The following is a 112770-nucleotide window of genomic DNA, read 5'->3' on the forward strand; positions in this document are numbered from 1 at the left end:
CCCTGCCACGCCGCCAAGGCCCTGGGGCTGGGCGACGACATTGGCAGCCTGGCGGTGGGTAAACAGGCGGACCTGGCCCTGTGGGACATCAGCGAACCGGCCGAGCTTTGCTACCAGTTCGGGGTGCGGCCCCTCAAGGAGCTGTGGAAAGGGGGTAAGGCTGTCAGTGGCCTACGCCGTTAAGGAAAAAGGCCGCAGCTGCGGCCTTTTTACTCTCTGGTGCGATGGAATTGCGCCACCCTTTCCTGGTCCAGGCGATCTTCTGCCTCTTCGACCTTGCTGAGCAAAAACGAGTAGTCCCTGGCGCAAATGACAACCCCCAGCAGCTCGCCGTTGTCGGCGCGAATGGCGATGTCGTCAGCCAACGGGCCGGGGCGCTGCAGCAGGGTCTTCAAAGGCTCCCCCACTGAGCTTAACGTGACGTCTTTCATGGTCTGGTGCCTCTGGCCATAGCCTGCCGGCGTTAGTGCGGGCAGGGCCAATAACTGCAAAGCCCAGGGTAACAGCTCTGGTGCCATTGGGCCGGGTTTAACTAGGCCGCCCCTTTGGGTCGCTTAACATCAGCAACGGCCACCTGGGACCTGGCCCGGAGCTTTTTATGCATAAGACACCACAAGCTAAAGCTTTCACCCTGCTGGCCATCTTGGATGCCCTGTTGCTGGCCGGCCGCTACCTGCAAGGCACCCCTCTGCCGGTACTCTTCACCTCGGCGCTGTTGCTGGGTGCCCTCTTGCTGTTTTGGCGCCGGGCCGGGCAATGCCGCTGGATGCTGGTCATGATGGGGCTGGTCACCCTGTGCCAGGGGCTGCAATGGCTGGCGGGGCTGGCCGGCCTTGGCCAGGAGCGGCACCTGATGGGGGTGCAGTTGGCGGTGATGGTGCTGGCGCTTTTTACTGCTCGCCTGCGTTACCGCCAGGGGTTGAAGAGCCCTTCCTGAACCCCCTGCCTTGGCCGATACTGGGGGCTGATGCTTCTGGAGGCGCCCCTTGCTAAAACCACCCCTACCCGATGTGCGTGACGGCCTGACCGAGCTGGAGCGCATTGTTTTATATGTATTGAGTGAAACCCAAAAGGAGCGGGGCGGGCGCAATGTGCCCACCGCCATGCTCTATGGCCGGGTGGTGGAATACATCAATATCAGCGAAGCCCAATTGGTGGCCTGCCTGCAGCGGCTGGGGGCGGCGGATCACTTTTAAAAAAGGCCGCAGATGCGGCCTTTTTTATCCCAGCGCCAACCAGACCCCGACCCCTGCCATCAGGGTGCCGGCAATGCGGTTTAGCAGTGCCAGGTTATTGCCGCGCCCCAGCACCCGGCCCAGGGTCTTGCCGCCACTGGCATAAAGCAGCAGGCAGCCCAGTTCGGTGCAGAGGATAATGCCCACCAGCATCCCCAATTGCCCCGCCATAGGCTGGGTGGTGTCGATAAAAGGCGGCAGCAGGGACACCATAAAGGCCCAGCCCTTGGGGTTGGCCACCGCCGTCATAAATCCCTGCATGGCCAGGGCCTTTCTTGAGGCGGGGGGCCTGTTGCCATCCAGGGTCAGGGCCAGACGGCCCTTTGCCCGCCACATCTGAATACCAAGGTAAATCAGGTAGGCGCCGCCGCCGTATTTGACCACTTCAAAGGCCAGGGGATGTTCCAGCATCAGGGTGGCCACCCCCACCACAGCCGCCACCGCCACCAGGGCCACCCCCAGCAGCTCGCCGGCCATCATCCACAGGGTGCGGCGAACCCCCACCGTCATTCCCAGGGTCATGGACAGGGTCATGCACATGCCGGGGGTGATGGACACGAAGAAAAAGGTGGTCAGGAAGAGCAGCAATACCGAGGTGGACATCAAGGGCTCCGGCGTAAAAGACGCAGGGCACCTTAAGGCAAAGATCCGGCCTTTGGCAACAGCCGGCGCCAGGCACGAAAAAGGCCGCAACAGCGACCTTTCGGGTTTGGGGAAGGTGGCTCAAGCCGCCTTTTTACCCCTGATTTCGCCCCACTGGTTGATACCGACGGCGCTGAGGATAACGGCCAGGGCAATCCAGGTGGTGGTGGCCAGTTGCTCGTGATTGAGGGTGGCCGCCAGGATCACCCCCACCAGGGGCACCAGGTAGTTGGACAGGGACGCAAACACCGGCCCTGCCTTTTGGATCAGCATCATATAGAGGAAGTACACCAGGCCGGCACACATCACTCCCAGGTAGACCACCGAACCCACCGCCTGGTCTGTGGGGGCGAAGCTGCCCAGGGGAGCCATCAGCAACGCCAGCAGCAACAGCTGGTTGGACGCGGCAATAAGCACGTTGCGGGCGACGATCAGTGGCTCTTCGCTGTCCAGGCGCTTAAGCAGCAGCAGAGCCACCGCAAAGCAGGCCGAGGCTGCCACTATGGCCAGGGCGCCCCAAAGGCTGGCGTCCAGGCCCTGGCCCAGCTGGGGTGCAAAGAGCACCAGCAGGCCGGCAAAACCCACCAGCACCGACAACAGCCCGGCCAGGGTGATGCGGGCGCCTTTGACCAGTAACGGGCTGAGCATAATGGCGAAGAAGGGGATGGTACCCATCAAAATCGCCGCCACGGCGGTGTCCAGGTACTGCTGGCCCCAGGCCACGGCCACAAAGGGCAGAGTGGCCTCCAGGAAACCGATCAGGTGGTACTTGGCCCACTGGCGGCGGCTGGATTTGAGTTTCAGGAAGTAGCAAAGGACGATCAGGGTCAGGGCCCCAACCAGGGCCCGGCCTGCACCTACCCAAACCGGCGGCAGGGCGGCAACCGCCTTTTGCTGGAATAAAAATTGGGAGCCCCAAATTAGGCCGACTCCCCACAGGAAAAGATAATTTCTAAGCATGGTGAATGCCTCAACAAAGCTGGGGCATTCTAGCCAGGGCCCTATCATGGTTAAAATGAATTGTCTTCATTAACCCATGGTAGATTTCGATATGTCTCGGTTGGACCTGAACCTGATCAAGGTATTCGACGCCCTGATGGCCACCCGCTCGGTGTCGGAGGCGGCGCGGCTGCTGCATTTGTCCCAGTCCACCGTGTCCCATGCCCTGGCCCGTTGCCGGGAACAGCTGGCCGATCCGTTGTTCGTACCGGGGCGCCAGGGTATGCAGCCCACCCCCAGGGCCCAGGACCTGGCCCCGGCCTTTCACCAGGCCCTGGCCACCATCAACCAGGCCTTGAGCCAGGTCCCCCGCTTCGACCCGGCCAGCAGCCAGCGCCGTTTTACCCTGGCGGTGGGCAGTTACGTGGACATGGTGCTGCTGCCGCCGCTGATGCAGCGGCTGATGGCCCAGGCCCCCGGGGTCAGCCTGCGGCTGACGGTGCTGGGGCCCTCGGACTACGAACAGGAACTGGAAAGGGGAGAGCTGGACCTGGTGGTGGGTTTTACCGAACCGGCGCACCTGTCCCCCAAACTTGACCAGCAGCCCCTGGTGACCGAGTCGGTAAGCCTGTTGTCGGGGCGGCCTTTGGCGACCAAGCCGGACCCGGCCATGCTCGGTACCTTGCAATACATCTACCCGTCGGACTGGGGCCACAGCCAACTGCTGCTGGACAGTTGGCTGCAAACCCAGGGAGTGACCCGGCAGGTGCGGCTGCAGGTGCCAGACTTCCAAGCCCTGCCCGGGGTGTTGGCCAGCACCGACCTGGTGGTGGTGCTGCCGGCGGCGGTGGCTGAGCACTACGCCCGGCTGCCGGGGCTTTACGCCTACCCCCTGGCCGAGCCCAGCCTGCAGTTCACCCTGGTGCTGGCCTGGCACCCCCGCTTCGCCCAGGACCCGGGCCTGTTATGGCTACGCCAGCAGCTTAGCGCCGTGGCCCCAGTGGCTGGCTAAGGGCAGGCAGATAACAGACACCTCAGCTGAGGTTGTTTTGGCCCTGATGGCCCGGTAGCCACTGTCAGTGGAGCAACGATATGTATAAAAACAAAATTCTTTGGGCGTTGTTGATGGCTTTAAGCGGGGCTTTATTGATCTTGGCCTCTGTTGTGGTGGGCTCCCCGGCAACGGCCGTGGACCTGCAAGAGGCCGAAGCCAAGCTTTATCAAAAATACGGTGTAAAGGTGGTAAACATTGGTGAGCCATCCTTACTGCCAAGAAAGATCCAAAGTGCCATCACCTACGGCCAGGACAGCATTGATTTTGCCGAGGCCAGCAGCAACCAGTTGGCTCAGGTGCTGGCCGTTTTGGACGCTGCCTTAGGTAAGTACCCCTCGAGTGTTCTCAAGGAGGCGGTGAAGGAGATCCGTATCGGGGACCACCTGGTGAAGAATGATGAGGTGATTTATGGGTACTACGAGACCCGGCATCTTTTTATCTTCGCCGACAGCGCCGGTACTGGGATCGACGCCAGAGAAATAGAAAAGACCCTGCACCATGAACTGTCGTCTCTATTGGCAGAGCGCTATGGCTTTCCCTACTTTGACTGGCTGGCGCTGAACAGCCCTGACTTTGAGTACCTGGTGTCTGACCAGCGCTTTCGCCAGGCCATCGCCGCCGGCCTTACCTACGCCCCCCAGCAGCGGGACTTGGTTCAGGGGATAGTGTCCGGCTATGGCCGCCTCAACGCCGAGAACGACTTCAATACCTATGCCGAGACGGTGTTTACCCAGCCTCGGCAAATGGCCGACTGGCTGGCCAAGTATCCCCAGGTTCAGAAGAAGTACCGCTTCCTGAAAGCCTTTTACCTGAAGGTGTCACCGGGCTTTGAAGGGGTGTTCGACAAGGTGGAACACCCCTAGCACGTTAATGCCGTGGCCCAAGGGGTTGGCTGAGGGCCAGCTGGCTTAGCAGCAGCAGGGAGGCGCTGTAGTAGTCGCTGTCCTTGGTGAGCTTCGGCAGCAGGGGCCGGGCCTGGTCCAGCTGGGTTATGGCTTTTACGCCCTGGGACGCCGGGTAAGGGGCCGGTTGGCCATTGGCCAGATCCACCCAGGCCGGCAGCGGCCTGGCCTGCTGCCAGAAGGCCTGAATGGGGGCCAGGGCCGGGCTGTTGCCTTTTCCTGCCCAGCGAAAATAAAGGGGGATGCGCAGGGCGTCGAAGCCAAAACGCGGCGGCCACTTGGGGGAAGGTTCCAGGCGGCCGTCGCTGTGGAGCCGCACCCAGTCGGCGGGCAGCTGGTTGTCGCCGAAACGGCTGTCGGCCAGCAGCGACTCCCCCGACGCCAGCAACTGGCCCCACAGGGGGTTGCCGTCGGCCCGGGCAAAGTCCCTGAAGGCCGGCATCACCCAGTAGGACAGGTTCAAGTCCAGGTAGTCACCGCCGTCAAATCCCTCCAGCCCCGGCAGCAACACCAGCTTGCCGGCATAGGGGCGCACCAGCCTGGCAAGCAGGGTGGCGCGGATCCGTTGGGAGGCGCTGAGGTAGTTGCGGTGGTTCCAGCGCTGGCCGGCCTTGAACAGGGCCCAGGCCACCAGGATGTCGCCGTCGGCAGCGTTGTTGTTGTCGGTGATGGGTGGGGTGGCCTTGGGGTCGTAACGCCAGGCAAAGAGGGCCAGATCGTGGCGGCCAAGCTGGTGGCGGGTCCAGCCCCAGAGCTGGTCGAAGCTGGCCCTGTCGCCGTTGGCCTCGGCCAGCAGCATGGCGTAACCCTGGCCTTCGGAATGGCTGATGCCGCCGTTGCCGGTGTCCTGGACCCGGCCGTCGGCGGTGATGAACAGGGCCTTGTACTGGCTCCAGTCGTTGGCCTTGGCCGGTAGGGCCAGGCAGCACAGCAGCGCCAGCAACCTAAGCAAGGGCAGCCTCCTCCTGGCCGTAGCGAAAGCGCAAGCCGTGGCGGTCACAGGCCACCAGCCTGGCCTTGACCTGGGGGTCGCCCCCCTGGGCCTGCAGCCAGGCGCTGTATACCCCTTCCAACACCTGCCCCAGAGCTTGCATGGCCGGCTGGCTGGGCTGGCCCTGTTGATAGGGCACCGGATAGTGGCGGTGCTCCAGCACCAGGGCCTTGCCGTCGCTGCGGATCTGCAACTCACCCCAATCCAGGGCCTGCCATTGGCCGTTGATGGCCTGTTCCAGCTCCGCCAGGGAGCCCTTGGCCCCCAAGGTCAATTGCTGGGCCATATCCACGCCTACCTGGCGCAGCAGCTGGGCCCCCTCTTCGGCGGGCAAGCCGGCGGCCAGGCGGTCGAACAGGGCAACCAGGAAGGGCCGCCATTGGGCGGCGCAGTGGCGGGCCTGGAAATAGGTAGCATCAGTCATTGGTGATCCCCATCAGGTAGCGCAGGTACAGCTGGGCTGTGGTTTCGTTGTAATTGCCGAAGCTGTCAAAGCCCAGGCGGCCCCCCAGGGTGAAACGGGGTGAGAAGCGGTACTGGCCTTCGGCCCCCAGACTCAGGCCAAAGCCGCTTTCACTGTTGGCTCCATAGCGGGACGCCTCCACCAGCCCAAGGCCGGCGAACAGGTCCAGCATCCGTTGCAGTTCGGGGTCGTCCGGGAAGTAGTCCACCGCCTTTTCGGTAAAGCTTTGGAAGCCCGGTGCCAGCTTGAGACTGAAGTCGTAGCGGTCATGCTGCTCGCTATAGCTGACCGGGAAGGCGATGGCCACATAGTCCTGGGGACTGAAGTAACCGCCGTGGCCCAGGCCATAGTGGCTCATGTTCTTGTCAAAAGCCTGGAAGCTGACATGAACACCGGCCTGCAGTTGGCGGCCCTGGTCGTTGATGGGGCGAAGGTAACCCCCCAGGGACAGGTCAAAGGCGTTGTTGCTGTAGACGTTGGTGCCCTGGTAGCGATAACCCCCCAGCTTGGCGTAGAGGCCCAGATCGCCGTCGTCGTAGCCCAGGCCGGCGCTAAGGCCGTTGCGGGTGACGGCGCCCCAGGTGATGCCGGAGTAGGGGTCTTTGGTGCCGGCGTAAGACAGCACGCTGTCGGTGACGGCGCGCCTTTCCAGGGCCAGGTCCAATTGCAGATCGCGGTCCAGCTGCGGGCTCCAGGCCAGGCCACCCACCAGGTTGACCTTTTCAAAGCCAAGGGGAGTGGTGCCGATGTCCAGGGCCAGCTGGTCCCACTGGTAAGCCAATGACAGGGCCAGGCCGGCGTCGTGCTGGACCGGTGGGTCGTCAAAGTCCCGCACCAGGCCGTTGAGGCTGGCCCTGAGGGTGCCGAGCATGGCTTCGAAGTCTTCGCGGCTGTCCAAGAAGGCTTGCAGGCTGGCGGACGACAGGCCGTTTTGGCCGGTCAGGGGCCCCAAATAGCCCTCCAGCAGTTGCAGGTCGCTGCTGCTGAGGTTCTGGCTACTAAGGCCAATGGCCTTGAGCAGGTCTTGGCGGGTGGCCCTGTCGAAGCTGCGCTTGGCCTGGGCCTCTGCCTGGGCCGCCTGGTTGGCGTTGGCCAGGTACTGGGCCTGCTGGATGGGGGTGCTGTTGGCATCCCCCAGGGACGCCAGGTAAATGGCTTGGGCGTCGGCGGCGGCCTGGCGGGCCTGGTCGTAGCTATAGGCGGTTTCCTCTATGCCGTCCAGGGCCGCCGGCATGGCGTCCAGGCTGGTATTGAGGTTGGCGGCGGCGCTGCCGACCACCCCAGAGCCAAAGCGGCTGTTGCCACCGGCCGGGGCGCCGGCATTGAGGTAGGTGGGGGTCACCTGGGCGCTGAGGCGGCCACCGCCGACCCGGGTTTGCAGGGTGATGGGCGCCTTGACCTCGTCCAGGCGGCCAAGGCCGGACTCGCCGTTGCGGGAGCGGAACTGCAAGTCGGCACTGAGGGTGGTGGCGCCGTCGCGGCGGATCTCCCGGGCCAGGCTGTCGATTTGCGCCACCAGGGACGGATTGGCGGTATCGGCCTCTTCATCCCAATGGCTTTGGCTATCGTCCTTGCCTCCCGGCAGCCAGTCCGGGCGGTGCCAGGGATTGGCACTTTCATCGGTGCCGGGGGCGCCGCCACGGGCAAAGGGATTACCGGCTTCGGCCAGGCCGGCGCCGTCGGTGAGCCAGGGCTGGTCCTGCTGGCCGGCAAAGAGCCGCTGGCGGGACTGGGCCAACAGGGCCAGGGCCTGGTCGTCGTCCCCCTGGGCCCGGGCCACCTTGGCGGCCAGCAGCAGCATGGTGGGTTCCTGGGCCTGGTCGCTGGGCAGCTGGGCCAGCAGTTGCTCGGCTTGCTCAGGCTCGTTGCGGGCTATGGCCACTTCCACGGCGCCGGTCAGGGCGTCCTGGCTGCCGGGATGCTGCTTGAGGGCGTAGCGGTAGATTTGCCCGGCCTTGTCGGTCTTGTTGCCCGACTGGTAGAGGCGGGCCATGGCCAGCAACAGGCTTTCGTCGTTGGGGGCCAGGCGCAGCCGGGCGGCCAGCAGATCGTAGGCATCGGCCAGGCGGTCTTGCTGGCGCAGGCGATCGGCCTGGACCAGGGCCATGGCATTGCGGATGTTCTCGATGGCGGCCCAGTCGTCGGTGCCGAGATCCCGGCGCTGGGACAGGCGGCCCAGCAGGGATTGTGCTTCGTCATCGGCCCCGGCTTTGACCAGCACCAGCAGCAGATCCAGGTAGTCGCCGGGGGCAGCGGTCAGGGGCTGCTGGGCCTGTTGGCGGGCCAGCAGCAGCGCCATGGCCGGTTCACCACCGTCCAGCAGCAGGTTGGCCACCTGGCCGGTACCGGCGGCGCTGGCCGGCGGCTGATTGTAGAGATCCAGCATCAGCTGGCGGGCACCGGCCCGGTCACCCACCGCCTGGCGGCGGCGGATCTCGTCTAGCCGGGCCTGCAGGGCGGCGCTGTCGAGGAGGGCGTTAATGGCCGGGGTGCGCTTGGCGCTGCCCAGGGGCGACAGGATCCGCGCTACGTCGTCCCAGCGGTTCTGGTCCTTGGCCAGGAGGGCGGCCACGTAGCGGTCTTGGGGGCTGGCATCCGGGCCCAGGCCTTGGTTCATCAGCACCTGCGCCGCCAGGGGGCGGCCCTGGGTGTCCAGCAGCCGGGCCAGGTCCAGGCGGATCCAGGGGTCGGCGGGGTCCAGGCTTTGGGCCTGGCGCAAACTGGCTTCGGCCAGCAGTGGCGGTTCGGCCTTGGCCCTTTCCCGCAGCATCAGGGCCTGGCCACTGGCCAGGTCCCCCAGCTGCTGGCGGTCCTTGGCGGGTAACAGCTCGGCCATGGCATTGGCCTCACCCCAGCGCTGCTGCTTGCGCAGCACATTGATAAGGCCGATGCGGGCCTGCTGGTTGTCGGCATTGTCCAGCAGCAAGTCCCGGTAGCGGCCGGCGGCCTCGTCCAGGCGGCCCTGGCGGGAATAGATATCGGCTTCCAGCAGCCTGGCGTCCAGCTGGTGGGGGCCGGACTGGCTGGCCAGCGGCCGGATCATGTCCAAGGCCTTGGCGTACTGGCCGCTGTCGGCCTCTTGGCGCACCCCGGCCAGGCTGGCATAGAAGCGGGCGCTGTTGTGGGCGGCTTGCCATTGGCCTTTTTTGGCCGGTGCCAGGCGCATGGCTTGGGCCAGGCTGTCGCGGGCCTTGGCAAACTGCTGGCGGCGCAGCTGCACCAGGCCGAGGCCAGCCCGGGCTTCGGCGTCGTCCGGGCGTATGGCCAGGGCCTGCTCGAAGGCCTTGGCGGCGCCGGCCAGCTGGCCTTTTTTCAGCTGGGCGTAACCGCTGCTGCGGGCCTTGTCGGCCTTGCGGCCCGGGGTTTCGGTGGTCTTCTGGCGGTAGTGGGCCGCCACTGCGTCGTCACCGGGGTGGGCCTTGGCGTAGGCGGCATAGAGGGGCTGGTCGTTGCTGTCGGCGTCAAGCCACAACAGGGCCTGGCGCCAGGCGGTGGTGGCGGCGGGCAGCTGGCCGTCAAGGCTGGCTAGGACGGCAATGCCCTGGCGGCGGCTTTGGGGGCGGTAACTCAACACCTGGCCGTAGGCCAGGGCCCCTTGCAGGTTGCCGGGCTGGCGCTGGTGGATCTGGGCCAGGCCCTGGCGGGCCTGGTCCCAGCCATTGGGGGTACCGGCCAGGGTCTGGTAGTACTCCACGGCCAGGCTGGCGGGGGGCTGGTCGGTGCTGAACAAGGTCTTGAAGCGGGCTACCGCCTCCTGGTACTGGCCGTTGGCGGCCAGCAGCCGGGCCTCGGCCAGGGCGCCGGAGTCCAGGTTGGTGTTGGCCTTGGCCAGGCGCAGCTCTTCGAGGCGCGGGTCCTTGGGGCTGGCGATGCTGAGCCGTTCGGCCAGGGCGTCGGCCTTGTCCTTGTCCCCTTCCTGGATGGCGATCAGCGCTAGGCGATAGAGGGCTTCGGGGTTGGCAGGGTCAGCCGCCAGTACCCGGCCCAGGGCGTCCTTGGCCAGGTCCTGGCGCTGTTTGGACTGCCAAAAATCCGCCTGTTGGAACAGGGCGTCGAACTGGCCTTCGGCGGCCAGCAGTGGGGGTGTCCCGGCCAGGCAGGCCAGGGCCAGAAGCAAAGGCTTATTCATTGTCCTCTCCTACGGCAGAAGGCAGGCGGCGGCGGGCTCGGGCACGCAGCGGCGGGTAGATAAGGCAGGCGCCGAGGATGATCCCCAGCAGCAAGGTGGCCAGCAGTTGCAGCACGTGTTGGCCGAAGTACCAGCGCAGGCTCATGTCCCAGGGCAGGTCACCGCTGCCGGCCTGGGGGCCGACCCGGTAGCTGCGGATACCGTCGTCCCGCAGCAGCACCAGGTCCCCTTGCACCTCGCTACTGGCGCTGGGCTGGGCCAGCTGTTGCACCAGTTGCGGTAGGGCGGCGTCCTGGCTGGTGGCGGCCATCACCACCAGCCGCTTGGGATCGCGAGGAGAGATAAAACTGGCCAGGCCTTCGAAGCTGTCCTGGCTTTCCAGCTGGCGGCGGGCGGCCTTGTCCTGGCGGCCCCAGTCGCCACCGAAAAAGCGGTGCCAGCGGTCGGTAAAGGCTACGGGCTTGAGCACCAGTTTGCTGGACTCGACCCCAAAGGGGCTGCCGGCCAGCAGCGGGCTGGCCTTGAGGCGGTCCAGGCCCCCTACCAGCAGCAAGTCCTTGCCGGCCAGGGCCGGGCCGTCGGCCAGGCCCAGCTGCACCTGGATGCCCATGGCCGGGTAGCCGGTGGCGTCCCCCATGCGGCCCATCAGGCCGAAGAAGGTCTGCAGTTCGGCGACGCTGGGGTTAGCGGGCAGCAGTGCCAGGGTGTCGGACAGGTCGGCCATGCGGGTGAAGGGGAAGCCGGCGCTGATGAAATAGGACAGGTTGGGCAGCACAGTGAAATGGCGCGCCGCCCCCAGGTCTATGGTGGAGCTGGGCAGGATACGGCTGATCACCCCGGCGGGCAGCTGGCTGCAGTCAAAGTCCGGGTGCTGGCGCAGGTCGAAATAGAAGCTCAGCTTGTTTTCGCCGTACAGCAGGTAGGAGGGCAGTTCGATCTGCGCCTGCTGCTGGCGGATGTCGCGGCCCAGCCAGCCCTGTACCGTGGCCAGCACGCCGCCGTTATTGACCGGCAGCGAGGTCAGGTATTGGCCGTTGAGGGCAACGTTGAGCTTGGATCTGTGCTCGTCCAGCCAGTCCCCCTCCGGGAACAGGTATTCCACCTGCATGGGCACGCCCCGGCCCCGCCACAAGAACAGGTCGGGGGCGGCGCGAAAGTTCACTTCGTTGGCTTGGTGGTACAGGCCCCTGGCCGCCAGGGCCTCGGGTTTGGCCAATTGCCCCAGGGTCACCGGCGCCTGGCTGCCCACCCAATGGGGGGCGTCGTAGGGCTGGCGGGGTGGCAGGGTCAAGGTTTGGGCCTGGACCCTGGCGCCGCTGAGTTTGCCGGCCTGGGTGACCAGGTAGCGGGCGGCGGTTTTCAGCTCCTCGTCGTCCCGGCCCATCACCAGCAGCAGCTTGTAGAGGGGGGCGGCGGGGTTGTCGATCAGGCGTAGCTCAGGCCCTTGGGGCGGCACTAGGTTGAGGCCGGCCAGGTTGTTGCCGGTGACCAGGGCCAGGGCGTTGGCGGTGGGCAGGCTGTGCTGGAACACCGGGAAGCGGGCATGGCGGAACTGGGCCAGATGGCCGAAATAGGAGGCCAGCATGGCGCCGCTTTCCAGTTGGCCTTGGCTGGGGTCCATGGGCAGCACCAGGGGCACGTCCACCTGGCCCATGATGCCCTCGTCGAAAAACGGCGCCGGGAAGCCGGCCAGATCGTTGGGCCTTGGCAGGCGCAGCAGGCTGAGATTGAGGCTGGAATTGCCGTCGATCAGCACCTTGTTGGGGTCGTCCTGCTCACGCTTGCACGAGGCGCTGTCCCTGTTGGTGATGCGAAAACTCAAGTCGTTGTGGCTCAGCACCAGGGCCGGGGGAATGGGCACCTGGGCGTCGGTGCCGTCACCGCCGAAGGGGTCCAGCAGGATGCTGGTCAGGTGCAGGCCGTTGAGCAGCACTTCCAGGTTGCTGCCCTCGGGGAACTGGGCTTCGGGGTAGCGCAGGGACAGGGCCAGGCTGGCGTCGGTGGCCATTTCGTCCTGGCGCAGGGAAAAGTGGATACCGCTGCTGCTGCCGTTGGCGGTGACCACCATCTCGGTGGCCACCCCGGCGTCCTTGAAGCGGATCTGCTGCTGGTAGGGCTCGGCGGCCCAGGCCCGGCTGGCGATGATGGAGGTGGCCAGGGCCAGGGCTGCCACCAGGCTCAGGCGGAACTTCCAGCTGCCAAAGAGGCTGCGGCGCCAACGGGCCCAGCCGCTGTTCTTGGACTCGCCGGAAAACAGGCCGCTGACGGCACGGGTAACGCTGAAGAAAGAGCGCACCGGGCTGTCGGCGGCGTGGGGGCGGTCGGGGATCCAGGCGTCGGCCCGGCCCATCACTACCCGCACCAATTCCCGGCGCTGGCGCACCGGCAGGGTCTTGAAGCGAAAGCGCAGGCCCTTTTCCCCCAGGGCGATGGCGGACACCGGGAACAGCAGCACCTTGTCGTCAAAGCGCACTTCGATGTCTTCCACCACGCTGTCGTCCAGGGTGGTGCCCAGAGGGTTTTCCAGCAGCATGCCGCCCATGGACAGGTTCAGGGTCTGGGTGCGCAGGGTGTGGCCGTTGGCCAGGTGCAATATGGCCGGCAGGCGGATGTCGATACGCACCGTGTTGCGCACCTGGCGGGTTTCCCGGGCCACCGAGATGGCGGCCAGCAGGATAATGGCGCTGAAACTGGCCCAGAACAGGTTGAGGATCAGCACGCTGGGCTGGATCTGGAAGACGTCGTTCCAGATCAGCCGCACCAGGCCCCAGACCACCCCGGCCAGCAGCATGGCTAGGGCAAAGAGGTGCGGCCGCACCGCCTGGTGGTCAAAGTAACCATCCCGCAGCAGGCCGCCTTTTTCGGTGACGTTGAACTTGCCCTTGCGGGGGTCCAGCAAGGTGGCCAGGGTCGGCCTGACCAGGGCAAAAGCCAGCACCGTTTCGTAGATCTCTCCCCAGAAGCTGTAGCGAAAGCGCCCTTGCAGCAGGGAGTTGGTGTAGACGGCGTGGAACAGGTGCGGCACCGCGTAGGCCAGGATCAGGGCCGGCGAGGCGGCGATGATGTTGAGGCCGAACAGCAGGTAGGCCAGGGGGGCGGTGAGGAACACCACCCTTGGCAGGGCGAACTGGAAGTGCAGCATGGCGTTGAGGTAGCACAGCCGCTGGGGCCAGCTCAGGCCCTTGCCCAGCAGCGGATTGTCGACCCGGAAGATCTGGGTCATGCCCCGGGCCCAGCGGGCCCGCTGGCCCACGTGCAGGGCCAGGCGCTCCGTGGCCAGCCCCGCCGCCAGGGGCAGCCCCAGGAAGGCGGTGTTCCAGCCTTTGCGTTGCAGGCGCAGGGCGGTGTGGGCGTCTTCGGTGACGGTTTCCACGGCAAAGCCGTTGGTCTCGTCCAGGGCACTGCGGCGGATAACGGCGCAGGATCCGCAGAAGAAGGCGGCGTTCCAGTAGTCGTTACCCTTTTGCACCGGCCCGTAGAACAGCTCCCCTTCCCCGGGCATGTCGACACCGGCGGCCAGGTTGCGCTCGAACGGATCGGGAGAGTAGAAAAAGTGCGGCGTCTGCAGCAGGGCCAGTTTGGGGTCGGCCACAAAGGCCCCCACAGTGGCCTGCAGGAAGATGCGGGTGGCCACGTGGTCGCAGTCGAACACGCAGACCAGCTCGCCGTGGGTTTGCTTGAGGGCGTTGTTGAGGTTACCGGCCTTGGCGTGGTTGTTGTCGGAGCGGGTGATGTAACCCACCCCCGCCGCCGAGGCAAAGGCGCCGAATTCGGGGCGGCGGCCGTCGTCCAGCAGGTAGACCTTGAGCTTATCCTTGGGGTAATCGAGGTTGAGGGCGGCCAGCACAGTGTCCTGCACTATCTCCAGGCTCTCGTTGTAGGTGGGGATATAGACATCCACCGTCGGCCAGGTACGGCTGTCCCTGGGCAAGGGCACGATGCGCCTGTTAAGGGGCCAGGCGGTCTGGAAAAAGCCCAGCACCAGGATCAGCCAGGCGTAGCATTCTGCCAGCAACAAGCCCACCCCCAGGGTGGCTTCCACCACGCTGTCGAACACCAGGGTGTCGGTGGCACGCCAGTACAGGTAACGGGTGGAGATCACCACGCTCATCAGTATCAGTACCAGCCGGGCCCAGCGGGAACGAAACTGGCCAACCACCAACAGCAGGGCCACACCGGCCAGGCCGAACAGCATCTGGTGGTCCAGGCCCAAAGGTGTGGTGACGATAAGCAGCACGATCAGGACCAGCGCCAGCGTCGACAAGGCCTGGAGCAGCCTGACCCCAAAACGGGTCGAGTTAGCCTGTTTCATCACATATCGCTCAGTGAAAACTTCATGGCGCTGTGGGCGTAGGCGTCCGGCAGCAGGCGGCTGATATTGCGGGCGATGTCTTCCAGATCCTGGGTGATGGCCGACGCCGGGGCGTAGTCGAACAGGGACTTTTGCGAGGCGGTGGCTTCCGGCACTGCTTCGTCCCTGTGCACCATACCCAGCAGCGAGGCCCCCAGCTTGTGCTGGAAGAACTCGGTCACATCCCGGTTGAGGCGGCTGCGGATATGCACCTGGTTGATGATGTACAGGGCCCGGCGGGCCCCCGCTTCACCCAGGTAGCCGTCCTGGCCGATCAGCGGCAGGGTGGCGGCGGAGGCACCGTCGGCCAGCAAGGTGGCAATGCCCATGGCCGGCAACCTGGCCAGGGCGTCCAGGGCCAGGCTGGGGCCGGACGGCAGATCTGCCAGCAAAATGCAGCCGGGCTGGCTCAGCAACGACCCCAGGCCCAGCTCCAGACATTCGGGCTGGGTGCGCAGGGCCGCCTCGAAGGCGTCGCGCTGCTCCCGGCTGGCCTGGCCATAGGGCAGCAGGCCGACACCGGTGGGGGTCTCGATGATCAGGTTGCGCCAGTCTTCACCCAGCTGCAGTTGCGGCACCAGGCCCCGGCGCTCGGCCATGGGCAGGCCCAGGTGCAGGCGCAGGGCGTTTTGGCTGTCCAGATCCAGTACCACCACCTGGTGGCCCAGGCGCTGTAAGGCGAAGGCAAGGTTAGCCACCAAGGTGGTCTTGCCGACGCCGCCCTTGGGAGAGTGGAAGTAGACCAGGTTCATGCGCTCACCTGTCGCAGCAGGTCACGCAGGGCGCTGCTCTCCTCTTTGGGGGCTGGATTGGCCTGGGCCGGCGTTACCGCCTGGACCGGGGCCCGGCTTGGCCACACACCCTGGGGGGCACCGCTATGGCGCTGGGGGTGGGCTTTGTCCAGGCTTGCAATGTCGTTGAGCAGCACCCATTGGGAGCTGAAACGGACGTCGTGATGGGTATTGAAGCTTTGAAAGGCAAGCTCGTGCTCACCGGTTTTTTGGGCAAACCGGTGCAAATCGTTGTAACTGTCCATGACAGTACGACTCCCTCTTCCATAAATTACGGCAAACACCTGGTAGACCCCAGGCAGGTACAGCAGTCCCATCAGTGAGTGCGGGATCTAGGCTTATATGTGTTTTTTATTTAGCTTGATGCCTAGATTGGTGCCTATTATAGACGCAGTTTTGGCACTGTGAACGTGCTTTACGTCAAAAAAATGGCGTTTTTTGGCCGGGTATGGACCCGGCCGGGAGATCAGGAGGCTTGGGACAGGGCGGCGCGGCGCACCAGCCCCAGAGAGATGGCGATACCGGCCAGGATCACCAGGCCGCCGACCAGCATGGTCAGGGTCAGGTGTTCACCCAGGAAGAGGGCGCCCCAGAGATTGCCGAACACCGGGATCAGGAAAGTCACCATGATGGCGTTGCTGGCCCCCACATGGGCGATAAGGCGGAAGAACAGCAGGTAGGCCAGGCCGGTACAGGCAATGCCCAAGGCCAGGGCGGCCAGCCAGGCCTGGTTGCTGATGGTCCCTTCTGGCCAGTAATAGCAGGCCAGAGGCAACAGCATCAGGGCGGCGGCAAACTGGCTACCGACGGTGCTGACCAGGGGCGGCACCCCAGCCAGTTTGTGTTTGCTGTAGTTCGCGGCAAAGCCGTAGCTGAGGCTGGCCAGCAGGCAGGCCCCTATGGCCCAGAGGGCATCCACTGCCGACAGCTTGTGCCAAACCAGGATCACCACCCCGGCAAAACCCACCAATATCCCCACCAGCCTTTGCGGGCTCAGGCTTTCACGCCACAGGGCAAAGGCCACCAGGGCTGTCCACAGGGGCGCCGTGGAATTGAGAATGGCGGTCAGGCCGGCGGTCAAAAACAGGGTGGCAAAGGCAAAGAGGGTAAAAGGCAGGGCCGAGTTGGCCAGGCCCACCACCGCCAGGGCGCGGGCATGGGTTTTCAGCTGCCCCAGTTGGCCCCTGGCCCACAGCAGAGGCAGCAGCACCAGGCCGGCGATGGCCACCCGCAGTTCAATCAGCGGTACCGGACCGAACTCCGGTGCCGAGACGCGCATAAACAGGAAGGATGCGCCCCAGAGCGCGGCCAGTAACAGCAGTTCGGGAAGGTAACGGCGTGGCATGGAGCCTCCTAGGTCAAGGCTCCATCATAACGGCGGTTCTGACCGTCGTCTCGCCAATTTCGGACCTTAAATCCCAGTGCTGGCCTGGCCGTCAAAGGCGGTGACGAAGGCCAGCACCATGGCCGCCAGGGCCTGGCCACAGTCGGCCATGCCGAAGGCCTCGCCGGCCGGGTGGCGGGCCGGTGCCGCTTCGCAAAGGTGCAGGTAACGGGGCTTGAGGCGGCGGCTGGCCTGGTGGATTAGGTATTCCACGTCGGCCAGGGCCAGGCTGGTGTTGGTGTAGGCGCTGGCCGGCAGCAGGTTGATCACATCCATGTCCAGCTCCAGCCCGGCCGGGTAACCGCTCAGGCGGCCACAGAGCAGATCCAGGGCCTGGTCCAGGGTCAGGCTGCGCTGCACGAACAGCTCGGGGTAGGTGACGGTGCCAAAACCGGCCGCCTTCAAGGCCTGCTGGCTGGCGGCCGAATTCTTAAAGGGGTGCATGGCCAGCACCTGGTACTGGCCCAGGTAACCTTCGGCCTGGGCATAGCGAAAACCGTTGCCCGAATGGCGGCCTTCCATGGGGCGAAAATCGGCGTGGGGGTCCAGGTTCAGTACCCCAAGGCTATGGCCCAGGGCCTGGCTGACGCCCCTGATGATGGGGTAGGCATTGTTGTGGCCACCGCCGATAACGATGGGCACCAGGCCGGCCCTGGCAACGGCTTCGATAAGGGGAGCCAGGCGCCGGTCCACTTCCGCTACCAGTTCCCGTAGCTGGGCCAGTTGTTCTGGCCGCTGGTTGGACAGGGCCGCGCCCTGGGTTTGCAGATCATTCAGCTCAAGTTCGCCGAGCAGTAGCAGACTGTGGGTGGGAAAGTCCGGGTGGCTTTGCAGGTTCAAGAACCGGCTTAAAAAGGCCTGCCAGCCCAGTTCGGCGCCGCCTTTACCCAGGTTGGCCTTGGGGCCCAGGTCTTCCGGCACCCCCAACAGGGCGAAGCGGGCCCCCAGGCGTTTGGCCTGATCCAGCCGCTGGGCCAGGTCGTTCCCCTGGGGCAGCAAGGTCAGGGCTTCACCTATCTTGGTTTCCAGGGGCCTGTGGCTGACCAGGCGGGCAACGTCGGAATGGGTGTAGACCTTGAGTGTCATCGCATCTTTGCTTTGTTTCATGTGGTGGACGTTACGTTACAATAGTTTCGGGTGCCTTTCCTCAAGTGGTCATGGTAGTGGCACTTGAGAAATGCACCCGCAAGGCGCAGGCCTTAGAGCCTGCCGTGCGCCAATACTGATTTTAGGGGAAACCATGTCGTTGGAATTGTTGGAAAAACTGGAAGCCAAAGTACAGGCCGCCGTAGATACAATCGGTCTGTTGCAGATGGAACTGGAAGAAGTGCGTAACGAGAAGGCCCAGTATGCCAGCAGGGCCGAGGCGTTGAGCCAGGAAAACACTCGTCTCAAGGGTGAACTGGAAACAGTCCAGGTCCGCATCAATGCGGTGCTGGGCAAAATCGCCCAAGTGGACGAGCTTATCTGAGACAAACCCGGCTTAGGCCGGGTTTTCTTCAGTATCTTGTCGGTATCAGGCCGGCAACGTCGGCTAACCTTCCCATTCTCTTCGGCTTCTTCGCCAAGGCCTGTCAAAGCGCTCTGAACTGCCACCTCTGTGTCAGTGCATATGTCTGAAATCACCGGAACTTTGCTGAGATAAGACCAGTATTTTGCTGTCTTTTCCTATTGACTCTATATAATGCCTTGGAAGTGGGTCATGACGGCCCAGCTGGTCGGATCTCTAAGAGTTTCCGAACTTTTCCCGGACAGTTCACGGCAAAATTCCGGAAGATTATGGCAAATCCCACAGTACTGCTCATCAATGGCCCTAATCTTAACCTTCTCGGCAAGCGTGAGCCGGAGGTTTACGGGCACCAAACCCTGGCCGACATAGTGCAAGGCCTGGAACAGCAAGCCACCCGGCTAGGCATTTCCCTGCAGCACGTCCAGAGCAATGCCGAACATCAGTTGATTGACGCTATCCACAACGCCATGGGCAAGGTGGATTTCATCATCATCAACCCGGCTGCCTTCACCCACAGCTCCGTTGCCTTAAGGGACGCCCTGTTGGGGGTCGCCATTCCCTTTATTGAAGTGCATCTGTCCAACGTGCATGCCCGCGAACCCTTTCGCCATCATTCCTACCTGGCCGACAAGGCGGTGGGGGTGATCTGCGGCCTGGGAGCCCAGGGTTACCAATTCGCATTGGAAGCGGCTGCCAAGCGGCTTTCAGTCAATATCAACTAAGCAGAAAATTAGAGAAGCCTTTTTATGGATATTCGTAAAATCAAGAAGCTGATCGAACTGGTGGAAGAGTCCGGTATCAACGAGCTGGAAATCACCGAAGGTGAAGAGTCCGTCCGCATCAGCCGTGGTGGCAGCGCCCCCATGATGCCCATGCAATACAGCGTGGCCCCGCAAATGGCGGCCCCTGCTGCTGCGCCGGCAGCCGCTCCTGCAGCCGCCCCCGCAGCACCGGCTGCCAAGCCGGAGATCAGTGGCCAGGTACAGAAGTCTCCCATGGTGGGCACCTTCTACCGCTCCTCCAGCCCGGGCGCCAAAGCCTTTGCCGAAGTGGGCCAGCAGGTCAATAAAGGCGACACCCTGTGCATCATCGAAGCCATGAAGATGATGAACCAGATCGAAGCCGAAGTGTCCGGCACCATCAAAGCCATCCTGGTGGAGAACGGTGAGCCCGTCGAATTCGACGAGCCCCTGTTTATCATCGAATAAGGACAGCCCCATGTTGGATAAAGTGGTTATTGCCAACCGTGGTGAGATAGCGCTGCGCATACTGCGCGCCTGCCGCGAGATGGGCATCAAGACCGTCGCAGTGCACTCCACTGCCGACCGGGATCTCAAGCATGTGCTGCTGGCAGACGAAAGCATCTGCATCGGGCCGGCCCCGTCGCCCCAGAGCTACCTGAACATTCCGGCCATCATCGCCGCCGCCGAAGTCACCAATGCCGTGGCCATCCACCCCGGCTATGGCTTTTTGGCCGAGAACGCCGACTTCGCCGAGCAGGTGGAAAGAAGCGATTTCATCTTCATTGGCCCCAAAGCCGACACCATCCGCCTGATGGGTGACAAGGTGTCTGCCATCTCCGCCATGAAGAAAGCCGGCGTACCCTGCGTACCGGGTTCCGACGGCACCCTGACCGACGACGAAGCCCGCAACAAGGCCATTGCCAAGCGCATCGGCTACCCGGTGATCGTCAAGGCCTCCGGCGGCGGCGGTGGCCGTGGCATGCGCGTGGTGCGCAGTGAAGCTGAACTGGTCAGCGCCATTGCCACCACCCAGGCCGAAGCCAAGGCCGCCTTCGGCAACCCGGAAGTCTATATGGAGAAGTTCCTCGAGAACCCGCGCCATATCGAGATCCAGGTGCTGGCCGACGGCCAGGGTAACGCCATCCACCTGGGTGAGCGCGACTGCTCCATGCAGCGCCGCCACCAGAAAGTGGTGGAAGAGGCGCCGGCTCCCGGCATCACCGAGTCCATGCGTAAGGCCATCGGCGAACGTTGTGCCCGTGCCTGTGTGGAGATCGGCTACCGTGGCGCCGGTACCTTCGAGTTCCTCTATGAGAACGGCGAGTTCTATTTCATCGAGATGAACACCCGTATCCAGGTGGAGCACCCGGTTACCGAGATGGTCACAGGTGTGGATCTGATCAAGGAGCAGCTGCGCATCGCCGCCGGCCAGCCCCTGTCCATCAGCCAGGCCGACGTGGTTATTCGTGGCCATGCCATCGAATGCCGTATCAACGCCGAAGATCCGCGCACCTTTATCCCCAGCCCCGGCAAGATCACCCGTTTCCATTCCCCGGGTGGCCTGGGTGTGCGCTGGGACAGCCACATCTACGCCGAGTACAAGGTGCCGCCGAACTACGATTCGATGATCGGCAAACTGATCTGCTACGGCGAGAACCGCGACGTGGCTATCGCCCGCATGCAGAACGCCCTGCATGAGCTGGTGGTGGACGGTATCAAGACCAACACCGAGCTGCACAAGCTGATCATGAAAGACGAGAACTTCTACAACGGTGGTACCAACATCCACTACCTGGAGAAGAAGCTCAAAGCCCTGGAAGGGCAAGGCTGACAGGCCAACCAGTAAGACGCCGGCGATAGCCGGCGTTTTCTTTTGATTAACAACGGAATAAGGTATTGGCCATTCAATAAGGAGATCTCGATGGCTGACCAACCCCTGGTGTCGCCCGAACGTAACTTGCAGGAGCTGACCGTCAAGGCCCTGCTGCTGGGCGCCTTTCTTTCCGCCGTACTGGCCGCCGCCAACGCCTACATAGGGCTGCTGGTGGGGCTGACCGTCTCGGCATCTATTCCCGCCGCTGCCACCTCCATGGGCTTGCTGCGGCTGTTCCGCCGCTCCAGCATTCTGGAAAACAACATGGTGCAGACCGCCGCCTCCGCCGGCGAGTCCCTGGCGGCCGGTATTATCTTTACCCTGCCGGCGCTGGTGATGATGAAGGCCTGGGCTGGTTACGAATGGGGGCCCATGGTCACTATCGCCATCCTCGGCGGCGTGCTGGGGGTAGCCTTTACCATACCCCTGCGCCGGGCGCTGATCGTGGAGGCCAAGCTGGCCTTCCCGGAAGGGGTGGCCACAGCCCAGGTGTTGAAAACCGGCGGCATCGAAACCGACAAGGATCACCCGGAATGGAAACCAAGCCCGGAAGCCAAGCAAGGCTTTAAGAGCCTGTTGCAGGCGGCCGGCATTGGCGGCGCCATCAAACTGTTGGAAGCAGGCCTTGGGGTGTTGTCCGGCGGCGTTGCCGCCACCAAGAGCTTCTTTGCCGGCAAGTGGCTGTTCACCGGTGATATCACCCTGAGCCCGGCACTGCTGGGGGTGGGGTATATCGTCGGCCTTAACATCGCCACCCTGGTGTTTATGGGCGGGGTGATCGGCACCCTGATCGGCGTGCCCCTGAACTGGGCTCTTAACGGCGACGAGCTGGCACAACTGGCCGGGGTCAGCAGTGCCATGGCCGATTGGAGCGCCCAGGACTGGGAAGCCCTGGCCGGTGCTTCCTGGCAGCAATGCCGCCGGATCGGCGTCGGTGCCATGATGGTGGGTGGCCTTTGGTCCCTTATTACCCTGGCCAAACCCCTGTGGCAGGGGGTGAAAGCCTCCCTGCATGCCTATCGCGAGTCCAAGACCAATGCCGGCAAGGTGCTGCGCACCGAGTTCGACATTCCCATCCCCTATGTGGGGCTGATGATACTGGTGTCCGTTATCCCCCTGTACTTCCTGTTCCTCAACGCCCTTGGTGAGTACAGCGAGCGTTACTGGATAGCGGCGGTGATGACGGTACTGATGCTGGTGTTCGGCTTCGTGTTTGCCTCGGTGGCCGGCTACATGGCCGGTCTGGTGGGCTCCTCCAACAACCCCATCAGCGGCGTGACCATCGCTACCGTTATCGTCTCGGCGCTGATTTTGCTGCAACTGATGGGCAACGAAGGCCTGGCCGGAACCCTGGGACCCATAGCGGTGATTTACCTGGCCGGCATGATCTGTTCGGCGGCGGCCATCGCCGGTGACAACATGCAGGATCTCAAGTGTGGCCATATGGTAGGCGCCACTCCCTGGCGCCAGCAGGTGTTCCAGGTGGTCGGTGTGGCAGCTGCCGCTGCGGCCATTCCCTGGGTGCTGGATATCCTGGACCGAGGCTACGGCATAGGCCGGCCCAGCCCGGTCAACCCCGACGCCACCCCCCTGTCTGCGCCCCAGGCCGGGTTGATGCGTGACCTTTCCACCGGCATCTTCGGTGCCGGCATCGAGTGGACCTACATCTACATCGGCTTTGCCCTGGCGGTGGTGCTGATCATCCTCGATGAAATCCAGAAAAAGCGCGGCGCCAGCTTCCGCTTCCCGGTACTGGCGGTGGCGGTGGGGGTATACCTGCCCCTGGGCCTGTCGGTGCCGATTTTCCTGGGCGGCCTGTTGGCTCACTGGCAACAGAAGAAGCGCGGCACCCATGAAGCCGAAGGTAAGGGCCTGTTGCTGGCCTCTGGCCTTATCACGGGTGAAGCCCTGATGGGGGTGGTGGTGGCCATACTGGCGGTCAGCCTGCCCGGCCAGGTGCCCTACCTGCAAGGCTTTGCCCTGGCCCCCTGGCTTGGCAGCGCCGGCCTGTTGTTCTGCCTCTGGTATCTGGCCAAGAAGAGCTGAAAAAAGCCGCCCTCGGGGCGGCTTTTTCATTGCCCTTCTTCCGGTGGCGGCTCGGTGCGGTGGAAGACGGTGCCGATAAACCCCTGGTTCATCCGTTGCAGGACGAAGTAGTGGTCTTTGTCCAGCATCAGTATGTAGGGCAGGCGCAAACTGTAGTCGACCCGGTATTCGGCATCGGCTGGGGGATTTTCCAGGCTAAAGAGGTTGCGGCCGGTGTCCGGGGTTTTGCCCAGATACAACAGATCCATGTCCAGGTTACCCAGGGACTGGCCCTGCTGGTCCCTGAAGGAGGCCTTGGCCAGGATGTGCTTGCCCTGGGTATGGAGCCGGTAGTCCATACGCACCTGCTGTTTGTCCACCTGCTGGTAGTAGGTACCCTGCCAATGGCCTTCGATAAGCCACAGGGGGCGTAGCTGGGCCAGCAGGCGCCCGGCCAGGAAGGCACCAATCAAAATCACTGCCGCCACCGTCAGGGCAGTGGCAAATCTTGGCATTGCCATCCGTCCTCCAGGGGGGTGCAGGCCACCCATTGTTCGTCAAAAAACGCCACTATGCTGCCGGGGGGAAGGCCTTGGCTGGCGTTCACTACTGCCGGGCTTGGCAGTTGGGTGTAGAGCAATTGGCCCTGGCGGGCGGCGCTGTGGTCTATGGCCAGGCTATAGCGATTGAAGGCATAGCAGAACAGGGCCAGGGCAGCGATCAACAACGCCAGCCAATACAGCAACAGGTGCCACCGAAAGGGGCGGCGCTGGGGTCGATACAGCTCACCAAGGAAGGCCAGTTCCTCATCGCTCAGTATCTGGTCGGCGGCGTGGGGGTCGCTGATGTCAATCTCCTCAGAATGCAGCTCAAGCTGCCACGGCAACGCAAAACAGGAGATGACTGAATTTTAGGCAAATTAGCCTTAGCTTGCGTAAAAGTGCAGCCATTGTGCAAAAGGCACAAAAAAGGCAGCCCGGAGGCTGCCAGTAACGAGGATGGAACAGGTTAGAAGTCGACGGTCAGCGGTGCCGAGCAGTTGTCGGTACCAGCCTGGCAGAGGCTGTAGCTGACGCTGTCGGCGGTAGCAACGAAGCGGTCACGGTAGCGGCCGTTGTTGTCGATGCTGTCCACCAGCACACCGTCGCGGTACAGGTCAACCAACTCACCGGCGGCGCCGTCCCAGCGCAGGTCCACCAGGGCCTGGCCGGTGCGGGACAGATAGGCCCGCTTCAGGCTCAGCTCGATGGTGCTGTCGCTAACGGTAACGCTCTGGCTGCTGGAACCGGTCAGGCCGGTGGCGTCGGTCACGGTCAGGGTCACGGTGTAGGTGCCGGCGGCAGCGTAGCTGTGGCTGGGGCTGGCTTCTACCGAACTGGTGCCGTCACCAAAGTCCCAGGCCCAACTGGTGATGTCGTCATCACGGTCGGTGGAGCTGTCGGTAAAGACCACGTCCAGGCCGCTGACGGCGGCGCTGAAGCCGGCCACAGGCGCACGGGGACCGGTGTCGCCGCCCAGGGCGGTGATGTTCAGATCCCAGCTGTTGAGGGTACCGGTGTCGGCATTGGCGTTGTCGGAGACCACCAGGGTCCAGGTGCCCTGCATTTCTTCACCGTTGAAGCTGGCCACGTTCCAGTTTTGTACCAGGTCGTCGGCGCTGCCGCCGCTGCGGCTGGCCAGGACCTTCTCGGTACCGCTGGGCGAGACCAGGGTCACGATCAGATCGCCCACCCAGGTGTGGCTGATGTTCACGCCCACATCGACGCCAAAGACGGTGCCCGCGTCGGCCACATCAATGGTGCTTTGGATGCCTTCCGGGCTGTTGTCCGGGATGGCGACCGGGTTGGCGTTGCTGAATGGGAAGTCCTCCAGGCCCTGGGGCAGGATGGACAGGCTCACTGCCACCTCTTTTTGCATTTCGCCGTTGTCACCGCTGACGGTCAGGTTGTAGCTGCCCCAGGGGGTTTCGGCTGTGGTGTCCACGGTCAGGGTCACCACGTCACCGGGCTGGGCGGTGCTGGCCGACAGGCTGGCGCCTTCCAGGGCCGGATCGGTGGTCAGGCTCAGGGTCACGTCACCTTCCCAATCGGAGATGCTGCCGACGGTGATCTCGAAGCTGGCGCTTTCCCCTGCCACGATTTCACCGCTGCCGGGCATGACGCCCAGTTTGAAGCCCGGAGTCGGGTCGGCGGCATCCAGGGCGTTTTTGGCGTTGAGGCGCTTGCCGGACAGGGTTTTGCCGTCCAGGGCCGGCAGGCTGTCACCGCTGTCCATCAGCAGTTGTTTCATCTCGCCGATGCTCAGGTCCGGGTTGACCGACCATACCAGGGCGGCCACGCCGGTGACGTGGGGGGTAGCCATGGAGGTACCGGACGCCGTGGCATAGCCACCGCCGGGGTAGGTGGACAGGATGTCGGAACCGGGGGCGCCCAGGTCGACGGTGGTGGCACCGTAGCTGGAGAAGCCGGACATGGCGTCGTTATGGTCGGTAGAGGCTACCGCCAGTACGGCGTCGGAGTCGTAGCTGGCCGGGTAGCCGGGGCTGGCGTCCAGGTCGGAGCCGGCGTTACCGGCCGCCACCACAAACAGGATACCGGCGTCGCCGGCAGTTTCAATGGCCGCCTTGAGGGCGTCAGAGTAGGCGCCGCCGCCCCAGGAGTTGTTGGTGGCGCGGATGTTGACGCCGTGGTTGAGCTTGAGATCGGTGAAGTAGTCCAGACACTCGATGGCATCGGCGGTAGAGCCGTAACCTTCGGAGTCCAGAAACTTACAGGCCGCTATGCTCACGTCCCAGTTCACCCCGGCCACACCGGTGGCGTTGTTGGTCTTGGCGCCTATGGTGCCGGACACATGGGTGCCGTGGCCCTGGTCGTCCATGGGGTCGCCTGAGTCGGCGAAGGAGGAGATACCGTGCACGTCGTCTACGTAACCGTTACCGTCATCATCGATGCCGTTACCGGGGATTTCGCCGGGGTTGGTCCAAACGTTGCCGGCCAGATCCGGGTGGCTGTAGTCGATGCCGGTGTCGATAACACCGACGATGACGTCATGGGAGCCGGTGCTGATGTCCCAGGCCTCGGGGGCGTCGATGTCGGCATCCGGTGTGCCGCCGGTTTGGCCGGTGTTGTTCAGGCCCCACTGGTCGTTGTAACGGGGGTCATCAGGGGTGGCGTTGATGTGCAGGGTGTAGTTGGGCTCTGCCACGGCAATGGCCGGGTCTTGGCTCAGTTTTTTGAGGATGGCGTCACGGTCGGCCCCTTGGGGCACCATGACCTTGGCCAGGCGGCCGCCCGCCACATGCTTGTAGCGCAGGTCGCGGCCGCTGGCGTCCAGGCTGCGCAGGCTGGCGCCGGCGCTGTTGATGGTGGCCAGCCGCTCGGTGCGATCGACACCGGGCTTGAAGATCACCAGCAGCGAATCGCTGGCGGCAGCAGGGACGGGCTCTTCCTTCGGCTCGGCCTGGACCGCACCGGCGCCAAACAGGGCCGTGGTAACGGCCAGGGCGAGCAGGTGTTTCTGACTCATGATAATTCCTTGTCAATGGGCTGTGGTTGCAAGTGCCTGAGGCACCCTTTTCTGCTTACCACGTGGCCGGCTTCCTGCCTCCCCCCTGGCCCCTTTTACACCCATTCGGGCTAGTGCTCTGTGGGGTGTAACCAGTTCTTAACATTCGCAAGTTGTTGATAATTATCGATGTGTAAGGGGAGTGTGACGCTGTCGTGACCGAAAATATCAGCCATTGTTCCGATTGTTTATACCCCTCACTGCTCTAGGCTGGCCTTCTATTACATTCGCAAGAAACGCCAAGGAAGGAGTTGCAGTGACCAGGAAATCCATGTTGGCCGGCGCGCTGCTGTTGGGCCTTAGCCCCAGTCTCTGGGCCGCCGACCCCCTGCTGGGAGACCCCAGCCTGAGTCCCACCCTGGCCGCCCTCATCGAGCGCCAGCAGCTGAACAACCTCGCCAACCTCAGCCAATTGGGGCAGGGCAACCTGGCCACCATCACCCAGGTCGGTCAGGGCAACCTGGCGGCCCTGGCGCAGGAAGGGGACGAGAACAGCATCAACCTGACCCAGCTTGGCAGCCACAACAGCGCCACCATCATGCAGTTTGGCAAACAAAACCAAGCCCAGGTCAGCCAGTTGGGCAGCGACAACATCATTACGCTGGGTCAGTGGGGCCAGAGTGGCTTCGCCATTGAGCAGCTTGGTAGTGGGGCGGAGATCACCGTCCTGCAATATTAACGATAGGGAGAGTCTTTAATGCGTTCGCTTTACACCCGCAAACACCTGCTGGGCCTGGCCATCGGCATGGTTCTGAGCTCAGGTGCTATGGCTGCCAGCAATGAAGCGGTGATCAGCCAAACCTCCGCTGCCGGCGTTCTGGAAGGGAACACCGCCACCGTCAGTCAGGACGGGTCCTTGCATATCGCCCTGGTCACCCAGGACGGTGAACTGAACGATACCAGCGTCAACCAAGCCGGTGTCTGGAACGAGGCCTATGCCCAGAGCACCGGCAGCGGCAACGTCATCACCGTTATCCAGAACGACGACTGGCACATCACCGACGTGTCCGTGGACGGTGAAGACAACCAGGTGGAAGTCACCCAGAGCGACTTCTTCAACCAGGCCGACGGCACCATAGTCGGCAACGGCAACAGCATGACAGTGCTGCAAAATGGCGGCATGAACGAGTCCACCACCGAGTTCGTCGGCGACAACAACAGCGCCGTGCAGACCCAACTGGGGGATAGCAACTGGACCAACGCCAGCTTCAGCGGCAACGGCAACAGCCTGGAAAGCTACCAGGAAGGCGATGGCCAGGAGTCTGGCCTGATGAACGTGCTGGGTGACAACAACAGCATGGAAGTCGAACAGCGGGGCACCGCCAACGTCGGTGGCGTGGTAGGCCTGACCGGCAACGACAACAGCGCCTACATCCAGCAGGAAGGGGCCAGCAACGTCTTCATCGCCCGTGACGTGGATGGCAACAACAACCTGCTGGACGCCTACCAGGACGGCAATGCCAACCAATTCCTGCTGCAACCTGTGGTGGGTGACGACAACGTGGTGCTGGCCGACCAGCGCGGCGACGCCAACCTCATCGAGGCCCCCTACGGCCTGGTGGGTAACGACGTGCTCATCGACATCCAACAGCGCGGCGACGAGAACTACAGCTTTGTAGCCACCGACGGCGACAGCCACAACATCAGCATCAACCAGTACGGCGATCTGAACGAAGCCGAAGCCCTGGTGCTGGGCAACCGCAACGAGGCCACCATCGTTACCCGTGGCGACGCCAACTACGCCGGTATCGGCCTGGACGGCGCGGCCAACTACGCCGAAGTGGTGCAGGAAGGGGACGACAACTACGCCTATGTTGCCTTCACCGGTGACCAGAACTTCGTTGATGTGAACCAAGACGGTGCGGCCAACGCCGTGGCCCTGACCGGCGAAGGCAATGGCAATGAACTGGCCCTGGCCCAAAACGGCGACCTGAACCTGGTTGACCTGCTGGTGGCTGGCAACCAGAACCTGATCGACGTCAGCCAAGACGGCAACGGCAACCTGGTAGGCGGTATCGGTGGCGGCGCCTTTGCCGTAACCGGCACCGGCGGTGGTGTCAGCATCACCCAGAGCGGTAACGACAACCTGGTGTTTGGCGCCCAAGCCAGCAGCGGTAACGTCATGGCCGTTACCCAGGTAGGCGACTACAACACCGCTACCATCAGCCAAAACTGAGTGAAAGGGGCGGCCTTGGGCCGCCCTTTATTCCCATGAAGACCCTTTGGCTACTGCTACTGCTGCTACTGACTTCCGTCCCTGCCAAGGCGGCGGAGATAGAACTGTCCGGCCTGGTGCTGGACCGCACCCTGACCCGCTTCGGCAAAGACTTCGCTTTTTATTTTTCCGGCTACTGGCGCGACATGCCGCAAACAGAGGGCATTTCGGTGGTGATCTATGAACAGGTCTACCCCCAGGCCGGCACCTACCTCTGGGTCGAGATGAACCAGAAGAAGATTTACGCCACCTACTTCGGCCGCCGCTACAACAACATCAAGGAAAAGGCCGAACAGGCCACCCTGATGGCCGTGGGCGAGCTGGCGGAGATCCAGGCCCGGATCATGACCGGGGAAGGATTGGAACAAGGATTGTAAAACCATGAAAAAAATCGCTTTACTGGCCCTGCTCTGGGGGGGCGGCGCCGCTGCCACCGAGCTGGTCTACACCCCCATCAACCCCAGTTTCGGGGGCAACCCCCTGAACGGCAGCTTCCTGCTCAGCAAGGCCCAAAGCCAGAACGACCACACCGCTCCCACCGAGAAGACCAGCTTCGTCGACCAGTTCCGGGCCGCCCTTGAGCGCAACATCATCAACTCCCTGACCCGGCGTATCGCCGACGGCGAGTTGACCGAAGGGGTCTATGACACCGGTGAATACCGCATCGAAGTGAGCGGCGGCGAAGGTGCCGGTGTGGTGGTGACCATCACCAACCTCACCACAGGCGAGGTCACCGTCATTACCATGCCGTCTGTGGGGTGAATATGCGCATTTTGATGCTGGCAGCCCTGGTGCTGCTGGGCGGCTGCGCCGCCTTCGACAAACCCCAGTTCAACCTGACCCCGGCCGAAATTGACGCTCCGTCGTCGCTGATGGGTCAGCTGCAGACGGCGCCCAAGCCGCGCCACCCCATACCGGTGTCGGTGTACGCCTTTCGCGACCAGACCGGCCAATACAAGCCCCAGGCCAACGTCAGCTCCTTCTCCACCGCCGTCACCCAGGGCGGTACCTCCATGTTGGTGCAGCTACTACTGGACTCGGGCTGGTTCAGCCCCATGGAGCGGGAAGGCCTGCAAAACCTGCTGACCGAGCGAAAAATCGTCTCCGCCGCCCAGCAAAAGGGCCAGGAACTGCCCAGCCTGCAGGAGTCTCGCTTGATCTTCGAGGGGGGCATCATCAGTTACGAGACCAACCTCAGCACCGGCGGCCTTGGCCTGGAGTACTACGGCATAGGGGCCTCCGAGCTCTACCGGGAGGACCAGGTGTCGGTATACCTGAGGGCGGTGGACGTGCACAGCGGCCGGGTGCTGCTGTCGGTGTCGGCCAGCAAGAAGGTGTTGTCCCAGGAACTGCGGGCCGGGCTGTTCCGCTATGTCAGCCTCAACCGCCTGGCGGAAGCCGAGGCCGGCTACACCACCAACGAACCGGTGCAATTCTGTGTCAAACAGGCAATGGAAGCCGCCCTTGCCGGCCTCATCGAGCAAGGGATAAACAAGGGATACTGGCGGGCTGACGCCCAGCCAGGTTAAGCCATCATCTTCTGGCCCCGTGACAGCTGCTGCGCCCAGCGCAGCAGTTCCACCCGGTTGCGCGACTGAGTCTTGCGGAAAATGGAAGACAGGTGCGCTTTGACGGTGTGGGCGCTGATGTTGAGGTTGTAGGCGATCTCTTTATTGCGCGCCCCTTCCCCCACCAGCTCTATGATGCGCCTTTCCTGGCGGGTCAGAGACATCATGGCCGACATGTCGGCCTGCTCCACCCCTTGGGCCTGGCGCTGGCGCAGCATGTCGTCGACCATGGCCGACAACAGGGCCCGGTCAAAGTAGAGCTGGCCACGCATCAGCAGTTTCACCGCCAACAGCACCTGGTCGAGCTGCTCGTCCCGGTAGATAAGGCCACGTATGCCCAACATCAGGGCGGTACGGGGATCCACCAGCCGGCTTTCCACCTGGTACAGGAAGATAGGTGACAGCTGCATGGCCTGGCGCACCGTGGCGGGCAAGCCGTGTTTGTCCAGGCGCAAGCCGCTGAAGGGAATGGCCAGCAGGCAGCTGTCTTCCAGCTTTTCTACGGCCTGGATATCATCCCTTACCACTTCAACGCTAAAGCCAAGTGATTGTGCCAAAAGGGGCAAATTGCCCGGCGGCTCGCGGTTGGCGAGCACGATCAGTTTGCGAAATTCTTCCATGACTACCCCAAAGTGTCGTCAGTACCCCACTTCAATGTGGTGTTCTTAGCATTTGTAGGTACGCATCGCGGACGTCCTTGAGGGGTCCATTCTGGCGCGAAATTAACCTTTTTTCTACATCCGCCAGCCCTGTCCTAGCCCGATGGGCTAGGACAAATGGGTTAGAGAGGGAAAACGTGAAAAGACGTGCTTAGCGGCAGAGCCAGTTATACAGCTCGTCTTTGAGTTGCGCTCGTTTGAGCTTGAGCCCTTTCATGGTCTGGTCATCCACAGGTTGGTCGCGCATGTGCAACCCCTTTATCTGGTGGTCCAGCTTATGGTACTCGGCGGCGGTTCGGGCAAAGTCGGGTTGGATGGACTTGAGCTCCTGAATGCGGTCTACGTGGTTGGGGAACTCGGTATAAAGGCTGTGGTTGTCCGACATCTTCAGGTTCCTCCTGGTTTGAGGTGGGTGTAGAGGCGTACGCCTCAGTGAGTATGACTCATGATAGACTTGTGTGTTCCGCGCGAATTGGGAGATTGAACATGGCCTGGATCCAGGTGCGCACCAACACCACAGCCCAAGTGGCAGAAAAACTGGGCGATATGCTGATGGAGCAGGGCGCTCTTTCCATCACCTTCATGGACGCCCAAGACACCCCCGTGTTCGAACCCCTGCCCGGGGAAACCCGCCTCTGGGGCGACACCGACGTGATGGCCCTGTTCACCGCCGACACCGACACCACCCAGGCCCAGGCCCTTATCCGCTCTGTGCTGGGTGAAGCGGCGCCGCTGAAGGTGGAAGCCCTGGAAGACAAGGACTGGGAACGGGCCTGGATGGACAACTTCCACCCCATGCAGTTCGGCAAGCGCCTGTGGATCTGCCCGTCCTGGCGTGACGTGCCGGACCCGAGCGCGGTCAACGTCATGCTCGACCCCGGCCTGGCCTTCGGTACCGGTACCCACCCCACTACGGCCCTGTGCCTGGAATGGCTGGACGGCCAGGACCTGGAAGGTAAGACGGTGGTGGACTTTGGCTGCGGCTCCGGCATTTTGGCCATCGCCGCCCTGAAACTGGGGGCCGCCCGGGTCATAGGTGTCGACATCGACCCACAAGCGATACTGGCCAGCCGTGACAACGCCGAGCGCAACGGCGTGGCCGACCGCCTGGAGCTGTACCTGCCCAAAGACCAGCCCCAGGGCCTGGAAGCAGACCTGGTGGTGGCCAACATCCTGGCCGGCCCGCTGCGAGAGCTTAGGGACATCATCCTAGGCTACCTCAAGCCCGGCGGCGCCATCGCCCTGTCCGGCATTCTCGACATGCAAGCCGAGGCCCTGGCCCAGTACTATGGCGAGCTATGCCAGGTGGACCCCGTGGTCAGCCGTGAAGAATGGTGCCGGATCAGCGGCATCAAGGGTTGAAATTTCCCGCAAGAACTGCATCAGCCCGGGATTTGCCAAGTGCACAGCAAAAAACCGCTTTCGGTCAATTTGTGACCTTTTCAGATCGGTCATAAATGCGTAAACTACGCGGCCCTGTGCATATGGCTTCCCGGGTTCATGCAAATCGGTCCTTACAAACTGGATGTGCCCCTGATCCTGGCGCCCATGGCTGGCGTCACCGATCAGCCGTTCCGTGAGCTTTGCCTGCGGATGGGTGCCGGTATGGCGGTGTCCGAAATGCTGTCTGCCAACCCCGAGGTGTGGCAGTCGGAGAAGTCCAAGTTCAGGATGTTGCACGGCGATGAAGCCGGTATTCGTGCCGTGCAGATCGCCGGCAGCGAGCCGGAGCTGATGGCCGACGCCGCTCGCTTCAATGTGGCCGGCGGTGCCCAGGTGATCGACATCAACATGGGGTGTCCCGCCAAGAAGGTGAACAAGAAGCTCGCAGGTTCTGCGCTGCTGCAGTTCCCCGACCAGGTGGAGGCCATCCTCAAGGCGGTGGTGTCGGCGGTGGATGTCCCCGTGACCCTGAAGATCCGCACCGGTTGGGATACGGACAACCGCAACGGCGTGGCGATCGCCAAGATCGCCGAACGCTGCGGTATCCAGTCCCTGGCCGTGCACGGCCGGACCCGCTCCTGCATGTTCAAGGGCGAGGCCGAGTTCGACACCATCAAGGCCATCAAGAGGGCAGTGGACATGCCCGTGGTGGCCAATGGCGACATCACCAGTGTGGAAAAGGCCAAATGGGTCCTCGACCAGACCGGTGCCGACGCCATCATGATTGGCCGTGGAGCCCAGGGCCGTCCCTGGCTGTTCCGTGAAACGGCCCATTTCCTGGCGACAGGCCGGCACCTTGCCGGACCCAGCCTCCAGGAACAGGAGTCCATCCTGCTTGGCCACGTAGCGGCCCTGCACGGATTTTATGGCGAGTTTAAAGGCGCCCAGATCGCCCGCAAGCATGTGGGTTGGTATCTGGCGTCCCATGATATGGAAGGCGAATTTCGCCGGGCTTTTTATGCATTGACGGACGCCCAGACGCAGCTTGATGCGTTGCGGCACTATTTCCGTTCTCTGTAGTTTTCAAGATAACAACCAAGAGCGTTACGACTATGTTTGACTCCAACATGACGACTGATGTTTCCAAGTCTCTGACTGCCGTTAGCCCCAAGACCGGCAATCCCCAGCCCCTGCGTGATTCCGTACGTCAAGCGCTCCAGAACTACTTCTCCCAGCTGGACGGCGAAGAAGTAACCGAACTTTATGAGATGGTGCTGAGCGAAGTGGAAGCCCCCCTGCTGGACGTAGTGATGACCTACACCCGTGGCAACCAGACCAAGGCTGCCAACATGCTGGGCATCAACCGTGGCACCCTGCGTAAGAAGCTGAAAAAATACGGCATGAACTGATTTTTCCCGGTTCCTGCTCCAACAAAAAAGGCCCTGTGCTCAGCACCGGGCCTTTTTTGTTTGCCGGCTCAGGGCGGCTGGGCATGATTGGGGTAACCCTGTTCGGGCTGGCCCTCACCCCGGTGTTTCACGTGCGCCTTCGCCGCCTGAGCGGCAACCGGCCCCTTAAGCAGCACGGCCAGGTGCCGCACTTTGAAGGCTTTGCCCAAGAGCAATAAGGGAAAATGGGCCCTCTACCAGCAAAAGCGCCATGACCGTAACGGCATCAGCCAGGTGTAACGGGCCCTAAAGTAAATCCTCGGCCAGGGCCAGGGCTTTGGTGAAGATGTCTCGTGATGGAAAAAGAAAAAAGGAGGCCTTAGCCTCCTTTTTCTTTTCACCGACGTTGTCTAGCAGGTCAGTAAAGGTACAGGGACCCTGAGCTGTTTAGGCTCTGATCGCTGTTGGTGACATTGTGGCTGATGCCGCTGGCGCTGTCGACCACACAGCTCTGAGTGTTGGGCTGGGTCTTGACCGTCACCTTGTAGCTGCCACCATCGCTAATGCTGGTGGCAAAACGGAAGCTGCCGTCACCAAGCCATGAAAGCGTGTAATAAAAGAAGGGCAGCCCAGGCCGCCCTTCTTTTATCAACATCTCCCATCAGAAGATAAGGCTGTTGTTGGCCCTGTTGCCGTCGGGAATCTGGTGGTCCGGGTCCAGGGTGATTTTAGCCACCGCCTTGGTGGTGGGCAGCAGCACTGTGGGTTTGCCCTGTTGGCGCCAGGCCTCCACCGGCAGGCGGATATCCTGGTGGCTGCCGTCCTGGTAGTCCACCCGCACCTTGGCGGGCATCACCAGTGGCTGGTGGGCGCAGAAGGTTACCTTCAGGCCCTTGGCCGGGTCGGCATCCTGGTAGGCGGCTTTGTCGACGGCCATATCCAGCTGCCAGTTATTGAGATACCAGCCGCGCCACCACCAGGCCAGATCTTCCCCGGCTTCGCTTTCCATCATCCTGAAAAAGTCGCTGGGGCTGGGGTGTTTGAAGGCCCAGGTGGCGATGTATTTCTTAAAGGCCTTGTCGAACCGGTCCGGGCCCAAAATTTGTTCGCGCAGCAGCACCAGCCCCAAGGCGCCCTTGAAGTAGCTGATGGCGTGACGGTATTTCTCGGACACGCTGTCGGCCGGGGCCATCAGGGTTGGGGCGTTCTGGTCGGCCAAGATGGGCAGAATTTCGTCCACCGGGTTGCCGCCGCCGGGGGCGTATTCGCTGTCTCTTTTGGGGGCGAATTCGCCGCCGTTGAAGGCGTCGGAGAAGTAGACGTCGATAAAGGTATTGAAGGCCTCGTCCATAAAGGCGTGGCGGCGTTCGTTGGAGCCGACGATCATCGGGAACCAGCTGTGGCCTATCTCGTGGGCGGTGATCCAGAACAGCAGGCTACCGCTGTCGTCCATGCCGTCAAAGACGATGCCGGGGTATTCCATGCCGGCGCCGTGGCCCCCCAGGTTGACCGCTACCGGCCAGGGGTAGGTATACCACTGGGAGAAGTGTTCCACCGCTCCTTTGAGGTACTGGGTGGACCTGTCCCACTTGTCCTTGCCCACCCCCTCTATGGGGTAGGCGGACATGGCCAGGGCTTGCTTTTTACCGGGCAGTTGGATACGGGCGGCGTCCAGCACAAAGGCCTTGGAGGCGGCAAAGGCCACGTCGCGGGTGTTGTCCATGTGAAAGCGCCAGGTCAGCTCGCCGCTCTGGGTGGGGCGGCTGGCTGGGTCATTGATTTCGTCCGGTGAGCGGATGTAGAGGGTCTGGTCGCTTTGCTGGGCTTTTTCCAGGCGCTGGCGCTGGCTGGCGGTAAGCACCTCTTTGGGGTTGACCAGTTTGCCCGAGCCCACCATCAGGTAGTCCCAGGGCAGGGTAACGGCGTAATCGATGCTGCCGTATTCCAGGTAGAACTCGGCCCCCAGGTAGGGCTGGGTGTCCCAGCCGCGCAGGTCGTCATAGACTGCCAGGCGCGGAAACCACTGGGCTATCTCGTAGATCTCACCGTTTTTGGACGGGGTGACGGCGGTGCGGCCGCCCCAGGTGCCGGGAATTTGATACTGATAGCGAATACGCAGCTGCACCGAGCCGGTGCGGGCCGCCAGGGGCTTGGGCAGGTCCACCCGCATCCGGGTGTCGTCCACCAGGAAGGGCAGGGGCTTTTCTTCACTGCCCAGCAGGGTCACGGATTGGATCTGGTAGCCGTCGGTGTAGTGGCCACGGCTGTGCCCTGAGCTCAGGGCGGCCCGGGAGTCGCGGCGGTAGATGTTCTGGTCCAGTTGCAGCCAAAGCACGTCCAGGGCGTCCGGGCTGCGGTTGCTATAGGTGATCACTGCATCGGCGGCCAGGGTCTTGGCCTGGGTGTCGATGCGGGCCTTGATTTGGTAGTCCACCCGGTTTTGCCAAAACTGCGGGCCAGGCTGGCCGCTGCCGCCGCGCAGGCTGGTGGCGGCGCCGGGCAGGGTCAGGGGGGCAAACAGGGCTTGGGGGTCGTAGCCACCCTGGGCCGACAGGGGGCCGGACAGGGCAAGGCAAAAGAGGCACAGGGACTTGAGCATGGGGGCTCCAGAGGGGCAAGCAAGGGCCTGGCAGGCCGGTACAGTTCGGAATAGTGGTAACAATACCGGGGCTTTTCCGAAACATGAACCGGCCGGAGTGCGCTTATTGTGCGCCAGGCCGCCGCCCTGGTTTAGCCCTCGGCCGCCACCTGCTTGAGGGCCTGGGCGTAGTAGTCGACCGACTGGCCACCGGAGATCAGGTACTTGTCGTTAAGGACCACCGCCGGTACCGCATTGATGCCCCTTTGCTGGAACAGGCTCTCTTCTTGGCGCACCTGTTCGGCATATCGGTCGCTGTTCAGCACCGCCTTGGCCTGGTCTTGGTCCAGGCCAACCTGGCCACAAAGGGCCAGCAGCAGGCTGTGGTCACCGGGGTTTTGACCCTGGCCGAAGTAAGCGGCCAGCAGGGCCTTTTTCAGGGCCAACTGGTGGTCGTTGCCCAGGGTCTGGGCCCAGGCCAGCAGCCGGTGGGCGTCGAAGGTGTTGTAGATGCGGTCGCGCTTGTCCATGTCGAAATGAAAGGCAAGGGCGGCGCCCCGCTGGGCGATCTGCTCCTGGCTTTCGGCCAGCTGCTGCGGGCTCATGCCGTACTTGGCCACCAGGTGCTCTTCAATGCTTTCGCCCTCTGGGCCCATTTGCGGGTTGAGTTCGAAGGGGTGGAAGCGCAGCTCCACTGCCACTTCGCCGGCCAGCTGGGCCATGGCCTTTTCCAAGGCGCTCAGGCCTATGGCACACCAGGGGCAAACCACATCCGAGACGAAATCAATCTTGACGGTGTTCATGAAGGCTCCTTGGCGATGCCTTGGGAAAGTGAGGGCGGCACCGCCTTTGCCTCAGGGTGGCAAGGGCTGCAATTTTTTACAAGACAGGGTTGCGTCCTGCCCCTAGACTCAAGGGCCTGACCTTGGGGGATCCTATGCAACGCCATATCGAGCACCACCTGCTGCCCGACTGGCCCGGCCTGGAGCTGGTGCGGGCCCATTACCAGGGCTTCGTGTTCGACCGCCATGTCCATCTGGACTACCACATCGGGCTGGTGGACCAGGGGGCCCAGGCCTTTATGCACAAGGGCCACCGCCACATCCTGACCCCCGGCAGCCTGTCCACCTTCAACCCCGACGAAGTCCATGATGGCGAAGGGGCCGAAAACCGCGATTATCAGGTCCGCCTCATTCGCCTGCCCCTGTCGGCCATGGCCAGGGTCAGTGCCATGATGGGCGGGCGGGACTTGCGTTTCTTCAAGGGGCCCGTGGTGCAGGACCAGGCCCTTTACCAGGGGCTTTTAACCCTACACCGCCAGTCGGAACAGGCCGAACCCCTGGCCGCCCAGAGCCTGCTGCTGTTCGTGATGGAACACCTGCTGCGCCACCACGGCGAGCCGGTAAAACCCCTGGCCGGGGCCCGGGGCCTTAGCCCCTTTCAGCTTAAGGACCTGCGGGACTATCTGATGACCAGCCTCGACGCCAAGCACAGCTTGGTGGCCCTGGCGGAGCGCTACCAGCTCAACCAATACCAGTTCCTGCGCCAGTTCAGGGCCGCCATGGGTATTACTCCCCACGCCTACCTGACGGCGCTGCGGGTGGAGCGTGCCAGGGACGGGCTCAAGGCCGGCCTGCGGGTCAAGGACGTGGCGGCAAACCTGGGCTTTTTCGACCAGAGCCACCTGGTCAGGGCCTTTCGCCGCCACTACAACCTCACCCCCCAGCAATACCAGCAGCAAACCCGCCGCTAGATTGTCCAAGGCAGGATTTGCCTTGGCCGGCACCATGGTCTCTTCATTCCGAGGAGGTATCCATGTCGCTCATTTCCCTTTTCCTGACCCTGGCCGCCGTGCATCTGGCGGCTCTGGTGGCGCCGGGCCCGGACTTTGCCCTGATGCTCAGGGCCAGCCTTTACCAGGGGCGGCGCCAAGCGTTGTGGATGGCCCTTGGCCTGTCATCGTCGATCCTGGTGCACAGCCTGGTGGTGCTCTTTGCCTTTGGTCTTATCAGCCGTTGGTTGCCGGAGCTGTTGCGTTGGCTGCCCCTGATTGGCGGCAGTTGGCTGCTGTGGCTGGCCTGGCAATGTGCCCGTAACGCCGCGAAGGCCCAGCCTGCCCTGACTCCCGCCGCCGCCCCTGAGGGCTCGGCCTGGGCGGCCGGCTTTGCCACCAGCATCCTCAACCCCAAGACCTACCTCTATTTCTTCACCCTGGTGGGAGGCTTGTTGCCGGCACAACTGGGTATGGCACCGCGCCTGGGTATAGCGGCGCTGTTTTTCTGCTTGGCCTTCGCCTGGTTTGGCATGCTGGGCTGGTGCCTGGGATCGGCATCGGTGCGGGAACGGCTGTTGGGTTGGCGCCAGTGGTTGGAAGGGAGCACCGGCCTGGTGTTCGCCGTGGTGGCGGTGTTGATGTTGGCCCAGTTTCGGCCATGAAAAAGCCGCCTTCAAGGCGGCTTCTTGTTAAACCATATCCAGCTGCTCTGGAGAGAGGATGATGCCGGTGGCGTCGGCGTAGAGCCAGTCTTCGGGCAGGAAGGTCACCCCGCCAAAGTTCACCGGTACCTCGGTTTCCCCCTGGCCCTTTTCGTCGGCACCGACCGGAATGGCTGCCAGGGCATGGATACCGATCTCCAGATCTTCCAATACATCCACTTCCCGGACGCAACCATTGATCACCAGGCCTTCCCAGTTGTTGGCCAGGGCCAGCTCGGCCAGCTCGGCGTCGATCAGGGCCCGGCGCAGGGAGCCGCCGCCGTCCACCAGCAACACCCTGCCTTCACCGGGCTCTTCCAGCATTTCGCGGATCAGGGCGTTGTCCTCAAAACATTTGATGGTGCTGACCTTGCCGCCAAAGGAACTGCGGCCGCCGAAATTGGCGAAGAGGGGTTCGACCACGTCCACCATGTCGATGTAGGTGTCGCAAAGGGCAGAAGTGTTGTATTCCATGGCAGAGTCCTGAGGAGCCGAGTGCCCTAAAGGTTAGCGCCAAAGTCGCTCCTGCCGCAAACGTCAATTAAGCCCCCTTTCTGACTTAGGGTCAGCGGCGGTTCAATCAGCCCTCTCTACCCTTGGCACACCGGCGTCGCAATGTTGATTTATCTGGGTACAATAGGGCGCCTTTGTAACAAGTGGAGCCAGGCATGCGACTTTGGTTGTTGATTGTGCTGTGTTTTTCCTGCGGCTACCTGCCGAGGGGGAACTGTGCCGAAGTGCAACAACTGGAGGCCGATACGGCTATGGCCATCAAGGCCTTCCTGCAAACAGACCCCGGCCTCAAGGCCTTCTTCAACCGTGCCCACGGCTATGCGGTGTTCCCGAAAGTGGCCAAGGGCGGCCTGATCGTTGGCGGTGCCTACGGTGAGGGCCTGGTGTTCGTCAAGCGCAAACTGGTGGGCAAGAGCCGCCTCAAGCAGTTGACCCTGGGCTTTCAAATCGGCGGCCAGACCTATAGCCAGATCGTCTTTTTCAAGTCTGCCGACGCTTTCGAGCGCTTCACCAAGGGTGAACTGGCCTTCGGTGCCCAGGCTTCGGCCGTGGCCCTGGATGCCGGCGCCGGCACCAGCGCCGACTATGAAAACGGCGTATCGGTATTCACCATGGCCCTGGGCGGCCTGATGTACGAAGCCTCCCTGTCCGGGCAGGTGTTCACCTACCAGGCGCTTCCTTAACCAATTCGTAAAGTAGCGGTCACCCCACTGTCATTGTGACCTCCTATCTTTCGCTGCAAAGAGGGAGGCAATCTATGCGCAACCTGACCGCTTTGGATCATCGCCTGTTCCAGAAAAGCCAGTCCCACCCTCAGTGGCGGCAGATGGCAGGCATAGCCCGCTGGGTCTCCCGCACCGGGGACGGCCCCTTGTACGGCCTTATCGCCTTGGCGTTCTGGATGAGCCAGTGGCCGGCCCTGCAGGGCTATGTACTGGACCTGCTGGCGGCCTTTGCCATCGAGTTGCCCCTCTATATTGCCCTCAAGAACACCTTTCGGCGCCGTCGGCCGGCCGTGGCATTGCCCGGGGCCCAGGCTTTTATCAAGCCGTCGGACCAATTCAGCCTGCCTTCCGGCCATACCGCCGCCGCCTTTGTCATGGTTACCATGGCCATCGGCCACTTTGGCCTGAGCGGCCTGCTGGCCCTGCCTTGGGCCATGCTGGTGGGGCTGGCCAGGGTACTGCTGGGGGTGCACTTTCCTTCCGATATCCTGGCGGGCGCCGCCCTCGGGGCCTGTTGCGCCTGCCTGATACTGTTCTAAGCCAAGCGAGGAGTCATTGAATGCGCATTCTGTACGGTGTGCAGGGGACGGGTAATGGTCATATCACCCGCGCCAGGGTGATGGCAGCAGAACTGGCCAAAAGAGACGTCCAGGTAGACTTCCTCTTCTCCGGCCGGGATGCCGGCGACTACTTCGACATGGAGCCCTTCGGGCAATACCAGAGCCGCCGGGGCCTGACCTTCGTCACCGAACGCGGCAGCGTCAGCCTTGGCAAAACCTTGCGCCAAAGCCGCCTTGGGGAACTGTGGCAAGACATCAAGGGGTTGCCGGTCAAGGACTATGACCTGGTGATCAACGACTTCGAGCCCATCAGCGCCTGGGCCGCCAAGCTGGCCAAGGTACCCAGTGTCGGTGTCAGCCACCAGGCGTCTTTCCTGCAGCCGGTGCCCAAGGAAGGGGATAACTGGACCTCAAGGTTGCTGATCCGCCACTTCGCCCCGGTCAATGTGGAGCTGGGGGTGCATTGGTACCACTTCGGCCACCAGTTGCTGCCCCCCATCATTGAAAAACCCAGTGCCGGGGACAAACCGGTGCGCCACAACAAGGTGTTGGTGTACCTGCCCTTTGAGTCGGTAGAAGAAGTGCTGGCCCTGCTTGAGCCCTTTCCGGACGTGGAGTTCTATTGCTACCACCCCAAGGCCAAACTGGAAGAGCGCGGCCATATCCACCTGCGCCCGCCATCCAGGGCCGGCTTTCACGCCGATCTGGCGGATGCGGTGGGGGTGATCGCCAACGGCGGTTTTGAGCTGCCCTCTGAGGCGCTGCGCATGGGCAAGAAACTGCTGCTCAAACCCCTGCACGGCCAGTTCGAACAGCTGTCCAACGTGCTGACCTTGCGCCAGCTTGGGCTGGCGTCGGTGATGTATGAGCTGTCGGCGGTAGAACTGGATGCCTGGCTGGACCTGCCGCCGGCCCAGCCGGTGTCCTATCCGGACGTGGCAGCCAGCCTGGTGGACTGGCTGTTGGCCGGTAACTGGGACAACTGCGAGCAGCTGTGCCAGAGCCTGTGGCGGCAGGTGGCCTATCCCTCTTACTGCAAGTTGTCGTCCGGGGCGGCCAACAGCTGACAGAGATGCTCTATAAGGCCGACCCGCTCGGCCTCCTTGAGGTAGGCGCCGTACAGCTCCCTTGGGATTTCCGGTGCGTCGCTGACCCGGTGCAGCAGGCCTTGGTCCAGGGCGTCCAGGGTCAGGCCCAGGGGCAGGTAGGCACTGCCGCCGTGGTCGAGGATAAAGTCCAGGGCAATGCGGGCGATGCCGGTGTGCAGCACCGGCGGCGCCTGCTCCTTTAACAGCTTGGCATGCTGGATGCTGAACTGGGTGCCCCAGTCCACCTTGGCATAGGGGCCGTTCAGAGCCTGGGCCAGGCTAAGCCCGGCCTTGCTGGACACCAGTTGCAGCCGCAAGCGGCCCAGTTCCTGTACCTCCAGCTCTTCCACCTTGGGCGGGTCGAACAGCAGGGCCAGGTCCAGGCGCCGCTCCAGAAGCGAGCGCACCAGCAGGTCGGCCGGGGCCGTGTCGGCCCGCAGTGCCACCTGGCCCAGGCTGCGGTAGATCAGCGGCAGCCGTCGCTGCAGGAAAGGGTCCCAGATGTTGGCGCTGGCCGACAGGGCCAACTGCACCGACTGGTGGCTGGCCAGGGCGATGTCCTGTTTGGCCCTTTGCCAGGACAGCAGCATGGCTTCGGCGTGGGGCAGCAGCCGCTCCCCGGCGCCGGTCAGCTGGATATTGTTGCGATGGCGGGTAAAGAGGGAGACCCCGAGCTGGCTCTCCAACTGGCGAATGCGAAAGCTCACCGCCGACTGGGTCAGGTACAGGTTTTCCGCTGCTTTGCCGAAATGGCGGCAGCGGTGCACCTCGAGAAAGGTTTTCAGGAGTTCCGTATCCAAATCAGGCTCTCAGTAAGCAACTTTTCTGGTGGCGATAAATATTTTTCATTTTACCCCTATTGACGGGTTATCCATACTCCGCCGCGTGTGCCGGCCTGGCCGATACATCACGAACCATGGGGACAGGTGTAATGAACAGCTTTATGTCTGGCAAGAAATTTTTTGATGACCTGAACTACCCGCGCGGCTTCCAGCGCAGCGGCGACTTTACCATCACCGAAGCCAATGTTCTCACCGACAAAGGCATGGGCATGCACTTGCTGGCCAGCGGCCAACGTGAACCCATGACCAGCGACGAGCAACGCTTCGTCAGCGTCTGCCGTGGCGAAGTGCCCGCATCCAGCGTAGAAGAGAAAGTCTGGATGAAGTACCTTAACCGTATCACCCAGCGTCGCCATATCTACACCATCTGCGACGCGCCGGCGCGCAACGGTACCCCTGACTTCGACACGAGCGACAGCTCTGACGAATAAGGCAAAAGGCGCTTCGGCGCCTTTTTTGTTGTGCCCAAGGGAGTCAGTTGATGAACGGTGCCACCAGCCAGGGGGTCGTGCTGGCCTTGCTCGAAGAGCTTAATGACCGCCACATTCCCCGCCTGCTCAAGCTCAAGGACAAAGTCGAGGCCGGCGAATGCCTGGACGATTTCGACCTGCGCTTTCTCAAAGATGCCATCGAAACGGCAGAAGAGGCCAAGGCCCTGGTGCATCAACATCCGGAACTGAATGACCTGGCCGGGCAATTATTCCATCTTTACAACCACATCACCGACCAAGCTCTCAAAAACGAGCGAGCCGATTAACAAATTTACCCACGGTAATAAAAGTTTCACCTAAACTAGTCGCTCTTTCAGTCGATAAGCGACTACTCACTTAATATCGTGGCCGCTTCGCGGCGCGGTTCCCAGGGAAGGCTCCGTCTACTTTCTTTACCCACAGGCGAGGCTTTATGCTCATCCGACACAAACTCTATGGCTTGGCGTTTTTGGCTGTAGCGGCACTCTTGTTGCTGCTTGGCGGTACCTGGTGGTCTTGGCGTAGCCTCGACACCCTGTCTCAGGCTGCCGGCCTGAACCAGACCCTCAACAACCAGATGCTGCTGATGCGCCGCCACGAGAAGGACTTCTTGATGCGTCTGGACGACAAGTACGCCCAGGCTTTTGAAAAGGAAGAGCATGGCTTTGAAGCCAGCCTCGACAGCCTCAGCAGGCTGCTGCAGGCCGAAGGGGTGGACGACCGTGAACTGGCCAGCCTCAAGCGTGACATCAAGGGCTACAGCCAGGTCTTTGGGCAACTGGTGGCCCAGTATCGGGTAGTGGGTTTCGATGCCGAATCCGGCCTTTATGGCAGCCTGCGTGACGCCGTGCACCAGGCCGAAGCGGAAGTGAAGAAATCCGGCCGCCACGATCAGTTGGCCGCCATACTGCAGCTGCGCCGCGACGAGAAGGACTTCATGCTGCGTCTGGCCACCAAGTATGTGGACAAGTTCGACAGCGACTTTGGCGCCCTTAACAGCCTGCTGGACGACAAGGACGCCCGCCAGGCCATGGCCCAGTACCAGCGCGACTTCAAGGCCCTGGTAGAAGCCCGCAAGGTGATAGGCCTGACCCCGGCTGAGGGCCTGACCGGCCAGCTTCGTGACAAGGTGCAAGCCACCGAAGACCTCTTTGACAGCATCAGCGCCACCCTGGCCAGTACCATAGAGCAGGAAAAGTCCCAGACCCTGACCAGCCTGCTGATCTTTGCCCTGGTGATCGCCGGTTTGCTGATCACCCTGGCCCTGCTGATCGTGCGCCAGCTCAACAGCCAGCTCAGCAACAGCATCAACACCATGCAGCGCATCGCCGCCGACTGTGACCTGACCCTGAGCCTGGACCAGAACGGCAACGACGAGTTGACCCAGATGGGCGGCCATTTCAACAACATGATGGACGGGGTGCGGGCCCTGGTGCGCCAAAGCAAGCAGGCGGTGGACTACCTCAGCCGCGCCACCTCCGAGCTGTCGGCCAATGCCGAAGAGACCTCCACCGGTTCCCGTGACCAGTTGGGCCAGACCGACCTGGTGGCCACCGCCATCACCGAGATGGGGTCCACCATCGAGGAGATCGCCCGCAATACCGAGATGGCGGCGGTTAAGGCCAAGGAAACCAACGACAACGCCCAGCAAGGCTATCGCCAGCTGCAAAGCACCATAGGCCGTATCGAGCAATTGGCCGGCCAGCTGGAAAGCTCGGCCATGGTGGTGGACGAACTGGTGCAGAGCGCCCACACCATAGGGTCGGTGCTGGATGTTATTCGTGGCATTGCCGAGCAGACCAACCTGCTGGCCCTGAACGCCGCCATCGAAGCGGCCCGTGCCGGCGACCAGGGCCGTGGTTTTGCGGTAGTGGCCGACGAAGTGCGGACCCTGGCCATGCGTACCCAGACCTCCACCGAAGAGATCGCCGGCATCATCCAGACCCTGCAGCAAAAGACCCAGTCCATCGTCAGCCTGATGGAAGACTGCCGTGGCGAGGGCCTGGAAAGCGCCGCCGATGCCCAGAAGGCTGGCGCCTTGCTGAGTGCCATTACCCAGGACGTGGACCGCATCCTGGACATGAACACCCAGATCGCCGCCGCCATCGAAGAACAAAGCCAAGTGGCCAGCGAAGTGAACCGCAACGTGGTGGTGATCCGCGACGTGGCCGAGCAGACCGCTGCCGCTTCCCATGGCAATGCCGAAACTTCGGCCCATGTAGCAGAGCAGGCCGAAGAACTGGCGGCGGTGATCAGCCGCTTCAAGGTCTAAACGCCGCCCATGAAAAAGGCCACCTGTCGGTGGCCTTTTTTGTGCGCCGCGCTTAGAGGATAAAGCGGGACAGGTCTTCGTCTTCCACCAGTTTGCCCAGGTGTGACTGCACATAGGCGGCGTCTATGGTGAGGGTTTCCCCGTCGTGGTCGGCGGCGGCGAAGCTAATATCTTCCATCATCCGTTCCATGACGGTGTGCAGGCGCCGCGCCCCGATGTTCTCGGTACGCTCGTTCACCTGCCAGGCCGCCTCGGCCAGCTTGTGGATGCCGTCTTCGGTGAACTCCACCTTGACCCCTTCGGTGGCCATCAGCGCCTTGTACTGCTCGGTAAGGCTGGCCTTGGGTTCGGTGAGGATACGCACGAAGTCTTCGGCGGTCAGGGCGTCCAGCTCCACCCGGATCGGCAGGCGGCCCTGCAGTTCGGGGATAAGGTCGGACGGCTTGGCCATTTGGAAGGCGCCGGAGGCGATAAAGAGGATATGGTCGGTCTTGACCATGCCGTGCTTGGTGTTGACGGTGCAGCCTTCCACCAGGGGCAGCAGGTCCCGCTGCACCCCTTCGCGGGATACGTCGGGGCCTGAGGTGTCGCCGCGCTTACAGATCTTGTCGATCTCGTCCAGGAAGACGATGCCGTTGTTCTCTACCGCTGCCAGGGCCTTTTCCTTTACCTCTTCCGGGTTAAGGAGCTTGGCTGCCTCTTCGTCTATGGCCAGTTTCAGGGCGTCTTTGACCTTGAGCTTCTTGCTCTGCTTGGTCTGGCCGCCGAGGTTCTGGAACATGGACTGGAGCTGGTTGGTCATCTCCTCCATGCCCGGCGGGGCCATGATCTGCATGTCCATCTGCGGGGCGGCGATGTCGATGTCGATCTCTTTATCGTCCAGGCTGCCCTCGCGCAGTTTCTTGCGAAACACCTGGCGGGTGTGGTTGTCGCCCTCGGCCTTTTCGGACTCGCCCCACTGGTTGCGGGGGCGGGGCAGCAGGGCGTCGAGGATGCGTTCCTCGGCCGCTTCTTCGGCGCGGGTACGGACCTTTTTCATCTCCTGCTCGCGGGTCATCTTCATGGCCACGTCGGCCAGATCGCGGATGATCTGCTCCACTTCCTTGCCTACATAGCCCACTTCGGTGAACTTGGTGGCTTCCACCTTGATAAAGGGGGCATTGGCAAGGCGCGCCAGGCGGCGGGCGATCTCGGTCTTACCGACACCGGTGGGGCCAATCATCAGGATGTTCTTGGGGGTCACTTCCTGGCGCAGGGCTTCGTCCAGTTGCATGCGGCGCCAGCGGTTACGCAGGGCAATGGCCACGGAGCGCTTGGCATTGGCCTGGCCAATGATGTGGCGGTCCAGTTCGTGGACGATTTCGCGGGGGGTCATGGACGACATGCTTTACTCCAGGACTTCGATGGTTTGGTTGGTGTTGGTGAAGACGCAGATCTCACCGGCTATGGTCAGGCTCTTCTCGACGATGTCCTTGGCGGCCAGCTCGGTGTTGTTGAGCAGGGCCTTGGCGGCGGCCTGGGCATAGTTGCCGCCGGAACCGATGGCGATGATGTCCTGTTCGGGCTGCACCACGTCACCGTTACCGGTAATGATGAAGGACCTTTCCTTGTCGGCTACCGCCAACATGGCTTCCAGGCGGCGCAGGGCGCGGTCGGTGCGCCACTCCTTGGCCAGGGCCACGGCGGCCCGCTCCAGGTTGCCCTGGTGGGATTGCAGCTTGGACTCGAAACGTTCCAGCAGGGTGAAGGCGTCGGCGGTACCGCCGGCGAAACCGGCCAGTACCTGGCCGTTGTATAGACGATGCACTTTGCGGGCGTTGCCCTTCATGACCGTATTGCCAAGGGAAACCTGGCCGTCGCCACCGAGGGCGACTTGGCCATTACGGCGGACGGAAACGATAGTGGTCATGGGATCTCCTGAGACAAGGGCGCACTGCGCCACTGGGCTTGTCCTAGCAATTGGGGGCAGCGGCGCCCTTTTTCAAGGGCGCCGCTCAGGAGATAGTGCTTTAAGGATTGCCGTTCGGCTGAGGTTCAGCGCCAGGGCCAGATGGCGCAGTTGGGGAAACCGGCCTTCTCGGCCCTGTGCTGCTCGTTCTGGGCGGCGCGTTTGCCTTCATAGGGGCCCAGTACCACCCTGTACCAGTCGCCGGTCTTGCGCACCTGGGACTCGAGGCCGACGAAGGCCAGCTTGGCCTTCTGGGTTTCCGCCTGGTCGTAGTTCCTAAAAGAGCCGCACTGCATCTGGTAGGGGGTGTTGCTCTTGGGCCTGACCGGCACCTCCACCTCAACCTCTTTGTTCTTGAGGGTTTCCACGTAGCGCCACTCTTCCTTGGGCTTTTGCGGCAAGGTTTCCTTGGGCTGGCTGGCCGGAGCCTGGGTGGCCTTGGGTGGTGCCTGGGTCTTGGGCTGCTCCTTGGGCTGGGCCTGGGGCTTTTCCTGCACCTTTGGCGCCGGTTCGTCCGGCCTGTTGTTGAGCTGTACCAGTACATAGATAAAGGCGAGGGCGAACACCCCGAACACCCCTATGGCGATCCAGGGGGTTTGGCGTGGCGGGGCCTTTTTGCTGTTGCGGCGCTTGGGCGCCGAGCTTTTTACGTAATCTTTGCGTGCCATGTGGGGGCAGTGTCTCCGAGGGTCGGCTTATGCTGGCCAAGGGGGCCTTGGAAATCAAGCGCTGTCTATGGGATCCAGGTCCAGGGTCCAGTTGGCGCGGCGATGGGGTGGCTGGGCTTCCAGCTCGGCCAGCAGCGGCGCCAGCCATTGACGCAGGACTTTCTTGTCCTGGTACTGAACCCAGAGTTGAAAACGGTATTTGCCGGCCCTTTTTTCCAGGGGCGCCGGCAGGGGGCCCAGCACCCAGCCCCCCTGTGGCGCACTTTGCTGAAGGCGCTGGCCTATGGCTTCCAGCAGGCTTTGGGCGTCTTCGGCCTTGAGGGCGTCACTGCGAAACAGCGCCTGGGCGCTGAAGGGCGGCAGCAGGGTCTGGCGCCGCTCCACCAGGGCCTCTTCGGCAAAGGCGCCGTAGCCGTTGGTGAGCAGCTGGCTGAGCAGGGGATGTTCCGGGTGGTGGCTTTGCAGCAGCAAACGCCCCGGCTTGTTGGCCCGCCCGGCCCGGCCCGCCACCTGCACCACCAACTGGGCCAGCCGCTCGGCGGCGCGAAAGTCCGCCGAATAGAGGGCGCCGTCCACGTCCAGCAGCACCACCAGGGTGACGTCGGGAAAGTGGTGGCCCTTGGCCAGCATCTGGGTACCGATAAGGAGCTGGTACTGGCCCTGGCGGATGCCGTCCAGGGCCGACTCCAGGCTGCCCTTGCGGCGGGTGGCGTCGCGGTCGATGCGCACTGCTTTGTAGTCGGGGAACAGGGCGGTCAGCTCCACTTCCAGCTGCTCGGTGCCAAGGCCCACTCCCACCAGTTGGGTCGAGCCGCAGCTGTGGCACTGGTGGGGCAGGGGCCGGTCCGAGCCGCAGTGGTGGCAGATCAGCCGCTGCCGGCCCCGATGCACCGTCGGGTAGGCGGTGCAGCGTTGGCAGTCGGCTATCCAACCGCATTCGTGGCAGAGCAGGGTGGGGGCAAAGCCCCGGCGGTTCAAGAACACCAGCACCTGCTCGCCCCGGCCCAGGTGGGCCTTGATGGCGGCCAGCACTGGCGGCGACAGGCCGGCGGTCAGGGGCTGGTGCTTGATGTCGATAAGGTCGAAGCGCACCTGGCTGGCACCCCCGGCCCGCTGGTTGAGGGTCAGCTTCTGGTACTTGCCAGCCTGGGCATTGGCCAGGCTTTCCAGGGCCGGGGTGGCCGAGCCCAGCACCAGGGGCACCTGTTCGAGCTGGGCCCGCACCACCGCCAGGTCCCGGCCGTGGTAGCGAAAGCCTTCCTGCTGCTTGAAGGAGGCGTCGTGCTCTTCATCGACGATAATCAGGCCAGGGCGGGCCAGGGGGGTGAACACGGCGCTGCGGGTTCCGATGACGATGCCCAGCTCCCCGTCCCTGGCCTGGCGCCATACCGACAGCCTTTCCTTGTCGGTCAGCCCCGAGTGCAGCAGGGCCATGGGCACTTCGAAACGCTTTTGAAAGCGGCGCAGGGTCTGGGGAGTGAGGCTGATCTCCGGTACCAGTACCAGCACCTGTTTACCGGCCTTGAGGGTTTCGCTCATGGCCGACAGGTAAACCTCGGTCTTGCCCGAGCCGGTCACCCCTTCCAATAAAAAGGGGGCAAAACCCTTGGCACTGTTGATGGCGGTAATGGCCACCGCCTGCTCGCTGTTGGGCCTGGGGCCGGGGTTGACCACCAGGGGCGACGTCCAGAACGGCTGGCCCTGCTGGCGCCTGTGGCTGAGGGTAACCAGGCCCTTGTCGGCCAGGGTGCGCAGGGTGGCCCGATCAAAGCTCTGCTCGGCCAGGTCGAAGTCGGACAGTTCACCGGCCTGGAGCCGGGCCAGGGCGGCCAGCTGTTTGCTGGCGTTTTTGGGGACGGCGGCCTTGGCGGCGTCGGCGCTGAGCTGCCAGATGCCTTCTTCGCCGCTGGCCGGGGCCCCCTGGCGCAGCAGTACCGGCAGGGCTTGCTGCCAGGCGTCACCGGCGCTGTGCAGGTAATAATCGGCGGCCCAGCGCACCAGCTTGCCAAGGGCGGCAGGCAGCACCGGCGCGGCGTCCAGTACCTCGTCTATGGCCTTGAGCTTGTCCGCTTCCACCTGGGGGGCAACATCCAGCGCCGCCACCAGGCCGATGCGACTACCTTTACCAAAGGGTACCCGGACCCTGGCCCCTTCCTGGACCTGGCAATCGGCAGGCAGCAGATAGTCGAATCCGCGCCGCATGGGAGTGGGCAGCAGGACACGAATCACGCGGGGCGGGGATTGATTATTGAGCAAGGGATCCGGTATTATGCGCGCCTTCGAATTCCCGAACGTTAACACAATCGTGTGGTGTCTGGCACTGGACCAGATGGCGACACGGCCCAATGAGGTAATCCCATGAAAGACGGTATTCATCCTAACTACGTTGAAATCACCGCTACCTGCACCTGCGGTAACGTGATCAAAACCAAATCCACCATGGCCAAAGACATCAACCTGGACGTCTGTGGCGCCTGTCACCCTTTCTACACTGGTAAGCAGAAAGAAGTGAATACCGGTGGCCGTGTTGACAAGTTCAACAAACGTTTCGCGGTTCTGGGCGGCAAGAAGTAAGCTCCCCTTTACCGACAAAAAAGGCGCCCTTGGGGCGCCTTTTTTTATGGGTGGTCGGATATATCTTTTTCACCAGAACGTGCGACACTTCACAAAGCCTAGCGCCGAATTCCTACACTCAAACCCTACGAATGTTGCACCCATTATGTCTGACTTCCGACAACAAGCCCTCGATTACCACGCCGAACCGACGGCGGGCAAAATCGGTATCTGCCTGACCAAGCCGGCCGATACGGCCCGTGATCTGGCCCTGGCCTACTCCCCTGGTGTTGCCGAGCCGGTGCGGGAAATCGCCGCCGACCCGGACAACGCCTACAAGTACACCGCCAAGGGCAACCTGGTGGCGGTGATCTCCAACGGTACCGCCATCCTCGGCCTGGGTAACCTGGGCCCTCTGGCCTCCAAGCCGGTGATGGAAGGCAAGGCCCTGCTGTTCAAGCGCTTTGCCAACCTCGATGCCATCGACATCGAAGTCAAACACCGCACTACCGAAGAATTCATCAATACCGTGGCGGCCATCGCCGACACCTTCGGCGGTATCAACCTCGAAGACATCAAGGCCCCCGAGTGCTTCGAGATAGAGCAGGCGCTGATTGAACGCTGCTCTGTGCCGGTGTTCCACGACGACCAGCACGGCACCGCCATCGTTACCGCCGCCGGCATGCTCAACGCCCTGGAGATCCAAGGCAAGGACATCGCCACCGCCAAGGTAGTGTGCATGGGCGCCGGCGCCGCCGCCGTGGCCTGTATGGAGCTGCTGATCAAATGTGGTGCCCAGCGTGAGAACATCTACATGCTGGACCGCAAGGGGGTGATCCACACCCGCCGCGACGATCTCAACGAGTACAAGCGCCTCTTTGCCAACAACACCGACAAGCGCAGCCTCGAAGACGTGATTGAAGGCGCCGATGTGTTCGTCGGTGTGTCCGGTCCCGATGTGTTGCCCGCCGACGCCCTGCGGCTGATGGCCCCCAACCCGGTAGTGTTTGCCTGTTCCAACCCGGACCCGGAGATCAAACCCGAACTGGCCCACCGTACCCGTGACGATCTGATCATGGCCACCGGCCGCTCCGACTACCCCAACCAGGTCAACAACGTGCTGTGCTTCCCCTTTATCTTCAGGGGTGCCCTGGACGTGCGGGCTACCGCCATCAACGACCAGATGAAGGTGGCAGCGGTAGAGGCCATCCGAGGCCTGGCCCAGGAAGCGGTACCTGCCGAAGTACTGGCTGCCGCCGGGGTGGACAACCTGGCCTTTGGCCGCCAGTACATCATTCCCAAGCCCATGGACCCGCGCCTGCTACCCCGAGTGGCCCGCGCCGTGGCCCAGGCAGCGGTGGACAGCGGCGTGGCCCAGGTGCCCATGCCGGACAACTACATGGCATAAGCCGAAAGGGCTAGCCTGTTTGGCTTTTCGTTAGAGCCGGCCTTTCTGGGCCGGCTTTTTTATTATTGCCGTTTTAAACAGCTGATCTGAAAAGAGAAAGTACATTCTCTATATGAATATCCAGGGTGTTCTAGTGGTCAATAAACACCCATTCGCGTCACAAAATCCGACTTTTGTTAAAACTTTGTGTCCCGCCTTGGCTAGGGTTTTCTTGCCTGGAATGGCAATCACTAAGAGAGGACACCCATGAACAAAAGGATCTTGGTGGCAGGAGCCACTTCACTTTTTGCCCTGTCCGCCGTGAGCGGCGCCGTCGCCGCCTCACTCAAAGACGACCTCACCATCAAGCCCGCCGAAGAAGGGCGCTACATCATTAAATACAAAGCCCCTAACCCCCTGAGCAAGGACCTGGCCGCCAAGAGCGTCACCGGGCCCATGGCCCAAGGGCAGTTCAGTGTGCAGGCCGCAGAAGCGCTGCTGGCCAAGGCCGATGCCAAAGCCATCATGCACCTGTCCAAGGCGGCGGTCAGTGTTGCCCAGCTCAATGCCAAGCAACTGGCACTGTTGAAAAAAGACCCGGCAGTGGAATACATCGAAGTGGACCCCAAGCGCCACCTGATGGCCGAACAGGTGCCTTACGGCATCACCATGGTCCAGGCTGATCAGTTGTCCGACTCCGCCATTGCCAACCGCAAGGTCTGTATCGTCGATACCGGTTATTCACTGGGCCATGAAGATCTGCCCAATTCCGGTATTACCGGCAACGACGGTTACGGCGGCTATGACACCGGCAACTGGTATGACGATGGTAACGGCCACGGCACCCATGTGGCGGGCACCATTACCGCCATCGGCGGCAACAATGTGGGTGTGGTGGGGGTCAGCGACTCGGGCAACATCGGCCTGCACATCGTCAAGGTGTTCAACAACAGCGGCAACTGGGCCTACGGGTCCGATCTGGTGGCGGCCATCCAGCAGTGTGAAGCGGCCGGGGCCAACGTGATCAGCATGAGCCTGGGCGGCGGCGGTTCTTCCACCACCGAGCGCAACGCCATGGACAGCGCCTACAACGACGGGGTGTTGATCGTGGCGGCAGCGGGCAATGACGGCAACTCCAGCCTGTCCTACCCGGCGTCCTACAACAACGTGGTGTCGGTGGCGGCGGTAGACAGCAGCGGCACCCGCGCTTCTTTCTCCCAGTACAACAGCCAGGTGGAGATCTCCGGCCCCGGGGTTGGTGTGCGCTCCACCGTGCCCGGTAACAGCTACGCCAACTACTCAGGCACCTCCATGGCCACCCCCCATGTGTCAGCGGTAGCGGCCCTGGTGTGGAGCCTCCATACCCAGTGCTCCAACGCCGACATCCGGGCTGCCCTCAATGCCACAGCCCAGGACAAGGGCAGTGCCGGCCGTGACAACTACTACGGCTACGGTATCGTCAAGGCCAAGGCGGCCCACGACTACCTGACCGCCAACGGCTGTGGCGGCGGTACCACCCCTCCGGGTAACGGTGGCAGCATCAGCAACCTGTCTGCCAGCACCGGTAACTGGAACTACCACAGCGTGGCCATTCCGTCCGGCACCAGCAGCCTGACCGTCACCATCAGTGGCGGCAGCGGCGACGCGGATCTGTATACCCGCTTCGGTGCCCAGCCCACCACCAGCAGCTGGAGCTGTCGCCCCTATCTCAACGGCAACAGCGAAACCTGCACCATCAGCAACCCCAGTACCGGTACCTGGTACTTCGGGGTGCGGGCCTACAGCAGCTACAGCGGCGTGACCCTGAGCTGGAGTTACTGATAACCCCAGAACGAAAAACGCGGCCCTTGGGCCGCGTTTTTTTAGTCTTCGTAAAGGTCCGGTATTTCCAGTCCCAGGTCTTTCATCGCCTGCTTGGCGCTCTCCGGGATATCGTCAGGCCTGTCTTTGCGCAGGTCCTCGTCCCCGGGCAGGGGCTGGCCGGTAAAGGCGTGCAGGAAGGCTTCGCACAGCAGTTCAGAGTTGGTGGCGTGACGCAGGTTGTTGACCTGGCGACGGGTCCGCTCGTCGGTCAGGATCTTCAGAACCTTGAGGGGGATGGAGACGGTGATCTTTTTGACTTGTTCGTTTTTCTTGCCGTGTTCAGCGTAGGGGCTGATGTACTCGCCGTTCCATTGAGCCATGAGAGTGCCTTAGACCTTTCTTTTATTGCAGGAAATTGTACCCCCTTGGAAGGGACAGTCAATCTCGCCTTATTTTAGACGTCTAAACATCTTGACGCCTAAAAGTGTAAGCGGCTAACCTAGGGCCATCTGAGGGTCAAAACGGCCCCTGGCCGGCCTCAGGGGCCGCTTCACCAGCTTTCTGCACGAGGAATACGTGGATGAGTAACAGCCAAAGCACCAACGCCGTTCGCGCGGGCATCGACACTGATCATCAGTTCAACGCAGTGGTGCCGCCGCTGTACCTGTCCACCAACTACCGTTTCCACGATATCCACACCCCGGCCCAATACGACTACACCCGTTCCGGCAACCCCACCCGGGACCTGCTGGGCCAGGCCATTGCCGACTTGGAAGGGGGCGCCAGGGGGGTTATTACCGCCACCGGCATGGGCGCCGTAACCCTGGCCCTGCAACTGCTCAGCCCCGGCGACACCCTGGTGGTACCCCACGACTGCTACGGTGGCTCCTGGCGCCTGTTCAACGCCCTGGCCAAGAAGGGCAGCTTCAAGCTGTTGTCCATCGACCAAGGTGATGCCCAGGCACTGGCCCAGGCCCTGGCCGAAAACCCCAAGCTGGTGTGGGTGGAAACCCCCTCCAACCCCCTGCTGCGAGTGGTGGACGTGCAGGCTATCTGCGAGCAGGCCCATGCCGTCGGCGCCCTGGTGCTGGTGGACAACACCTTCCTGTCCCCCATAGGCCAGCAGCCCCTGGCCCTGGGCGCCGACCTGGTGCTCCATTCCACCACCAAGTACCTCAACGGCCACTCCGACGTGGTGGGGGGCGCCGTGGTGGCCAAGGACCAGGCCCTGGGGGACGAACTGGCCTGGTGGGCCAACTGCATCGGCATCACCGGTGCCCCCTTTGACGCTTTCCTGACCCTGCGTGGCCTGCGTACCCTGGCGGCCCGTTTCCGCATCCACGAAGAGAACGCCCAGCAACTGGTGGCCTGGCTCGATGCCCAGCCGGAAGTGGCGGTGATCAACTACCCCGGCCTTGCCAGCCACCCCGGCCATGAGCTGGCCAAGCGCCAGCAAAAAAGCTTCGGCGCCATGTTCAGCGTGGAATTCAAGGCCGACGTGGCCGCCCTTGGCCGCTTTGTCTCCCGCCTCAAGCTGTTCAGCCTGGCCGAGTCCCTGGGGGGTGTCGAGAGCCTGGTGGCGGTACCTGCCACCATGACCCACGCCGCCATGAGCCCCGAGGCCCGCCAAGCCGCAGGCATAGGTGACGGTCTGCTGCGTTTCTCCGTCGGTATCGAAGACGCCGCCGACCTCATTGCCGACCTGGCCCAGGCCTGGCCTGCCCTCAAGGGCGAATAACGCCGCCCCAGCCGGGCCCGGCCCGGCTTCGCAGTCTCAAGGTGAACTGATGCGACATATCCATAAATTCGGCGGCTCCAGCCTGGCAGACGCCGACTGTTATCTGAAAGTGGCGGCGCTGGTGCGCCGCCATTGTCAAAAGGGCGATCTGGTGGTGGTGTCCGCCTCCGGCGACACCACCGATCTGCTGCTAAACCTCAGCCCCCAAAGCCTGCCGGCCCTGGCGGGCCATCAGCGCGCCCTGCTACAAGGGGTGGAAGACGCCCCCCTGCAGGCTCGCCTCGAGGCCGCCCTGGCCGAAGACCTGGCCGCCATCGAGCAGGCCCTGGCCCAGGGCCAGGGCAACAGCGACTGGCTGCTGACCTTTGGGGAGATCTGGTCGGCCCGGTTGCTGGCCGGCCTGCTAGGCGCCCGCTTCCTGGACGCCCGGGAATTCCTGGTGATTGAAGGTGGCCTGGTGCAGCCGCAAAGCCGCGAGCGCCTCAAGGCCCTGGTCACAGAAGAACTGACGGTGGTCACCGGCTTTATCGGCGCCGACAGTGCCGGCCAGACCCGCACCCTGGGCCGTAACGGTTCCGACTACAGCGCCACCCTGGTGGGGGGCTTTTTGGAAGCGGCCTCGGTCACCATCTGGACCGACGTATCCGGTATCTACACCGCCGACCCTCGCAAGCTGGAAGGGGCCTATACCCAGAGCCAGCTGGCCGGCAATGTGGCCACCGAACTGGCCCGCCTGGGCTCGCCGGTACTGCATCCTCGCACCCTGACCGCCCTGGACCTGACCCGCCAGCAGCTCTTTATCCGCTGCACCTTCGCCCCAGACGAAGGGGGCACTCGCATCAGTACCGAGCGGGCCAACAAGAACCTGGCCAGCCTCACCTGGCGCCAGGGTATCTACCGTTGCCAGCTCAGCGCCGCCAATCCGGCCCTGCAGGCCCAGGCCTACGCCGTAGAAGAAGGCGGCCTGGTGCTGTACCTGCCCTTTGCCCATGGCGACAACGCCGAACAGCTGACCCTGCTGGCCCTGGTGGGCCAGGGCCTCGATTGGCAGAGCCCGGCTGGCCAGGCCCTGGCCAATGTGGCCCAGCAAGGGGGCCTGGTGCACCAGGCCAAGGGCCCGGACGGCCTGTCGTTGATCGCCTTTATCCGCCAGCTGCCGGCCAAGCCGCTGCTGGCGCGACTTCATGACCAGCTCTTTGCGGTGGGGGTGGTGGTGCTGGGCCTTGGCAATATCGGCGGCTGCTGGCTGGACGGCTTTGCCCCTCGCCTCAAGGACAGGCTGCGCCTTTATGGCCTGGCCAACTCCAAGCAACAGCTCTTTGACTTGAACGGCATCGCCCCCGGCAACTGGCGCAGCGAGTTTGCCCAGCGCGGCGAGCCCCGTGTCGAAGGTGACTTGCTGGCGGCCTTCAAGCAGGCGCCCTTTGCTCATTTGCTGCTGCTGGATCTGACCGCCTCCAAGGCGGTGGCCCAGCAGTATCCCCAGTGGCTCAACGCCGGTATCCACCTGGTCAGCGCCAACAAGCAGGCGGGTTCGGCACCCCTGGGGGAATACGATCGCCTCCACGTCACCCTGCGCCAGAGCGGGCGGCGCTGGTTCTACAACACCACGGTCGGTGCCGGTTTGCCGGTGCAGGCCGCCATCCGCGACCTCCTGGGCTGCGGTGACGACCTGGAAGGGGTGGGGGGCATCTTCTCCGGCACCCTGTGCTGGCTGTTCCAGAATTTCGACGGCACCAAGCCCTTCTCGGAGCTGGTAAAAGAAGCCCACGCCAAGGGCTTTACCGAGCCGGACCCAAGGGACGACCTCAACGGCCTGGACGCCGCCCGCAAGCTGCTTATCCTGGCCCGCGAAGCCGGCTGGCGATTGGAGCTGGATAACATCCATATCGACAACCTGGTGCCCGAGCACCTGCGTGACATCAGCCGTGACGAGTTCTTTGCCCGCCTCGATGAGCTGGACGCGCCCCTGCTGGCGGCCCTCAACGGCGCCAAGGCCCAGGGCAAGGTACTGCGCTATATCGGCAACCTGCGCCAGGAAGCGGACGGTTTTAGGGCGACAGTGGGCCTGGAGGCGCTGGATGCCAGCCATCCCTTTGCCAGCCTCACCCCTGGTGACAACATTTTTGCCATCCAGAGCCGCTACTACCGGGAAAACCCGCTGATCATCCGTGGCCCTGGGGCCGGCCCCCATGTGACGGCGGCCGGGGTGCAGTCGGACGTGATCCAGCTGCTGGCCTGGCTTGCCTGAATATAAGTAATTGATAAAACCCGCCTTTTGGCGGGTTTTTTTATGGCTTCTTTTTGCGATCGCGCCTTGACCTTGGGAAAAAGATCGTTATTCTAGCCATATAGACGGCTAAACATCTTTAGATCTAAACATCTAGATATCCAAGGAAGAACAACATGGCTCTTACCCACTCTCTCGGTTTTCCCCGCGTCGGCCGCCGCCGCGAACTCAAATTTGCCCTGGAGGCCTACTGGTCCGGTGACAGCAGCGAAGCGCTGCTGCAACAGGCCGCCGCCCAGGTACGCCAGTACAACTGGCAGGTCCAGCAGGGCCTGGACTTTGTCCCCGCCGGCGACTTCACCCTCTATGACCATGTGCTGGACACCGCCGTACGCCTGGGCGCCGTGCCCGAGCGCTTCAAGGCCGATGAGCCGGCCATCACCACCTATTTTCGCCAGGCCCGTGGCCGCGCCCCCGGTGGCCAGGACGTACCGGCCCTGGAAATGACCAAGTGGTTCAACACCAACTATCACTACCTGGTGCCGGAACTGGCCGACGACCAGCAATTCAGCCTCAATGTCGATGAGCAGCTGGCGCAAATCCGCGAAGCCCGCGCTGCTGGCCACAAGGTCAAGCCGGTGCTGGTGGGGCCTGTTACCTTCCTGTACCTGTCCAAGCAGCGCGAAGGGGCAGACCAGCGCCTGAGCCACCTGCCCAAGCTCATCAACGCCTACAGCCAGTGGCTGGACAAGCTGGCCGCCGAAGGCATCGAATGGGTGCAGATAGACGAGCCGCTGCTGGTCACCGACATCTCCAGCGACTGGCAACAGGCGCTGCAAACCGCCTACCAGGCCCTGAGCGAGGCGCCAGTGAAAATCCTGCTGGCCAGCTACTTCGGTACCCTTGGCAACAACCTGGCCCTGGCCACCAGCCTGCCGGTGGCGGGCCTGCATATCGACGCCGTGGCCGGCCGTGCCCAGCTGGGCGTGGTGGACAAGGCCTGGCCCGAGGACAAGGTGCTGTCGGTGGGTATCGTCAATGGCCGTAACGTTTGGCGCACCGACCTGCGCGCTGCCATCGACAGCCTCAAGGCCATCGGTGAGCGCCGTGGCAACCAGCTGTGGGTGGCGCCGAGCTGCTCCTTGCTGCACAGCCCGGTGGACTTGGCCCAGGAAGACCAGCTGGATGATGAACTGAAATCCTGGCTGGCCTTCGGGGTGCAAAAAGTCGAAGAAGTGCAGCTGATTGCCAAGGCCCTTAACGAAGGGGAGGGCGCCATCGGCGAAGCCCTGGCCGCCTCCGACGCCGCCGCCGCTGCCCGTAAGTCGTCCAAGCGTATCCACAGCGACACTGTTGCCAAGCGGGTTGCCGCCATTACCGGTAATGACAGCCAGCGCCAAAGCGCCTTTGGTGACCGTATTGCCAAGCAGCGCGAATACCTGAAATTGCCCGCTTACCCCACCACCACCATCGGTTCTTTCCCGCAGACCCCCACCATCCGTGGCCTGCGCCGCGACTGGCGGGCCGGGCGCCTCAGTGAGCCGCAATACCGCGAGGCCATCTCCAAGGAAATAGAAGCGGTTATCCGCGAGCAAGAAGCCCTGGATTTGGACGTGCTGGTACACGGCGAAGCCGAGCGTAACGACATGGTGGAGTACTTCGGTGAGCTGCTGGACGGCTTTGCCTTCACCCGCTTTGGCTGGGTGCAAAGCTATGGCTCGCGCTGCGTCAAACCGCCCATCATCTTCGGGGATGTCAGCCGCGCCCAAGCCATGACGGTGGAATGGGCCGCCTTCGCCCAAACCCTGACCGACAAGCCGGTCAAAGGCATGCTCACCGGCCCGGTGACCATCCTTGGCTGGTCCTTCCCCCGCGACGATATCGAGCTCAAGACCATAGCCCAGCAAATCGCCCTGGCGCTGCGCGACGAGGTGGTGGATCTGGAGCAAGCGGGGATCAAGGTCATCCAAATCGACGAGCCGGCCTTCCGTGAGCTGCTGCCGCTGAAATTGGCCGACCAAAGCGCCTACTTCGACTGGGCGGTGGAGGCTTTCCGCCTGTCGGCGGCCGGGGTGGCGGACGACACCCAAATTCACACCCACATGTGTTATTCGGAGTTCAACGCCATCATCGACGCCATCGCTGCCCTGGATGCGGACGTGATCACCATCGAAACCTCCCGCAGCGCCAACGAACTGCTGGACGTGTTCCGTGAATACGCCTACCCCAACGAGATTGGCCCTGGCGTCTACGACATCCACAGCCCCCGCATTCCGTCGGTGGACGAGATGGCGGCGCTTATCCAGCGGGCCGAGGCCTATATCCCGGCCGAGCGGATCTGGGTTAACCCGGACTGCGGCCTGAAAACCCGGCGCTGGGACGAAGTCAGGCCAGCCCTGAAGAACATGGTGGACGCCGCCAAGCAGCTGCGCAGCCAGGTGGCCTGAGCCACAGTTCCCCAAAACCAACCCGCCTGATGGCGGGTTTTTTGTTTTTTTGCTTGATTTAGCCGTCTAAACGGCTAACATGCAACTTTAGACGTCTAAACGTATAAACGTCTTTTGAATGAAAGCGCCCGAAGGAGCCACCATGTCTTTGTCACATGCCCAACACCTGGAACTGCTGAACCACAGTGTCAGCGAACTTAAGGATGACATTCAGGTGTCCTTCGAGTTCTTTCCCCCCGGTACCGAGAAGGCCGAAGCCAGCCTCTGGGAAGCCCTGGACCGCCTGGTGCCCCTGGCACCGCGCTTTGTGTCGGTAACCTACGGCCACAGCGAAGAAGGCCGCGAGCGCACCCATAAGGTCATCAAGCAAATCGGCGAGCGCACCGGCCTGACCGCCGCCCCGCACTTGACCTGCATCGACACCCCGGAAGCGGAGCTGCGCCAAATCGCCCGAGACTACTGGCAGAACGGTATCCGCCATATCGTCGCCCTGCGCGGTGACAAACAACCGGGCCGCCAATACACCAACTACTACGCCTCCGATCTGGTGCGTATCCTCCGTGAAGAAGGGGATTTCGATATTTCGGTGGCCGCCTACCCGGAAGTGCACCCCGAAGCCAAGAGCGCCCAGGCTGACCTGCTGGCCCTGAGGAAAAAAGTGGAAGCCGGCGCCAACCGCGCCATCACCCAGTTCTTCTTCGACGTGGAAAGCTACCTGCGCTTTCGTGACCGCTGCGTGAGCGCCGGCATCGACGTGGAAATCGTGCCGGGCATACTGCCGGTCAGTAACTTCGAGACCCTCAAGCGCTTTGCCGACCTCACCAACGTGGCGGTGCCAAGCTGGCTGGCCCAGCGTTTTGCCGGCCTGGAAAACGACCCCACCACCCGCTCTTTGGTCGGGGCTTCCATCGCCATCGACCAGGTCAGGGTGCTGCGTAAGGAAGGGGTTAAGGAATTTCACTTCTACACCCTCAACAGGGCCGAGCAGAGCTATGCCATCTGCCATACCCTGGGTGTACGGCCGCAGTTGGCCAAAGCCTGTTAATCCCCCCAGCCGGCCTTGGCCGGCTTTTTTGTGACCGCGATCAGCTATTGGCTGAAAGACACTTCGGCTTAGCGACCAATGGCCGCTGACGCACGACCAGGGTCGGCCGCTCTAAGGCATCCCGGTGGCCAAGGGTGTATGGTCCCAATGGCGGTGCGCCAACCTCTATAGCCATTCTTGGCCACCGCCCACCAATAACAAGCGGCGCCCCAAGGCGCCCCAGCTGATGGGAGATCCTCCGTGAGACATACTGCTGTAGTGGCTGCTGTGCTCAGCACCCTGCTTGGCCTGGCTTTGCCGGCCCGGGCTGACGTACCAGCCCCCCTCGACACCCCTTACCAAGGCACCTTAAAACTGGACGTGGACGCCACCGACCTGGCCCACCGCATTTTTCGTGTCCATGAAGTGCTGCCGGTCAAACCCGGCCCCTTGACCCTGCTCTACCCGGCCTGGATCCCCGGCCACCACAGCCCCACAGGCCCCATCGACAAGGTGGCGGGCATCAAGGTCAGCGCCAATGGCCAGGCCATCAAGTGGGAGCGCGACCAGGGCGATGTCCATGCCTTCCACCTGGAAGTGCCCCAGGGTGTGGATGAAATCAATGTCGACTTCCAGTTCCTGTCCCCCCAGAACGGTGGCCAGGGCCGGGTGGTGATGACCCCCCAGATGCTCAACCTGCAATGGAACACCGTTGCCCTCTACCCGGCTGGCCATTACAGCCGCCAGATCCAGGTGCAGCCCAATGTGACCCTGCCTCAGGGCTGGCACTTTGCCACTGCCCTTGAGCAGCAAAGCCACAAGGGCGATACCGTCAGCTTCAAGGCCATCGACTTTGAAAACCTGGTGGACTCGCCTATTTTTGCCGGCCAGCACTACAAAAAGGTGGACCTGAACCCCGGCGCCAAGGTGCCTGTGGTACTGAACGTATTTGCCGATCAGGAAAAGGATCTGGCGATCAGCGACGAGGGCCTCAAGGCCCATCGCAACCTTATCCAGCAGATGTATAAGGTGTACGGTGCCCACCACTACAACCATTACGACTTCCTGCTGGCCCTGACCGACAAGCTTGGCGGTATCGGCCTGGAGCACCACAGATCTAGCGAAAACAGCGGCGAGCGCAACTACTTCAGGGAGTGGGACAAGTCCTGGCTGGGCCGGGATCTGCTGGCCCACGAGTTCAACCATTCCTGGAACGGCAAATACCGCCGCCCCGCCGGGATCTGGACCCCCACCTACAACCAGGTCAAGCGCGACCATGGCCTGTGGGTCTATGAAGGCCAAACCCAGTACTGGGGCTTTGTGTTCTCGGCCCGCTCCGGGCTTTGGAACCATGACCAGGCCATGGACATGCTGGCCCGCCTGGCGGCCACCTATGACAAGGGCCGCCCCGGCATGAACTGGCGCACCATCTTGGACACCACCAACGACCCCACCATAGCCCAGCGGGCGCCGCTGGCGTTTCGTAACTACCAGATGAGCGAGGACTACTATTCCGGTGGCCAGCTGATCTGGCTGGCGGTGGACGCCAAGCTCAGGGAGCTGTCCGGCAACAAGCGCAGCCTGGACGACTTTGCCAAGGCCTTTTTCGGGGTCAATCCCGGCGCCTGGGACGTGCTGACCTATGAGTTCGACGACGTCATCGCCAGCCTCAACGGCGTGCAGAAGTACGACTGGGCCAGCTTTATCAACAGCCGTCTCAAGGGCCATGTGAACCTGTCCAAGTCCCTCAATGACCAGGGCTGGCAGCTGGTCTACGACGACAAAGCGTCTGACGCCATCACCGCCGTAGAAGGCCGTTACAAGGCCACCGACCTCACCTATTCCCTGGGCTTTATGGTGGGCAAGGACGGCAGCCTCAAAGACGTGCTCTGGGACAGCCCGGCCTTCAACGCCGGCCTTTCCCCCAGCATGACCATAGTGGCGGTCAACGGTGTCCAGTTCGACGGTGACGCCCTCAAGGATGCGGTGACAGACGCCAAGACCAGCCAGGCCCCCATCGAGCTGCTGGTCAAGGACTTCGACCAGTACCGCACCCTCAAGGTCGACTACCACGGCGGCCTTAAATACCCGCACCTGGTGCGCATCAAGGGCCAGAAGGACTACCTGAGCCAGGTGCTCAAGCCCAGGTAATCATCCAAGCCCGGCCCAGGCCGGGCTTTTTTATGGCTGTATTGCTGGACGCCAGTCCCCTTTCCTCAGGACAATGGCACTCCAGCAACGAAAGGGAATTTGCCGTGAAAATAAAGGACTATGCCCTGTGGCTGGCGCTGCTGGTTGCCCCCCAGGCCTGGGGAGACGATCTTGAGCTGGCCTGGACCTTGGTTCAGCGCCATCAGCTGACCACAGTCCCCAGCCATTGCCTGCGTTTTGTGGCAGAAGAGCCGCAAGGGGGCTTTCGTGCTAAGATCGCCGTCAAGGAGCACCATGGCCAGGGGTGCCCCGGAAACCCGGCCTTGTCACCAAGGCTGTTTAGCCTTGCCTTCGACCAGGCTGGGGTGGCCTACAGTGATGCCCTAAGCCAAAGCGGCCAGCTGCAGCAGCTGCAACCCGGCCCAAATGATTACCCCATGAACCCCAGCCTGACCCTCAGCCAACCCCTGGGGTCTGCAACTTTCTATTACCAGCAGTTCGACACCGAACTGGATCTGCCTTGCCCCGTGGTAAGCCTGACCCGCCAGGACAAGGTGCTGGCCAGGGAGGCCCTGTGTCAGTACCAGGACCGCAACGGCGACCCTTTGGATCTCAGAACGGACACCTCATCCGTCGACTACGGCAAGGCTTATTTCCAGGCGGGGGTATTGCACTACAGCCTGGAGATCATCCTGAGGCGGCCCGGCTCCTTTAGGCAGGTCTGTAGCCTGGTGCTGAGCGCCGATACCCTGGGCCAACCCCAATGCCTGCTTAAGGAACCGGATTGGTAATAGCCTGGTTGCCGCCTGGCGACCACATGCCTTGTTTCGGCTCTCTGCACCCGATAAGGGTAGGGCCTTATTTTGTAGAGGCCAGCCTCAGCCAGTGAGCCGGCCCAAACACAGCCAACTCGAAAACGCACAGGGAGTGCCCATGTCCAAGGAAGATGTTTACCGGGTATTGAACAAAGGCTTGCATGCAAGATGTGCCGAGCATTGGCAGGATGAGGACGCAGCCTATCTGCTGCTGCAGGAAGATGCAGGGGCAACGGAGCGGGCCTTGGCGGGCGAGCTAGGAGGCTCTTTTGGGCTGGTCAGTGATCCAGGACCTGGTTGGTGCAAGATTGACCAGGGCCAGGCGCTGATATGTTGCCAGGGGCGGGTCTTTGGCAATGCCCAGGAAGAGGGGGACCTGAGCATCCGCCGGCAAGGCCAGTCTTTACTGCTGCAGTGGAATTCGGTGGCGCTACCCAGCCCTTTTCCCGATGGTGCTCGCCAATGCCGTCTTGGCCATGGCCAGTTTTTGCCTTATCCGGCCCGGGGGCTGCTCGGCTTTTGGTGCAAGGCTCATTACCAGGGGGCGGGGGACCAGGCCGCCATGGACGCGTTGTCGGCACTGAAGGGGCTGCCGGATAACGCTTTGAGGGCGGCTTGCCTGCGATACCTTGGGATGAAGGATATGTCCTTGAGGTGGGTTCGTGACTTTACCTATAAAGCGGCTTTTATACAGTGCCGTAACGGCAAGGTGCCAAAGATAAGAACCCTTAATGTGACCAGGGAAGCCATTGGGATCCAACTTGCCTTGGAGGTCGTGGTCTGGGATATGTTCAGCCAGTCTTGGATGCCGGACAGAGGCCGGGCGGACCTGACCTTGATGGTTGAGGGCATTGAATTGGTGAAACTCTATGACTTTGCCAGTGACTTCACCGCCTTGGCCTTTGCTCCTTACCTGATGGCGGTTGAACCTGCTGACCAGATTTAAGGGCATGGGGCAGTTAAAGCCAAGGGGGTATAGCGTCGCTGCGGATCAAGACTGAGATGGCTTACAGGAGACCACGATGGGTTTGGGTCAGATAAAAAGCGCGATGACCTTTCTGATGCTGCTGGGCTGCGTTGTCGCCGTTGCCGGCTGTGCCGGTACCCAGCCCGGTAAGATTGCAACTGCCCCGGCGCAAGTGGCCAAGGTCAGTAAAGCCAAGGCCGCCAAGCCTACCAAGGTGGCCAAGGCAGGACAGGTGCCCGCCAAGGCATTGGCTGGGGAGAAGGTGCGCCAGCCCACCCTGACCATGAAAGACTCGGTGAAAATCTTTCAGTACGCCTCGGCCCTGCGCGGCAGTTGTGTCAAAAACTACATCAGAGCCATGCGGGTATTGGGTGACGAGCAGTTTGGTAAAGGGGCGACCTTTCAGGACAGGATTAAGGCCCTGCATGAAAACCGAAACGGTGTGCGCCAGGCGGTAGCGAGAGAGCGGGATCTGATTGCCGCCCAGAAGCCCCAGGTGATTGCCAGGCCGGTCTTGCCCCTGGCCAGCGACCCGGCCTTTGTTACCCGGATGGAAAGCCAGGTGGCCAGCTGCAACCAGGCAGCGGCAACCCTTCTGGATATGATGCTGACCCATACCGGGGAAAAGGGGGATGAAGCGATGGCGTTCCAGGATGGGGCGGCTATTTATGACCACTCCTTCGGTGTCGCCCTAAAGGCCATCGCCACCACCTACCGTTTTGAGGCCCAGGAATACAGCGGCAAAGAGACCGTCTTTTCCGCCCAACCGAAGTTTATCGGCTATGTGGCAGCGCTGTTTGAAGGGGTGCAAGCCACCACCCACAGCCTGCTGCAGGAGGGAAAGCTGCCCAGCAAAGCCGAGGCCGCCGAGAAAATTGCCGATTCCGATGCCCGCCGTAAAGCCGCCAACGATGAGCTCTTGGTGTTGTCTGGTATGGAAGTGCTGTTCGTCCCGCCGGCCCAGCTTAGCGATGCACAAGGCCAGCTCGATAACGCCACTGCCCTGGAGACGTTCTTCGACGCCGAAGTAGCCCCCATAGGCGACAGCTATACAGGGATGCTGCTGGCCATCTCTGCCGACGATGTGGATGGGATTGCGGCGTCCAAGAAGGTGACCGATATGGTGGCCACACTGGCCTTTGCAGATCTGGCCTATGACAAGTTCCGCCGTGGCTACCTCAAGGGACTGTTGCGGGTGCAAAGGGCGGTGCTTGCAGGCAAAGGCAAACAATAAGGAAAGGAGGGCCCCGGTAATGGTGCTCTGGTCAGCATAAGGCCAGGGCAGCCGGCTTTGCCGATGAGACGCAAAACCTTAGGGCCCCTAGCAGCGAGCTGACCGAGCCAAAGAGACCTGGCAAAACGGGCCCTGGATCGCAAACCCCGCCGATGGCGGGGTTTTTCTATTGGTATTTTCGCCACGACCCCATACTTTTTAACCAGGGCAACAGGCCCTTCGGCTGCCCTATCGGGTCGGCCCTAATACCGATGAATGACAGGGATTGTCTGCATCTGGCTTGGTGACGCCTTGGCGTCCGGCTTGGTCCATGTTTGCGCTATTCCTGCATACGCCAGGCTCTGTCCTAAGAGAGCTTGGCTCACCTTGGATTAAGGAGGATTTGAGGATGCCCAAGTTCAGAATGCCCGACGGCACCTTTATTGAGGCTGCCAGCTACTCAGAAGCCCGTCGCCAGCAACAAGCCGCCAGGCCTGGCCCCGGCCCAGTGCCAGTGGCTGTCGCTGCCCCCCCGCCGGTGACGGCAAGGGTCGAACTCACCCCCCAGGACAATTTTAATCATCGCAGCACTATCCGCTTTGGTGTCGGCGAGCAGATCGACATTAATGTTGTCACCGTGCCACCTGGGCAATTGGCGGCCTTGGGGGCGGTGCAATGGCGAGTGACCGGTCCTGCAGCCCTGGCCAACCCGGCAGCAATCGCCAACACCCTCATCTGCGGTGACAGGCCCGGCGCCGTAATGCTGGAACTCAGGACCATGGGGGCCGTGCCGAGGGTGCTCTGCTCCAAGCGCCTTGAGGTGGTGGCTCCCAGCGATGCCACCATGCAACAGCGCCCTGGCACCAATACCTTTCATATCAACGGCACTGCCAGTGCCGGTTTTAAGGGGAACATCTTTCTTCAACCGGTCGACGTGTCGTTTCGATGGCTGCAATTTCGAGAGGGAGGTGCTCCTTATGAAGGTACCGGCAGCCTAGCCCTTCAAGAGGCGGACCTGGCTGACATTGCTGGGGGTCAAGTGCGGCATCCAGTGTTGGGCACCTGGCTCAATGTGCTGGGTGGCAACGCGGCCACTGGCTCCAAGGTCGAAGGTGTTGATACGGTGCGGTCCACAGCTCTCAACCCGCCGTTCGCGGCCGGGACCTTCACCTGGGCTATCCCCTGGTTTTACCGGGTGCAGGGACATCATGGGGCGCACCGTTTTACCACCGCCACCCATCATGAAGTGGTGACTAACGCGGGGCAGATGACCATCAGCAAAAAAGGGGTGGTGGTGGCCCATGCCGCCGCCGATCCCACCTCGAACTTCTAGTGCCAAGGCCATGGCCCAGTCAGGGTCATGGCCTACTTGTGGATCTGGGCCAAGACTTTCTTTCCGCCATGCCTCTGGTAGGCTGTGGCCATCGTTGTCGATGTGAAGGAACAGCAGCATGACCCAGGCTTACCCCATAGGTACCCCTGGCACCCCCTGGGGGGATGCCGAAAAAGCCCAGTGGCTGGCCCAGCGCCAGGTTCAACGTAGCTACCAGGAGCAGGTGGTGGCCAAGGTCCAGGCCCTGACCGGCACCCTTGAGCTGACACAGTACGGCGCCTTGAGTGTCGATGCCCAGCGTTACCCGCTGCTGGCCCTGAAAACCCCCAATTGGCAGCCGCACAAGCCCTATGTGCTGGTGACCGGCGGTATCCACGGCTACGAGACCAGTGGCGTGCAGGGAGCCATCCAATTTGCCCGGGACCATGCTCTGGGTTATGGCGAGCATTTCAACCTGTTGGTGGTGCCCTGCGTCAGCCCCTGGGGTTATGAGATGATCAACCGCTGGAACCCCCTGGCCATCGACCCTAACCGCTCCTTCCGGGAAGACAGCCCCAGCGAAGAAGCTGCCGCCCTGCAACAGCTGGTGGCCGGCATCAAGGCCCCCTTCCTGTGCCATGTGGACCTGCACGAAACCACCGACAGCGACGAGAGCGAGTTCCGCCCGGCCCTGGCCGCCCGCGACGGCAAGATCTTCGAACCCGGCACCATTCCCGACGGCTTCTACGTGGTGGATGACAGCGAAAGCCCCCAGCCCGCCTTCCAGCAGGCCATTGTCGAGGCGGTGGCCAAGGTTACCCACATAGCCCCGGCCGACCCGGACGGCACCATTATCGGCTCCCCTGTGGTGGCCCCCGGGGTAATCCAGTACCCGCTGAAAAAGCTGGGGCTCTGTGCCAGCGTCACCGGCGCCCCTTACAGCTGCACCACCGAGGTGTACCCCGACAGCCCCAAGGCCACCGACGCCATCTGCAATGACGCCCAGGTGGCGGCCATCTGCGGCGCCCTGGACTACCTGCTGGCCCGTTAAGGCCGCGATAAAAAAGCCCCGCTTCGGCGGGGCTTTTTTGTCGGCCATGACTTTTGGCACTGTGGCGCATGAACCGGGCTTTCTATGCTGGCCCTGTCTTTGATAGGGAGAGCATCGCCATGTTGCTGGAAATACTGCGCCACACCCCCTTGTGGGTCTACGGCTTGTTGCTGGGGTTGTTGTTGCTGGGGCTAAAACAAAGCCGCGACCGGCGCTTGGGGCTGCGCCAGGCCTATCTGCTGCCGCTATTGATGGTAGCGCTGTCGCTGCTGGGTATGGCCAGCAGCTTTGGCTGGCAGGGGGGCATGGTCCTTTGGTGGCTGGCAGGACTGGCCCTGGCCGCCACCTTGGGACGGGGCCTGGCGGGCCAGGTGCGGGGCCGCTATCACAGGGCCAGCGGCCAGTTCGAGGTACAGGGCAGCTGGGCGCCTTTGCTGCTTATCCTGGCCATTTTCTTCACCAAGTACGGGGTGGGGGTGATGACGGCCCTGCACCCCTCCTTGTTCCAGCCTGGCCCTGTGGCGGGGCTGTGCCTGCTGTACGGCGCCTTGAGCGGGCTCTTTTGTGCCAGGGCCCTTGGGCTTTGGCGGCTTAAGCAGGCGGCATAAAAAACCCCGCCAGGCGGCGGGGTTGGGTCATTGGTCGAACAGGGAACAGCCGCCCCCAGAGCAGGGAGCCTGGTCGCCTTCCTTTTCTTGCAGCAGCTCCCCCTGGCGGTAATCGGCCTGGTAGACCTGGACGCCGTCCCGGTAGTGGCGGTTGGCGCCGTGCAGCTGGCCGTCCTTGTAGGTGGCCAGCTCGGTGAGCAGGCCCTGATCATCGAAGCTGTAGAAAACGCCCTGCTGGCGGCCCTGGTTGTCATACTGGCCTTGGCCCACCAGGTAGCCTTTGCCGTTGCTGGTTCGCCAAGTGCCCACCTTTTTGCCCATCTTGAAGGTGCCGTCCAGGTAGCGCAGCAGGTAACCGTCGTCCTTGAGGTGCCAGGGGCCGTCATGCTGGCCGTTGACCATCCTGCCCTGGGTCTGTAGGTGACCCTGGCGATCGTACTCTTCCACCAGGCCGTGCAGCTTGCCCAGGCGATAGTGCTCCAACAGCAGCAGCTGGCCGTCCTCGCTGGTTTGGCGGCGCTCGCCGTCCAGTTGCCCGGCCAGGTAGTGCTCCACCAACAAGCCCCTTTGCTGGTAGCGCCAGGTACCGACCTTCTGGTCATTTTCGTAGCGCCCCTGCTCTAGCAGCTCGCCCTTGTCGCCGGTGCGGCTGTAGTCGCCGTGGCGCTGGCCCTGGCGATACTCCAAGCGGGTGGTTTGGCCGCCCCAACCGCTGGTGATCTGCAGGCCGTGCAACTGGTTGTCGATCTCTTGTTGCCTGTCGGTCAGCTCACCCTTTGCGTCGTAACGCTCCATCAGGTAACGCCCGTCCTCGGGGCCTTTGCTGACCTGTCGGGTCAGCTTGCCCCTGCTGTAGTAGCGCTCCAGGCTTTGGGTACCGGCTGCCAGGTAAGTGCTGCTTCGCTCCTGGGTCTTATTGCCGTCCTTGTCAAAGTCGGTGCGGCTGAGCAGACGGCCCTTTTTGTCGTATTGGTCCAGGCGGGAGTTGGAACCGTCCGGGCGCAGCCAGCGGTGTTCACCCACCTTGTCCCCCTGGCGGTAGTTGCCAGAGCGGGTCAGCTTACCGTCCTTGTCGTATTCCAGCGTCTGGCCGTGGCGTTTGCCCTTTTGGTAGGGGCTGCTTTCGGTCAGGGTGCCGGACTCGGCCCAACTGCGGGCCAGGCCGTCGAGCTGGCCGTTTTGGTAGGGCTGCTCGGATTCGAGTTGGCCGCCGGGGTAGAAGGCTTGCCGCAGCCCGTCCAGGCGGCCGGCCTTGTTGTAATGGCTGTGCTGGCGGGCCTGGCCGTTGTCGTAGAAGTAGGTGATTTCGCTGACCCATTGGCCCGGCATCTGGTATAGCCGCTCTGACTCCAATACCCCGTCTTCCCCGTAGATCTTGGTGGGACCCACGAAGTTGCCCTGGTCGTCGCGGCGGCCCTCGGCCTGGAGCTGGCCATTGGGGTGGTAGAACTTGTAGGGGCCCAGGCTATGGTTGCTGTCCATATCGGGGCCGGTAAAGCTGCCCTCGAAGCGCTTGTTGCCGGTGCTTTTGTAAAAGACGGTGCCTTGCCAGAGCGCCCCTTGCTGCGCCAGGGGCTGGGCCAGGTAAAAGCTGGCCTGGTCTTGGCTGGTAATGTCCCAGTCGTCGTCCAGCCAGATTTGCTCGGCCTTTACGCTGAAGGCCAGCAGGGCCAGCAGGCTTAACATAAGTCGCATGGTATCAGTCCTTTCCTTGGCTACCGGCGGGGTTGCCGCCCTGGTAGATGATTGCCTCTAGCAGGCGCCCATCCGCTGCCCAGCGCTGCGCCAGGCCGTCCAGGCGCCCCTCGGCGTCGAAGTGCTCAAGGCGCTGGCGCTGGCCGCCTGGGTAATAGCGGCTGTTCTGGCGCAAGACCCCACCTTGGTAGAGGCCTTCGCTTTGCAGCCGGCCCTCGGGATCGTAAAAGCGAAACAGCCCCTCGAAGTGGCCATCGGCGTTCTGGTTGCCGGCCACCCGCAGCTGGCCGTTGGGGTAGTAGTAGCGATAAGGCCCCAGCACGGCGGCCATGGACAGCTCGGGGCGGGCAAAGCGCCCTTCGAAGGCCTTCTGGTCGGTGGCCAGGTGGTAGAGGGTCAGCTGCCAATAGTCCCCCACCTGCTCAAAGGGGGCGGCCTGGTAGTAAAGGGCCTCGTCCCGGTATGGGGTCTGGCCGAAACCTTCGTCCAGCCAGGTCACATCGGCGTTGGCAGCGAAGGCCAGCAGGGCCAAGGCGACAAGCAAGGGTTTCATGACTACTCCTTGGGCAATGGCGGGAACCGGCTGGTCCAGCTGCGGTGCAGGGGCTCACCGCTGAAAACCCGTTGTTCCAGGCGGGTGGGTATGCCGTTCAGGCGCAGCTGGCCTTCGATCAGCACCGAGGCCAGGGACTGGTCCTCGGCCGGCACCTTGCCGCTGGCATCCAGCAGGGTCAGCAGCTCTCCTGAGCCGCCAACAACGCGGTAATGCTGCTGGAACTGGGCCAGGGTCCAGTTAGGGTCCCATTCGCCAAGGGCGGCTGTGGGGATAAGCCAAGGCCGATGGGGAGCTTGGGGTAAGGCAAGGGCTTGCCAGTCTGGCCTTCCTGGGCAATCCAGGGCCGTGGTCACTTCCTTGTCGTAGAAATAGCGGCGCTCCTTGTCCTGGGTGGCCAGGAACAGCAGGGCATCCCCCTTGGGGTCGTCAAAGTAGGAAAGCGGTTGCTGGTGCCAGGTAACCGGCTGGCCGTTCTCCTCAAAGCCTTTGGTCAGGGCCACAGTGCAGACCGACAGCCAGTCCCTGGGCAGGGTCAGGGTCAGGCCTTGGCCCTTGTCGAACTGGGGCGCCAGCTTGTTCAGATCCACCACCGTTGCCGGTGCCTGTTCGTAGGGCGTAAAACCACCGTCGCCCAAGGGGGGCAGCTCCGGATTGGCCAGGTATTGCTCCAGGGGGAGGAAGGTCAGGGTTTTTTCGGCCTCTTCCTTGCCTTCATCCAGGACATAGAAGGTGACCTCTTTGGGCTCCTGGGTCAGGCGGAACAGGTAACCCTGGCTGTTGTCACCGGTCAGCATGGCCATAGCCTCGGTTTCCAGGGGGCTAAGCCAATCCGGGCCAGGGTTGGCGGCGGACAGGTCGGCAAAGTCACCTTCCATCCCCTCAACGAAGGGCAGCAGGCGCCCCGTGCCCTTGCCGCTGGCAACCACCCGGTATTGATGGGCGGCACCCAGGTCCGGGGTGAGGGTGACGTGCTGGCCGGCCAGGTCAAAGGCCATGGTCTGGCCCGGCTGCCAGGCCAGGGTGTGGCTGTGCAGCTGTTGGGGTTGATAATGGGCCGTGGCCATAAAGGAACCTATCCGGTCCAGCTGTTCCTGGCTGGGCCAGCCCAGGGGTGCCAACTCGACCATATGGCTGACCCTGTCCTGACCGAGATTCCAGCTGTAGCTGTTTTGCTGCCACATGGGCAGCATGTACAGCTGGTTGTCCTTATCGAAGGTCATTTCGCCGCTAAAGCGCACTGTCTTGCCCAGGGCGGAGAAAGGCTGGGGATAGGGGTAATGCAGGGTAAAGATGCCGTCTTCCTGGCTGAAATAGCCTGTTTCAAAGACCTGTGACCAGTCGCGATCGGCCTGCACCGCAGGCGGCGCAGCCATGATGGGGAAGAACAGGAGCTCTTGGTCGTCAAAGTTCTGCTCAAGGCTGAAGGGGTCGGCGTCCTTGGGCAGCACCACCATCAGGGTCCTGAGGGTGCCTTGGGTGCGCATGTACTGGAAGGGTTTTTGGATAACCAATGCCATGGCCTCCAGCGCCCCCGAATCCCGGTCAAAGCGCAGGCGCCCAAAGAGCTTTTGGTGGCTTTGTTCATCTTGGCCCTGCACCGAGGCGCTCAAGCTGTCGCCGGTGACGGCTTCCACCTGGAGGGTCGCCTGCAGGGCGTTAAATTCCGGCAGCTGTATCTGGGCACCCACCTTGGCCGGTATCCGCTGGGGCAGTATCGGCGCCGTCAGTCCCTGACGCATCTGGGTCAGCAGGCCGGGGCCGGCCTCGTCCAACAGGGCTTGCCACTGTTCGGTGTCTTTGCCTTCAAAGTGCAGCAGTTGGCCGTTTTGGCTGTCCACCTTGAAGCTGAAACCCGCCGCCATCAACTGGCGCATTTTGTCGCTGTCATGGTCCGGCGTGGCGCTGCTGAAGCGTTGCCTTGGGTCCCGAATGGCCAGGTAGTCGTTGTAGACGTCAAATCCCAGCGCTTTGCCGGTCTCGGTCACCCGGTAACGGACCAGGGCCTTGGTGCTCATCGACGTTTGGCGGCGGCCGTCGGCTTCCAGGGTAGTGCTGGTCATTACCTGGTAGCTGCGCTCGTCACCTGGGCTTGGGTCATAGTGCAGGTCGTCATTACAGCCGGCCAGCAGCAGGGCCAGGGCGGGTAGGGCAAGGCGGGGGAAATAGGTCATTAGGGGTCCATGATCTTGGGCTAGGGGCAAGGCTTCCTGGCCTTGCCAGCGGCGACAGCTGGTGCCTGTTGCTTATGATAACCGGGCTATCTAACTGATATCCATCAGGAATAGAAAGCGGCGCTGGTAAGACACAAGCTGAGTTTTTGGCCGCCTTACCCACAGCGCTAGGCAAGGCGGCCAGGGCCCCTAGGCCGCTTTGGGCTGTGGGGCTGGCTTTAACAGCAGCACCAGGTTCAGGGCCAACAGGGCCCACATCAGCAGGTTACCCACCCGGTAGCAGCCGTAGAGGAACCAGGGCATGTCCTTGACCACAGGAATGTCGAACACCAGGATGCAGGCCGACAACACCACCAGGGACCCAAAGTAGCCAACGATCAGCGGCCAGCGGGGCAGGCCGGTATTGACCAAGCGCCGGTAGGCCAGCCAGTGCAGGTAGAGGAAAGTCACCACTACCAGCAAGGCCAGGGTCAATTCCACCCAGGACGGCTGGTAAAAAGGCCTGTAGCGGTAAGCCTGCACCGCCATCAGGGTGCCAAGCAGCAGGCCCAAGGCCAACTGCGCTAAAATCTGTCTTTTCAGGTAAGCAAACACTGACAACTGGCGCCAGAGACTGGCCGGCGCCGTGGTGGCCATGGCCAGGTAAGGATGGTCTGGCTGGCTCTCCTTCAGGCTGGGGCGGGTACAGGCCACCAGCACCAGGCTCAGCAGCCAAAGCACCAGGGCGGTAGCCATAAGGGGGCTAAAGAGCAGCATCAGCTTGGCGGCGTCGTACTCGAAGGCCAGGCTGCTAAAAGGGAGCAGCATTTCCCCAGGCAGGCACAGGGCGATGGCCACAGGGGCTACCAGGGGTTTGGGTACGGTACGCCAGGCCAGCAGGCCGTAACCTGCCAGCAGTACCATGGGCCCCAAAAGGGTGGAGCCGCTGATCAGGCCCGACATCAGGAAGTTGGTCAGGTAGAAGCCGATGCTGCTCTCTTTGTCGAAGGCCTGGCTGATCAGGGCAAAGTTGAAGCTTTGATTGGCGAAAAAGAACCAGGGACTGAGCTGCAAGGTCAGCAGCAGCATGACCCCGAGAAAAAAGCGGCTGCGATCCAGGGACTGGGAAGGCCCCCAAAACACGTCTTTTAGTTGTGCAAACATCCTGACTCCTGTCGTTAACCAGGCCGTTCCTGGCGGTGCTTTGCTAGGACTAGTCGTCGCAAAAGGCAGGGAGTTTAAATGAAATGAGGCCGACCTGCAGGCCGGCCTTGAGTTAGGCGTCTGCGCCCCGGTGGGCGAAAAAGGGGCTAAGCCGGTGAAAATAGTCGCTGGGCTTTTGCTTGATCACCAGGTTGGGGGAGCTGCCGAAGACCAGGCTGTTGTCGGGAATATCCTGGTCCTTGATGTAGCTGTTGGCGGAAACAAAAACGTTGTTACCAAGGGTGCTGTTGCCCACCACTGTGGCGTTGGCGAACAACCAGACAAAGTCCCCCAGGGTGGGGTAGATGCCGCCATTACCGCCCACCGTGCAGTTCTGCTGGATCACCAGGTGGTTGCCGTAACGAGCCCGGCCCATTACCGACCCTACAGGGTGCTCCATAAAAAACACCTCTGGCAGGGCTGTCTCGTAGTAGAGGTCGAAGGCGTTGAGCATCTTGTTGAGATAATAGAGCCGGTCAGCCAGGCTGCGCTGGCCAAGGGCCAGGGCCTCCTGGGCCAAGAAATACAGGAAGATGCCGTACTGCCCGGAATGGTAGGGGTTGAAGAGCCCCCTGCCTTCGTCGTCCCGGTAGTATTTGTTGCTGATACCGCCAAAACAGCGCTCGGCCCTGGGCAGGGCCCTTGAAACCGCTTCTTGTAATGGCGCCAGCTCCTGCTGGTCCAGCAGGAAGTTGTGGCGCAGCTGGTTACAGAGCAGGGCGAACAGCTTGTCCTGGCCGATGCTGATGATCATCTTGGTGACCTTGGTTGCTGATGAGGGCAAAGAAGCGGGCAAGGTGCGACCTTGCCCGCTTCGAGTATGACATAAAGACCAGGCGACCCGTCACAGGGGCGGGTGAAACCTCAAGGGGTTTGCTTGAAGACCTCAAGGCTACCGTCCTGCCATTGCAGGGCGGCAAAACCTGTGGGGGTCCATTGCAGTCGCCAGGGGGTTCCGGGGTGGGGTTGTCCTTCATCCAGCAAAGTCCCCGAGGCCAGGTCCCAGGCTTGCAAGGCACCTTGCTGGGTCACCAGCAGTACCCTGTCGTCGTCCATAAAAGCCAGGCTGTTGCTCTCGGCCCTGCCCTGGGGGGACTGGCGGCTTTGTGGCGCCACCGCTACCGCCAGCGCCGGCAATTCCTCAAAAGTGCCGCCCTCCTGGCGCAGGAAACGGCGCAACTTTTTATCCTGGGCCACCAGCAGGTAGCGACCCTGGGGGGAGACCGCCAGGCCTTTGACTTGGCCCTTGATACGCTGTCCTTCGGCCAAGCCGGGCACCTGGAAAATCCGCACCTGGTCTTGTTGTAGAAAACCGCCTTTAACGGCCACGGCCAGGAAGTCTCCCACGCTAGGCGCGGCGATAAAGAGGCTTTCCTTACCGCTGAGCAGCGCCTTGCTGGAGAAGTCCGCCAGGTTCAATACCTGCACCTGGTTGCTGTCTTCCCGGTAGGGCTGGGCCAGGGCCACATAGGCCAGATCGCCGACAAACAGGCTCTGGGAATAGCTACCGGGGCCTATGCCCAGGGTTTGATGGTTCTGCTGGGCCTTGAGATCCCGCACCTGGTCGCCGCAGCCGATAAAGCGTTGGCTGGGGGACTGGCGCAGCAGCTGTGGGTCCCGGCATTTGATGGGCAGTTCGCCCTGGGGTTGGGTCAGGTCGGCGTTCCAGGCCTGGTAGCCATTGCTGTTGTCCAGCAGCCAGCCGTCCTTAAAGGGCGCCAACAGTTGGCGCAAGGTCGGCAGCTTGTCGTCCTCGCTGCTGCCAAGACTGAACTGGCTGGCTGCACCCGTGTTGAGATCTATCACTTCGAGGCGGCCGTCTTGAGGTACCAACAGCTGCCGCTCCTGCAAGGCAAAGCCGGCATCGTGGACCGGACTTTGGGCCGATTGGGCCAGGGGTTGCCATTGGCCCCAGGCCAGGCCGGGCAGTAGCAATGCGAAGGGAAGAAGCCAATTTGCCATGGGATTACCTGATGCTGATGTAGCCGTAATAAAAGTCCAGGAAGTCCTCCAGGGTCAGGCCCTTGCGGCCCTGGTCCACGGCCATGGCGGGGTCGCCCCAGGTCTGGACGTCAAAGGTCAGGGTCATGGCCTTGAGGGCCTTGCGGTTTTCCGGGTCCTGCAGGTTGGTCACCACAGTCCCTATGGGTTTGCCGCCCAGGAGGATCTTGGTTTCGCTGGGCATGATCACCCAGTGGTCGGCGGGAAACTTGCCTTTCTTGGGGTTGCCGGCCGGTTGCAGCAAGCGGGCGCCGATAAAGAGGCAAACCTGCTTGCCGGCTTTCTTGGCGCTGACCGCTTCGAAGAAATTCTTCATGCTTTTATCGAACAGCAGGTTGGTGCTCTCTTCTACTTCACTGTACAGGCCGGTCTGGCGAAACCAGTTGCGCAATCTTGACGGCAGGGTGATGCCGGCGAACTGATCGGAGGCTTCGTCATAAGCGAAGAAGGTATTGGACGAGTCCCGCAGGCTGGCCAGGGCTATCCAGTCGGCGCTGGCTGGCGGACCCCAGTCGTTGGGGTTGGCCAACCAGTCACGGCAGGCCTTGCTGGGTTTGACCTTGAGCCGGCCCAGGCTGGCTTCCCCCTTGCTGGCCATATCCACCACGAACTGGGCGTAGGCGGCGGGGTGCTTTTGGGCCAGGCATTGCATGAAGACCACGGGACCACAGAGGCTGGCCGCCCTTTGACGGATAGTCCAAGGGGATTTGACCCTGTCGCGGATCTGGTTGGCCAGGTGAGCCCGGGATTGGGCGCATTTGAACACCAGCGGTCCTTGCTGCTGCATGAAGTTGGCGAGTATGCCTTCTACCGTCATCTGTAACACTCCCTGTTACGCAAAGGGCACAAAATAACCAAAGGGGCTATATGACGCAATGGCGAAAAAAGTTTCGCCTTTTCCTCATTTAGCGCCTGGTGTAGCAGGGCCTTGGTTGGACCACGGCCAAGTTGTCGCCAGTTGCACAGCAGTGGCCTGCTCTGGTAGGCATTTTGGCCTTTCTTCCTTTGCGAAACAGCCACTTCCTCTCTAGGCTTTGCGGTATCAACACCCGCTGGTATCCCTATGACCACCAGAGTCCTTATTTGTGATGATTCGGGAATGGCCCGCAAACAGATGGCCCGTTCCCTGCCCAAGGATTGGGATCTGGAAATTATCTTCGCCAAAGACGGCCGCGAAGGCCTGCAACTGGTGCGAAGTGACCTGCCGCACCTGATGTTCTTGGACCTGAACATGCCGGAGGTGGACGGCTACCAGGTGCTGGAAGTGCTCAAGCGCGCCAATATCCAGATGCCGGTGATCGTGGTGTCCGGGGATATCCAGGCCGAAGCCCACCGGCGGGTGCAAAAGCTCGGCGCCCTGCGCTTTATCAAAAAGCCCATGGACCCGGCGGCCCTTAACGAAGCGCTGCTGGCCACCGGCCTTTACCAGCCCAAGGACGCCCAAGCGGCCCCGCAACCGCAGCCCCCAGTTGCTGCAAAGGCCAGCGAAGCGGCGCCGCCGCTGCAGGCCGGCCAGCTCAGCCCCCAGTACCGGGACGCCTACCAGGAAGTGGTAAACGTGGCCATGGGCCAGGCCGGCGCCCTGCTGGCCCAGATGCTGGATATCTTCGTCAAACTGCCCATTCCCAAGGTGGATCTCCTGGAACTGGGAGAGCTGCAAATGGCCCTGCAGGCGGCCCTGTCCGACCGGGTTTCGGCCATTTGCCAGGGCTTTGTGGGCCCGGGCTTGGCCGGTGAGGCGCTGCTGCTGCTCAATGACGCCGACATGGCGGAATTGGCCCAGCTGCTCAAATACCAGGGGGAGCGCTCGGACGCCAGTGATGTGGAGCTGCTCAGCGACATCGCCAATGTGCTGGTCAGCGCCTGTTTGACCGGCATTGCCGAACAGTTGGACGTGCGTTTTTGCCAGGGCCATCCTGTGGTGCTGGGGCTGCACCGGGACCTTGGGGAGCTGCTTCGCCACGCCAAGCCTTGGAAACGCATTTTGGCGGTGGAGATCAGCTACGGCCTGGAGGGGTACCAGCTGTCTTTCGACCTGCTGCTGTTGCTGTCCGAGTCGTCCATCCCCACCCTCAACAACAAAATTGCCCACCTGTTGGAGTAAGCCATGGACCCCCTTGCCGAAATCAATGAAGTCCACTGGCTGGTGGAACTGCTGCAAAACGTCGACGTGGGCATGATGGTGCTGGATAGGGATTATCAGGTGCAGACCTGGAACGGCTTTATGGAGAACCACTCCGGCCTGCTACCTAGCCAGGTTAGGGGCCGGGAGCTGTTCGACATCTTCCCGGAGCTGGACAGGCCCTGGTTCGAGCGCAAGGCGGCCATGGTCTTCACCCTCAAAAGCCGGGCCTTTGTGACCTGGGAACAGCGCCCCTATTTGCTGAAATTCGGTAACTACAGGCCCATTACCGGCACGGCCGAGCAGATGTACCAGAACGTGACCCTGTTTCCCATTACCGGCCTGACCGGCGAGGTGACGCACATGGCGGTGCTGATCTACGACATGACCGACATCGTCATGGCCCGCACTCAGGCGGTCAAAAAATAAAGGAAAGCCGCAAAGCCGGTGAACAGGCAGATGCCGAATAACAGGGTAACCCAGAGGGAAGGGGGCGCCTGGCGCTTTTTGGCCTGGCCTGGGCCTGGATGAGTCAGCCCGTCCTGGGCCCTGTGGGTAAAGGCGATCTTAGCCATGGGGAATCCATTCCTCATTTCAACAACGCTTTAATAATCAAGCATTAATCTTTTTCACGCAAGGGCGGATCGCCCTCTTTCCTTGAGACATTGCCAAGTCAGGGCCTGCTACATTAGCGGCCCTGACTGGCAACGACCTGGCTTAACCGGTATTGCGCATACCGGCGGCAATACCGGCCATGGTCACCATCAGCGCCTGCTTGACCGGTTCCGGCACTTCACCGCTGGCCCTGGCCCGGCGCAGCAGCTCGGCCTGCAGGATGTTGAGGGGATCGGTGTAGGGGTTACGCAGCCTGATGGACTCCTGCAACCAGGGGTCCTGGTCCATCAGGTACTCCTCCTTGGACAGGGTCAGCAGGGTGTGGATGCCCTCATGGAGCATGGCCCGCAGCTGCTTACCCAGGGGCCAGAGGTTTTCCGGCACCAGGCGCTGGTCGTAATAGGCGGACAGCTCCGAGTCGGTCTTCATGTAGACCATTTCCAGCATGTCCAGCCGCGCCTTGAAGAAGGGCCAGCGCTGGTAGAGGGTCTCCAGCTGCTGCTGGCGGCCATCTTCCAACACCTTGCGCAGGGCCTGGCCGGCCCCCAGCCAGGCCGGCAGCATCAGCCGGTTCTGGGTCCAGGAGAAGATCCAGGGAATGGCCCGCAAAGACTCCACCCCGCCGTTGGGGCGGCGCTTGGACGGCCGGCTGCCAAGGGGCAGGCTGGCCAGTTCCTGTTCCGGGGTGGCGGCGCGGAAATAGGGCACAAAATCCGGGTGGCCACGGACCACGGCCCGGTAGGCGTCGCAGGCGTCGCTGGCCAGGCCGTCCATCAGGTCGCGCCAGGCCGGTTCTGGCTGTGGCGGCGGCTGCAAACGCGCTTCCAGCACCGCCGTGGTGTAGATCATCAGGCTGTTGACGGCGATGGCCGGCTGGCCGAACTTGAAGCGGATCATCTCCCCTTGCTCGGTCACCCTCAGGCCGCCGTCCACGGAGCCGGGAGGCTGGGACAGGATGGCGCCCTGGGCCGGGCCGCCGCCCCGCCCAATGGTGCCGCCCCTGCCGTGGAAGAGGCGCAGGCTGATGCCCCTGTCACGGCCGATATTGACCAGGGCTTCCTGGGCCCGGTATTGGGCCCAGGCGGCGGCCATGACCCCGGCGTCCTTGGCTGAATCGGAATAGCCAATCATCACCTCCTGGTGGTTGTTGGCGTAATCCCGGTACCAGGGCAGGTCCAGCAGCGCCGAAATCACGTCGGCGGCGTTGTTCAAATCGTCCAGGGTTTCAAAGAGCGGCGCTATGGGCATGGGCCATTGCATGCCCGCTTCCTTGAAAAAGAGCGCCACCGCCAACACGTCCGACGGCTGGGACGCCATGGAGATGATGTAAATGCCCAGGGCTTCCTTGGGCTGGCGGGCCACCACCGCGAAGGTGTCCAGCACCTCCTGGGTGTCGGCGCTGGGCTGCCAGTTATGGGGGATAAGGGGCCTTTTGGAATTGAGCTCGGCCAGCAGGAACTGCTGGCGTTTGGCCTCGTCCCAGTCCTGGTAGGAGCCCAGTCCCAGGTACTGGGTGACTTCGTCTATGGCTTCGGCGTGGCGGCCGGAATCTTGGCGGATATCCAGGCGAATAAGGTTAAGGCCGAAGCAGCGCAGGCGGATGATCATGTCCAAAAGCGGGCCGTCGGCGATCTGCTCCATCTGGCATTCGTAGAGGCTGCGGTGCACCGCCTGCAGGGGCTGGAGGAAATCCTGGTCATGCCAGAGCAGGTCTTCGTCATCCGCCGGCTCGCCGCGTAGAGTGGCCTCGATGTAGGCCAGGGTGTTGCGCAGCCTGCGGCGAATTTTGCGAAGGGCCACCCGGTAGGGCTCGTCGCTGTGGTCGCCCATGGCCATGACTTCGGCGTTGGCCCTGTTCATGGACAGCTCGGAGATCAGGGGATTGAGGTCCCGCAGGAACAGGTCTGCCGCCGTCCAGCGGGACAGCAGCATCACCCTTTCGGTGACCTTGGCGGTGACATTGGGGTTGCCGTCCCGGTCGCCCCCCATCCAGGAGGCAAAGCGTACCGGGCTTTTCTGCCAGGGCAGGGCCAGGTCGAACTGGCCCAGCTTGGCGTTGAACTGGCGGACAAAGTCGGGCACCGCTTCCCAGAGGGCGTTTTCGACTGTGGCAAAGCCCCATTTGGCTTCGTCTACCGGGGTAGGCCGGTCGCGGCGGATCTCGTTGGTATGCCAGGCCTGGGCGATGAGCTGGCGCAGCCGGTCCTGCCATTTTTGCTGGTCGCCGGTGCCAAGGCTGGGGTTGTCCAGCCGTTCCAGGCAGTGGGCGATTTCATCGTATTTGACGATCAGGGTGCGGCGGGTCACCTCGGTGGGGTGGGCGGTGAGCACCAGCTCGATGTCCATTTCCTCCAGCACCTTGGGCAGTTTGGCCTTTTGCTCCGGGGTCAGGCCGTCCAAGAGGCTGTCGAGGCGGCGGCTGGCATTGTCCATGTTGTGGGCCAGGCTGTAGTGCTGCTCGGCGATATTGGCCAGGTTCAAAAACTGGTTGAAGGCGCGGGCCACCGGTACCAGTTCGTCGTCGGGCAGGCTGGTGAGCATGGCCAGCAGCTGGTCGCGGCGGGCTCTGTCGCCGAAGCGGGCGGCCTTGGCCAGCTGGCGTATGGCTTCGATACGGTCCAGGCAGGCATCCCCCTGGTCGTGGGCTATGGTCTGGCCCAGCATGTCTCCGAGCATGTGGACTTGCCGCTTTAGGGCACCGTACTGATCAGCCATCAGATTCCTCCTTAGTATTCCTGGGTGGTGTCCACCAGGTGATTGAGCGCCAAACCTTGGCGCATCGCCAGATAGTTGTGATAAACCGCCTTGGCCAACTCCTTACCGCTGGTGACACTGGCGCAATGGGGGGTGATTCGGATGCGGGGATGGGCCCAGAAAGGATGGCCTGCCGGCAGGGGTTCCTGGTGGAACACATCCAGGCAGGCGCCTCGCAGCCATTGGTTGTCCAGGGCCGCCAGCAGGTCGCTCTCCACCAGTTGTGGGCCGCGGCCGGCATGGATCAAATAAGGGGCCTTGCCCAGGCGCTGGAAAAAGTCCCTGTCCATCAGGCCCCGGGTCTGGTCGGTCAAGGGCAGCAGGCAAACCAGGTAGTCCAGCTCGCCGAGGAAGGCGCCCAGCTGCGCTGGCCCGTCAAAACATTGCACCCCGTCCAGCTCCTTGGGGGTGCGGCTCCAGCCTTTCAATGTAAAACCCAGGGCGGCCAGGCCGCTGGCCACCGCCTGCCCCAGCTCACCCAGGCCCATGATGCCGACGGTGCCGCCGCGCCGGTAATGGCGGGGCTGCCAATGGTGCTTGGCCTGGTCTTTGGCCATGGCGTCCCACTGGCGCTGTTCGGCGAGGATGCTGAGCAGCACATAGTCGCGCATATCGGACTTGAGGGACGGGCTGACGGTGCGGCATAGCCTGACCCCAATTGGTATCTGCTGGGCCAGGCCGTCGACCCCGGCCCCCAGGCTTTGCACCACGTCCAGTTGCGGCAACGACTGCAAAGCCCCGGCCGGGGGCGCCCAGCACACCGCGAAGCGCACGTCCTCTGGCCGCTCCAGCTGCGGCCAGATCTGGATGTCCAGGTCTGCGTCCAGGGCCCAGAGCCGCTCGGCCAGGCCCTGGCCGTTGCGCTCAGGCATGATGATGGCCAGGCTCATGCACCCTCACCGGGCTGGCGCTTGCGCAGCTGTATGGCCTGGGCCTTGTTCTTGCGGGCCCGCAGGTTCAAAAACTCCACCCCCAACGAGAAGGCCATGGCGAAGTAGACATAGCCTTTGGGGATATGCAGACCGAAGCCCTCACCGGTCAGGGTAAAGCCCACCAGGATCAGGAAGGACAGGGCCAGCATCTTGATGGTGGGGTGGCGGTCGACAAAGTCGCCAATGGCCTTGGCGAACACCATCATCACCAGCACCGACAGCACTATGGCGGTGATCATCACCTGCACATGGTCGGCCAGGCCGACGGCGGTGATCACCGAGTCCAGAGAAAAGACGATATCAATAAGGGCGATTTGCACCAGGGTGGCGGCAAAGGCGGCGGACTTGGGGGCGCTGTGGCCGTCCTCTTCCCCTTCCAGGCTGTTGTGGATCTCGTGGGTGCTTTTCCAGATAAGAAAGAGGCCGCCGAGGATCAGGATGCTGTCGCGGCCGGTGACCGCAAAGTCGCCGATGCTGAACCAGGGGGCGGTCAGCCCCATCACCCAGGCCAGGGACAACAGCAGCAGGATGCGGGTCCCCATGGCCAGGCCCAGGCCAATCAGCCGCGCCTTCTGCCGTTGCTGCTGGGGCAGGCGGCCGACCAGGACAGAAATAAAGATGATGTTGTCCACACCCAGCACGATCTCCAGCAGGGTCAGGGTTGCCAAGGCAGCCCAGGCGCTGGGATCGGTTAACCATTCCATCATGTAATCCTGTTGTTAAATGACAACGTTTTCCCAATGTTACGTGAGACAGAGTCGCTTGACCATGCCTTGGATAAGCTGCTGGGCCGGATTTATCTGATCCATGGCCAGGTATTCGTCGGGCTGGTGGGCCTGGCGGATGGAACCTGGGCCCAGCACCAGCACTTCGCCGCCCAGGCTGGCAAAGAAGGGGGCTTCGGTGGCGTAGTTGGCCGCTTCCACCGGCGCGGCCAGCAGCTGGCTGATCTCATCCTGCAAGGGGCCCTGGGGGCTGACAAAGGCCGGGCAGGGAGCATGGAGATGCTGCCATTGCAGGGCACCAGGATGTGCTTTTTCTACATTTGACAGCTTTTCCTGCAACAGACCTTCCAGCTCCGGGATGCTCATGCCGGGCAGCGGGCGCATGTCGATGTGCAGTTCGCAGCAACCGCAGATGCGGTTGGCGTTGTCACCGCCATGGATATGGCCCAGGTTCAGGGTCGGGTAGGGCACGGCAAAGTGGTTGTCGCAGTAACGTTCACTGAGTTCCTGGCGCAGGGTCAGCAGCTGGCCCATGACCCCGTGCATCAGTTCCATGGCGTTGAGGCCGGCGGCCGGGTCGGAGGAATGGCCGCTCTTGCCAGTGATGCGGATGCCGGCGCTGATATGGCCCTTGTGGCGGCCAATGGGCTTGAGGTCGGTGGGTTCTCCCACCAGGGTCAGGGCCGGGCTGAAGGGGGCGGCTTCGGCTAGCCTGCGGGCCCCTTCCATGGTGGTTTCCTCGTCGGCGGTGGCGGCGATCCGCAGCGGCGCCTTGAGCTGGCTCAGATCCAGGCCGTCCAGGGCAGCCAGCACCAGGGCGAAAAAGCCCTTCATGTCGGTGGCCCCAAGGCCGTACCACTTGCCGTCGGCCTCGGTCATGGCCAGTGGGTTTTTATGCCAGCGGCCCTGGTCGAAGGGCACCGTATCGGCATGCCCCGCCAGCAGCAGGCCACCGGGGCCGCTGCCGAGCTCGGCCCAGAGGTTCAACTTGTTGTGGCCCACCGGCTGCAAGGTCACCTTGAAGCCCAGGCTCTCGCACCATTGGGCCAGCTGCTCTATCACCGCCTTGTTGCCGGTATCCAGGGCCGGGTCCGTGGCCGACACCGACGGCAGCGCCAGCAGGCGGTGAAACATCTGGGGCAGGGAGGGCAGTTTTTGCATGAATAAAATCCCAGTAGTGTTGCATTAAAATTTAAGTTTGGTTAGTCTACCGAGCAATGAATTAAAATCCATATATGAGGAATAAAAATGTTTAACCCGATGCGACGACGCTACACCCTTCACCGTTGAGTCCGGGAGGCGTGCCTGCCCGGGAGCAGGCTGAGTTGCGTCAGGCATCACAACTGCTCATCTAGACTTGAAGTCAACCTGAAAGAGAGCCGTTGCATGTTAAATACCCTCATTATCGGTGGCGCCGGTTACACAGGCCAGGAACTGTGCAAGCTGGTCACCACCCATCCCCAGCTGAAGCTGACCCATGTCTTTGCTTCCGCCGGCTCCAAAAATGCCGGAGAGCCCCTGCCCCTGGGCATTACCGGGCAGATCCAGGACGGCCACCCCGATGCCATTATGGCCGCCGCCCATGATGCCCAGGTGATCCTGCTGGCCACCCCCCATGAAGCCTCTGCCGCACTGGTACCGCAACTGCGTGAGCACAGCGACGCCCTGATTGTCGATTTGTCCGGCGGTTTTCGCCTGGAAGCCGGCGCCTACCCCCAGTGGTATGGTTTCGAGCACCCCGCCAAGGAGCTGCTGGCCAAAGCCGTTTACGGCCTGGTGGGCTGGAACGATAAGGCCATCAAGGGCAGCAAGCTGATTGCCGCCCCCGGCTGCTATCCCACCGCCACCCTGCTGGCCCTCAAGCCGGTGATGGAAGCTGGCCTGCTGGCGGGCCTGCCTATCGTCAACGCCGTCAGCGGTGTGTCCGGTGCCGGCAAGTCCAACAAGCCCCATACCCAGTTTTGCGAAGTGAGCCTGGCCCCTTACGGCGTCCTCGGCCATCGCCACCAACCGGAAATCGCCCAGCACTTGGGCCATGATCTGGTGTTCACCCCCCATCTGGGCGCCTTTGACCGGGGCATTCTGGCCACTATCACAGTACCGGTAAAAGCCGGCACTACCCAGGCCCAGGTCGACGCCCTTTACCAGCAATGCTATGGCCAGCACCCTTCGGTGCACCTGAGCGGCGATCTGCGCCGCCAAGCCCCGGCCATCAAGAACGTGGCCAACACCCCCTATGCCCAGATCGGCTGGGCGCTGGACGAGGCCCGCAACCTGCTGGTACTGGCCTCGGCCATCGACAACCTGCTCAAGGGCGCTGCCAGCCAGGCCATTGAGTGCATAAATACTCACTTCGATTTCAAACTGCGGCCCCTGCCGGGCTACGGTTGGGAGGCCCTATGAAACCCCTGGTGATCAAGATTGGCGGCGCCGCCCTGGACGCAGGCCCTGTGCTGGAAAAGCTGCTCAAGGCCCTGGCCGGCCAGGAACGCCCCCTGGTGCTGGTGCACGGCGGCGGTGACCGGGTCGACCAGGTGCTCAAGCAGGCCGGTATCGAACCCCGTAAACGCAACGGCAAGCGCATCACCTGCGAAGCCAGCCTGCCGCTGGTGGTAGGCACCTTGGCCGGGGAGATCAACAAGGGCCTGGTGGCCAAGCTCAGAGCCCTGGGCGGCGAACCCGTGGGCCTGGCCCTGGCCGACGGCATCGCCTTTGCCGAACCGGCCGGTGACGACTGGGGCGCTGTTGGCGTGCTCACCGAAGGCTCCGACACCCTGCTGTCCTTGCTGCTGCAAGGGGGCTTTTTGCCGGTGGTCAGCTCCATTGCCGCCAGCAAGGAAGGGGAGCTTCTGAATATCAATGCCGACGAAGCGGCGGCCAAGGTGGCCGAGCTGCTGGACGCTGAACTGGTGCTGCTGAGCGACGTGTCCGGGGTGTTGGACGGCAAGGGCCGGCTGTTGGCCTCCCTTACCGCCTCCGACATCCAGGCCCTCAAGGGCCAGGGGGTGATCACCGGTGGCATGGTGGTGAAAGTGGACGCCGCCCTCTTTGCCGCCGAAAAACTGGGCCGCGCCGTGCGCCTGGCCTCCTGGCGGGACCCCAAAGCCATAGACGACGCCCAACTCGGCACCCTGATCGCACCCTGAGGACGAGATGAAACATTTACTGACCGATTTTGACTGGACCGAGAGCGACCTCAAGGCGCTGTTGCAACAGGCTGCCACCGTTAAGGCCAAACCGGCCGACTACGCCCAGGCCCTGGCCGGCAAGTCCGTGGCGATGATTTTTGAAAAGCCGTCCCTGCGCACTCGGGTCACCTTCGAGTTGGGTGCCCAGCAACTGGGGGCCCTGGTGGTGTACCTGGACCAGAGCCATGGCGCCCTGGGTAAGCGTGAGCCGGTGCGGGATTTTGCCGAGAACCTGTCCTGCTGGGTGGACTGCATCGTTGCCCGCACCTTTACCCAGGCCACCATAGATGAGCTGGCCGACAAGGGCTCGGTGCCGGTGATCAATGCCCTGTCCGACCGCTACCACCCCTGCCAGGGGCTGGCGGACATGCTGAGCCTCTACGAGGTGTTCGGCAGGTTCGAGGGGGTCAAACTGGCCTACGTGGGGGACGGTAATAATGTCACCCACTCGCTGATGATACTGTCCAAATTGCTGGGGGTAGAGATGGTGATCGTCACCCCCAAGGGCTGTGAGCCGGCCGCCGACATCCTGGAGGCCACCGGCTTCCCGGTGACCGACGATCTGGCTGCCCTCGAAGGGGTGGACGCCATTTACACCGATACTTGGATCTCCATGGGTGACGATAAGGACCCGGAAACGGTGCTCAAGACCTTCCTGCCCTACCAGATCAATGCCGAGCTGATGAAAAAGACCGGCGCCAAGGCCTTTATGCACTGCCTGCCTGCCTACCGCGGCAAGGAAGTGACGGCCGAGGTCCTGGAAGGTCCGCAATCCATAGTGCTGCGCCAGGCCGAGAACCGCCTGCACGTTCAAAAAGCCGTTTATCTGAAGCTTCTTAAAGAGGATTAATCGCAATGTCTGTATCCAAAGTGGTTTTGGCCTATTCAGGCGGTCTGGACACCTCGGCCATAGTGCCGTGGCTCAAAGAAAACTATGACTGCGAAGTGGTAGCCTTCGTGGCCGACGTCGGCCAGGGTGCCGAGGAGCTGGAAGGGGTGGAAGCCAAGGCCCTGGCCTCCGGCGCCTCCGAGTGCCATATCGTCGACCTTAAAGAAGAGCTGGCCAACGAATACATCTGGCCCATGCTCCAGGCCGAGTCGGTCTATGAAGACGACTACCTGCTGGGCACCTCGGTGGCCCGCCCGGTGATCGCCAAGGCCCAGGTGATGGTGGCCCGCAAGGTTGGCGCCGACGCCCTGGCCCACGGCTGCACCGGCAAAGGCAACGATCAGGTCCGTTTCGAGTCCTGCTTTGCCGCCCTGGCCCCGGACCTGAAAGTGATAGCCCCCTGGCGCGAATGGACCATGCGCAGCCGTGAAGAGCTGCTCAACTACCTGTCCGAGCGCAACATTCCCTGTAGCGCCAGCCTGACCAAGATCTACAGCCGCGACGCTAACCTCTGGCACATCTCCACCGAAGGTGGCGAGCTGGAAGACACCTGGACCCCGGCCGGCGTCAATTGCTGGGCCTGGACCGTCGATCCCAAAGAAGCCCCCAACGAAGCCGAAGTGCTGGATATCGACTTTGAAGCCGGCGTGCCGGTGGCCCTGAACGGCGAAGTGCTGAGCGGTGCCAACCTCATCGAGCGCCTGAACGGCGTGGCGGCCGCCCACGGTGTCGGCCGGGTCGACATCGTCGAGAACCGCCTGGTGGGCATGAAGTCCCGTGGCTGCTACGAAACCCCGGCCGGTACCGTGCTGCTGGCCGCCCACCAGGCCCTGTCACACCTGGTGCTGGACAAGGTCTGCTCGCAGCACCTGAAATTCCTGGGCCTGCAATTTGCCCAGCTGCTCTATGACGGCCGCTGGTTTACCCCCCTGCGCGAAGCCATCGTCGCCGGGGTACAGAGCCTCAACAAGGAACTGACCGGCCAGGTGCGGGTTGAACTCTACAAGGGCCGCGCCACCGTGCTGGGCAGCCAGTCGCCCCACAGCCTGTTCTCCGAGGCCTTCGCCACCTTCGGTGCCGACGAGGTATACAACCAGAAGGATGCCGCCGGCTTTATCCGTCTTTACAGCCTGCCAGCGCGGATCAAAGCGCTGAAGAACGAGGGTAAATAACATGGCAGCGCTCTGGGGAGGTCGTTTTGAGCAAGGTGCCAGCGAGGCCTTTGCGCGGTTCAATGCCTCTTTGCCGGTTGACTGGCGATTCTGGGCCGAGGATATCCAAGGCTCCCAGGCCTGGGCGGGTGCCCTGGCCGACGTGGGTGTACTGACCCAGAGCGAAGCCGAGGACCTCAAAGGCGCCCTTGGCAAACTGGCCAGCCAGCTGGCCGCCGATCCCAGCCCGCTGCATTCGAGCAGCGAAGAGGACATCCACAGTTTTGTGGAAGCCTGGCTGATTGGCGAAGTAGGGGACCTTGGCAAGAAGCTGCACACCGGCCGTTCCCGCAACGACCAGGTGGCCACCGATTTTCGCCTCTGGTGCCGAAAGACGGCGCGCCAGCTGCTGGCCGAGATCTACCAGACTCTGGAGATCATGGCGGTGCTGGCCACCCGGGAAACCGGCACCCTGATGCCCGGTTACACCCACCTGCAGCGGGCCCAGCCGGTGACCTTCGGGCACTGGGTGATGGCCTATGCCGAGATGCTGGAGCGGGACGCCGAGCGTCTGGAAGACGCCATCAAGAGGGTCAACGTCTGCCCCCTGGGCTGCGGCGCCCTGGCCGGTACCGCCTACGCCATTGACCGGGAAAAGCTGGCCAAGGAACTGGGTTTTGAGCGGGCCACCCGCAACAGCCTGGATGCCATCTCCGACCGGGATTTCGTGCTGGAACTGCTGCAGGTGGCCTCCACCTCCGGTCTGCATCTGTCACGGCTGGCCGAAGACCTTATTTTCTTCGGCACCGGCGAGGCGGGCTTCGTGAAGTTCTCCGACACCGTCAGTTCCGGCTCTTCCCTGATGCCTCAGAAGAAGAACCCCGACGCCCTGGAGCTGATCCGCGGCAAGAGCGGCCGTATCTTTGGCGCTATGGCCGGTTTTGCCATGACCGTCAAAGCCCTGCCTCTGTCCTATAACAAGGACCTGCAGGAAGACAAGAACGGCCTCTTCGACGCCCTGGACACCTGGAGCGATTGCCTGCTGCTTACCCGGGAAGTGCTGGCCACCATCGAAGTGAACAAGGAAGCCTGCGCCAAGGCGGCGGCCGGCGGCTATTCCAATGCCACCGAACTGGCCGACTACCTGGTGGCTAAGGGCATTCCCTTCCGTGAGGCCCACCACATGGTGGGGGTGCTGGTACGTATCGCCATAGAGCAGCAACTGCCCCTGGAAGCCCTGACCCTGGCCGAGATGCAGCAGGTGTCCGAGCTGATTGGCGACGATGTCTATCCAGCTCTGGACCTGATGGCGGCCCTGGAAAAACGCTGTGCCCAGGGTGGCGTGTCCCTGGTGCGCCAGCAGGAAGCCCTCAAGGCCTTCCATGGCCGCCTGGCGGCCAAGGCGGTGCGCCGGGCCAACCTCGAAGACGTGGATGCCATAGTGCAGCTGATTGGCCACTGGGCCGGCGAAGGTGAAAACCTGCCCCGTTCCCGGGAGGACATCATCCACTCCATTCAGGACTTTGTGGTGGCCGAAGTGGACGGCAAGGTGGCCGGCTGTGCCAGCCTCTATATCTACTCCACCGGCCTGGCGGAGATCCGCTCCTTGGGCCTGAACGAGACCGCCCACGGTAAAGGCCTGGGCCAGGCCATGGTGCAGACCCTGATGGACGAAGCCCGGGCCCTCAAGCTCAGGCGCGTCATAGTGCTGACCCGGGTGGCGGGGTTCTTCGACAAGCAGGGCTTTAAGGTGATCTTCAAAGACACCCTGCCCGAGAAGGTAATGAAGGACTGCAAGCTCTGCCCGCGCCAGGACAACTGCGACGAAATCGCCATGGAGCACCGGCTCTGAATTGCTAAAAACCCCGCCTCGGCGGGGTTTTTTTATGGAACAGGAAAGCGCAGGCTGATGCGAGCCCCGCCCAGGGGGGAGTCTCCCAGCAACAGTTCACCACCATGCAAGTGCATGATGCGGGCGCACATGGCCAGCCCCAGGCCCAGGCGGGGGGACTCGTCCTGGCTGCGGGCGCTGTCGCCCCGGTAAAAAAGCTGGGTGGCTCTGGCCTTGTCTTCTTCACTTAGCCCTGGGCCATCGTCTTCTACGAATAGGCAACCTTGGCTCCAACCCAGGCGGATCTGGTTACTGGCATAGCGCTTGGCGTTTTCCAGCAGGTTCTGCAGGCAACGGGTCAACAGATGTGGGTCGGCCAGCAGTGTCTGGGGTAGGGGTTCGATAAAGGACAGAGGGGTCGTTCCCACCACTTTTGCCAGGAAGGGGCGCAGGGTTATGGCTTCTTTGCTGATGCTGTCCACTGTCTCCAGTTCGTGAAACTGGCTCCAGTGATTGATGATCTGTTCCAGGTAGTCCAGTTCTTCCTTGATGCTCTGGTCGTAGGGGCCCTTGCCGTTCATGGCCAGGGCGAAGCGCAGCCTGGCCAGGGGCGTGCGCAGGTCGTGGCTGACGGCGCGGGTCATCAGCGCCTGGTCGGCCAGCAGGCTCTCGATACGCTGGGCCATCAGGTTGAAGCTTTGGGCCAGGTCGGCCAGGTAGTCGCCCCGGCGAACGGTCAGGCGCCGCTGCCAATAGCCCTTGCCGACGGCCTGGGCGGCTTGCTTGAGGGCGCGTAGCTCGCGGGCCAGGGGCCAGAGCCACAGCAACACCAAGAGTCCCAGCAGGATGAAGAAAAGCGCCGCGAAGCCGTAGCTGTTGTCGTCCGGCCTTTGTTCGAAGGGGCCTAGCAACAGGTAACTGCCGTCGATGGGGGCCAGCAGAAAATCCTGATTGCCTTGGGTCAGGGGCAGGATCTGGCCCTCCTTCAAGGGGGCGGCCAGGCTCAGATCCGCCTGGGCTATCAGCTGGGCCTTGATGTCATGGCTGTCCAGATAGGGCTGCCATTGTTCCGGGGGGCGCTGTTGCAGCTCACCGGCCAGCAGCTGCACCAACTGGCGTTGGCTGGCGGTGGCGTCGGCGGCCTTGGTGTTGAAATGCTGCCAAAGCTGGTCCAGGCCGTAACCCAGCAGCAGCAATGACAGTAACAGCAGGCCGTAAAGGCTTAAAAAGAGGCGTTTCATAACCAGGAGTCGGGTGCGAACAGGTAGCCGTGTCCCCAGATGGTCTTGATGCGGGTCGGTACGTCACTGTCGTCCCCGAGCTTCTTGCGCAACCGCGATACCCGCTGGTCCAGCTTGCGGTCTGTACCGTCATAGGCAAAACCCAACAAGGTCTGGTAGAGGTAGTCACGGCTCAATACCTTGCCGGCCTGGGTTGCCAGGGTCCAAAGCAGGGCGAACTCGTTGCTGGTGAGGTTCACTTCCAGCTCTTGCAGCTGCACGGTGCGGGTGTCGCCGTTGATCACCAGTTGCCCGAAGTGCAGCTTGGATGGTTTGGCGGTGAGCTGTTGCTGGCGACGCAACAGGTTGTCGATGCGGGCCTTGAGCAGTTCTGGCTCCACCGGCTTTACCACATAGTCAGCGGCGCCCAGGTTGAGTCCTTGGATCTGGTCGCGGCTGTTACCGAGGGCCGAGAGGATCAGCACAGGGCCCTGGTAATGCTCCCCCAACTGGCGACAAAGGGTGAAACCGTCGGTGTCCGGCAGCATCAAGTCCAAGATGATGAGATCCGGCTGCAGTTCTTGGGCCAGGACCAGAACCCGGCTGCCGTGGGACTCCCAATGCACGAAGTAGCCCTGCTCGGTGAGGTACAGCTGGATCAGCCTGGCCAGCCTTCTGTCGTCTTCAACCAGCAGTAGCCTGGCCTTGGTATTGGTGAGGTTCAATGGATGCTCCATGGCATACGGTTGCGGCGTTTAACGGGTTGGGTGAAGAGGACCTGCCAGCTGCTCTGCCACAGGGGCTGGCCCTGGTCGTCCACCAGCCTCAATTGCAGGGGGGCGCTGGCTTCCAGGGTGCCTTGCCAGAGTCCTTGGCGTTGCTTTTCCCAACATTGCAGCGTTGTTTCGCCCAGGTAGAGGCAGAGGTTGCTCTGTTGCGGCAGCTGCCAGCTTAGCCTTACCTGGGTGCGGCAGCTGCTGGCGCCGGGTGCCGCCACGCACCAATGGGGACTCAGTGTCACCTGGGTGGAAGGCGGCACGCTGGTGTTGCCAAGCAGGAAAAGGAAACTGAGCCACTTCATGGTTGCTAAAAGGTCACGGCTATCCCGATAAAGCTGTCCAGGACAGTCCTGTCGTTGACCAGCGGGCTATTGGCAATGCCGCTGCCAAGACGGCGACCATGCAGATTGACCAGCAGGCCCCAATTGTCACCCAGAGGATAGAGCCATTGGCCGGCCAGTACCCAGTCCACGGCGCTCCTGCCCTGGTAGCCTTTGAGCCAGACAACCTGGCTCTCGGTTCCATAGTAGTAGTCCACCAGCTCGGCGCTTTTCCAATCGGCGCCAAGACTCAGCTGCCATTGGCCATGGAAAGTGAAAGCCTTGCCCAGGCGCAGGCTGGCAAAGGCCCCATCGTGGCGGCCAAGCATGTCGTTTAGCAGCCTTAGCCTCAGGAAACCCCAGTCGCCGTAATGGCTGTAGGCCAGGCCGCCAAGCCAGGTCCAGCCGGGATTGTGGTCCATATAGAGCGGTTCATCGGCAGGGGTAAAGGGGCAGGCGGTGCAGTCGACGGCGGTACGGACCGGTGGGGTTACGCCTATCCTGTCCCAGGAGCCGAAATAAAGGGCGTCTTCGGATACGCCGGTGCTGAGGTAAAGCTGGTTGTCACCGTCGTCATAGAGGGTAAAGGCCAGATCGCCGTTGTCGAAATAGCCCCAGTCACCGTAGTAAGCAAGCTGTGGCACCAGGAAATAGCGGATATCCCCTTTGTCCGCCAGGGGGTTGTCTAGGTGGCCAACACCCAGGGCTATACCCAGCTCCCATTGGTTGGCAGGCAGGGTATCGAGATCCTGGGCCTTGAGGGGGCAGGACAGCAGCAGTAACAGGCAGAGTAGACGTATGGGCACGGCCAAAAACGACAGAGGCACAATGGTTACGGGAGTGTAAACATTGTGCCTTGTGGCGTCGCCCTATGCAGACAAATTGCGACAATTGTTGCCTTGGATGCGGCTAAAGGCTCACTCTTCTTCGAACATCTGGGACTGCAGGTAGTTCTGCAGGCCTACCTGACCGATGAGCTGCAACTGGGTTTCCAGCCAGTCGATATGCTCTTCTTCTGAATCAAGGATCTGCTTGAGGATGTCGCGGCTGATGTAGTCCCGTACCTTTTCGCAGTATTCGATACCGTCACGGAGGTCCGGTACCCCTCTGAGTTCCAGGTCCAGATCACACTGCAGGGCTTCGGGTACGTCCTCGCCTATGGCCAGTTTGCCGAGATCTTGCAGGTTGGGCAGGCCGTCGAGGAAAAGAATACGCTCGATCAGCAGATCGGCATGTTTCATCTCGTCGATAGACTCGTGGTACTCGTGATCAGCCAGGCGCTCGAGCCCCCAGTTCTTGAACATGCGGGCATGAAGGAAATACTGATTGATCGCCACCAGCTCGTTGGCCAGCACTTGATTCAGCAGCTGGATGACTTTCTTGTCCCCTTTCATGACAGGCTCCTATTCGCTTTGAATAGTAAAGGATGGATCGGGGAAAAATCCTTGTCAAACAGCCATTTGAGTAATGAGAAGCGTTTGCTTTGGTAGGGTGCTGCGATGGGTGGGGGCGGCCTCGTTCAAGATGGCCTTGGCTTGGCGGGCGCACTTACCGCATTGGCTGGCCACACCCAGTTCACAGCGTAGTTGGGCCAGGCTGCTGCAGCCTGATGCGGCTGCTTTGCGAATTGCCTTGTCGGTTACTGCGTGGCAGAGGCAAACGTACATAAATCCGGCCCTTACTGATGACAGGACCGGATTATAAATGCGAACCGTTATTATTTCAATGATCGGGAGATCAGAAGATCTCCTCCTCTTCCTTATCCGGGTTGCTTGGCGTCAAGGGGCCGTCGAAGGGGTTGGCCAGGCTGTCCCGGGCAAAGCTGCTGGGCTCGGTTCCCGCTTTAAAAAACTCAAAGCGGCTGGTGTAATCCGTGGCCCTGGTCAGCTTGCCCGTCTCCCTGTCGATGCGCACCGTCACTATTCCCGGCGGCACCGCGAAACCTTTCTCCGGTTGGCCGTACAGGGCAACCTTCATAAAAGCGTTCCAACTGGGCTGGGCACTCTTGGCACCCCCTTCCTTACCGAAGATGGGGTCATCCTCGATGGCCTTGATCCTGGTGCTGCCTCCCAATTCCCGGCGATGATCGTCAAAGCCGATCCAGGCGGTGGCCTGCAGGGACGGCATAAAGCCGGAGAACCAGGCGTCCTTGGACTCGTTGGTGGTACCGGTTTTGCCGGCGATGTCATGGCGCTTGAGCTCCCGGGCGGCCCGCCAGCCGGTGCCGTTCCAGCCGGTGCCGTGGTTCCATGAGCCACCACCCCAGATAGTGCTTTCCATGGCCTGGGTGACCAGGAAGGCGGTCTGGGCGCTGATGGCGCGTTTGGCCAGACGATTGACTCCAATGGCGGCAACAGGGCACTGGCCTTGCCAATGGCCGCTGTCGTCCTGCTGCTGAAGCTGGGCGAAGGCAGCGTCCATGGCCGCTTCCTGGTCCTGGGCCGGATCGGGTAGGGGCCAGGCTGGGGTCTCATTGAGCATCTGCTCGCACTGGCCACAGGCCAGTTTGGGAGACGCCATCCACAGCAATTTGCCGTAACCGTCTTCGATACGGTCAATCAGATAGGGTTCAACCAGGAAACCGCCGTTGGCGATGGCGGTGAAACCCCGCGCCACTTCCAGGGGCGTCAAAGAAGCCGATCCAAGGGAGAGGGACTCGTTACGTGGTAGGTCGTCGCGGGGGAAACCGTAATCGGTGAGGCGGTCTATGACCTTGTCGATACCCACAGCTCGCAGCAGCCGCACCGACATGACGTTTTTGGACTGGGCTAGGCCCAGACGCAGCCGGGTAGGGCCGTTGTACACCGGAGGTGAGTTTTTGGGGCGCCAGGCGTAGCCCTGGGTCCTGTCCCACTGGTTGATAGGGGCGTCGTTCACCAGGGACGCCAGGGTGAAACCGTTGTCCAGGGCGGCCGAATAGATAAAGGGCTTGATGTTGGAGCCCACCTGGCGCTTAGCCTGGGTCACCCTGTTGTATTTGCTCAATGAAAAGTTAAAGCCACCCACCAAGGCCTCTATGGCACCGTCTTCGGGGCGCAGGGACACCAGAGCCGAGTTGACCTCTGGGATTTGGGCCAGCAGCCAGCCTTCACCGTTGGGGCGCACATAAACGAAATCCCCCGAAGCCAGGATCTGCTCGGCCTTTTCCGGAACCGGGCCCTGACGGTTGTCGTCGACATAGGGCCTGGCCCAGTTGAGGGCGGTCCAATCCAGGGTCAGTTCTCCCTGGCCTTTGACCTGCACCTTGGCGCTTTGCTCTGCCACTTCGGTGACAATAGCCGGGATCAGCGGGCGGTAGCTTTCCTGGCGTTTCAGGAAATGTTGAATTTTCTCCTGGTCCCAGGGCCAGTCTTCCAACTTCTTGGCCGGGCCACGCCAACCGTGACGGCGATCATAATTCAGCACATTGGTGATCAGGGCATCCTGGGCGGCGCGCTGGTCCTTGCTGTTGATGGTGGTATAGACCTGGTAACCCTCGCCGTAGGCGGCGTCTTCCCCGAACAGTTCCACCATTTCCCGGCGCACCATCTCTGCCACATAGTGGGCAGACAGGGTGATTTCAGCACCGTGGTACTTGGCGGTATTGGGGGCTTTGACGGCCTCGTCATATTGGGCCTGGGTAATGACCCCTACGTCCAGCATCCGGCCCAACACCACGTTACGGCGGGTCATGGCCCGGTCCGGGTTGGAGATGGGATTGAGGGTAGAAGGGGCCTTGGGCAGGCCAGCCAGTACGGCGATCTCCGGCAGGCTAAGGTCTTTGACGTCCTTACCGTAGTAGACCTGGGCAGCGGCGCCCACACCGAAGGCACGGTGACCCAGTTCAATCTTGTTGAGGTAGAGCTCGAGGATCTCGTCCTTGGTCAGCAACTGCTCGATGTGCCAGGAAATAAAGACTTCCTTGATCTTGCGGATGTAGGTTTTCTCGCGGGTCAAGAAGAAGTTACGGGCCAACTGCATGGTGATGGTACTGGCCCCCTGGCTTTTATTTCCGGTTAGGGCCAAGTTAACGGCGGCCCGGGCCAAGCCGACGAAGTCGATGCCCGGGTGCTCGTAAAAGCGACTGTCCTCAGTGGCCAGGAAGGCCTGAACCAGCTCGGGAGGCATGTCGCTCAGGGAAAGGGGAATACGCCGTTTTTCGCCGAACTGGGAGATCAGTTCGCCGTCGGCCGAGTAGACCCGCATCGGGGTCTGCAGGCGCACATCCTTGAGCACCGCAACGCTGGGCAGCTCAGGCTTTACGTAGTAGTACATTCCCACTACACCCAGCACACCCAGCACTGTCATCAAGCCCAGTGCAAACAAAATTCTAACCAGCCACTTCACTAAACACCTCGCAATCGCCCCCGCCAGTACCCTATTATCTGCTTGATTAGGCGGCAAAACTATAAACGGTCAACTAGACCGCGTGCAAAAAGACCACTATTCTTTGTCACCACATAACAAAAAATTTACGACGGATATGCTTGCAAAACTCTTCCGTCGGCAAGCCCCCATAATGGTTGGCGTTGATATAGGTTCCCACTCGATCAAGGCCGTGTTACTGGCGAAAAATGGTAACACGTTCAAAGTTGAAGCGGTGGCCGTAGAACCCACACCCAAAGGGGCCGTTGTCGACCACGAAATTCAAGACATCGAGCCGGTAGGTGAAGCGCTTAGGCGCTTGGTACGCCGTCTTCCTTCCAAGATCCAGGCCGCAGCCATGGCAGTGGCAGGTTCATCTGTGATGACCAAGGTCATTTTCATGGACGCTTCCTTAAGCGACGATGAAATGGTGAGTCAGATCGAGGTGGAAGCGGAAAACCTCATTCCCCACCCCCTCGACGAGGTCAACCTGGACTTCGAACGCCTGCACCCCCATGCCAATGACCCTTCCCGAGTGGACGTGCTGTTGTCAGCTGCCCGTTCCGAGTCTGTGGAAGCCAGGGTCAGCGCCATGGAGATAGCAGGCCTCGATACCAAGATCATGGACATCGAAGCCTACGCGCTGGGACGTGCCGTGGCGACGGTCGCCAAGCGTCAACCAGAGCTGGCCGAGGCCAAGCTGCTGGGGGTGCTGGACATAGGTTCTCGCACCACCACCCTGAGCATCCTCGAGGACGGCGAGGTGGCTTATACCCGGGAAGAGGCGTTCGGAGGGGAACACCTCAACCAGCTGATCCAGTCGGCTTACGATATGAGCGTCGAAGAAGCGGAAAGAGTTAAATTGCGCGGCGAACTGCCGGGCACCGCTTCTTTGGAAGTGCTGGCTCCTTTCCAGACCGAACTGCTGCAATTGGCCCGCCGTTCCCTGCAACTCTTCTACACCACGTCCGGCCATGATGGCCTGGACGCCCTGGTGATCACAGGTGGTACCGCTAACCTCGAAGGCCTGGCCGACATGTTGCGCGAGGAACTGGGTTTTGCGGTACAGGTGGCTGATGCCTTCGCCGGCATGAAAGTCAGTGGTGACGTCAACAAGCGGGATCTCGAGCGCTACGGACCGGCTTTTGCCGTGGCCTCTGGTCTGGCCCTGAGGAGTTTCGGCTAATGGCAAACATCAACCTGTTGCCCTGGCGGGAAGAGGCCAGAGAGCGGGAAAAAAAGGAGTTTACCTTCACCTTGCTGGCCATGGTGGTGCTGACAGTGCTGCTGATGTTACTGGCCAACTGGGTGGTCAACCAATACGTTGACGGGCAACGCCAGCGCAATGGCTACCTGCAGGCCCAGATAAAAGAGCTGGAACAGGCCATCTCTGAGATAGAGCTGCTCAAAAAACGCAAGGCGGACCTGGAACAGCGGATGACGCTGATCGCCCGTCTGCGGGCCAGCCGTAACGTGACAGCCCATATCTTCGATACGGTAGCCGACTCCGTGCCTCCCGGCATGTACCTGATGGAACTCAAGCGGGACGGCGATGACCTGTCCATCAAGGGCAAAACCGAATCCAACAACAGGGTGTCATCCCTGATCCGCTACATCAAGGAATCCGAGTGGCTGGCCAATCCCGAGCCGCGCCGGATCCAGTCGGTGAACAAATCCAGCCTGCTGTCTGACTTCGACCTAGGGGTGCAAGTGCGCCTGGATGGGGTAGTGCAGCCCAAGGGTGCAGCGGGAGGCAAGAAATGAACGTCAACGAACTGGACCTTTCCGAGATCGGCAGCTGGCCCAAGCCGGCCAAGGCCATCTTCATCGGCTTTGTCTGCATCGTAGTGGCCGCCATCTTCTATTACGTGGAGATCAGTTCCAACCTGGACCAGTTGTTCGCCGAACAGAAGAAGGAAGAGGAGCTGAAGCATACCTTTGAAGGTAAACAGCGGATGGCTGCCAACCTAGAAGCCTATCGCTCGCAGATGCTGCAACTGGAAGCCACCTTCTCGCAGTTCCTCAAACAGCTGCCTACCGAAGATGAAACAGCCGGTCTGCTGGACGACATCAACTTCGTGGGTACCGCCAGTGGCCTGGATTTTAGGGTCATCCAATGGCAGGCACCCCAGGAAAAAGAGTTCTATATCGAGCTGCCGATCGACATCGAGGTGATAGGGGATTATCACCAGCTTGGTACTTTCGTCAGTGACGTAGCGGCTCTGCCGCGTATCGTCACGCTCCATAACTTCGACATCAAGGCCGCTGATAACAACAAGCTCATTATGAAGCTGCAGGCCAAGACGTACCGGTATAAGGAGGACGGCAATGCCAAGAAGAAGAAAGGCTGAACTGCTCCTGCTGCTGGCAGCACTGGGCCTGGGTGGCTGTAACGACGACATCGGTGATCTGCAGGGCTTCGTGGCCGAGGTCAAGCAAAGGCCGGTGCCGGGTATCGAGCCCATGCCGGAGCTACGCTCTTTTGAACACTTCCGCTACGAACCCGGTGAGCGGCGCAGTCCCTTTGCGCCACCCAGCCCCGAGTTGTTGGCGGATAATGCAGCCAGCCGCAATCCTGACTGCCTGCAACCCAATACCGAGCGGGTCAAGGAACCGCTGGAACAATTCCCTCTGGATACCCTAGCCATGAAAGGCACTTTGGGGAGTGCGGGTGAACTTTGGGCCCTGATCAGTGCCGGTGACGGCAACCTGTACAGGGTCACCACCGGCAACTACCTGGGACTCTACAACGGCCTTATCCAAGAGATTTCCCGCGCTGGCATAAAGGTGCGGGAATTGGTGCCTGACGGGGCGGGGTGCTGGCAAGAGCGCGAAGCTGCGCTTGAATTGGTCAGTGAATAACAATGAGATTCTCGAAGGGACATGACGTGATGAATGCTTGCAAATCCCTAAGAACCCCTGACCAGACCATCTGGCAGAGGGTGAAAAAACACTCCCTGGGTCTGCTGCTGTTGCTGCCGCTGACCCAGGCCATGGCAACCTCCCTGGTGGACGTCCGGGAAAATACGCTGGGCAAGCAGGGGATAGAGCTTGAGTTCGTGATGGACGGGGATTTCATCGAACCCCGTACCCGTATCTCCTACAACCCGGCTGAACTCTACATCGACTTTCGCGGTGTGAACTCGGGGCTGGCCATGTCGGAGCTAAGCATCAAGGCCGGTGGCCTGGACAAGATCACCACCACCAGCATCAACGATGGCATCCGCGCCGTCCTGCACCTGGATAAGCTGGCGTCCTACCAGACCAAAAGGGTCGACAACCGCTATGTGGTGTCCCTTGGCCAGGCCATTGCCGGCGGTGGTGAAGAAGGCCATGGTGGCCAGATCAACGCCATCAAGGCCATCGATTTTCGCCGTGGCAAGGACCAGGAAGGGCGTATGCTGGTGTTCATGCAGAATACCTCCGCCGCCGTTGACGTCCGCCAGCAGGGCCCGCGTATCGTTGCCGAGTTCCTCAATACCGCCATTCCGGACGACCTCATCTACCAGCTGGACGTGACCGACTTCGGCACCCCGGTGCAGAGCATCGAGACCTTCCGGGAAGGGGACAAGACCCGCGTGGTGGTCAAGCCCAACGGCAACTTCACCTTCCGTTACCAGCAGGCCAATAACCTCTTTACCCTGGAAGTGCTGCCCAAGAAGGAAGATCCCAGGGACAAGGAAAAAGTGGCCTACGACGGTAAGCGGATCTCCTTGAACTTCCAGGATATCCCGGTTCGTACCGTGTTGCAGATCATCGCCGACTACAACAATTTCAACCTGGTGACCTCGGATACGGTCAACGGCAATATCACCCTGCGCCTTGACGGTGTGCCCTGGGACCAGGCGCTGGACATCGTGCTCAAGGTCAAAGGCCTGGGCAAACGGGTTGACGGCAACATCCTGATGGTAGCCCCGGCCGATGAACTGACTGCTCGCGAGGCCCAGGAGCTGGAAGCCCAGAACAAGGTGCAAAACCTGGTACCGGTATTCTCCGAGTTCATCCAGATCAACTACGCCAAGGCCAAAGATCTTGCCGACTTGCTTAAAAGCAGCGAGGCCAGCCTGATGTCCGAGCGCGGCAATGTCACCATAGACGAGCGCACCAACACCCTGTTGGTCCAGGACACCGAAGAGAAACTCAAGGAAATCAAAGGCCTTATCAAAGTTCTCGATATCCCGGTCAAGCAGGTGCTGATCGAGTCGCGCATTGTCACCGTCCGTGACAACGTGGTTGAAGACTTGGGCGTACGCCTGGGCTTTAGCGACCAGAACGGCAGTAACGGTATATCCGGCAGCCTGGACGGTGCCGATTCAACCGCCAACGGTGGTCCTAATTCCGCCAACCTGTCCGACCGCCTCAACGTCAACCTGCCTGCGGCTGTGGATAACGCTGCGTCCATCGGCTTCCACATTGCCAAGCTGGCGGACGGCACCTTGCTGGATCTGGAACTGTCGGCCCTTGAGCAGGAAAACAAAGGTGAAGTGATCTCCAGTCCCCGCCTGACCACGGCCAACCAGAAGGCGGCCTACATAGAGCAGGGTACCGAGATCCCCTTTGTGCAGAGCACGTCATCCGGTGCCACCTCGGTGACCTTCAAGAAAGCGGTGCTGAGCCTGCAGGTAACCCCGCAGATCACCCCGGACAACAAGATCATCCTAGACTTGGTGATCACCGAAGACACCAAGGGTGAAACGGTGCAGACCGCCACTGGGCCCGCTACCGCCATCGACACCAAGGAAATCGGTACCCAGGTGCTGGTGGACAACGGTGAGACCATAGTGCTGGGCGGTATTTTCCAGCAGGAGAAGAAGAAGGTGGTCAGCAAAGTGCCGCTGCTTGGGGATATCCCCGGTATCGGCTGGCTGTTCCGCAACAGCTCGGACGCCAACAACAAGAGCGAGTTGCTGATCTTCGTGACCCCCAGGATCATCACCGAAGAAAACCGTTGATTGCAGAAGCGCCCAGAAATGGGCGCCTATAGACAGGAAAGACCGGATTTCCGGTGTCCGCTCAAAGGCCCTTGCGACAGGGGCCTTTTTGTTTTGCTGGGTCTAGGGGGCAACTCGCCGGCCTTGAGCGGCCAAGGTCAGTTGCTTGAAGGCTGCACAATTGCGATAATCCGCCGTCACCTAACGACCTATGGGGAATTTTCACCTGGGCGTTTCGCCCCCGTCCCGAACAGCGAAGACGTATCACCAATATGGCAGAAAAACGCAATATCATTCTTATCGGCCCTATGGGGGCTGGAAAAAGCACCATTGGCCGTCAGCTTGCCCAGGATCTTCACCTGGAGTTCTACGATTCCGATCACGAGATCGAGCGCCGTACCGGTGCTGACATCAACTGGGTTTTTGACGTCGAAGGCGAAGACGGCTTTCGCAAACGCGAATGCAGCGTCATCGACGAACTGACCGAACTGCAAGGCATAGTGCTGGCCACAGGTGGCGGCGCTGTGATCAACAAGGATGTGCGCAACCGCATTTCTGCGCGTGGCATCGTGGTCTACTTGGAAACCACCATCGAAAAGCAGTTGGCCCGCACCCAAAAAGACAAACGTCGCCCGCTGCTGCAGGTTGACGAGCCACGCGACGTACTGGTTCGCTTGGCGGAAGAGCGTAATCCCCTGTACGAAGAAGTGGCTGACATCATAGTGCGCACCGACGATCAGAGCGCACGAAGTGTCGCCAGCCAGATCATCGATCAACTGGGTTTCTAAACATCATGAAAAGACTGGATGTGGGTTTAGGCGAAAGAAGTTATCCCATACTGATTGGCACCGGCCTGCATCCTGATCTTAGAGCTCGAGTGCAGGGGCGTGACTTGGTTATTGTTTACCAGGCGCCCCTGTCCCAGCATCTCGATACCCTGCTGACTTTCCTTGGCGATGCCCCCAAATCCCTGGTTAGCCACCAACTGCCCAATGGCGAGCAAGCCAAGAACCTGGGTGAGCTGGAGCGCCTTATAGGCACCCTGATCGACGCCGGTCTCGGCCGTGATGGCCTGTTACTGGCCTTGGGGGGCGGCGTGGTGGGAGATATCACCGGTTTTGCCGCTGCCTGCTACCAAAGGGGCATGGACTTTATCCAATTGCCTACCACCTTGCTGTCCCAAGTGGACTCGGCAGTAGGGGGCAAAACGGCGGTCAACCATCCAATGGGCAAGAACCTGATTGGAGCTTTTCACCAGCCTCAAGCGGTTTTTGTGGATCTCGACTGGCTCGATACCCTGCCGGATAACGAATTGTCCGCAGGTCTTGCCGAAGTCATCAAGTACGGCGTTATCGCCGACCCCGAGTTCTTTGTCTGGCTGGAAACCAACATGGCGGCCTTGCGGGCCAAGGACAAAACCCTGCTGACCCACGCCATAGAGCGCTCCCTTACCATCAAGGCCGACATCGTCAGCCAGGACGAGCGGGAGCAGGGAGTTCGTGCCCACCTGAACCTGGGCCACACCTTTGGCCATGCCATCGAAGCCAACCAGGGCTACGGTAATTGGCTGCACGGTGAGGCCGTGGCCGCCGGTTCCCTGATGGCTGCCGAGCTTGCCAAGGCCAGGGGTATGCTGGATGATGAACAATTATCGCGCCTGTACCGTCTGAACCAGGCCGCTGGATTGCCTCTCAAAGGGCCATCGGACATGACCCCAGACCAATACCTGCCGCTGATGATGCGGGACAAGAAAGTATTGGCCGGCAAATTGCGGCTGGTACTGCCCCAGGGTATAGGCCAGGCAGTGGTGGTCAGTGACGCCACCCAGTCCGAGATCCTCGACGCAATCAAGGCAGTACAGACGGCCAACCCCTGAGTGGAGCCATGTCCGACGCTTTAGAGGATTTGCTCGCCCGAGCACGCCACCTGCTGCATTTCGGCCAAGATCCGGTGATCATCGTCGAGCCCGACAGTGCCAACCGCAGCCATATCCTGAACCGCCTTCTCGATTCCTTGCCTGAACGTCAGGATGCGGCCTTGCTACGCTGCAAAAAAGCGGCAGGAGTGCGTAAGTTACGCACTGACCTGTTGTCGCAATGGTTTCAGGACCCGGTCTTTAATCCCGACGATACCCTGGCCGACAGCTACCTGCGCCTGCGTACCCAACCAGCCCATCGCCTGTTGTTGATAGACAGTGCCGTACCGGTGGAATCCGCCCTGCTGCAAGAATGGCTGGTGCTCAAAGACGAAGTGGATGATGGAATGGGGCTACTGTTGCTGGTGCCACGCCGTCAGGACGTGCCAAGGCTGAACTGGCAGCCCATCTGGCTTGGGGAGGAGGCTCCTCAAGAGCAAGAAGCCCCAGCCCCTGTTAAAGGTCTCAAGGTCGGACTGATCGGAACCGTTGCTGTGGCCGTACTGGCTGCCTTGGGTGTTGTGCTTAGCCAGGAGACCAATGACGATGCCCCAACTGAGCGCCAAGCGGTCACTTTGCCGGCTGCCCAGCCGTTGCAGCCAGTCGAACAGGCAGCCTCTAACGAAGCAGGGGAAAATCCAAATACCGAGGTTTTGCGGCAGCCTGAGCCGGCACAAGCAGAAGCGCCAGTGCCTGAACCTGCTGCGCAAGAGGCCGCCGATGAACCAGTAGAGGCGACACCTGTCCAGGTTGAAATAGCTCAGGACCCAGCAGCCCAGGAAACCCTGCCCGAACCTGCGGCCACTGTTTCTGCTCAGCCTGAGCCCCAACCCAAGCCACAAACTACGCTGCAACCCAAGCCCCAGGCGCCAGTCAAAGTGACTTGGCCCCAATCGGTACCGGACCGGCACTTTGCCTTGCAATTGATGGGCGGCAGGGATAAAGCCAAGGTGTTGGAGAGCATGGATGGCCAAGGGGTTAAAGACTGGCACCTGGTAGAAGTGCTTCGCCAGGGAAAAGCCTTTTACATCATAGTGCAGGGGGATTACCCCAACCTAGACGCTGCTCGCAGTGCTATCAAGACGCTTCCGGCGACCTTCCGTCAGGCCGGGGCATGGCCCAAGCGCTATGACAAAATCAAGGCAGAAATTGCCGCCGGCAAAAGTTAGAATGGCGCACTGGACTGTCCCCGAACTGAGCTCATGAAAAAACACCGTGCCTTCCTAAAGTGGGCTGGCGGCAAATACACGCTGGTTGATCATATCCGCCGCCACCTGCCACAAGGCGAGGTGTTGGTGGAGCCCTTTGTGGGGGCCGGCTCGGTGTTCCTCAACAGCGACTTCGATCGCTATGTGCTCAACGATATCAATCCGGATCTCATCGCCCTCTACCAGCATCTGGCGAAGGATCCGCTGCGTTTTACCCGTGACGCCAGGAGGCTGTTCACGGCCAGCCATAATAACCAGGCCGTTTATTACCGGTTGCGTGACGAGTTCAACGCCAGTAAAGACAGCTACCGTCGCTCCCTGCTGTTTCTTTATCTGAATCGCCACGGTTACAACGGCCTGTGTCGTTACAACCGCAAAGGCGGTTTCAATGTGCCCTTCGGCTCCTACAAGGCACCCTACTTTCCCGAAGACGAGCTGGGTTTTTTTGCCGAAAAAGCAAAAAAGGCCACCTTTACCTGCCAGCACTTCGTCCACGCCATGGAAGCGGCCAAGCCCAGCCATGTGGTCTATTGCGACCCGCCTTACGTGCCCCTGTCGGTGACCGCCAGCTTCACCACTTACGCCAGCAGCGGTTTTAGCCTTGACGATCAGGCCACCTTGGCTAAGACGGCCCTTGCGTCGTCCCAGCGTGGTGTGTCCGTGCTGATCTCCAACCACGACACCGAGCATACCCGTTGGCTATACCGGGATGCGTCGCTTAATACGGTGCAGGTGAAACGCAGCATCAGCCGCAATGGCTCAGGCAGGCAAAAGGTAGGGGAGTTGTTGGCGCTGTACCAGGGGGCTTTAGTTGAGTACCCAGCTGACCAGCAACATCAGGCTGACCACGAACAGCACAACACCGATAACGCCAGCAATTATGTAGCTCAGGGCTGAGCGGCTCTTAAAATCGGCGGCATGGCGCTCGCTGCTCTGCACCCCAAAGAAGGCGCCGGCGATGCTCATGAAAAGGTTGCGCTTTTTATTGGCGACTGGCTGGCCGGGCATTGCGATCACTGTCCCTGCGGGTGATCAATTCCAACAGATCGAGAAAATGCAGCTGTACCGAACCACTGCGGCCGAACAGCCATTGTCCCCAACTTACTTCCTGAGTGCTAAGACAGGTACTGGCAAGGGCGCTGCCCTGTAAAGCGGAAGACCCCAGGAAAAGGCTGCCGGCGACGGTCAGCAATACTGCCGTTTTTTTCATCCGCATAGGCCCTCCTGATGACTGTTGGTAGAATATTTCACCGGAGTATAACAAGCTGCTCAAAAGCTGGCCAACAAAAAAAGGGCCCACTGGGGCCCCGTCAAAACGACACAAGGATGGGAAATTAGAAAGAGGCGATGATGCCAAACAGCACTTTGCCTTCAGTGGCGTGACTGCGATCATTGTCTTGGTGCCAGGAGTAGCCGGCAAAGAGGCGGTGCTGTTTGGTGAGGTCGTATGCCACCTTCACCGCAGCGTCGGCATAGGCCTTGTCGTATGCCCAGTGGTCAGGCTGATATATTTTCTCACCATAGTTTTTGTAGCCGGCGTGCAGCAACAGTTGCCATTGGTCAGCCAAAGGCAGGGCCTTGTTCAGCTCGTAATAGTTGTGCCCGTAATCCCAGTCGTGGCGGGCGGAAATTTCCACCCAGGGAGTGATCAGAGTCACCGAGCCTTCGGTCTGGTGGTTAGTGGCACCAGGATAGTAGAAACGGGTGAGCTGCACGTTTAAGCCATAGTCACTACCCAGAGGCAGGGTATACCCGGCCCACCAGTCTATCTCTCCACCCTGGTCACCTGACGATCCCCAAAGACCGACGTAGGCCCCGCTATCGTGGGCGATGTCGATACAGCCCTGTACTACTGCCTCATTGGAGGAGCCACTGACCCCCCTGGACACATAGTTATTGGCGAAGGCAACCCATTGGCTGACAGAGAGCTGGTCGCTGAAAGAATCAGCTTGGCTGCAAAAGCTGGTGGCACCGAGGGCCAGCAGCAACGGCGTATACGGCTTTATCACGTCGTTTCCACTCGTCTCAATTGGTAAGACCAATTTACCTGGTTTGTTTCGGGAAAGGGCGGGACTTTACCGGAGTCGGCATGGGGGCTGCAACGTGGATCTGTTGTCTACGTCGGTGTTGTGTGATTAATGCTGAGTTTTTTACAGAAGTGAGTACTTCTGATTAACGGTGGCTGAAGGCCCGGCTTGCCAAGATCGTGATTGGTAATACCAATTTAGGCTTGCCGGGCCTTATTTCTTACGCTATTTGCCAAGTCCGGCCAGACAGAGGTATTTCATCTCCATGAAGTCTTCCAATCCGTACTTGGAGCCTTCCCGGCCCAGCCCAGAAGCTTTCACGCCGCCGAAGGGGGCGACCTCGTTGGAGATGAGGCCGGTATTGATGCCTACCATGCCTGCTTCCAGGGCTTGGGCGACCCTGAATACCCGGTTGAGGTTCTGGCTGTAGAAATAAGCGGCCAGGCCATAGGGGGTGTCGTTGGCCATTTCGACTGCCTGTTCTTCGTCGTTGAACGGGAAGAGGGCGGCCAGGGGGGCAAAGGTTTCTTCTTTAGCCACCAGCATCTGCTGGGTCATGCCGGTCAGCAACGTCGGTTCGAAGAAGGTGCCGCCTTTTTTATGGCGTTTGCCCCCCATCCGCAAGCTGGCTCCCTTGGCCAGGGCATCTTCAATATGGGCTTCTATTTTCTCGACTGCCTTAAGGTTGATAAGGGGGCCGGTGGTAACGCCAGGCTCGTTGCCAGCGCCTACCTTTAGGGTGCCCATGGCTTGGACCAATTTGTCGGTAAAGGCTTCCATTACCCTTTCGTGGACATAGATGCGGTTGGCGCAGACGCAGGTCTGGCCGGCATTGCGGAACTTGGCAGCCATGGCCCCTTCTACGGCGGCGTCCAGATCGGCATCTTCGAAGACGATAAAGGGGGCATTGCCACCCAACTCCAAAGACAACTTCTTGATGTCGTGGGCACATTGCTGCATCAGCAAGGAACCAACCCGGGTGGAACCGGTAAAGGACAGTTTGCGTACCTTGGTGCTGTCGGTCATGGCTTTACCGATACTGACGGCGTCGCCGGTAACCACATTGAAAACACCTGGCGGGATCTCGGCGCGGTGGGCCAGCTCGGCCAGGGCCAAGGCGGTCAGGGGAGTCTCGGAGGCAGGGCGCACTACTATGGTGCAGCCGGCGGCCAGGGCCGGGGCCACTTTGCGGGTGATCATGGCGGCCGGGAAGTTCCAGGGGGTGATGGCCGCCACCACTCCCACAGGCTCACGCAGCACCATCAGTTGCTGCCCCGCCTTGGGTGCGGGGATCAGGTCACCATAGGCCCGCTTGGCCTCTTCGGCAAACCACTCCACGAAAGAGGCGGCGTAGGCGATCTCCCCCCTGGCTTCTGCCACTGGCTTACCCTGCTCGGCACTCATGATTTGGGCCAGATCTTGCTGGTTGTCCATGATCAGCTCAAACCAGCGGCGCAGCTTTTGACTGCGCTCATGGGCCGTGGTTTTACGCCAACTGCTAAAGGCACGGTGCGCGGCGTCTATGGCCACTTCGGTATCGTCACTGCTGAGATCGGGCACTCGGGCCAACAGACTGTCATCCACCGGGTTGGTGACATCCAGCTGCTTGCCGCCCCTGTGCCATTGGCCGTCAATGTAGGCCTGGGTCTTGAGCAGTTCCTCGTCGCGTAATTGCATGTTACCTCCTGTTGCCTAGGGCCAGACCATAGCAGAATGGGCGGTCACACCCCATGAACAGGGTGGCCGCTTGGTTTACAATAGCGCCAGTTGAAACTGGAGCCGCCCATGAAAGACTTCCTGATTGCCCCTTCCATCCTGTCGGCCGACTTTGCCCGCCTGGGCGACGACGTGGCCAATGTGCTGGCCGCTGGCGCCGACGTGGTGCATTTCGACGTGATGGACAACCACTATGTGCCCAATCTCACCATAGGGCCCATGGTCTGTGATGCCCTGCGCAGCTACGGCATCCAAGCACCCATCGACGTGCACCTGATGGTCAAGCCGGTGGACAGGATAGTGCCGGACTTTGCCAAGGCCGGTGCCAGCATTATTACCTTCCACCCAGAGGCGTCTGACCATGTGGACCGTACCCTGGGCCTGATCAAGGATAGCGGCTGCCAGGCTGGCCTGGTGTTCAACCCGGCCACGCCTCTACATCATCTCGACTACGTGATGGACAAACTGGACGTGATCCTGCTGATGTCGGTCAACCCCGGTTTTGGCGGCCAGTCTTTCATTCCCGGCACCCTCGACAAGCTGCGCCAGGTACGCCAGCGTATCGAGCAGAGTGGCCGCGACATCCGCCTGGAGATCGACGGTGGCGTCAAGGTCGACAATATTGCAGCCATTGCCGAAGCCGGTGCCGACATGTTCGTGGCCGGCTCGGCCATTTTCGGCAAACCCGATTACAAAGCGGTGATTGACCAGATGCGCGCCGAGCTGGCCAAGGTTGGCGCGTGATCAAGGCTGTTGCATTCGACCTGGACGGAACCCTGGTCCACAGCCTGCCCGACTTGGTCTGGGCAGCCAATGCCATGCGCCGCCAGCTGGGATTGGCTGCGGTGGGGGAAGATAAGGTCAGCCAATGGGTTGGCAACGGCATCAGCAAGCTGGTTGAAAGGGCCAGCCAGGAGCTGGGAGAAGCCCCCCAGGCCCTGGCACTGTTCGAAGCTGCCTATCAGAGCCATCTGGCTGTGGCGTCCCGCCCCTACGACGGCGCCCTGGCGGTGTTGACCGAACTGGGACGCCGGGGTTTTGCCCTGGCTCTGGTCACCAACAAAGCCAGCCGCTTTGCCATACCCCTGGTCAGGGATCTGGGACTGGAGCCGCATTTCGAACATATCCTTTGCGGTGACAGCCTGGCCGCCAAGAAGCCTGATCCGCTGCCACTGACCTGGCTTTGCCAGCGCTTTGACTTGGCTCCGGCCGAACTGCTGATGGTGGGCGACTCCAAAAACGACATCCAGGCTGCCCAGGCGGCCGGTTGCCCGTCGGTTGGCTTGACGGGCGGTTACAACTACGGGGAAGATATCGGCCTTTCCAACCCGGATTTCACCCTAGACTCCTTGGCGGCGCTGCTGGAGCTGCCCGCCCTGCAACAGAGGTAATGATCGTCATGTCCAAACCCATTGTCTTGAGTGGTGCACAACCCTCCGGCCAGCTGACCCTTGGCAACTATCTGGGGGCCCTGCGGCAATGGGACCAGATGCAGTCCGATTACGACTGCCTCTATTGCATCGTCGATCTGCATGCCATTACCGTGCGCCAGGACCCGAGCAAGCTCTATGAAGCTACCCTCGACAGCCTGGCCCTTTACCTGGCCTGTGGCATCGACCCCAAGCGCTCCAGTGTCTTTGTCCAGTCCCACGTGCCTGAGCACGCCCAACTGGCCTGGGTACTGAACTGTTACACCCAGTTTGGCGAGCTGTCCCGCATGACCCAGTTCAAGGACAAGTCCGCCCGCTTCGCCGACAACATCAACGCCGGCCTCTTTACCTACCCGGCACTGATGGCAGCCGACATCCTCCTGTATCAGGCCAACCAGATCCCGGTGGGCCAGGATCAGAAGCAGCACCTGGAGCTGTCCCGGGACGTGGCCACCCGCTTCAACAACCTCTACGGCGACGTCTTCACCGTGCCAGAGCCTTTCATTCCCAAGGTTGCGGCCCGGGTGATGAGCCTGCAGGACCCCACTAAGAAGATGTCCAAGTCCGACGACAACCAGGGCAACTTCATTGGCCTCTTGGAAGATCCCAAGGTCATTACCAAGAAGATCAAGCGTGCCGTTACCGACTCCGACGAGCCGCCCTTGGTGCGCTTTGACAGCGAGAACAAGGCCGGTGTCTCCAACCTGCTGGGCATTTTGTCCGCCATCAGCGGCAAGTCTGTAGAGACCTTGGAAGGCGAGTTCGAAGGCCGCATGTACGGGCACCTCAAAGGGGACGTGGCCGAGGCGGTAGTGGGCTTCCTCGAACCGCTGCAGGCCCGTTACAAGGAACTGCGCGAAGACCGTTCCACCCTGGATGCCATCATGAAGGCCGGCGCCGAAGACGCCAGCGCTCGCGCCGCCCAGACCCTTAAGAAGGTCTATGAAGTGCTGGGCTTTGTGCCACGCCCCTGAGGCGGTTTGTTTGGAACAAAAAAAGGCGCCGTTGGCGCCTTTTTCTTTACCATTGGTCGTAGTCGGCTATCGCCTGGCTGCAAATGACAATGCTTCTCAGTTATGATGTGCTCCTGTTTTACGGAACTCCAGGCATGCGCATTTCCAAATCCCAGCAGTGGCTGCTAAAGAACGTTCGTCTTGTCCATATCTACAGCTCCATGGCCGTGCTGATGGCTTTGCTGTTTTTCGCCTTTACCGGGGTGACCCTCAACCACGGCGACTGGAAGAGTGCCGCCGGCCAGCATTACCGAGAGTTGGACGAAGAACTGCCTGGCGGCCTTTTTCCCGAACAGCTGCCCAGCGACGAGAGCCGCCGCCAGCAACTGGTCAGTCGCCTCAAGGTTTGGCTGGAGCAGACCCAGGGCCTTCCCAGTGGCCAGCTCAAGGTGCGTTTTGACGACAAGGCGGCGCGCCTGGAATTGGATGTGCAGCGCCCCGGTGGCTATGCCCTGGCCGAGGTGGATCTCGCTGAGCAGCGCTTTTACCTGGTGGACGACTTTGCCGGCTACCTGAGCCTGGCCAACGACCTGCACAAGGGGCGCCATGCCGGCACCAGTTGGCGCTGGCTTATCGACGCGGTGGCGGTTATCTGCATCCTGTTCAGCCTCACCGGCTTCTACCTGTTATGGCGCCAATTGTCGCGGCGCACCGCCGGCCTGCTTACCACCTTGATCGGTGCCCTGCTGACCCTGCTGGCCTTTGCATTTTCTGCCCACACCTGAAGGAGATCTATGGTGAAGCCCATCCTTTGCGCCCTGGCCTTGCTCTCGAGTGCCCCCCTGCTGGCCCAACCCAGCCTGGACAT

110 protein-coding genes and 2 pseudogenes (1 of these 112 only partly in view) are annotated in these 112770 nt (G+C 61.8%); 62 read left to right on the forward strand and 50 right to left on the reverse strand.

The window, feature by feature from the left end; genetic code table 11:
* Window positions 1-183: amidohydrolase family protein (locus B3C1_RS02310; protein ID WP_008482632.1), on the forward strand; the 183-nt coding region annotated here is incomplete at its 5' end.
* Window positions 184-209: 26 nt separating this feature from the next.
* Here the strand turns inward: B3C1_RS02310 and B3C1_RS02315 are convergent.
* On the reverse strand, window positions 210-431 hold the full coding sequence (locus tag B3C1_RS02315; protein ID WP_008482634.1) for a hypothetical protein: 222 nt from the start codon (window positions 429-431) through the stop codon (window positions 210-212).
* 167 nt (window positions 432-598) lie between these two features.
* Between B3C1_RS02315 and B3C1_RS02320 the strand changes: the two genes are divergently transcribed.
* Window positions 599-937 carry a hypothetical protein gene (locus B3C1_RS02320; protein WP_008482636.1) on the forward strand — a complete coding sequence of 113 codons (339 nt, stop codon included), beginning with the start codon at window positions 599-601 and terminating at the stop codon, window positions 935-937.
* A 49-nt stretch (window positions 938-986) separates the two neighbouring features.
* The gene (locus B3C1_RS02325; protein ID WP_008482638.1) at window positions 987-1196 is read left to right on the forward strand and encodes a hypothetical protein; all 210 of its coding nucleotides are present in this window, start codon (window positions 987-989) and stop codon (window positions 1194-1196) included.
* 24 nt (window positions 1197-1220) lie between these two features.
* Here B3C1_RS02325 and B3C1_RS02330 read toward each other — a convergent pair whose 3' ends face one another.
* The gene (locus tag B3C1_RS02330) at window positions 1221-1838 is read right to left on the reverse strand and encodes a LysE family translocator (protein ID WP_008482639.1); all 618 of its coding nucleotides are present in this window, start codon (window positions 1836-1838) and stop codon (window positions 1221-1223) included.
* Between the two features lie 120 nt (window positions 1839-1958).
* Complete coding sequence (locus tag B3C1_RS02335; protein ID WP_008482640.1) at window positions 1959-2837, reverse strand: DMT family transporter; 879 nt, start codon at window positions 2835-2837, stop codon at window positions 1959-1961.
* 91 nt (window positions 2838-2928) lie between these two features.
* Between B3C1_RS02335 and B3C1_RS02340 the strand changes: the two genes are divergently transcribed.
* The gene (locus B3C1_RS02340; protein ID WP_192813337.1) at window positions 2929-3828 is read left to right on the forward strand and encodes a LysR family transcriptional regulator; all 900 of its coding nucleotides are present in this window, start codon (window positions 2929-2931) and stop codon (window positions 3826-3828) included.
* A gap of 80 nt (window positions 3829-3908) precedes the next feature.
* Window positions 3909-4733 (forward strand): hypothetical protein, encoded by an 825-nt coding sequence (locus B3C1_RS02345; RefSeq protein ID WP_008482642.1) that lies wholly within the window; start codon window positions 3909-3911, stop codon window positions 4731-4733.
* Window positions 4734-4737: 4 nt separating this feature from the next.
* Here B3C1_RS02345 and B3C1_RS02350 read toward each other — a convergent pair whose 3' ends face one another.
* The 9 genes and pseudogenes from B3C1_RS02350 to B3C1_RS02385 all read right to left on the reverse strand — a co-directional run bounded on the left by B3C1_RS02350 (window position 4738) and on the right by B3C1_RS02385 (window position 17988).
* Window positions 4738-5724 carry a family 8 glycosyl hydrolase gene (locus tag B3C1_RS02350; RefSeq protein WP_008482643.1) on the reverse strand — a complete coding sequence of 329 codons (987 nt, stop codon included), beginning with the start codon at window positions 5722-5724 and terminating at the stop codon, window positions 4738-4740.
* Window positions 5717-6187: a cellulose biosynthesis protein BcsD gene (gene bcsD, locus B3C1_RS02355; RefSeq protein WP_008482644.1), complete on the reverse strand. Its 471-nt coding sequence runs from the start codon at window positions 6185-6187 to the stop codon at window positions 5717-5719. Before bcsD ends, B3C1_RS02350 begins: the two co-directional genes overlap by 8 nt.
* Window positions 6180-10355 (reverse strand): cellulose biosynthesis protein BcsC, encoded by a 4176-nt coding sequence (locus B3C1_RS02360; RefSeq protein ID WP_008482645.1) that lies wholly within the window; start codon window positions 10353-10355, stop codon window positions 6180-6182. The genes bcsD and B3C1_RS02360 overlap by 8 nt, the downstream gene beginning before the upstream one ends.
* Window positions 10348-12528, reverse strand: coding sequence for a cellulose biosynthesis cyclic di-GMP-binding regulatory protein BcsB (locus B3C1_RS20790; RefSeq protein ID WP_336391103.1), 2181 nt, complete (start codon window positions 12526-12528; stop codon window positions 10348-10350). The genes B3C1_RS02360 and B3C1_RS20790 overlap by 8 nt, the downstream gene beginning before the upstream one ends.
* Window positions 12529-12570: 42 nt before the next feature.
* Window positions 12571-14667 (reverse strand): annotated as a pseudogene (gene bcsA / locus B3C1_RS20795) (UDP-forming cellulose synthase catalytic subunit); the annotation flags it as partial.
* A complete protein-coding gene (gene bcsQ / locus B3C1_RS02370; protein WP_008482648.1) occupies window positions 14667-15458 on the reverse strand; it encodes a cellulose biosynthesis protein BcsQ in 792 nt (263 codons plus the stop codon). The pseudogene bcsA and the gene bcsQ, both read right to left, overlap by 1 nt.
* On the reverse strand, window positions 15455-15742 hold the full coding sequence (locus B3C1_RS02375) for a hypothetical protein (RefSeq protein ID WP_008482649.1): 288 nt from the start codon (window positions 15740-15742) through the stop codon (window positions 15455-15457). The genes bcsQ and B3C1_RS02375 overlap by 4 nt, the downstream gene beginning before the upstream one ends.
* Window positions 15743-15963: 221 nt before the next feature.
* On the reverse strand, window positions 15964-16842 hold the full coding sequence (locus B3C1_RS02380) for a DMT family transporter (RefSeq protein WP_008482650.1): 879 nt from the start codon (window positions 16840-16842) through the stop codon (window positions 15964-15966).
* A gap of 66 nt (window positions 16843-16908) precedes the next feature.
* The gene (locus B3C1_RS02385; protein ID WP_237750947.1) at window positions 16909-17988 is read right to left on the reverse strand and encodes an arginase family protein; all 1080 of its coding nucleotides are present in this window, start codon (window positions 17986-17988) and stop codon (window positions 16909-16911) included.
* A 133-nt stretch (window positions 17989-18121) separates the two neighbouring features.
* Between B3C1_RS02385 and B3C1_RS02390 the strand changes: the two genes are divergently transcribed.
* The 5 genes from B3C1_RS02390 (at window position 18122) to B3C1_RS02410 (ending at window position 23053) form a co-directional block, all read left to right on the forward strand.
* Complete coding sequence (locus tag B3C1_RS02390) at window positions 18122-18352, forward strand: cell division protein ZapB (protein ID WP_008482652.1); 231 nt, start codon at window positions 18122-18124, stop codon at window positions 18350-18352.
* Between the two features lie 308 nt (window positions 18353-18660).
* Window positions 18661-19113 carry a type II 3-dehydroquinate dehydratase gene (aroQ, locus tag B3C1_RS02395; RefSeq protein WP_008482653.1) on the forward strand — a complete coding sequence of 151 codons (453 nt, stop codon included), beginning with the start codon at window positions 18661-18663 and terminating at the stop codon, window positions 19111-19113.
* Between the two features lie 24 nt (window positions 19114-19137).
* Window positions 19138-19599 (forward strand): acetyl-CoA carboxylase biotin carboxyl carrier protein, encoded by a 462-nt coding sequence (gene accB / locus B3C1_RS02400; RefSeq protein ID WP_008482654.1) that lies wholly within the window; start codon window positions 19138-19140, stop codon window positions 19597-19599.
* Window positions 19600-19609: 10 nt separating this feature from the next.
* Window positions 19610-20965, forward strand: coding sequence for an acetyl-CoA carboxylase biotin carboxylase subunit (accC, locus tag B3C1_RS02405; protein ID WP_008482656.1), 1356 nt, complete (start codon window positions 19610-19612; stop codon window positions 20963-20965).
* Window positions 20966-21055: 90 nt separating this feature from the next.
* Entirely contained in the window at window positions 21056-23053 is a 1998-nt protein-coding gene (locus tag B3C1_RS02410; RefSeq protein WP_008482658.1) for an OPT family oligopeptide transporter, read from the forward strand.
* A 26-nt stretch (window positions 23054-23079) separates the two neighbouring features.
* On the opposite strand, the gene B3C1_RS02415 is transcribed toward B3C1_RS02410, so the two are convergent.
* The 3 genes from B3C1_RS02415 to B3C1_RS02425 form a co-directional block, all read right to left on the reverse strand.
* On the reverse strand, window positions 23080-23547 hold the full coding sequence (locus B3C1_RS02415) for a hypothetical protein (protein WP_008482660.1): 468 nt from the start codon (window positions 23545-23547) through the stop codon (window positions 23080-23082).
* Entirely contained in the window at window positions 23523-23918 is a 396-nt protein-coding gene (locus B3C1_RS02420; protein ID WP_008482661.1) for a hypothetical protein, read from the reverse strand. Before B3C1_RS02420 ends, B3C1_RS02415 begins: the two co-directional genes overlap by 25 nt.
* A 122-nt stretch (window positions 23919-24040) precedes the next feature.
* A complete protein-coding gene (locus B3C1_RS02425; protein ID WP_008482662.1) occupies window positions 24041-26557 on the reverse strand; it encodes a S8 family serine peptidase in 2517 nt (838 codons plus the stop codon).
* 295 nt (window positions 26558-26852) lie between these two features.
* Here B3C1_RS02425 and B3C1_RS02430 point away from each other — a divergent pair, with 295 nt between their 5' ends.
* Genes B3C1_RS02430 through B3C1_RS02450 form a run of 5 tightly spaced genes read left to right on the forward strand, consistent with a single transcriptional unit; the run spans window position 26853 to window position 30340 of the window.
* Window positions 26853-27275, forward strand: coding sequence for a curlin subunit CsgB (locus tag B3C1_RS02430; protein ID WP_237750948.1), 423 nt, complete (start codon window positions 26853-26855; stop codon window positions 27273-27275).
* 18 nt (window positions 27276-27293) lie between these two features.
* Window positions 27294-28772, forward strand: a complete 1479-nt coding sequence (locus B3C1_RS02435; protein ID WP_008482664.1) for a hypothetical protein — start codon at window positions 27294-27296, stop codon at window positions 28770-28772.
* Window positions 28773-28807: 35 nt separating this feature from the next.
* Window positions 28808-29188: a curli production assembly/transport protein CsgE gene (locus tag B3C1_RS02440; protein ID WP_008482666.1), complete on the forward strand. Its 381-nt coding sequence runs from the start codon at window positions 28808-28810 to the stop codon at window positions 29186-29188.
* 4 nt (window positions 29189-29192) lie between these two features.
* Complete coding sequence (locus B3C1_RS02445; protein ID WP_008482669.1) at window positions 29193-29573, forward strand: curli assembly protein CsgF; 381 nt, start codon at window positions 29193-29195, stop codon at window positions 29571-29573.
* Between the two features lie 2 nt (window positions 29574-29575).
* A complete protein-coding gene (locus B3C1_RS02450) occupies window positions 29576-30340 on the forward strand; it encodes a CsgG/HfaB family protein (protein WP_008482671.1) in 765 nt (254 codons plus the stop codon).
* On the opposite strand, the gene B3C1_RS02455 is transcribed toward B3C1_RS02450, so the two are convergent.
* Window positions 30337-30999 carry a helix-turn-helix transcriptional regulator gene (locus B3C1_RS02455; RefSeq protein ID WP_008482672.1) on the reverse strand — a complete coding sequence of 221 codons (663 nt, stop codon included), beginning with the start codon at window positions 30997-30999 and terminating at the stop codon, window positions 30337-30339. The two genes, B3C1_RS02450 and B3C1_RS02455, sit on opposite strands and share 4 nt — an antisense overlap.
* 190 nt (window positions 31000-31189) lie before the next feature.
* A complete protein-coding gene (locus B3C1_RS02460) occupies window positions 31190-31423 on the reverse strand; it encodes an HP1242/YdcH family protein (RefSeq protein WP_008482673.1) in 234 nt (77 codons plus the stop codon).
* A gap of 101 nt (window positions 31424-31524) precedes the next feature.
* Here B3C1_RS02460 and prmA point away from each other — a divergent pair, with 101 nt between their 5' ends.
* The 4 genes from prmA to B3C1_RS20725 all read left to right on the forward strand — a co-directional run bounded on the left by prmA (window position 31525) and on the right by B3C1_RS20725 (window position 34048).
* Window positions 31525-32400: a 50S ribosomal protein L11 methyltransferase gene (prmA, locus tag B3C1_RS02465; RefSeq protein ID WP_008482674.1), complete on the forward strand. Its 876-nt coding sequence runs from the start codon at window positions 31525-31527 to the stop codon at window positions 32398-32400.
* A gap of 138 nt (window positions 32401-32538) precedes the next feature.
* The gene (dusB, locus tag B3C1_RS02470; RefSeq protein ID WP_008482675.1) at window positions 32539-33501 is read left to right on the forward strand and encodes a tRNA dihydrouridine synthase DusB; all 963 of its coding nucleotides are present in this window, start codon (window positions 32539-32541) and stop codon (window positions 33499-33501) included.
* Between the two features lie 32 nt (window positions 33502-33533).
* Window positions 33534-33830 (forward strand): DNA-binding transcriptional regulator Fis, encoded by a 297-nt coding sequence (gene fis, locus B3C1_RS02475; protein WP_008482676.1) that lies wholly within the window; start codon window positions 33534-33536, stop codon window positions 33828-33830.
* Between the two features lie 83 nt (window positions 33831-33913).
* A complete protein-coding gene (locus B3C1_RS20725; protein WP_272944681.1) occupies window positions 33914-34048 on the forward strand; it encodes a hypothetical protein in 135 nt (44 codons plus the stop codon).
* 179 nt (window positions 34049-34227) lie between these two features.
* Here B3C1_RS20725 and B3C1_RS02485 read toward each other — a convergent pair whose 3' ends face one another.
* From B3C1_RS02485 to B3C1_RS02495, 3 genes are all read right to left on the reverse strand, one after another.
* Window positions 34228-34464 carry a hypothetical protein gene (locus B3C1_RS02485; RefSeq protein ID WP_008482678.1) on the reverse strand — a complete coding sequence of 79 codons (237 nt, stop codon included), beginning with the start codon at window positions 34462-34464 and terminating at the stop codon, window positions 34228-34230.
* A gap of 6 nt (window positions 34465-34470) precedes the next feature.
* On the reverse strand, window positions 34471-36408 hold the full coding sequence (locus B3C1_RS02490; protein ID WP_008482680.1) for a M1 family metallopeptidase: 1938 nt from the start codon (window positions 36406-36408) through the stop codon (window positions 34471-34473).
* Window positions 36409-36539: 131 nt separating this feature from the next.
* Window positions 36540-37190, reverse strand: a complete 651-nt coding sequence (locus B3C1_RS02495) for a DsbA family oxidoreductase (RefSeq protein ID WP_008482682.1) — start codon at window positions 37188-37190, stop codon at window positions 36540-36542.
* A gap of 134 nt (window positions 37191-37324) precedes the next feature.
* Between B3C1_RS02495 and B3C1_RS02500 the strand changes: the two genes are divergently transcribed.
* Window positions 37325-38140, forward strand: a complete 816-nt coding sequence (locus B3C1_RS02500) for an AraC family transcriptional regulator (RefSeq protein ID WP_008482683.1) — start codon at window positions 37325-37327, stop codon at window positions 38138-38140.
* Window positions 38141-38202: 62 nt separating this feature from the next.
* Window positions 38203-38823 carry a LysE family translocator gene (locus B3C1_RS02505; RefSeq protein ID WP_008482684.1) on the forward strand — a complete coding sequence of 207 codons (621 nt, stop codon included), beginning with the start codon at window positions 38203-38205 and terminating at the stop codon, window positions 38821-38823.
* Window positions 38824-38850: 27 nt separating this feature from the next.
* Here B3C1_RS02505 and rraA read toward each other — a convergent pair whose 3' ends face one another.
* Window positions 38851-39336: a ribonuclease E activity regulator RraA gene (gene rraA, locus B3C1_RS02510; RefSeq protein ID WP_008482685.1), complete on the reverse strand. Its 486-nt coding sequence runs from the start codon at window positions 39334-39336 to the stop codon at window positions 38851-38853.
* 194 nt (window positions 39337-39530) lie between these two features.
* Between rraA and B3C1_RS02515 the strand changes: the two genes are divergently transcribed.
* The 3 genes from B3C1_RS02515 (at window position 39531) to B3C1_RS02525 (ending at window position 41727) form a co-directional block, all read left to right on the forward strand.
* Entirely contained in the window at window positions 39531-40058 is a 528-nt protein-coding gene (locus tag B3C1_RS02515) for a lipid-binding SYLF domain-containing protein (RefSeq protein ID WP_008482688.1), read from the forward strand.
* Window positions 40059-40132: 74 nt separating this feature from the next.
* Window positions 40133-40639: a phosphatase PAP2 family protein gene (locus B3C1_RS02520; protein WP_008482690.1), complete on the forward strand. Its 507-nt coding sequence runs from the start codon at window positions 40133-40135 to the stop codon at window positions 40637-40639.
* A gap of 20 nt (window positions 40640-40659) precedes the next feature.
* Window positions 40660-41727 (forward strand): MJ1255/VC2487 family glycosyltransferase, encoded by a 1068-nt coding sequence (locus tag B3C1_RS02525; protein ID WP_008482691.1) that lies wholly within the window; start codon window positions 40660-40662, stop codon window positions 41725-41727.
* On the opposite strand, the gene hdfR is transcribed toward B3C1_RS02525, so the two are convergent.
* The gene (gene hdfR / locus B3C1_RS02530) at window positions 41691-42548 is read right to left on the reverse strand and encodes an HTH-type transcriptional regulator HdfR (RefSeq protein ID WP_008482692.1); all 858 of its coding nucleotides are present in this window, start codon (window positions 42546-42548) and stop codon (window positions 41691-41693) included. The genes B3C1_RS02525 and hdfR overlap by 37 nt on opposite strands.
* A gap of 143 nt (window positions 42549-42691) precedes the next feature.
* On the opposite strand from hdfR, the gene B3C1_RS02535 reads away from it, so the two are divergent.
* The 3 genes from B3C1_RS02535 to B3C1_RS02545 all read left to right on the forward strand — a co-directional run bounded on the left by B3C1_RS02535 (window position 42692) and on the right by B3C1_RS02545 (window position 45332).
* Entirely contained in the window at window positions 42692-43021 is a 330-nt protein-coding gene (locus tag B3C1_RS02535) for a MaoP family protein (protein ID WP_237750950.1), read from the forward strand.
* A gap of 50 nt (window positions 43022-43071) precedes the next feature.
* The gene (locus tag B3C1_RS02540; protein WP_008482694.1) at window positions 43072-43347 is read left to right on the forward strand and encodes a hypothetical protein; all 276 of its coding nucleotides are present in this window, start codon (window positions 43072-43074) and stop codon (window positions 43345-43347) included.
* Between the two features lie 146 nt (window positions 43348-43493).
* Entirely contained in the window at window positions 43494-45332 is a 1839-nt protein-coding gene (locus tag B3C1_RS02545; RefSeq protein ID WP_008482695.1) for a methyl-accepting chemotaxis protein, read from the forward strand.
* A 52-nt stretch (window positions 45333-45384) separates the two neighbouring features.
* Here the strand turns inward: B3C1_RS02545 and hslU are convergent, their stop codons facing one another.
* The 4 genes from hslU to priA all read right to left on the reverse strand — a co-directional run bounded on the left by hslU (window position 45385) and on the right by priA (window position 50204).
* The gene (gene hslU / locus B3C1_RS02550; protein WP_008482696.1) at window positions 45385-46716 is read right to left on the reverse strand and encodes an HslU--HslV peptidase ATPase subunit; all 1332 of its coding nucleotides are present in this window, start codon (window positions 46714-46716) and stop codon (window positions 45385-45387) included.
* 3 nt (window positions 46717-46719) lie between these two features.
* A complete protein-coding gene (gene hslV, locus B3C1_RS02555; protein WP_008482698.1) occupies window positions 46720-47241 on the reverse strand; it encodes an ATP-dependent protease subunit HslV in 522 nt (173 codons plus the stop codon).
* A 125-nt stretch (window positions 47242-47366) separates the two neighbouring features.
* Entirely contained in the window at window positions 47367-47948 is a 582-nt protein-coding gene (locus tag B3C1_RS02560; RefSeq protein ID WP_008482699.1) for an SPOR domain-containing protein, read from the reverse strand.
* 54 nt (window positions 47949-48002) lie between these two features.
* On the reverse strand, window positions 48003-50204 hold the full coding sequence (gene priA / locus B3C1_RS02565; protein ID WP_008482701.1) for a primosomal protein N': 2202 nt from the start codon (window positions 50202-50204) through the stop codon (window positions 48003-48005).
* A 102-nt stretch (window positions 50205-50306) separates the two neighbouring features.
* Between priA and rpmE the strand changes: the two genes are divergently transcribed.
* From rpmE to B3C1_RS02580, 3 genes and pseudogenes are all read left to right on the forward strand, one after another.
* The gene (gene rpmE, locus B3C1_RS02570; protein ID WP_008482702.1) at window positions 50307-50522 is read left to right on the forward strand and encodes a 50S ribosomal protein L31; all 216 of its coding nucleotides are present in this window, start codon (window positions 50307-50309) and stop codon (window positions 50520-50522) included.
* Window positions 50523-50667: 145 nt separating this feature from the next.
* Window positions 50668-51894: pseudogene (locus tag B3C1_RS02575) on the forward strand (malic enzyme-like NAD(P)-binding protein); the annotation flags it as partial.
* Window positions 51895-52155: 261 nt separating this feature from the next.
* A complete protein-coding gene (locus B3C1_RS02580; RefSeq protein WP_008482705.1) occupies window positions 52156-53709 on the forward strand; it encodes a S8 family serine peptidase in 1554 nt (517 codons plus the stop codon).
* A 41-nt stretch (window positions 53710-53750) separates the two neighbouring features.
* On the opposite strand, the gene metJ is transcribed toward B3C1_RS02580, so the two are convergent.
* Complete coding sequence (gene metJ / locus B3C1_RS02585; protein ID WP_008482706.1) at window positions 53751-54071, reverse strand: met regulon transcriptional regulator MetJ; 321 nt, start codon at window positions 54069-54071, stop codon at window positions 53751-53753.
* A 200-nt stretch (window positions 54072-54271) separates the two neighbouring features.
* Here metJ and metB point away from each other — a divergent pair, with 200 nt between their 5' ends.
* The 11 genes from metB (at window position 54272) to B3C1_RS02640 (ending at window position 69247) form a co-directional block, all read left to right on the forward strand.
* Window positions 54272-55429: a cystathionine gamma-synthase gene (metB, locus tag B3C1_RS02590; protein ID WP_008482707.1), complete on the forward strand. Its 1158-nt coding sequence runs from the start codon at window positions 54272-54274 to the stop codon at window positions 55427-55429.
* A 49-nt stretch (window positions 55430-55478) separates the two neighbouring features.
* A complete protein-coding gene (locus tag B3C1_RS20730; protein ID WP_008482708.1) occupies window positions 55479-57680 on the forward strand; it encodes an amino acid kinase family protein in 2202 nt (733 codons plus the stop codon).
* A 155-nt stretch (window positions 57681-57835) separates the two neighbouring features.
* Window positions 57836-60106, forward strand: a complete 2271-nt coding sequence (metE, locus tag B3C1_RS02600) for a 5-methyltetrahydropteroyltriglutamate--homocysteine S-methyltransferase (RefSeq protein ID WP_008482709.1) — start codon at window positions 57836-57838, stop codon at window positions 60104-60106.
* 142 nt (window positions 60107-60248) lie between these two features.
* Window positions 60249-61151 carry a methylenetetrahydrofolate reductase gene (metF, locus tag B3C1_RS02605; protein WP_008482710.1) on the forward strand — a complete coding sequence of 301 codons (903 nt, stop codon included), beginning with the start codon at window positions 60249-60251 and terminating at the stop codon, window positions 61149-61151.
* 240 nt (window positions 61152-61391) lie between these two features.
* Entirely contained in the window at window positions 61392-63281 is a 1890-nt protein-coding gene (locus B3C1_RS02610) for a M61 family metallopeptidase (RefSeq protein WP_035480913.1), read from the forward strand.
* Between the two features lie 32 nt (window positions 63282-63313).
* Entirely contained in the window at window positions 63314-64072 is a 759-nt protein-coding gene (locus B3C1_RS02615; protein WP_156804428.1) for a hypothetical protein, read from the forward strand.
* Between the two features lie 142 nt (window positions 64073-64214).
* Entirely contained in the window at window positions 64215-65042 is an 828-nt protein-coding gene (locus tag B3C1_RS02620) for a hypothetical protein (protein WP_008482715.1), read from the forward strand.
* 103 nt (window positions 65043-65145) lie between these two features.
* Window positions 65146-66297, forward strand: coding sequence for a hypothetical protein (locus tag B3C1_RS02625; protein ID WP_156804429.1), 1152 nt, complete (start codon window positions 65146-65148; stop codon window positions 66295-66297).
* A 388-nt stretch (window positions 66298-66685) separates the two neighbouring features.
* A complete protein-coding gene (locus B3C1_RS02630; protein WP_008482717.1) occupies window positions 66686-67609 on the forward strand; it encodes a hypothetical protein in 924 nt (307 codons plus the stop codon).
* Between the two features lie 118 nt (window positions 67610-67727).
* A complete protein-coding gene (locus B3C1_RS02635; RefSeq protein ID WP_008482718.1) occupies window positions 67728-68639 on the forward strand; it encodes a M14 family metallopeptidase in 912 nt (303 codons plus the stop codon).
* A gap of 119 nt (window positions 68640-68758) precedes the next feature.
* Window positions 68759-69247: a DUF6622 family protein gene (locus B3C1_RS02640; protein ID WP_008482720.1), complete on the forward strand. Its 489-nt coding sequence runs from the start codon at window positions 68759-68761 to the stop codon at window positions 69245-69247.
* A gap of 27 nt (window positions 69248-69274) precedes the next feature.
* On the opposite strand, the gene B3C1_RS02645 is transcribed toward B3C1_RS02640, so the two are convergent.
* The 7 genes from B3C1_RS02645 to B3C1_RS19225 all read right to left on the reverse strand — a co-directional run bounded on the left by B3C1_RS02645 (window position 69275) and on the right by B3C1_RS19225 (window position 77669).
* Window positions 69275-70942, reverse strand: a complete 1668-nt coding sequence (locus B3C1_RS02645) for a toxin-antitoxin system YwqK family antitoxin (RefSeq protein ID WP_083858237.1) — start codon at window positions 70940-70942, stop codon at window positions 69275-69277.
* Between the two features lie 4 nt (window positions 70943-70946).
* Window positions 70947-71495: a toxin-antitoxin system YwqK family antitoxin gene (locus B3C1_RS02650; RefSeq protein ID WP_008482724.1), complete on the reverse strand. Its 549-nt coding sequence runs from the start codon at window positions 71493-71495 to the stop codon at window positions 70947-70949.
* 2 nt (window positions 71496-71497) lie between these two features.
* Window positions 71498-73669 (reverse strand): hypothetical protein, encoded by a 2172-nt coding sequence (locus B3C1_RS02655; RefSeq protein ID WP_008482725.1) that lies wholly within the window; start codon window positions 73667-73669, stop codon window positions 71498-71500.
* A 189-nt stretch (window positions 73670-73858) separates the two neighbouring features.
* Complete coding sequence (locus B3C1_RS02660; RefSeq protein ID WP_008482726.1) at window positions 73859-74812, reverse strand: hypothetical protein; 954 nt, start codon at window positions 74810-74812, stop codon at window positions 73859-73861.
* Between the two features lie 112 nt (window positions 74813-74924).
* Window positions 74925-75605, reverse strand: a complete 681-nt coding sequence (locus B3C1_RS02665) for an LbetaH domain-containing protein (protein WP_008482727.1) — start codon at window positions 75603-75605, stop codon at window positions 74925-74927.
* Window positions 75606-75715: 110 nt separating this feature from the next.
* Window positions 75716-76813 (reverse strand): WD40 repeat domain-containing protein, encoded by a 1098-nt coding sequence (locus B3C1_RS02670; protein WP_156804430.1) that lies wholly within the window; start codon window positions 76811-76813, stop codon window positions 75716-75718.
* 4 nt (window positions 76814-76817) lie between these two features.
* Window positions 76818-77669: a hypothetical protein gene (locus B3C1_RS19225; protein WP_008482729.1), complete on the reverse strand. Its 852-nt coding sequence runs from the start codon at window positions 77667-77669 to the stop codon at window positions 76818-76820.
* 246 nt (window positions 77670-77915) lie between these two features.
* Between B3C1_RS19225 and B3C1_RS02680 the strand changes: the two genes are divergently transcribed.
* On the forward strand, window positions 77916-78956 hold the full coding sequence (locus B3C1_RS02680; protein ID WP_035480916.1) for a response regulator: 1041 nt from the start codon (window positions 77916-77918) through the stop codon (window positions 78954-78956).
* Window positions 78957-78959: 3 nt separating this feature from the next.
* Window positions 78960-79403, forward strand: a complete 444-nt coding sequence (locus B3C1_RS02685) for a PAS domain S-box protein (RefSeq protein WP_008482731.1) — start codon at window positions 78960-78962, stop codon at window positions 79401-79403.
* Here the strand turns inward: B3C1_RS02685 and B3C1_RS20085 are convergent.
* From B3C1_RS20085 to argE, 5 genes are all read right to left on the reverse strand, one after another.
* Window positions 79385-79549, reverse strand: a complete 165-nt coding sequence (locus B3C1_RS20085) for a hypothetical protein (RefSeq protein WP_156804431.1) — start codon at window positions 79547-79549, stop codon at window positions 79385-79387. The genes B3C1_RS02685 and B3C1_RS20085 overlap by 19 nt on opposite strands.
* A gap of 142 nt (window positions 79550-79691) precedes the next feature.
* Window positions 79692-82304, reverse strand: a complete 2613-nt coding sequence (gene ppc / locus B3C1_RS02690; RefSeq protein ID WP_008482732.1) for a phosphoenolpyruvate carboxylase — start codon at window positions 82302-82304, stop codon at window positions 79692-79694.
* Between the two features lie 11 nt (window positions 82305-82315).
* Window positions 82316-83233 carry a 2-hydroxyacid dehydrogenase gene (locus B3C1_RS02695; protein WP_008482733.1) on the reverse strand — a complete coding sequence of 306 codons (918 nt, stop codon included), beginning with the start codon at window positions 83231-83233 and terminating at the stop codon, window positions 82316-82318.
* On the reverse strand, window positions 83230-83982 hold the full coding sequence (locus B3C1_RS02700; RefSeq protein WP_035480918.1) for a TerC family protein: 753 nt from the start codon (window positions 83980-83982) through the stop codon (window positions 83230-83232). Before B3C1_RS02700 ends, B3C1_RS02695 begins: the two co-directional genes overlap by 4 nt.
* Before the next feature lie 36 nt (window positions 83983-84018).
* Window positions 84019-85161, reverse strand: a complete 1143-nt coding sequence (argE, locus tag B3C1_RS02705; protein WP_008482736.1) for an acetylornithine deacetylase — start codon at window positions 85159-85161, stop codon at window positions 84019-84021.
* A gap of 225 nt (window positions 85162-85386) precedes the next feature.
* Here argE and argC point away from each other — a divergent pair, with 225 nt between their 5' ends.
* From argC to argH, 5 genes are read left to right on the forward strand one after another with little or no spacing between them, the layout of a single operon-like run.
* Window positions 85387-86403, forward strand: a complete 1017-nt coding sequence (gene argC, locus B3C1_RS02710; protein WP_008482737.1) for an N-acetyl-gamma-glutamyl-phosphate reductase — start codon at window positions 85387-85389, stop codon at window positions 86401-86403.
* Window positions 86400-87146, forward strand: coding sequence for an acetylglutamate kinase (gene argB / locus B3C1_RS02715; RefSeq protein ID WP_008482738.1), 747 nt, complete (start codon window positions 86400-86402; stop codon window positions 87144-87146). The genes argC and argB overlap by 4 nt, the downstream gene beginning before the upstream one ends.
* A gap of 7 nt (window positions 87147-87153) precedes the next feature.
* Entirely contained in the window at window positions 87154-88038 is an 885-nt protein-coding gene (locus B3C1_RS02720) for an ornithine carbamoyltransferase (RefSeq protein ID WP_008482739.1), read from the forward strand.
* 5 nt (window positions 88039-88043) lie between these two features.
* The gene (locus tag B3C1_RS02725) at window positions 88044-89249 is read left to right on the forward strand and encodes an argininosuccinate synthase (RefSeq protein WP_008482740.1); all 1206 of its coding nucleotides are present in this window, start codon (window positions 88044-88046) and stop codon (window positions 89247-89249) included.
* Window position 89250: 1 nt separating this feature from the next.
* Window positions 89251-91080 carry an argininosuccinate lyase gene (gene argH / locus B3C1_RS02730; protein ID WP_008482741.1) on the forward strand — a complete coding sequence of 610 codons (1830 nt, stop codon included), beginning with the start codon at window positions 89251-89253 and terminating at the stop codon, window positions 91078-91080.
* Between the two features lie 32 nt (window positions 91081-91112).
* On the opposite strand, the gene B3C1_RS02735 is transcribed toward argH, so the two are convergent.
* The 7 genes from B3C1_RS02735 to B3C1_RS02760 all read right to left on the reverse strand — a co-directional run bounded on the left by B3C1_RS02735 (window position 91113) and on the right by B3C1_RS02760 (window position 97704).
* The gene (locus B3C1_RS02735) at window positions 91113-92300 is read right to left on the reverse strand and encodes an ATP-binding protein (protein WP_008482744.1); all 1188 of its coding nucleotides are present in this window, start codon (window positions 92298-92300) and stop codon (window positions 91113-91115) included.
* Window positions 92297-93004 carry a response regulator gene (locus B3C1_RS02740; RefSeq protein WP_008482746.1) on the reverse strand — a complete coding sequence of 236 codons (708 nt, stop codon included), beginning with the start codon at window positions 93002-93004 and terminating at the stop codon, window positions 92297-92299. Before B3C1_RS02740 ends, B3C1_RS02735 begins: the two co-directional genes overlap by 4 nt.
* A complete protein-coding gene (locus B3C1_RS02745; protein WP_008482747.1) occupies window positions 93001-93360 on the reverse strand; it encodes a DUF3019 domain-containing protein in 360 nt (119 codons plus the stop codon). Before B3C1_RS02745 ends, B3C1_RS02740 begins: the two co-directional genes overlap by 4 nt.
* Before the next feature lie 5 nt (window positions 93361-93365).
* Window positions 93366-94184 carry a MipA/OmpV family protein gene (locus B3C1_RS02750; RefSeq protein ID WP_192813338.1) on the reverse strand — a complete coding sequence of 273 codons (819 nt, stop codon included), beginning with the start codon at window positions 94182-94184 and terminating at the stop codon, window positions 93366-93368.
* Between the two features lie 111 nt (window positions 94185-94295).
* Window positions 94296-94772, reverse strand: a complete 477-nt coding sequence (gene bfr, locus B3C1_RS02755; RefSeq protein WP_008482749.1) for a bacterioferritin — start codon at window positions 94770-94772, stop codon at window positions 94296-94298.
* A 54-nt stretch (window positions 94773-94826) separates the two neighbouring features.
* Entirely contained in the window at window positions 94827-95045 is a 219-nt protein-coding gene (locus B3C1_RS19660) for a bacterioferritin-associated ferredoxin (protein WP_008482750.1), read from the reverse strand.
* A gap of 70 nt (window positions 95046-95115) precedes the next feature.
* Window positions 95116-97704 (reverse strand): penicillin-binding protein 1A, encoded by a 2589-nt coding sequence (locus B3C1_RS02760; protein WP_035480925.1) that lies wholly within the window; start codon window positions 97702-97704, stop codon window positions 95116-95118.
* 172 nt (window positions 97705-97876) lie between these two features.
* Between B3C1_RS02760 and B3C1_RS02765 the strand changes: the two genes are divergently transcribed.
* The 9 genes from B3C1_RS02765 (at window position 97877) to B3C1_RS02805 (ending at window position 106673) form a co-directional block, all read left to right on the forward strand.
* A complete protein-coding gene (locus tag B3C1_RS02765) occupies window positions 97877-98908 on the forward strand; it encodes a pilus assembly protein PilM (RefSeq protein WP_336391102.1) in 1032 nt (343 codons plus the stop codon).
* Complete coding sequence (locus B3C1_RS02770) at window positions 98908-99486, forward strand: PilN domain-containing protein (RefSeq protein ID WP_008482755.1); 579 nt, start codon at window positions 98908-98910, stop codon at window positions 99484-99486. The genes B3C1_RS02765 and B3C1_RS02770 overlap by 1 nt, the downstream gene beginning before the upstream one ends.
* Window positions 99483-100073, forward strand: coding sequence for a type IV pilus inner membrane component PilO (locus tag B3C1_RS02775; protein WP_008482757.1), 591 nt, complete (start codon window positions 99483-99485; stop codon window positions 100071-100073). Before B3C1_RS02770 ends, B3C1_RS02775 begins: the two co-directional genes overlap by 4 nt.
* Window positions 100051-100584, forward strand: a complete 534-nt coding sequence (locus tag B3C1_RS02780; protein WP_008482759.1) for a pilus assembly protein PilP — start codon at window positions 100051-100053, stop codon at window positions 100582-100584. Before B3C1_RS02775 ends, B3C1_RS02780 begins: the two co-directional genes overlap by 23 nt.
* 29 nt (window positions 100585-100613) lie before the next feature.
* Window positions 100614-102674: a type IV pilus secretin PilQ gene (locus tag B3C1_RS02785; protein WP_008482760.1), complete on the forward strand. Its 2061-nt coding sequence runs from the start codon at window positions 100614-100616 to the stop codon at window positions 102672-102674.
* A 251-nt stretch (window positions 102675-102925) separates the two neighbouring features.
* Entirely contained in the window at window positions 102926-103441 is a 516-nt protein-coding gene (gene aroK, locus B3C1_RS02790) for a shikimate kinase AroK (RefSeq protein ID WP_008482761.1), read from the forward strand.
* A 5-nt stretch (window positions 103442-103446) separates the two neighbouring features.
* Window positions 103447-104529 carry a 3-dehydroquinate synthase gene (aroB, locus tag B3C1_RS02795; RefSeq protein WP_035480930.1) on the forward strand — a complete coding sequence of 361 codons (1083 nt, stop codon included), beginning with the start codon at window positions 103447-103449 and terminating at the stop codon, window positions 104527-104529.
* An 8-nt stretch (window positions 104530-104537) separates the two neighbouring features.
* Complete coding sequence (locus tag B3C1_RS02800; RefSeq protein WP_008482763.1) at window positions 104538-105737, forward strand: SPOR domain-containing protein; 1200 nt, start codon at window positions 104538-104540, stop codon at window positions 105735-105737.
* A 33-nt stretch (window positions 105738-105770) separates the two neighbouring features.
* A complete protein-coding gene (locus B3C1_RS02805) occupies window positions 105771-106673 on the forward strand; it encodes a Dam family site-specific DNA-(adenine-N6)-methyltransferase (RefSeq protein WP_008482764.1) in 903 nt (300 codons plus the stop codon).
* On the opposite strand, the gene B3C1_RS20835 is transcribed toward B3C1_RS02805, so the two are convergent.
* From B3C1_RS20835 to B3C1_RS02820, 4 genes are all read right to left on the reverse strand, one after another.
* On the reverse strand, window positions 106584-106784 hold the full coding sequence (locus B3C1_RS20835) for a DUF2970 domain-containing protein (protein WP_083858239.1): 201 nt from the start codon (window positions 106782-106784) through the stop codon (window positions 106584-106586). The two genes, B3C1_RS02805 and B3C1_RS20835, sit on opposite strands and share 90 nt — an antisense overlap.
* Window positions 106759-106986 carry a hypothetical protein gene (locus B3C1_RS20090; protein WP_237750951.1) on the reverse strand — a complete coding sequence of 76 codons (228 nt, stop codon included), beginning with the start codon at window positions 106984-106986 and terminating at the stop codon, window positions 106759-106761. Before B3C1_RS20090 ends, B3C1_RS20835 begins: the two co-directional genes overlap by 26 nt.
* Window positions 106987-107110: 124 nt before the next feature.
* Entirely contained in the window at window positions 107111-107785 is a 675-nt protein-coding gene (locus B3C1_RS02815; protein WP_192813340.1) for a TorF family putative porin, read from the reverse strand.
* Window positions 107786-108028: 243 nt separating this feature from the next.
* Window positions 108029-109480 carry an NAD-dependent succinate-semialdehyde dehydrogenase gene (locus B3C1_RS02820; RefSeq protein WP_008482769.1) on the reverse strand — a complete coding sequence of 484 codons (1452 nt, stop codon included), beginning with the start codon at window positions 109478-109480 and terminating at the stop codon, window positions 108029-108031.
* Between the two features lie 108 nt (window positions 109481-109588).
* Between B3C1_RS02820 and rpe the strand changes: the two genes are divergently transcribed.
* The 5 genes from rpe to B3C1_RS02845 all read left to right on the forward strand — a co-directional run.
* Window positions 109589-110263 carry a ribulose-phosphate 3-epimerase gene (gene rpe, locus B3C1_RS02825; protein WP_008482770.1) on the forward strand — a complete coding sequence of 225 codons (675 nt, stop codon included), beginning with the start codon at window positions 109589-109591 and terminating at the stop codon, window positions 110261-110263.
* Window positions 110260-110910 (forward strand): phosphoglycolate phosphatase, encoded by a 651-nt coding sequence (locus B3C1_RS02830; protein WP_008482771.1) that lies wholly within the window; start codon window positions 110260-110262, stop codon window positions 110908-110910. Before rpe ends, B3C1_RS02830 begins: the two co-directional genes overlap by 4 nt.
* Window positions 110911-110918: 8 nt before the next feature.
* A complete protein-coding gene (gene trpS / locus B3C1_RS02835; protein ID WP_008482772.1) occupies window positions 110919-111923 on the forward strand; it encodes a tryptophan--tRNA ligase in 1005 nt (334 codons plus the stop codon).
* 134 nt (window positions 111924-112057) lie between these two features.
* Entirely contained in the window at window positions 112058-112687 is a 630-nt protein-coding gene (locus tag B3C1_RS02840) for a PepSY-associated TM helix domain-containing protein (RefSeq protein WP_008482773.1), read from the forward strand.
* A gap of 9 nt (window positions 112688-112696) precedes the next feature.
* On the forward strand, window positions 112697-112770 hold the beginning of the coding sequence (locus tag B3C1_RS02845; RefSeq protein ID WP_008482774.1) for a DUF2271 domain-containing protein. 427 nt of this gene lie beyond the right edge of the window; only the first 74 of its 501 coding nucleotides appear in the window; the start codon lies at window positions 112697-112699; the stop codon falls past the right edge of the window.

Origin of the sequence: Gallaecimonas xiamenensis 3-C-1, from assembly GCF_000299915.1 — a bacterium.
Lineage (GTDB): Bacteria > Pseudomonadota > Gammaproteobacteria > Enterobacterales > Gallaecimonadaceae > Gallaecimonas > Gallaecimonas xiamenensis.

Coding starts and splice junctions, on each gene's coding strand:
- B3C1_RS02315 (WP_008482634.1), bottom strand. CDS start 431: ATGAAAGACGTCACGTTAAGCTCAGTGGGGGAGCCTTTGAAGACCCTG.
- B3C1_RS02320 (WP_008482636.1), top strand. CDS start 599: ATGCATAAGACACCACAAGCTAAAGCTTTCACCCTGCTGGCCATCTTG.
- B3C1_RS02330 (WP_008482639.1), bottom strand. CDS start 1,838: ATGTCCACCTCGGTATTGCTGCTCTTCCTGACCACCTTTTTCTTCGTG.
- B3C1_RS02335 (WP_008482640.1), bottom strand. CDS start 2,837: ATGCTTAGAAATTATCTTTTCCTGTGGGGAGTCGGCCTAATTTGGGGC.
- B3C1_RS02340 (WP_192813337.1), top strand. CDS start 2,929: ATGTCTCGGTTGGACCTGAACCTGATCAAGGTATTCGACGCCCTGATG.
- B3C1_RS02345 (WP_008482642.1), top strand. CDS start 3,909: ATGTATAAAAACAAAATTCTTTGGGCGTTGTTGATGGCTTTAAGCGGG.
- bcsD (WP_008482644.1), bottom strand. CDS start 6,187: ATGACTGATGCTACCTATTTCCAGGCCCGCCACTGCGCCGCCCAATGG.
- B3C1_RS02360 (WP_008482645.1), bottom strand. CDS start 10,355: ATGAATAAGCCTTTGCTTCTGGCCCTGGCCTGCCTGGCCGGGACACCC.
- bcsQ (WP_008482648.1), bottom strand. CDS start 15,458: ATGAACCTGGTCTACTTCCACTCTCCCAAGGGCGGCGTCGGCAAGACC.
- B3C1_RS02375 (WP_008482649.1), bottom strand. CDS start 15,742: ATGGACAGTTACAACGATTTGCACCGGTTTGCCCAAAAAACCGGTGAG.
- B3C1_RS02380 (WP_008482650.1), bottom strand. CDS start 16,842: ATGCCACGCCGTTACCTTCCCGAACTGCTGTTACTGGCCGCGCTCTGG.
- B3C1_RS02385 (WP_237750947.1), bottom strand. CDS start 17,988: ATGAAACAAAGCAAAGATGCGATGACACTCAAGGTCTACACCCATTCC.
- B3C1_RS02390 (WP_008482652.1), top strand. CDS start 18,122: ATGTCGTTGGAATTGTTGGAAAAACTGGAAGCCAAAGTACAGGCCGCC.
- aroQ (WP_008482653.1), top strand. CDS start 18,661: ATGGCAAATCCCACAGTACTGCTCATCAATGGCCCTAATCTTAACCTT.
- accB (WP_008482654.1), top strand. CDS start 19,138: ATGGATATTCGTAAAATCAAGAAGCTGATCGAACTGGTGGAAGAGTCC.
- accC (WP_008482656.1), top strand. CDS start 19,610: ATGTTGGATAAAGTGGTTATTGCCAACCGTGGTGAGATAGCGCTGCGC.
- B3C1_RS02410 (WP_008482658.1), top strand. CDS start 21,056: ATGGCTGACCAACCCCTGGTGTCGCCCGAACGTAACTTGCAGGAGCTG.
- B3C1_RS02415 (WP_008482660.1), bottom strand. CDS start 23,547: ATGCCAAGATTTGCCACTGCCCTGACGGTGGCGGCAGTGATTTTGATT.
- B3C1_RS02425 (WP_008482662.1), bottom strand. CDS start 26,557: ATGAGTCAGAAACACCTGCTCGCCCTGGCCGTTACCACGGCCCTGTTT.
- B3C1_RS02435 (WP_008482664.1), top strand. CDS start 27,294: ATGCGTTCGCTTTACACCCGCAAACACCTGCTGGGCCTGGCCATCGGC.
- B3C1_RS02440 (WP_008482666.1), top strand. CDS start 28,808: ATGAAGACCCTTTGGCTACTGCTACTGCTGCTACTGACTTCCGTCCCT.
- B3C1_RS02445 (WP_008482669.1), top strand. CDS start 29,193: ATGAAAAAAATCGCTTTACTGGCCCTGCTCTGGGGGGGCGGCGCCGCT.
- B3C1_RS02450 (WP_008482671.1), top strand. CDS start 29,576: ATGCGCATTTTGATGCTGGCAGCCCTGGTGCTGCTGGGCGGCTGCGCC.
- B3C1_RS02455 (WP_008482672.1), bottom strand. CDS start 30,999: ATGGAAGAATTTCGCAAACTGATCGTGCTCGCCAACCGCGAGCCGCCG.
- B3C1_RS02460 (WP_008482673.1), bottom strand. CDS start 31,423: ATGTCGGACAACCACAGCCTTTATACCGAGTTCCCCAACCACGTAGAC.
- prmA (WP_008482674.1), top strand. CDS start 31,525: ATGGCCTGGATCCAGGTGCGCACCAACACCACAGCCCAAGTGGCAGAA.
- dusB (WP_008482675.1), top strand. CDS start 32,539: ATGCAAATCGGTCCTTACAAACTGGATGTGCCCCTGATCCTGGCGCCC.
- fis (WP_008482676.1), top strand. CDS start 33,534: ATGTTTGACTCCAACATGACGACTGATGTTTCCAAGTCTCTGACTGCC.
- B3C1_RS20725 (WP_272944681.1), top strand. CDS start 33,914: ATGATTGGGGTAACCCTGTTCGGGCTGGCCCTCACCCCGGTGTTTCAC.
- B3C1_RS02485 (WP_008482678.1), bottom strand. CDS start 34,464: ATGTTGATAAAAGAAGGGCGGCCTGGGCTGCCCTTCTTTTATTACACG.
- B3C1_RS02490 (WP_008482680.1), bottom strand. CDS start 36,408: ATGCTCAAGTCCCTGTGCCTCTTTTGCCTTGCCCTGTCCGGCCCCCTG.
- B3C1_RS02495 (WP_008482682.1), bottom strand. CDS start 37,190: ATGAACACCGTCAAGATTGATTTCGTCTCGGATGTGGTTTGCCCCTGG.
- B3C1_RS02500 (WP_008482683.1), top strand. CDS start 37,325: ATGCAACGCCATATCGAGCACCACCTGCTGCCCGACTGGCCCGGCCTG.
- B3C1_RS02505 (WP_008482684.1), top strand. CDS start 38,203: ATGTCGCTCATTTCCCTTTTCCTGACCCTGGCCGCCGTGCATCTGGCG.
- rraA (WP_008482685.1), bottom strand. CDS start 39,336: ATGGAATACAACACTTCTGCCCTTTGCGACACCTACATCGACATGGTG.
- B3C1_RS02515 (WP_008482688.1), top strand. CDS start 39,531: ATGCGACTTTGGTTGTTGATTGTGCTGTGTTTTTCCTGCGGCTACCTG.
- B3C1_RS02520 (WP_008482690.1), top strand. CDS start 40,133: ATGCGCAACCTGACCGCTTTGGATCATCGCCTGTTCCAGAAAAGCCAG.
- B3C1_RS02525 (WP_008482691.1), top strand. CDS start 40,660: ATGCGCATTCTGTACGGTGTGCAGGGGACGGGTAATGGTCATATCACC.
- B3C1_RS02535 (WP_237750950.1), top strand. CDS start 42,692: ATGTCTGGCAAGAAATTTTTTGATGACCTGAACTACCCGCGCGGCTTC.
- B3C1_RS02540 (WP_008482694.1), top strand. CDS start 43,072: ATGAACGGTGCCACCAGCCAGGGGGTCGTGCTGGCCTTGCTCGAAGAG.
- B3C1_RS02545 (WP_008482695.1), top strand. CDS start 43,494: ATGCTCATCCGACACAAACTCTATGGCTTGGCGTTTTTGGCTGTAGCG.
- hslU (WP_008482696.1), bottom strand. CDS start 46,716: ATGTCGTCCATGACCCCCCGCGAAATCGTCCACGAACTGGACCGCCAC.
- hslV (WP_008482698.1), bottom strand. CDS start 47,241: ATGACCACTATCGTTTCCGTCCGCCGTAATGGCCAAGTCGCCCTCGGT.
- B3C1_RS02560 (WP_008482699.1), bottom strand. CDS start 47,948: ATGGCACGCAAAGATTACGTAAAAAGCTCGGCGCCCAAGCGCCGCAAC.
- rpmE (WP_008482702.1), top strand. CDS start 50,307: ATGAAAGACGGTATTCATCCTAACTACGTTGAAATCACCGCTACCTGC.
- B3C1_RS02580 (WP_008482705.1), top strand. CDS start 52,156: ATGAACAAAAGGATCTTGGTGGCAGGAGCCACTTCACTTTTTGCCCTG.
- metJ (WP_008482706.1), bottom strand. CDS start 54,071: ATGGCTCAATGGAACGGCGAGTACATCAGCCCCTACGCTGAACACGGC.
- metB (WP_008482707.1), top strand. CDS start 54,272: ATGAGTAACAGCCAAAGCACCAACGCCGTTCGCGCGGGCATCGACACT.
- B3C1_RS20730 (WP_008482708.1), top strand. CDS start 55,479: ATGCGACATATCCATAAATTCGGCGGCTCCAGCCTGGCAGACGCCGAC.
- metE (WP_008482709.1), top strand. CDS start 57,836: ATGGCTCTTACCCACTCTCTCGGTTTTCCCCGCGTCGGCCGCCGCCGC.
- metF (WP_008482710.1), top strand. CDS start 60,249: ATGTCTTTGTCACATGCCCAACACCTGGAACTGCTGAACCACAGTGTC.
- B3C1_RS02615 (WP_156804428.1), top strand. CDS start 63,314: ATGGCTGTATTGCTGGACGCCAGTCCCCTTTCCTCAGGACAATGGCAC.
- B3C1_RS02620 (WP_008482715.1), top strand. CDS start 64,215: ATGTCCAAGGAAGATGTTTACCGGGTATTGAACAAAGGCTTGCATGCA.
- B3C1_RS02625 (WP_156804429.1), top strand. CDS start 65,146: ATGACCTTTCTGATGCTGCTGGGCTGCGTTGTCGCCGTTGCCGGCTGT.
- B3C1_RS02630 (WP_008482717.1), top strand. CDS start 66,686: ATGCCCAAGTTCAGAATGCCCGACGGCACCTTTATTGAGGCTGCCAGC.
- B3C1_RS02635 (WP_008482718.1), top strand. CDS start 67,728: ATGACCCAGGCTTACCCCATAGGTACCCCTGGCACCCCCTGGGGGGAT.
- B3C1_RS02640 (WP_008482720.1), top strand. CDS start 68,759: ATGTTGCTGGAAATACTGCGCCACACCCCCTTGTGGGTCTACGGCTTG.
- B3C1_RS02645 (WP_083858237.1), bottom strand. CDS start 70,942: ATGCGACTTATGTTAAGCCTGCTGGCCCTGCTGGCCTTCAGCGTAAAG.
- B3C1_RS02650 (WP_008482724.1), bottom strand. CDS start 71,495: ATGAAACCCTTGCTTGTCGCCTTGGCCCTGCTGGCCTTCGCTGCCAAC.
- B3C1_RS02655 (WP_008482725.1), bottom strand. CDS start 73,669: ATGACCTATTTCCCCCGCCTTGCCCTACCCGCCCTGGCCCTGCTGCTG.
- B3C1_RS02660 (WP_008482726.1), bottom strand. CDS start 74,812: ATGTTTGCACAACTAAAAGACGTGTTTTGGGGGCCTTCCCAGTCCCTG.
- B3C1_RS02665 (WP_008482727.1), bottom strand. CDS start 75,605: ATGATCATCAGCATCGGCCAGGACAAGCTGTTCGCCCTGCTCTGTAAC.
- B3C1_RS02670 (WP_156804430.1), bottom strand. CDS start 76,813: ATGGCAAATTGGCTTCTTCCCTTCGCATTGCTACTGCCCGGCCTGGCC.
- B3C1_RS19225 (WP_008482729.1), bottom strand. CDS start 77,669: ATGACGGTAGAAGGCATACTCGCCAACTTCATGCAGCAGCAAGGACCG.
- B3C1_RS02680 (WP_035480916.1), top strand. CDS start 77,916: ATGACCACCAGAGTCCTTATTTGTGATGATTCGGGAATGGCCCGCAAA.
- B3C1_RS02685 (WP_008482731.1), top strand. CDS start 78,960: ATGGACCCCCTTGCCGAAATCAATGAAGTCCACTGGCTGGTGGAACTG.
- B3C1_RS20085 (WP_156804431.1), bottom strand. CDS start 79,549: ATGGCTAAGATCGCCTTTACCCACAGGGCCCAGGACGGGCTGACTCAT.
- ppc (WP_008482732.1), bottom strand. CDS start 82,304: ATGGCTGATCAGTACGGTGCCCTAAAGCGGCAAGTCCACATGCTCGGA.
- B3C1_RS02695 (WP_008482733.1), bottom strand. CDS start 83,233: ATGAGCCTGGCCATCATCATGCCTGAGCGCAACGGCCAGGGCCTGGCC.
- B3C1_RS02700 (WP_035480918.1), bottom strand. CDS start 83,982: ATGATGGAATGGTTAACCGATCCCAGCGCCTGGGCTGCCTTGGCAACC.
- argE (WP_008482736.1), bottom strand. CDS start 85,161: ATGCAAAAACTGCCCTCCCTGCCCCAGATGTTTCACCGCCTGCTGGCG.
- argC (WP_008482737.1), top strand. CDS start 85,387: ATGTTAAATACCCTCATTATCGGTGGCGCCGGTTACACAGGCCAGGAA.
- argB (WP_008482738.1), top strand. CDS start 86,400: ATGAAACCCCTGGTGATCAAGATTGGCGGCGCCGCCCTGGACGCAGGC.
- B3C1_RS02720 (WP_008482739.1), top strand. CDS start 87,154: ATGAAACATTTACTGACCGATTTTGACTGGACCGAGAGCGACCTCAAG.
- B3C1_RS02725 (WP_008482740.1), top strand. CDS start 88,044: ATGTCTGTATCCAAAGTGGTTTTGGCCTATTCAGGCGGTCTGGACACC.
- argH (WP_008482741.1), top strand. CDS start 89,251: ATGGCAGCGCTCTGGGGAGGTCGTTTTGAGCAAGGTGCCAGCGAGGCC.
- B3C1_RS02735 (WP_008482744.1), bottom strand. CDS start 92,300: ATGAAACGCCTCTTTTTAAGCCTTTACGGCCTGCTGTTACTGTCATTG.
- B3C1_RS02745 (WP_008482747.1), bottom strand. CDS start 93,360: ATGAAGTGGCTCAGTTTCCTTTTCCTGCTTGGCAACACCAGCGTGCCG.
- bfr (WP_008482749.1), bottom strand. CDS start 94,772: ATGAAAGGGGACAAGAAAGTCATCCAGCTGCTGAATCAAGTGCTGGCC.
- B3C1_RS19660 (WP_008482750.1), bottom strand. CDS start 95,045: ATGTACGTTTGCCTCTGCCACGCAGTAACCGACAAGGCAATTCGCAAA.
- B3C1_RS02765 (WP_336391102.1), top strand. CDS start 97,877: ATGGTTGGCGTTGATATAGGTTCCCACTCGATCAAGGCCGTGTTACTG.
- B3C1_RS02770 (WP_008482755.1), top strand. CDS start 98,908: ATGGCAAACATCAACCTGTTGCCCTGGCGGGAAGAGGCCAGAGAGCGG.
- B3C1_RS02775 (WP_008482757.1), top strand. CDS start 99,483: ATGAACGTCAACGAACTGGACCTTTCCGAGATCGGCAGCTGGCCCAAG.
- B3C1_RS02780 (WP_008482759.1), top strand. CDS start 100,051: ATGCCAAGAAGAAGAAAGGCTGAACTGCTCCTGCTGCTGGCAGCACTG.
- B3C1_RS02785 (WP_008482760.1), top strand. CDS start 100,614: ATGAATGCTTGCAAATCCCTAAGAACCCCTGACCAGACCATCTGGCAG.
- aroK (WP_008482761.1), top strand. CDS start 102,926: ATGGCAGAAAAACGCAATATCATTCTTATCGGCCCTATGGGGGCTGGA.
- aroB (WP_035480930.1), top strand. CDS start 103,447: ATGAAAAGACTGGATGTGGGTTTAGGCGAAAGAAGTTATCCCATACTG.
- B3C1_RS02800 (WP_008482763.1), top strand. CDS start 104,538: ATGTCCGACGCTTTAGAGGATTTGCTCGCCCGAGCACGCCACCTGCTG.
- B3C1_RS02805 (WP_008482764.1), top strand. CDS start 105,771: ATGAAAAAACACCGTGCCTTCCTAAAGTGGGCTGGCGGCAAATACACG.
- B3C1_RS20835 (WP_083858239.1), bottom strand. CDS start 106,784: ATGCCCGGCCAGCCAGTCGCCAATAAAAAGCGCAACCTTTTCATGAGC.
- B3C1_RS20090 (WP_237750951.1), bottom strand. CDS start 106,986: ATGAAAAAAACGGCAGTATTGCTGACCGTCGCCGGCAGCCTTTTCCTG.
- B3C1_RS02820 (WP_008482769.1), bottom strand. CDS start 109,480: ATGCAATTACGCGACGAGGAACTGCTCAAGACCCAGGCCTACATTGAC.
- rpe (WP_008482770.1), top strand. CDS start 109,589: ATGAAAGACTTCCTGATTGCCCCTTCCATCCTGTCGGCCGACTTTGCC.
- trpS (WP_008482772.1), top strand. CDS start 110,919: ATGTCCAAACCCATTGTCTTGAGTGGTGCACAACCCTCCGGCCAGCTG.
- B3C1_RS02840 (WP_008482773.1), top strand. CDS start 112,058: ATGCGCATTTCCAAATCCCAGCAGTGGCTGCTAAAGAACGTTCGTCTT.